The organism is Pseudoalteromonas sp. MM1, from assembly GCF_030296835.1.
Taxonomy (GTDB): Bacteria; Pseudomonadota; Gammaproteobacteria; order Enterobacterales; family Alteromonadaceae; genus Pseudoalteromonas.
In genome coordinates, this window is the sequence record NZ_AP027922.1 from 2,710,561 (window position 1) to 2,825,903 (window position 115,343).

Sequence of the window (115,343 nt, forward strand, 5' to 3'; positions counted from 1 at the left end):
ACACGCGGTGTACATGCAAGCTTGGGCACAAAGGTAACCCCATCATTTATAGCCACCAGCGCCAATAAAGTTTCTAAACTATTTCCCTGATATTGGTTTGACACATCCACCCCCGCAGCAAAACAAAACTTTTGGGCTTGATCTTTAAAGCAATGACCATCACTTAACATTAATAGGCTACAACTTTGCAGGTCGCTCAGCGCTACTTTTTTACGGTTAGATAACGAATTATCGGTTGAAACAGCCACCACAAAATCTTCTTTATATACATTAACCGTATAGTAATTTTTAAGTTCGGGTACATCGGCCAAAATTGCAAAGTCAAGTTCGCCATTATCAAGCGCGTCTAAAATAGTTGCGGTTTGCATTTCTATAAACGAAAAGTGACTATCGCTAAACGCTGCTTTCATAGAGGTTAGTAAAGCGCTGAGTAAATACGGCGCAATAGTCGGAATAATACCAATTCTTAGCTTACCTTGTAGCGGCCCGTTTGAAGTCGCCGCCAGCTCTTTTAAAATTTCTGCTTGCTCTAAAATAACATTTATTTGTGTCAACAAACGTTCACCTTGCGCTGTTAATGTAACTTGCTTAGTTGAGCGGTCAAACACAACAACACCAAGTTCTTGCTCAAGCTTTTTTACTTGCCCACTTAATGTAGGCTGGCTAACAAAACAAGCTTCTGCTGCTTTGCGAAAATGCTTGTGGTGCGCAATTGCTTTTACATACTCTAAATCTTTTAAGTTCAAATTCATCTCCACCTGATAGGCTATACCTATTAGTTTAATACAAACAAACGATTGGAACTATATTTAAATTATCGCCATAATGGCTCCAACAAATCAAGAGGAACAAACTATGTTAAAGAATATTGAAGGTCAAACAATCCCAAGCGTTACATTTGCAACACGTCAAAACGACGAATGGAAATCAGTAACCACAGACGAAATTTTTAAAGGCAGAACCGTTGTTGTGTTTTCACTACCGGGTGCATTTACGCCAACCTGTTCATCAACCCACTTGCCACGCTACAACGAGCTAGCTGGCGTTCTTAAACAAAATGGCGTTGACGAAATTGTATGTGTATCAGTAAACGATACATTTGTAATGAACGCATGGGCTGAGCATCAAGAAGCGCAAAACATCACCTTATTACCCGATGGCAACGGCGAATTTACTGACGGCATGGGCATGTTAGTAGATAAAAACGATTTAGGTTTTGGTAAGCGTAGCTGGAGATACTCGATGCTAGTTAAAGATGGCGTTATCGACAAAATGTTCATCGAGCCAGACTTACCAGGCGACCCATTTGAAGTTTCTGATGCAGACACAATGCTTGACTACATCAATCCAAAACAAGCTAAGCCAGAACCTGTAACTGTATTTACCAAGCCTGGTTGCCCATTCTGTAAAAAAGCAAAAGAGCTACTAACAGAAAAAGGCTACGCATTTGAAGAAGTTGTTATGGGTGCAGGTGCCACATTAACCAGCCTTAAAGCAATTACTGGCCGTGACACTGTTCCACAAATATTTATTGGTGGTAAACACATTGGCGGCTCAGATGATTTAGAAAAATACTTTGCTTAAGTAAGTTATAAATAGCAGGGGCGTGTACGCCCCTCTATATCAATCTCATCGCTTAGATTGAAAATAATAAAGGAAACCACTATGAAAGAATTGCAAACCGATGTTGTTGTTATAGGTGCAGGTACTGCAGGCTTAAGCGCATACCGTAACGCTAAACAATTTACTCCTAACGTATTAATGATTGAATCAGGCCCGTACGGTACTACCTGTGCACGCGTTGGTTGTATGCCAAGTAAATTACTTATTGCCGCAGCCGAAGCCGCGCATTCAATTGAAATGGCACCTGCATTTGGTGTACATAGCTCAAAGCCAAGAATAGACGGCAAAGCAGTTATGGCACGCGTTAAAAGCGAACGAGACCGCTTTGCAGGATTTGTAGTAGAGGCCGTAGATGAATTACCAAATGAAGATAAAATTCGTGGTTACGCTAAATTTTTAGACGCTAACCGCGTGCAAATTGATGACCACACAATTATTACTGCTAAACGCTTTGTAATTGCCACCGGTTCACGCCCTTCATACCCTGGCGTATTTAATAACTTTGGCGACAAGCTAATTATTAACGATGATGTATTTGACTGGGACGACCTACCAGAATCATTGGCCGTATTTGGCCCAGGCGTAATAGGCCTAGAAATTGGCCAAGCACTTAGCCGACTAGGCGTAAACGTAAAACTATTTGGTGTAGGCGGCGCAATTGGTCCACTTACAGATCCAGTAGTAAAAGATTATGCAAATACAGTTTTTGCTGAAGAATTTTTTGTAGATACCGACTCAAACGTATCTGACATGATGCAAATTGGCGATAAAGCCCAGCTTACTTACACCGATAAAAACGGTGCTAAACACACCGAGCAATTTGACTACGTACTTGCAGCCACAGGCCGAGTGCCTAACGTAGACAAACTAGGGTTAGAAAATACCGGCATTGAGCTTGATGAACGCGGCGTGCCACATGCCGACCCACATACAATGCAATGTGGTAACTCAAATATATTTATAGCGGGCGATGCCAGCAATATGATCCCACTATTGCACGAAGCATCTGATCAAGGCACTATTGCCGGCCAAAATGCCGGGCGCTTCCCCGATGTACGCATTGGCCTTCGCCGCGCTAAAATTGCCGCCGTATTTAGTGACCCGCAAATAGCAATGGTTGGCGAAAGTTATTCGCAAATTACAGAGCGCCTAGGTGAATGTGGTTGCTTTGAAGTAGGTGAAGTAAGCTTTGAAAACCAAGGCCGCAGCCGAGTAATGCTTAAAAATAAAGGCCACATGCGCGTTTACGCAGAGCAAGGCACAGGCTTATTTTTAGGTGCAGAATTTATTGGCCCACAAGCCGAGCATATAGCCCACTTACTTGCATGGGCTGTGCAGAACAAAATGACCGTACCAGAAATGCTGGATATGCCATTTTACCACCCAGTAATTGAAGAAGGTTTACGCACCGCACTGCGTGACTTAAACGCCAAACTAAAATTTGGCCCAGATATTATTAACAGCTGTATGGAATGTGGACCCGGCGCCTAACTTTTATACAACGATAAAACAAATACATACTTGCTAACAAAAAGCCAAAACATCTGTTTTGGCTTTTTTATGTGCTTTTTTTACGCCAATACTAATTATGTTAAAAAATAGGTTATATCAATTCGCTTAATTAAATGATCTATTTTGAGGATGGATAAGCGTGTTGACAACTAATAAAACCCCGCTACTTACTTGTTTTAATTAAGAAAATAATAACACCGCCAGCGCTTTATTTAGCACACTAAAATAACTAAATTTTTAATTAGATTGCTATAACCTCTCAAAAGTTATTTTAGCTGTTACACTTATTTGAGAACTCAATCACAACAAGATGGAAAAGCTATGCCCAATAATAAATTTAGACTAGTCACCCGCAGCGATTTTGACGGCTTGGTATGTGCCGTACTGTTAAAAGACTTAGACCTAATTGACGACATTTTATTTGTACATCCAAAAGACATGCAAGATGGCAAAATAGACATAACTGCAAACGACATCACCACTAACCTACCCTACGTTGCAGGCTGTCATATTGCATTTGACCATCACTTAAGCGAAACCGTACGTAACGCAAGCGACATAAAAAACCATGTAATTGACCCTAAAGCTCCGTCTGCTGCACGCGTTGTTTATGATTATTATGGCGGCGCAGAAAAATTTCCAAACATCAGCACAGACATGATGGACGCAGTAGATAAAGGCGATGCAGCGCAGTTCTCAAAAGACGAAATACTCAACCCAACCGATTGGGTATTAATGAACTTTATCATGGATGCACGCACAGGCCTTGGCCGCTTCCGCGAATTTAAAATTTCAAACTACCAACTAATGATGAAACTAATCGATGCTTGTAAAGATCAAAGCATTGAAGATATTTTACAAATGGAAGACGTAGCTGAACGCGTTGCGCTGTATAACGAGCATAACGAAAAGGCCAAAGAGCAAATAACACAATGTGCAACGGTTCATAAAAACTTAGTGGTGTTAGATTTAACCCAAGAAGAAACCATTTACGCCACCAACCGCTTTGTTATTTACGCCATGTACCCCGACTGCAATATATCAATTCACAAAATGTGGGGCCTTAAAAAACAAAACGTAGTATTTGCCATAGGTAAATCAATCACCAACCGCAGCTCAAACACCAATGTGGGCGAGTTATGCCTTAAATACGGCGGTGGCGGCCACTTAAACGCCGGCACCTGCCAAGTAGAAACCAGCAAAGCCGAAGCAGTGCTTGGTGAGCTGATAGATAAGATTACCAGTGATGGTTAGTTTTAGCTTTTAGCTTTTAGCTTTTAGCTTTTAGCTTTTAGCTTTTAGCTTTTAGCTTTTAGCTTTTAGCTTTTAGCTTTTAGCTTTTAGCTTTTAGCTTTTAGCTGTCAAAATTGTAAAGCGAGTAGATTTATATTTACTCGCTTTTTTTATTTGTAGTTATAAATACATAGTCACAAAAGTTATTTTTCCTGCACATCAACTGATTAATTATTAGTACCTTAAGGCTTAGAGGGCTACTTTGAGCAAATAGCGGGCTTTAAACAGAAGTCGAATTCTAATAAGGTCATTTAAATCAAGATGTAATAAGTGTTATCCTGTTCATATAAAATATATTAGCTTCCTAAGTTCTTTATGGAAGAAGATAAAGTGTTTAGGAGTTTACATGGAAGAACAAGCAGATTTAAAGGTGTTGTTTAAAGGTTACTACCGAGCTAATGATGACATAGTTAAAGCAGTCTGGACTGGCGGTAAAATTATTCCAGATGCCAATGTTCTTCTAAATCTTTATCGTTATTCCGACGACGCTCGCGATGCATTTCTCAATCTATTACATAATCATAAAGAGCGTTTCTGGTTACCTCACCAAGCCGCTCATGAATACTTTCAAAATCGCCCCACTGTTATTAATGAACAATCTAAAAACTATGATGTAACATTGAAAAATATCAATGATTTATATAATTCTTTCAACCAGAAAAATCGCCATCCTTTTTTACAGTCTGAGCTATTAGGTGAGGTTGAAGGGTTGTTTGACAAGCTAAACAAGCATCTCGAAAATGCCAAAAAATCACATATGGATCGTTTAAATGATGATGAGATACAGAATAAAATAACTGATATTTTTGGGAAAAAAGTCGGGCACCCTTTCTCTAAAAGCAAATTGAAGGAGTTATTTGAAGAGGGTAAAGCCCGGTATCAAAGTAAAATCCCACCCGGTTATGAAGATGCTCAAAAGAATCATAATGAGAAAGACTTGATTGGCCAGCAGCATCGCTATGGTGATCTAATAATCTGGAAGCAAATTATTGCTTATGCAAAAGAACATAAAACTCCTATCGTTTTTATTACAGAAGATACAAAAGAGGATTGGTGGTTAAAGTCAGCAGGAAGAACCTTATCAGCACGACCGGAGCTGCTCAAAGAATTTCAAGATGAATCGGGGCAGGAAATACTGCTTTACCGCACAGAAAGCTTTCTTCATAACGCCGCCAGCTTTTTATCTGAAGAAGTTAGTCATGAAGTTATGGAAGAAATAAAGCTCTTGCAAAGCGAACCTGTTTTTTATGAAGTTATTCAACGCTCTCCTTCCTTCTATGATTTAGCAGACTATATTTCTACAAAATTCAAGAAAGGGGATGAGTTACCGGGAGAAAGAATAATTGCAGAAGCTATTAACTGGAATAGGTCTGGCGTCAGAGAGAACCTCGTTAGATTGGATACAATGGGTTATGTAGTAATAGAGCATGGAAAGAAAACTAAATTAATTGAAAATTTACCTCCTGTATCATTGGAGATGCGAGGAAACACAAAAAATAAATAAAGCTTTAGCTAAAAGGCTATTAGGCCATACAACAAAGGTTCATTATTGCACTCTCCAGCCACTCGGCAACATAAAATATTGATAATAATTGGTAAGGTATTTTACTGTGTCGGATGGCGCTTCGCTTATCCGACCTACGCAGGCACAAAAGAGTTACTAATATTGCATTAGGTTTTTGATTTGATTGGTAGCCCCTACAGGAATCGAACCTGTAACTGCCCCTTAGGAGGGGGCCGTTATATCCATTTAACTAAGAGGCCGCATCGAGCTTACAGCTTACAGCTTACAGCTTACAGCTTACAGCTTACAGCTTACAGCTTACAGCTTACAGCTTACAGCTTACAGCTTACAGCTTACAGCTTACAGCTTACAGCTTACAGCTTACAAAAATTATAACGGCATCTTGTTTTTCATATCAAGCTAAAATTAACTTAATTGCTTGATAAATATATATCTTCTTTGTTTAACACGTAAAGCGGTATGAGTTTACGGCTGCTTGCTACAATATGTTTGCTGTGAACATTTATAACGCGGGTGTTTACTGCTACGCCATTTGGGCGGTAAATTAACGTACCTGCTAATACATAGTTAGCCATGCTTCTTTCGCTTAGCTTTTCTATATCTCGAGATAACACAAAGTCGCCTCTATTTGATACATCAATGCTGTCCATAGTTTTAAAATCTACCACGCCGTAGCCAAACTTTTGCAGCTGATGAATAAACGTCTCTGCTAATTGATTACCCAACTGATTACTTTTATTAAGCGATGCGTCTAAATCTACAATGGTGGTAACCGCTATGTTGATGCTGTTGTTATCGGGCGCTTCGGCTTCAAGCGTATCAACTAAATCAAGTGCCATTTGCTCGACATAGTTTGCCAGTGTTTTGTGGTGTTTAAGCGGTGTAAACTGCCTTGCTGTGTCGTACTCACTTTGTTGCTGCACAGATTGGTTGGCATACACTGGCGTGGGTTGGCTGTTTTGCGTTACCACGGTGTAATCTGAGCGTGTGTTAATGTTTTCGTTGTGCTCATTATTTTGCGTTATTGAACAGCCAGCTAATGCTAACGTTACCGTTAGCCCCGCAATAGCAGATAGTTTGTAAAACATAATCAACCTCACTCGCTGGCTTGTTTAAGCATAATTCCGTCGGTGCGATAGCTACTGTTTAGCGCATCAACCACCGATTGCGGGATAAACCCTTGGGCGCTGCCCACTACCGCTTTACTTTTAATGCCTACTATACGTGCATTTACCAGTACACCACCTTGGTGGCTCACAAGTGTTCCTGCTAATACGTAATTAAAGTTTTGATCTTGGTTTAGCTCTAGGTAGTCGCGGCTAAATACAAAGTCGCCTGCGGGGGTTACTCGCATATAATCGGTGGTTTTAAAATCGATAACCGGCACACCAAAACTATGTAGTTCGTGCATAAAGCTTTCGGCTATTTGGTTACCTAATAGGCTTCCATCGCTGTAATCATCATCTAAAAACACAAAGCTAGAAACGGCAAGTGGCGTTTTGTCGTTTACGTATTGTAGGTTTTCGACCATGTCTTGCATTATGCCGCGCACATAATGGTTTATATTTTTGCGTTTTGCAGGGGCACTTTTGGTGTAGTTGCTTTGCTTGTTTAAATTAGACTGAAATAACGCTTCACTAGGCGCAGGTGCTTTTACCACACGTTGCTCTGAAACAAGCTGGGCTGCATTGTCTTGCTCAACCTGCTCCGGCTCTGAATGTAGCGAATTTAACATTTGCGAACAGCCAAAGCCTAATGGCAAACATAGGGTAATTAATAGGTTTCTCATGGTGTGCTCCTGATTAATATTCGCTGCGGTACAAAGAGCCGTCGCGCTGCTGAATTTTTTCACTTCCCCACATTACATTTATAGGGATCTCTGTGCTGCCTGCCGACAGGACTTGCTTATTTTCAATATTAACGAGTCGTGCATTAACTATATAAGCATGCTGCTGGCGCGTTACAGTGCCGGTGATGACTAAGTCAATATTTTGGCGGTTGCGTAATTTACTTAAATCGCGGCTTAATATGCTGTCTGCGTTTTGCGCTAATATAAGGTTATTGCCAAGGCGGTACTCAACGGTATGATAGCCAAGCTGGGTAAATTGCGTTAATAAGCTTTCTTGAATTTGTAAACTCAAACCCGAAGCCTGCCCTGCTACTAGTTTTGTATCTAATGCATCTGCGTAATAAAAGCTGCTTACACCAATACGTGCATTGGCATTTAAAGCCCCATTTACATGATTAAGTTGTGAGGTTAGATTTGCTACATACTCGTTAACAGTATAAGGCGCCATGGCTGCTTTTGGTGCGTCAGTGGGCACACTCGGCTCAGGCGGTGGAACCAAATTACAAGCGGTTAAATTTAACAATACTAAAGGCAGTAAAAGGCGCATAGTTGCCGTCCTCTTTAAAACATATCGAGGATAAAGCAATTATTATGCCTAATTAACTTTAAGGCATTTTTATTAACTTTGAGGCGTTTTTACATAGTAAGTGACAAAGCAGTTATTAATTTTTATTAATGACTTACATGCATCTTCAGCTGCTTTTTTTGTTTTAAACGCACCCAACTTTAACCTATAAAATGTGTGCTGCTCGATGAGTACTTGCTCGGTATTTACTTCAAGCTTATTTGAGGCCGATTGAAATTGCTTTATAGCCGCTTCAAGTAGCGCTTTATTTTTATATGCCCCTACTTGAACTGAAAATAACGCATTCATATCAATTGATGACAAGTGGTTAGTTAGCAGGGTTTGCTCTGGTTCTGGCTGTGTATTAAGTTGTTTTAATTTATCGACAGTGCGCTGTAATTCACTTTCTAACTTTAACAGCCTTTCTAGTTGGGGCTGAGTTTGTTGCCACTGCTGGGCAGATTCTTTAAGTGCAGCTAAATCATCCTTTTTAATAAGCACCGCCTGCTTTTGGGGTGTTGCAAGTGCAAGAGCACTGTTTGCTAATGCAAAGCCTAAAAGTAATGTCGCTAAAAAATCCTTGTAGTGCAGCATAAGTATGTTGTTAATTTGGGTAAGAGTGGGCGCTATTTTAACAGTCAATCAATGCTTAGCAAGTCGGTCTCGAGCTATCAGCTTTAAAGTTTAATTGGCTTGTCGGTATAATTACTTACTATGCAGTCAAGCTTATACATTTTAAATACTTCACAGTCGGCTTTGGCATTTTTAAAGTTTTTATAAGAGCCAAGCTTTAAGCGGTAAAAGGTTTTGTTATTCACTTTTGCGGTTTCTACGTTGGTTAATATTTTATCTCTAAATAGTGGCGCTGCTTTGGTATTTAATTCTTGCCAGGCTTTTGTTACATCTTGCTTAGAGTCGACCGAGGCAACTTGCAATGCAAATACATGTTTTGGGGTATTAAGCTTTACCGTTTGCTTATTTTTAACGGCTTTATAGGTTTGCTGGGGGCGTGGTTTATTGCGTGTTGTACGCGAAGGCGTGCGAGTATAACGGCTGCTGTAACCTTGGTTAGCACTCGATTGAGCAATGGCCTTAGAGTTTATTATATCTATATGATTTACAAGATAAGTAATTTCTTTTTCAAGCTTTAAAATACGCTCTATACCGGCGCGCGCTTGCTGCCACTGCATGGCGGCGTCTTTTAATTGGGCAAGCTCTAGTGCAGTTATCGATACGTAATCGGGCGTAGTGTTAGGTATTTCATTATCAACAGCAGGTTGAGCAGTAGGCGTAATAGAGCACGCCGTGCCAAACGTAAGCGTAAAAAGGCATACAAAAAAGTGTTTATAGTATTTTTTTAATTTAAGCATGTACCCGTTATCCTGAAAGCAGTGCCTACGCACTTACATTTCAGTTAAACATTCTCACAAGAAAGCGTTTAACTTAGCAATTTAAACAATGAGCGATTTTTGCTCTCGCACGCTAACTTACCTGCATAGATAAAATTAACATGACCCTTCCGTGAGTTTGGCTTTTAATACAAATTCAATGCCAATTAACATAAACTTTACAATATAAATTACGTTATGTTGCTATATAACGCAAGTCAAATTCAGAACATAAATAAGCGTAGACCATCTTTATTGCTTGCGCCGTTAAAATTAAGTAAAGCTATGCTCATGGTGGCATTAATAATTTAGCACTAAAAAAGCGCCTAAACAGGCGCCTTGGTGGGTAATTTAATAAAACTTAAATTAATGATTTAATAAATGCTTTTAAATCATCTTTAAACTCGTCGCGGCGCAGCGCAAATTCTATCGTTGCTTTTAAGTAGCCTATTTTGCTGCCACAATCGTGGCTGCGGCCTTTCATGGCGTACGCGTCTACTTTTTCTTGCTGCATTAGCATGGCAATTGCATCTGTAAGTTGAATTTCGTTGCCAGCCCCTTGCGGCGTTTTAGCAAGCAGTGGCCAGATGTTTTCGCTTAATACATAGCGCCCTACTACCGATAAGTTTGAAGGTGCTTCATCGACTGGCGGTTTTTCTACCATGTTAATAATTGGCGAGCTTTCACCTTGGTGTAGCTCTACGTCACCTAAATCAACCACACCAAATTTGTCTACTTCGTCCATTGGTACAGGTTCAACCATAATTTGGCTGTGCTTCGTTTGTTCAAAACGGGCGATCATCTCTGCTAGGTTGTCTTTTTTAAGGTCGCTCTCTACGTCATCAACAATAACATCTGGCAAAATAACGACAAACGGTTCGTTGCCAATAATTGGCGCTGCACAATTAATTGCGTGGCCTAAACCTTTGGCTTCGCCTTGGCGTACATGAATAATGGTTACATCTTTAGGACAAATTGCCTGCACCTCGGCAAGTAATTGCCGCTTTACGCGTTTTTCAAGCGTAGCTTCTAGCTCAAAGCTGGTGTCAAAATGATTTTCGATAGAGTTTTTACTTGAGTGCGTTACAAGTACAATCTCTTTAACGCCTGCTGCCACCGCTTCATTTACTACATATTGAATAAGCGGACGGTCTACCACAGGCAGCATCTCTTTAGGGATAGCTTTTGTGGCAGGTAACATACGCGTTCCAAGACCTGCTACTGGGATCACTGCTTTCATCTTGTTCTCCTTAATCTTATTATACTGAAAACGGATATTGGATTGGTTCGTGGCATTGATAGCCTACTACTTCAAAATCGTCTCGTGTTACCCATGTTTCTATATCTTCTAGTGATTTTATGTTTGGGTTAATATTTAATTGTGGTGAGTCAAACGGCTCACGCTTTAACTGTACATCGCGCATTAACGGTAACTGGTTTTCGTAAATGTGCGCGTTAGCAATTTTATGATACGCCTTGCCTGCTTTATGGCCGGTAATTTGCGCTACTAATGCCAGTAATACAAAACACTGAATTTGATTAAAATTAAGGCCCAAAGGCACATCGCAGCTGCGCTGATACGATGTTAAGTACAGCGTGTCGCCAAGCAGCGAAAACGTATGCGTGTGCATACATGGGCGCAAGCAACCAAGCTCAAATTCACCAGGATTATAAAAGGTAATTATCTCACCTCTGTCATCAATCCCGTTTTTTAAGTTATTTATTACTTTAGCAAGCTGATCGAGCGTTGAGCCATCTGGGCGTTGCCAATTACGCCCTTGCACACCATAAACGCGGCCCATGTCGTCCTCGCCTTTACGATTAGGGTTATTTAGCCATGCGTTATTATCGTTTGCGTTTGCATCCCAGGTTTTACAGCCTATATCGCGAAATTGCGCTGCGCTATCGTACCCGCGCAAATAGCCTAAAAGCTCGGCTATAGCGGCTTTGTAGTAACTTTTACGGGTGGTGATCATAGGAAATTTATTATTACCTACATCGTATTCTAAATCGGCATTAATAACGGTTAAGCAGCGCGTGCCTGTGCGTTTGTTTTCTACCCATACACCTTCGTCAACGATGCGCTGACATAATTTTAAATATTGTTTCATGTTATGTTTTACTATGCCTTTGCTGCTGTTACAGGTTGCGGTTTTTTATACGCCCAAATTAATAGCCCTAGGCCACCAATTATCATAGGTAAAGAGAGTATTTGCCCCATTGAAATAAAATCGGCAAATAGGCCAAGCTGCGCATCGGGTTGGCGGAAGTATTCAATACAAAATCTAAATACGCCATACCCTAATAAAAATACACCGGCTACGCTGCCTGCAGGACGAGGCTTTTTAATAAACCATATTAAAATTAAAAACAGGACTAGCCCTTCAAAAAAGGCTTCGTATAACTGTGATGGGTGACGCGCTAGCGGCCCACCCGTTGGAAATACCATTGCCCATGGCACATCGCTTACGCGGCCCCATAGTTCGCCATTTATAAAGTTACCAATACGCCCTGCTAATAACCCCACAGGTACAAGCGGCACGACAAAGTCGCCCACTGCAAACAGTGATTTTTTACGGGTTTTTGCAAAAAGTATAATAGCGGTTATTACACCTAACGTACCACCGTGGAAGGACATTCCGCCTTGGTCGATTCTGAATAAATAAAATGGATTTTCTAAAAAGTAGCTAAACTGATAAAACAATACGTAACCAATTCTACCGCCTAAAATAACCCCTAGCATGCCGTAAAAAAGCAAATCGCTTACTTGCTCTTTAGTCCAACCAGAGTTAGGTTTTTCGGCTTGACGATTAGCAAACCACATCGCAAATGCAAAACCAATTAAATACATTAAACCGTACCAACGTACGCTTAGCGGTCCAACAGAAAAAATGATTGGATCGATTTGAGGAAACTCAAGTGCCATAAATTAACCTTTAACTAAAAACCATTTTAAGTGCGATGAGCACAAGCAACACCGCGAAAATTTTCTTTATTATAGTAACAGGTAAATAATGAGTTGCTTTAGCCCCTAAAGGCGCCACAAACCACGATGTTATTACAATACCAAATAATGCAGGTAAGTATACAAACCCTGCGAACCCGTGCGCTAAATCGGTTACCTGCCACCCTGCGCTTATATAACCAATAGAGCCAAATAGCGCGATAACAATGCCACATGCTGATGCGCACCCTATCGCTTTTTTTATATCAACCGAAAAGTAATTTAGCATAGGAGCAATAAGTGCGCCGCCGCCAATACCTATTAAACCAGAAAGCGCACCCATAAGGGCAGAAATGCTTCCTAAAATTGGCCCTTTCGGTAACGATTTTTCTTTAAGCGGTTTACTGCTTGATGCCAACACCATTCTGCCGGCAATAAACACAACACTCACTGCAAACACACTGCGTAATGCTTGTTCGGGTATTAAGCTTGCGGCAAATCCACTTATTAACGCACCAAAGCCTACACCCGACATTACCCAAGGCGCAATTTGCCAAGGTACATTATCATTTTTATGATGAGCCATTACTGAAGAAGTAGATGTGAATAAAATAGAGGCAAGCGAAGTAGCAATAGAAATAACTAATACGTGATCAGGTGAAGTAACATCAAACATTAGTAATAAGCTACTTAAAACAGGCACAATAATTAAACCGCCGCCTATCCCTAATAGCCCTGCTAAAAAGCCAACTACACAGCCAAGTAGCGCACAACTGGCCACGAGTAAAGCTAAGTCATACATAGTGTTCTCAAATACCTTTTCGTATGCCTATAGTAAAGGATTATAAAGTTAATAGCATCTTTAAGCGCCGCATTATTTAGCGGTGTAGAATAGATCGCCTAATTGGTGTTCAATCATAAAGTTACGCGTTAAGCGCAGTACCTGTTTAGCGTTTGATTGCACTAAGCACTCTGCAAGTAACTGCTGCATATCGTTGATGTTTAAGCGTCTTAAAATCCACTTTACTTTCGTTAACGACGACATGTTCATACTTAAATGCCTATAGCCCATGGCAATAAGTAAAATTGCGCCCTCTGGCTCGCCGCCTAGCTCGCCACATAAACTAAAAGGTAAGCTGTGTTTATTACATTCTTTAGCTACTTTATTTAATACCCTTAACACACCGGGGTGGTATGGGTTAAATAACTGAGCAACGCGCGCATTTGCTCTATCTACAGCAAGTAAGTATTGCGTTAAATCGTTACTGCCTACTGAGCAAAAGTCGACTTTTTTTGCCCACTCATCGAGCATAAATATACTCGAGGGTACTTCAAGCATAATGCCTACTTCTGGGCGCTCTAAACTTTGATTTGGGCACTTTTCGCTTAATTCAAAATAAGCTTGCTCAAATAACGCAAGCGCTTCGTCTACTTCTTCTGTGCCGCTAATCATAGGCAGCATTATTTTTAAATTACCTAAGCCTATGTTTGCTTTTAACATGGCTTTGAGCTGATCTAAAAACAGTTCTGGATGATCAAGGCTTATGCGTATGCCGCGCCACCCTAAAAAGGGGTTTTCTTCGGTAATATTAAAGTAATCTAAAACTTTATCACCACCAATATCTAGGGTGCGCATAATCACAGGCGCTGGGTGATAGCTTTTTAGCACTTCCCTATACCAGTTTTCTTGTTCAGCCTGCGATGGAAATTGCCCTTTTTGCATAAACCATGCTTCGGTACGATAAAGCCCTACCCCATCGCAAATATGCGCACTGCTTTGTTCGGTATTAAGCTCAAGCCCTGCATTGAGCATTAAGTTGATTTGCTCACCATCTAAGGTAACCGACTGTGCACTTTGTTCTGCTAAAAATCGGTTATTGAGTAGTTTATCTTGGTGCTTTAACTGTGCGTATTCATCGAGTAATACCTGCGAAGGAGAAATATATAAACGCCCAGCAAAGGCATCTAATATCATTGGTTTGGCATCAAATTGCAATAAGGGTAAATCTTCAATACCCCAAATAGCCGGTATCCCCATAGCACGGGTTAATATAGAGGCATGGCTATTGGCTGAGCCATTCACACTAACAACGCCGGCTAAATGCCCATTAGGTACTTCAGCCAGCATGGCGGGCGTTAAGGTATTAGCAATTAATATGGTATTGGGCGGGTAATCTTTTACCGCGTGCTCTGTGTTTACAAGGTGGTGTAATACCCTGAGGCCAATGTCTTTTACATCAACTGCGCGCTCTTTAATGTAGGGGTCTTGCATAGCATTAAACTGTGAAATAAGCCGCTCAATAACAATTTTTAAGGCACTTTTTGCACACCAGCCCTCTTGTAACTGTACCTCAACATTGTGGCCTAAACTTTTGGCATCAAGTAATTGTTGGTATACATCAAATACTGCGAGTGCTTCTCGCGGGATTGAGTCACTCAAGGTCATCGATAGGGTATTAAATTCTTTGCGGGTAGCTGCAACAGCTTGTGTAAACAAACGTTTCTGCTCGGCACTATTTGGGTCTCTTTTTAGCTCTATAGATTTAAAATCAAGCTTAGGGAGTACCACAAAGGCTTGCCCAATCCCAATACCTGGCGCACTCGACACCCCTTTGAGCACTGAGGTTTGGTGTGATGATTCGTCTTGGCGTAAAAGCTCTTTTATTTCAGCATGCGCAAGTTGTGAGGCCAGCTGGGCCGAAAGCGTAATTAAAAACGACTCTTCGTCTTGGCTAAAAACCCGCGCCATTTTTTGTTGTACAACAATAACGCCCAATACCTTTTTTTGATGCACCACAGGTACAGATAAAAAGGCATTGTAACCTTCTTCGTTTACTTCAGGGGAGAGCTTAAAACGCGGATGAGATTTTGCAAAAGCAATATTAATGGGCTCTTCACGCTGAGCGACTAAACCAACAAGCCCTTCGGTAAAACCAATTCTAAACTTGCCTACGGCATCGGGGTTTAGCCCTTCGGTTGCCATAAGTACAAAGTTATCTTGGCTGTAGTCGGCAAAATAAATAGAGCAGCACTGGGTTTTCATGGCCTCTTTAACCATTTTCACAAAGCACACTAAGGCACTGTCTAAATTCGCTTGTTGCGAAACAGACTCAGCAATAGTTCTAAGTGTTGCCAGCATTACCTGCTCCTTATTTTATAATTATGCTACTACCTTTTGTGTCGCCACTGTTCTTTATGATGTTCTCTTTTATTAAAAGGCATAGCAAAGGGTGCAAACTCTTTCATCACCCGCCTGTATACATCGCGTTTAAACGACACTACTTGCCTTACCGGGTACCAATAACTCACCCAGCGCCAATCATCAAACTCGGGATGATGTGTTTTAAGCAAGTTTACATCTTCATCTTTACAACGCAGTTTTAATAAAAACCATTTTTGTTTTTGCCCAATACATACCGGACTAGAGTCGCGGCGAATTAATCGCTTGGGTAATTTATAGCGTAACCAATGTTTTGAGCTTGCAACTATTTCTACATCTTCTGGTCGCAAACCTACTTCTTCGTGTAATTCACGGTACATGGTTTGTTCGGGTGTTTCTCCGTCATCAACACCACCTTGGGGAAATTGCCAAGAATGTTGACCGTAACGTCTAGCCCAAAAAACCTGTCCCTGATTATTGCAAATTACAATTCCGACATTGGCACGAAAACCTTCGGCATCAATCACCTTAGTGCCTCATTTGTAAGTCGATTTTTAATGATTGTTCCACATTAGCTGCAATTCGGCAAACACTATTATCCCCAGCCAATAGTAAGTTTACTATTTACACTGTGCATAACGACTTAACGTTAAATTAGCACTGAGTAATTACAAGGATAAAATAACCCTTAATTCACGCAACTTTTAGCAAAAAAAGTAAAGCTATGCCTTGATTATTATATTTAGTGCTATTTACTCACAGCTTGTGTATAACTTTTTATAAACAAGGCTATTTTGCAAACAAGTCCACAATAGAAGATCTAAATACTCGCTTTCTCCACAGATTCTGTGGATAAACATGTTTATATTGTTGTATTTATCCCATGTAGAATTTACTAACTTAATTAAAACTGAATAAGTTGAGTAAAAATATCAAAGGTTGTCAGTCACTTACAGTTAAATTGTGACTTTTTTGAGTGAGCAAAATAGCACCACACACAGTGCGTATAAAAAACAACCAAAAGCAAAGATATCCACCTCAGTGGGGTTTTGCTATCATGCTGCTGTTAATTATTCAAGATAAATGAGTAGCATGCGACCAACAAAACCCCATTCAATTAATGACTTAATGCAACGCGTTAATGCTATTGCCGGATTAACATTAGGCCAACTAGCCTCTCAATACAGTTTTAAAACCCCTGACGATCTATTACGCGAAAAAGGCTGGACCGGACAACTTATTGAATACGTATTAGGTGCTACTGCAGGCTCGAAACCCCTTCCCGACTTTGAAGATTTAGGCATTGAATTAAAAACACTGCCAATTTCGTATAAAGGAAAACCCTTAGAAACCACTTTTGTTTCGGTGACCCCCCTTATAGGCGTAACTGGGATGACATGGCATACAAGCGCTGTGCGTAAAAAGTTAAATCATGTTTTATGGCTGCCTATATTGAGTGAGCGCGATATTGCACCATTTGATAGAACCATAGGCAGTGGTTTTTTGTGGCAACCAACACCTGAGCAAGATGCGCTGTTACAACGAGACTGGGAAGAACAAATGGAGTTGATTGCACTTGGACGAGTGGATGAGATATCAGGCCATTTAGGGGATGCAATGCAAATTCGTCCAAAAGCCGCGAATAGCAAAATTGTGACCGATGCCATTGGCCCAAATGGTCAAATTATAAAAACCTTACCCCGTGGTTTTTATTTAAAAACCAGTTTTACTGGGGCTATTTTAAAGCAGCAGTTTCAGCTTTAATAACGTTTATAAGCTAAGCTCACTACTTTTTATATGCCACTAACGCAAATAGTACAGGGGTTATACCAATCCGCAATAATACTTAATCATTTTTAGGGGCTAAACGCCTAAAAGTTATAACTTATTTAAATTAGCTTAGCAGCCATAAAAAAATCCCCGCTTGTGCGGGGATTTATATATCAACTTAAATAGTTACCTTAACTAAGGTTAAAGTAACTATTACTGGCCTTTAACTTCTTTTAGACCATTGTAAGGTGCTTTAGAGCCTAGCGCTTCTTCAATGCGAAGAAGTTGGTTGTACTTAGCAACACGATCAGAACGGCTCAATGAACCTGTTTTAATTTGGCCTGCAGCAGTACCCACTGCTAAATCAGCAATTGTTGCATCTTCAGTTTCGCCAGAGCGGTGTGAAATAACAACCGTAAAGCCTGCATCTTTAGCCATTTTGATTGCTGCTAACGTTTCAGTTAGTGAACCAATTTGGTTAAATTTAATTAGGATTGAGTTAGCAATACCGTTATCAATACCGCGTTTTAAAATCTTAGTGTTAGTTACGAATAAATCATCACCTACTAATTGGATTTTATCGCCCAATAATTTAGTTTGGTGTGCAAAGCCATCCCAATCTGACTCATCTAAGCCATCTTCAATAGATACAATTGGGTATTGCTCAGTTAGCTCTTTTAAGAAGTAGTTAAACTCTTCTGAAGTGAACTTTTTACCTTCACCTTTAAGGTCGTAAATGTTTGCTTCTTTGTCGTAAAACTCAGATGCTGCACAGTCCATAGCCAGTGTAATATCTTTACCTAGCTCGTAACCTGCGTTTGCTACAGCTGTTTTAATGGCAGCAAGCGCCGCTTCGTTTGATGCAAGGTTTGGTGCAAAACCACCTTCATCACCTACCGCAGTAGAGTGGCCGTCTGCTTTTAATACTTTAGCAAGGCTGTGGAATACTTCAGCGCCCATACGTAGGCCTTCGCGGAAGTTTGCAGCGCCAACAGGTTGGATCATAAATTCTTGAATATCTACAGAGTTATCTGCGTGCTCACCACCGTTGATAATGTTCATCATAGGTAATGGCATTGAGTAAACACCTGGTGTACCGTTTAGGTCTGCGATGTGCTCGTACAGCTCAACTTTTTTAAATTGTGCAGCGGCTTTTGCAGTCGCTAGTGATACCGCTAAGATAGCATTTGCACCTAGTTTTTCTTTATTTTCAGTGCCATCTAAATCTAGCATTACTTTATCTACAGCACTTTGCTCTAATGCATTTTGGCCTTTTAGCGCATCAGCAATTTCGTTGTTAATAAAACCAACTGCGTTTAATACGCCTTTACCTAAGTAACGGGCTTTGTCACCATCACGTAGCTCTAGTGCTTCGCGAGTACCTGTTGATGCACCTGAAGGAGCGGCAGCTCGGCCCCAAGAACCATCAGCTAAATATACATCAGCTTCAACAGTAGGGTTACCACGCGAGTCCATAATTTCGCGACCAATTACTTTTACGATTTCTGACATCTTGATTCCTCTATATTCCCAAAATGGTGAGTTCAGCTAACTTTACTACGTTTTATATCTTTTAGTCAGCCCTTTAGACAAAAAAGCCGTGCAATATGCACGGCTTTTTTTAATTACGAAGACGTTTTTTGATGAGTATGAGCGGCTGCTACAAACCCTTCAAATAACGGGTGACCATCACGTGGTGTTGACGTAAATTCCGGGTGGAATTGTGCGGCAATAAACCATGGGTGATCTTTATTTTCGATAATCTCTACTAGTTTTTTATCTTCTGATAAACCAGTAAAGCTTAAGCCAGCTTGTTCTAATTGCTCTACAAAGTTGTTGTTTACTTCGTAGCGATGACGGTGACGTTCAATAATTTCTGTATTGCCGTACACTTCGTGCACCTTAGAACCCGGCGTTAAATGACATTTTTGTGCGCCTAAACGCATTGTGCCACCTAAATCAGATTTTTCATCACGTACTTCAATGTTACCCTCAGCATCTAGCCACTCTGTAATTAAGCCCACTACAGGTGCTTGTGAGTTACTATTAAACTCAGTTGAGTTAGCATCGGTTAAACCTGCAACATTACGTGCGTATTCAATAAGTGCTACTTGCATACCTAAACAAATACCTAGGTAAGGTACTTTGTTTTCACGGGCATACTTAGCCGCTAAAATTTTACCTTCAACACCACGGCCGCCAAAGCCGCCAGGTACTAAAATAGCGTCTAGGTGAGAAAGTAATTCTACCCCTTTGCTTTCTAGGTCTTGCGAGTCAACGTATTCAATATTAATGGTTAAACGGTTTTTAAGACCTGCATGTTTTAGTGCTTCGTTAACTGATTTGTATGCATCTGGTAGTTCAATGTACTTACCAACCATACCAATTGTTACTTCACCAGTTGGGTTAGACTCTTGATAAAGCACTTGTTCCCATTCAGCCAAATCAGCTTCTGGCGCGTCAAGATGGAAACGACGACACACAAAGTTATCTAGCTCTTGTGATTTTAATAACGCAGGAATTTTGTAAATGCTGTCTACGTCAGGAAGCGAAATAACCGCTTTTTCTTCAACGTTTGTGAACAGTGCAATTTTTGCACGTTCATTGTTAGGCAATTTACGGTCTGAGCGACAAATAAGAATATCTGGCTGAATACCTACAGAGCGTAACTCTTTAACTGAGTGCTGTGTTGGTTTGGTTTTTACTTCGCCTGCAGGGCCTAAGAATGGCACTAGCGTTAGGTGAATGAATAGCGCGCGTTCGCGGCCAATTTCTGTACCTAACTGACGAATTGCTTCAATAAATGGTTGTGATTCAATATCACCTACAGTGCCACCAATTTCTACAATCGCAATATCATGACCTTCAGCACCGTCGTATACACGTTGCTTAATATCGTTTGTGATGTGTGGAATAACCTGAATGGTTGCACCTAAGTATTCACCACGGCGTTCACGACGTAGTACATCTTCGTACACTCGCCCTTGTGTGAAGTTGTTGCGGCTGGTCATTTTGGTGCGAATAAAACGCTCGTAGTGACCTAAATCAAGATCCGTTTCGGCGCCGTCTTCTGTAACGTATACTTCACCGTGTTGAATTGGGCTCATTGTGCCTGGGTCAACGTTTATGTAAGGATCCAGCTTTAAAATGGTAACATCTAAACCGCGGGCCTCTAAAATAGCTGCCAATGACGCTGCTGCAATACCTTTACCCAACGAAGAAACAACCCCGCCAGTAACGAAGATAAATTTTGTACTCATGCGAACCCTAGAATATCAGGAATTAAAAGGAATATAACACCCGAGAAAGAGACTCTGGGTATATCATCAAGACGGGGCGAAATTGTACCAAAACAGCGTTGAGCAATCCAGTTAAAAATAGCCTTTACGCGCACAAAAAATGTTCGTTGATTAACATTAATTTTATTTTGCTTTTTTAATCGCTTCCCATGCCAGCTCCATTTCATCAAGCGTGGCACTCTCTAAGCTTTTACCTTTTGCAATTAAGTAACCTTGCACTTTTTCAAAACGTGCCGAAAACTTAGCATTGGCTTGCCTAAGCAGTTGCTCTGGGTCGCGTTTAACATGGCGAGCCACATTTACTGTGGCAAATAATAAGTCGCCTATTTCTTCTGCTGTATGATCAGATAAAGAGTCGTGCTCAAGCGCTTCTTTTACTTCAAGTACTTCTTCACTTACTTTATCTAGTGCTCCGTGGTAGCTTGGCCAATCAAAACCAAGTGCGGCAACACGTTGCTGAATTTTTTTGGCTTTAGCTAAGCTTGGCATATTAGTGGGTATATCTTGCCAAAGTGAGGCTTTGCTTGGCTGTACTTTAGTTGCGCGTTCTTGTGCTTTAATTGCTTGCCATTGCGTTGCTAATTGCTCATCGGTCAACGCTTGCTTGTTGCTAAAAACATGTGGGTGGCGACGGGTTAGCTTACTATTTAGCTCACTAACCACATCGTTAAAATCAAACAGTCCCTGCTCGTTGGCAAGCTGTGCGTAAAAAACGATTTGAAATAGTAAATCACCCAGCTCATTTTTAAGCTCATTCAAATTACCTGACTCTATGCAATCGGCCACTTCAAAAGCTTCTTCTAATGTATGTGGCACAATCGATTTAAAATTTTGCTTGCGATCCCACGGGCAACCGTTTGTAGGATCGCGAAGCGCCACCATAATACCGAGTAGCTGCTCGAGTGCGTTGGTATCAGCCACTTTATTGGTTTCGTTTGGCACTGTGCACACCTTCAATTTGATGTAGTTTTGACAAAACCCGGTTTGTGCCCGATAGGTCATGCACTTCTATTTGCATAGTAAATACTGCTAACTGATCGGCCCCAACGGTATTGACGTTCATGTTGATCACATTTACTTTTTCGTTAGCCAGTACAGAGCTAATATCGCGGATTAAACCTGAGCGGTCGCTTGCTTCAATTTTTATACTTAGCGCATAAGAGCCGTTTATTTCATCTGACCAACTCACCGATATAACGCGCTCTGGGTGCTGCTCTTTTAAGTTGTTAAATGCATCGCAATCTTCGCGGTGCACGCCTATGCCTCGGCCTTGTGTAATATAGCCAATTATTTTATCGCCAGGGACTGGGCGGCAACACTTAGCTACGTGGCTCATTAAGCTGCCTACACCATCCACCACTATTCCGTTTTTATCGCCGGTTACTTTACTGGGCGCTTTAAAACGAATAACAGGCTCTTCTTCGGTACGGTCGCTTACAAAATTAAGCATTTGATTTAAGCGTACATCGCCTGCGCCTATGGCAACCATTAAGTCATCTAGTTCTTTGAAGTTAAAGCGCTTAATAGCTGGGTCTAAATCTTTGTAGGTTAAATCTAGCTTTTGCAGTTCGTTATCAAGAATCTCTTTACCGGCACTTAAATTTTTATCGCGGTCGAGCTGCTTAAACCAATGATGGATTTTAGCCCGTGCACGCGACGATTTAATATAGCCAAGCGATGGATTTAGCCAATCGCGGCTTGGATTAGGCTGCTTTTGTGTAAGTATTTCGACCTGATCGCCCGTAGATAACTGATGCGTAAACGGTACTATTTTGCCAAATACTTTCGCCCCTATGCAGCGGTGTCCTACATTTGAGTGAATGTAGTAAGCAAAATCAAGCGGTGTAGCGCCAACAGGTAAATCAATAATATCGCCACTTGGGGTAAATATATAAACACGGTCTTCTACAACTTGGTTTTTAAGCTCTTCAGCTAAATCGCCCCCATCGACCACTTCTTCTTGCCATTGTAGTAATTTGCGCAACCAGCTAATTTTTTGCTCATAACCTGAACCACGCCCTGGTAGGGCGCCTTCTTTATACATCCAGTGCGCGGCAACGCCTAACTCAGCATCTTGATGCATTTCGCTGGTACGTATTTGTATCTCAACGGTTTTTCCTTCAGGGCCAAATACCACAGTATGAATTGACTGATAGCCATTTTGTTTAGGTGTAGCAACGTAGTCGTCAAACTCTTTATTAAGATGGCGCCAATTAGTATGAACAATACCTAGCGCGCCGTAACAATCTTGCAGGCGTTCAACCACTATGCGCATTGCCCGAATATCAAACAGCTGATCAAACTCGTAGTTTTTTTGCTGCATTTTTTTATAAATGCTGTAAATATGCTTAGGGCGGCCATACACTTGTGCCTCAATGCCGGCTTCGCTTAGGCGCGCTTTTACTTGCTCAACCATATCTTCCATATAGGCTTCACGAGCAAGGCGTTTATCATCAAGTTGTTTAGCAATGCTTTTATAGGTGTCGGGGTGTAAATACCTAAACGATAAATCTTCAAGTTCCCACTTAAGCTGCCCTATACCTAACCTGTTTGCTAACGGGGCAAAAATATCGGCGGTTTCTTTAGCGGCAATAACACGCTCTTCTTCATCGCCATTTTTTACGTTACGTAAATGGCACACTTGCTCGGCAAGTTTAATTACAACCGCGCGCACATCTTCAACCATGGTAAGTAACATTTTACGAATGTTATCTACCTGCATAGTGCCTTTACCTTGGTGAGATAAAGTACTAATAGCGGCCATTTGTGCAACCCCAGTTAAAAGCATGGCTACATTTTTGCCAAGTTGTGCTTCTACGGTTTCAAGGTCCACTAAGTCGTTTAAGTAGTAATGCGTGAGGTACGCGGTTGCAAGAGATTCTGCATCTAAATTAAGCTCGGCTAAAATCTCGACCATTTCGATGGCCGTGTTTTGCCGTGCTTGGTTGTCACATGTAACACACAATGCTTGCGCTTTGTTTAGTAGCGTTATTTTATCTTGCGATAACGCTAACTGTTTTAGGCTAGTAGCAAAGTCACCTGTGTCGTCCTGCTGATGTGATTGACGTGTAGCGACCATAAAACGCTTTACCTCCGTTGAAATAACGCCATTGTTTCTATGTGTCCTGTATGCGGAAACATATTCATTAGCCCAATTTTAGTAACTTCAAAACCTGCTTGCGAAATAATTGCACTGTCACGGGCTAAAGTAACAGGATCGCAAGAAACGTATAAAATGGTTTTAAACTGCTTTAAAGGAAGTTGCTCTAAAACAGCCATAGCACCGGTACGAGAAGGGTCTAATACTAATACCTCTAGCGACTTATTAAACCATTGCGCTGATTCAATTTTTTGCGTTAAATCAAAACAATGAAAGTGTGCATTAGTAATAGAGTTAGTGTGCGCATTTTGCGTCGCCATTGCAACCGCCGATGTAACCCCTTCTACGCCAATAACCGATTTAGCATGCTGAGCAAGCACTAATGAAAAGTTACCAATACCACAAAATAAATCCAATACCTGCTCGTTTCCTTGCAAGTTAAGCCAATTTACAGACTGCGCTAACATAGCTTGGTTAACTTCATCATTTACTTGAATAAAATTACCAAGGCCAAATTCGAACTTTAAATTAAACTTTTCTAAAAAATAATAAGGCGTAGGTAAGTGAGTTTGCTCTATAACATCGCTGTTGTCTTGCCAAGTAATTAACCACTGCTGTAAATTTGCCGCCTCTTGTACATAGCTTTTGGCTTCATCTGCTATCGCTTTAGTATGGCGAATAACAATAAAGTTCCCAGCTTCGTTTTGACATAACTGTAAATGACTTATACTGTGCAGCGCTTTATATTGATTAATAAGCGTTTCAAAAATACTAAATACGTTAGTAAATGCCTCACTAAGCACATCACATTGCTCAATACTAATCACATTTTTAGAGCTAGGCGCACGATACCCAACTCGCATTTTTTTAGCGGCTTTATCATACATTACGGCAATTCGGGCGCTACGCCTGTAATGAATGGGCTTACTTAGCAAAGGCGCTTGCCAATTTAAGTCGCTTAATTTGGCAAACTTTTTAAATAATTGCGTCACTGCAGTCTGCTTTTCAACCACTTGCTGATTTATATCTAGGTGCTGTAACTGACAACCACCACAATGGTTATAATGCTGACAAAAAGGCTGCGTGCGCGAATCACTTGCATTAATAACCTTAACCAGTTTTGCACTGCTGTATTTGGCTTTATCTTCTATTAGGCTTGCCGTTACTTTCTCATTCGTTAAAGCGCCGCTTACAAAGCACACTTTATTGTTGTGTTTAGCAACGCCCCGCCCTTGATGATCCATGGCCGTAATATTTAGCGTGAGTGTTTGCTGTTTAAGTGGTTTTTTCTTTGCTTTAAAAATTTGCGCCATGCGGCATTACCTTAGTTTTTGTATTACGTATAAGCAAATCAGATGCTTTGAGAATAGCCGTTGAACCGTATATACTCGGTGCATACTAATAATGATAATAACGCTTCCATTATGACCAAATTAGGCTTACGTGATTCTGTTTTAACCTTAACCTTGATCCCCACAGTGATCATTGGTTTGTTACTTGGCGGCTATTTTACAATAAATCGTTACATTGAGCTTGATGAAATTTTATATCAGCAAGGCAGCTCAATATCTGAACCCTTAGCAATTGCGTTAGAGCAGCCTTTACTAGAAAAAAATAAAAAACTGCTTAATCGCTTAATTAGTTACACACACAATAAGCACTCCCCTGCTATTAAGTCGATTGCAATTTTTGATACCAGCAATCAGCTTATTATGACCAGTAACTATCATCGCTCATTTGATGAGCTGACCCAAAAAGCGCAAATTGAAAACCTTTACACAACTAAAATTAATAAATCTGAAGAGTTAATCACGTTCTACACCCCTATTTTTAACCACTCTGCGCCAGTATCAAAATGGGATATTAATGACTTTCAAACTCCGCTTGGCACGGTTATTTTACAACTTAATAAAGACCAAGCCATTATAGGGCAGCAGCGAGCAGTTTTAATTAGCGGCATTGTTATTTTATTTGCAATAATATTGGCCTCTATTTTGGCTCTTAAGCTTAGCCGTATGTTTATGAACCCACTTAATAAGTTAGTACTTGCAACCGATAAACTAGTTGAGGGTAAAAGAGATACGGGCTTAAACGATACCATGATGGGAGAGTTTGAACTGCTGCGTGAAGGACTTAATACCATTGCCCACACTATGGTTATGCAAAAGGACGAAATGCAGAAAAATATTGATCAGGCCACTAGTGATTATCGCGAAACCCTAGAGCAATACGAAACTTCAAATATTCAGCTAACCATGGCCAAAAAAGAGGCGCAAGATGCGAACCGTGTAAAGTCAGATTTTTTAGCCAAAATGAGTCACGAGTTACGTACCCCGCTCAATGGTGTTATTGGCTTTACGCGGCAGTTGTATAAAACACCTTTAAATAAACATCAAAAAGACTACCTCGATACCATAGAGCTTTCAGCCAATAGTTTATTGACAATTATTAGTGATATTTTAGATTTTTCTAAGCTTGAAGCGGGCGCAATGGAGCTTGAATCAATCCAGTTTCAACTGCGCGATAGCGTAAACGAGGTAATGACATTATTAGCTCCTTCGGCGCATGAAAAACAACTTGAGCTATCGATATATATTAACCCGCAGGTACCTGATGATTTAACGGGTGACCCAACACGCCTTAAACAAGTCCTTATTAATTTGTTAAGCAACGCCATTAAGTTTACCGAAAAAGGTTCAATAAAGGTTGATATAAGCTACCGTTTATTAGATGAAGACCGTGCCTCTATTTTAGTCTCAGTAACCGACACTGGTGTGGGTATCCCAATGGACAAACAAGATGCACTATTTACCGCATTCGGCCAGGCTGATTCATCCATCACCCGAAAATTTGGCGGCACCGGTTTAGGCTTAATCATTACTAAACACATTGTTGAGGCTATGAATGGCCGAATAACGCTAAATTCAGCTCCTGGAAGCGGCACCTGTTTTACCTTCAATGGTGTATTTAGATTACCAGATCATACATTTAGTAACGACTTACCTTCTAAATCGCTCATTGGTAAACGCGTATTATATTTAGAGCCACATGAGCATACGCACCACTCGGTGCTTTCTGTATTAAACGAGTGGGAAGCAGTTGTAACGGCCTGCTTTAATGAGGCAGCATTTTTAGATGCCATCAAGCATAAAATGTTTAAATACGATATTTGTATTATTGGTGATATGGCATCGGTAGATGACATGCAGCGTCTTAAAGGCTATGTGAATATGGTTCGCGAGTCGTGCGATTATTTATACCTTATGCTCAATACTGTATCGCATAATATGCGCGAGGCATTTATTGGCAGCGGCGCCGATGCGTGTTTAAGTAAGCCACTTAATCATCGTAAATTATGTGAAGTACTCGCTGCACCTTATCGACTTGATCACCCAACCTTAAATATTGAGCCAAGCGATCAAACCTTATTGCCATTAAAAGTACTGGTGGTAGATGATAACGATGCAAACTTAAAACTTATTTGCACTTTATTAAAAGAACAGGTTGAATTTATAGACACCGCATATAATGGCTCTCAAGCCTACAGCTTAAGTAAAAGCCACAAGTACGATGTTATTTTTATGGATATACAAATGCCGATAATGGATGGCATTACCGCCTGTAAGCTGATTAAAGAGTCTTCTTTAAACGAAGACACGCCTATTATTGCGGTAACCGCGCATGCACTGCACAGTGAAAAAGAGCAGCTATTAAAAGATGGCTTTAAAGGCTATTTAACTAAGCCTATTGATGAGGATATGCTCAGCCAAATTATTTGCGATCATAGTCCGCAATCGCCCGTAACCCGCGACAAAATTAAAAATGTAACGCCTCAAAGCCCTGCTCCATTTGAAAGTAACTGCTTAGATTGGTCGCTTGCGCTACAGCGTGCTGGCGGCAAAGGTGAACTGGCGCTGGAAATGCTTAATATGCTGTTACATAGTGTGCCAGAGACGCTCTCGCAGCTTAACGAGGCTATTGAGCAAAACGATTGCCAAACAGTATTAAGTGTTATTCATAAGTTCCATGGCGCGTGCTGTTATACCGGGGTGCCTAAGCTTAAATCACTGGCAGAAACCATAGAAACCTCACTTAAAAGTGACTGTGTGCTTGATAATGTTGAGCCTGAATTATTTGAGCTACAGGATGAGCTGGAAAACCTCATGGCAGATGCAAGTGTTACCGAGCATCAACGCTAATAAACACGTAATAAAAAAGCGCAGTAAATGCGCTTTTTAACCGGTTTTTATACCTTTTTACTTTATTAAGTATTTCTATGAAATGGCGCGCCACCATAGGGTTAAATTTATAACCTTGCCTCAATCATTAGGCGTTTCATGTCGCGTACTGCTTTTTCAAGGCCATCAATAGCTGCGCGCGCAATAATAGCGTGGCCAATGTTAAGCTCATAAATTTCTGGCATTGCTGCAATCGGTTTTACGTTATGATAATGAAGACCATGCCCTGCATTTACTATTAAGCCTAAGCTTGCCGCGTATTTTACACCCTCTCGAATGTGCTCAAGCTCTTTGTGTAAATCTTCATCATTAGTAGCGTCGGCATAGGCGCCTGTGTGAATTTCTACATACGGAGCACCACATGCTTTAGCTGCATCTAGCTGCGCTTTATCGGCATCAATAAATAATGACACTTTAATACCTGCATCGGTAAGTGTTTTAGTAGCCGCTTTAATTTTATCTATATTGCCGGCGACATCTAGGCCGCCTTCAGTCGTTAATTCTTCACGTTTTTCCGGCACTAAACACACGTACTCAGGCTTTACTTCAAGAGCAATGTTAATCATTTCATCGGTAACCGCTGTTTCAAGATTCATACGCGTTTGAATCGTTTTAGCCATTACGTATACATCACGGTCTTGAATGTGGCGGCGGTCTTCACGCAAATGAATAGTGATCCCATCTGCACCAGCATGCTCCGCCACACTGGCCGCATGTGCTGGGTCTGGGTATGATGTACCACGCGCTTGGCGAAGCGTTGCGATATGATCAACGTTCACGCCTAAAAGAATGTCTTTCATTTTGTTACCTGTAAAATATGCTTATTGAGAGGCCATGAATAATTCACGGCTTTTTAATGGTTTATTACCTAGTAAAGGTTTTAGTAAATAACGGCTTAATTGTTTTGCCATATAGAGTACATCACTTTGGCTAAAATCATGATTAGCAATCGCTTTGAGCTGTGCACCGCTAAACCCTGAGCGTGTATCTTGCTGAATCAAAAAACCCAACTCAGGAAAGTAACTATACGTTTGGCCTTCAACAATTGGCTCACCACTGGCATCAAAGCTAAAATCAACGCCATAACCTAAAAGCTCTAATAACTGAAACTCGTACGAGCGCAGCACTGACTGTAAATCAACATCGGTATTGAGATTTTCGAGGTGAGTTTTGTAAAGCTCGAATACTTGTTCAAGCGGCTCATTTACCGGCACTATGCGATTCGTTAGCTCGTTTAAATAAAAGCCACAGTAAAGTTTATCCTTGGTTAAATATAAAGGATTGCCATGGAGCTCAAATTTATTAATGTATTTTAAATCGTACTTGCCACTGTAATGAACAAGCAGTGCCTGAAAAGGTTGAAGTTGTGCTTTGTGTTTAGTGGCCTGGCGACCACTAATTCTCGCCAGCATTCTAAGCTGGCCTACGCCTTCTACCAGCATATCGAGCATTACTTGGGAGTCGCTATAAGGACGCCGATGTAATAGGTACGCTGTGTAGAAGTCGCTATCCATATTAGTAGGCTAAATACGGGTTAATCTTCGCCATAACCTAAGCTTCTTAAGGCACGTTCATCATCGGCCCAACCCGATTTAACTTTAACCCAAAGCTCTAAAAATACTTTGTTATCGAGCATTTCTTCAAGATCTTTACGGGCTTCACGGCCAATCACTTTAAGCTTTTCGCCTTTGTTACCAATTACCATGCGTTTTTGGGTTTCACGCTCAACAAGAATTAACCCATTGATATGCCAAACACCGTTTTCTTGCCATTTAAACTGCTCAATTTCTACAGTAACAGAGTAAGGAAGCTCTTCGCCCATAAAGCGCATTAGCTTTTCACGAATAACTTCTGCCGCCATAAAACGCATTGAGCGGTCGGTTACATAGTCGTCAGGAAAGTAAAACTCACACGGCGGTAAGCGTTTGGTTACTTCTGCTTTTATTAAATCAACATTTTTACCTTGGGTTGCCGATACCGGCATAATGCCCACAAAATCAAATTTATCGCCCAGCATTTTCATATGCGGTAATACTAAATCGCGGTCTTTTACTTGGTCTATCTTATTAATAACAAGTAAAACAGGCTTACCACTTTGCGATACTTTATTAAGTACCATTTCGTCATCGGCATTCCAGTGAGTACCCTCAACAACAAAGATAATCAGCTCTACATCACCTATTGAGCTCGATGCTGCACGGTTCATTAAGCGGTTAATAGCACGCTTTTCTTCAACGTGTAGACCCGGCGTATCAATATAAACAGCTTGATGCTTACCTTCAGTGTGAATCCCCATAATACGATGGCGCGTGGTTTGTGGCTTACGCGAAGTAATACTTACTTTTTGCTCAATGATTTCATTAAGTAATGTTGATTTACCTACATTAGGGCGGCCAACAATGGCAATCATGCCACAAAACGTATCAATATCCCCTTCATGAGGCTGTATTAAGGTATCAAGATTCATTTTTTAGTATCTTCAATGCTTTTTCGGCAGCTTTTTGTTCGGCTTTACGGCGCGAGCTACCAACAGAAATAATGCTTTCCATACCTTCAACTATACATTCAACCGTGAACGTTTGATTGTGCGCTTGCCCTTTGGTATCAACCACGGTATAGCCCGGTAAAGATAACTTACGCGCTTGTAGATGCTCTTGCAGCAAGGTCTTAGGATCTTTTTGATTAAGCCCTGGTGAAATAGCATCAAGTCTAGATTCGTACCACGCTAAAATTAGCTCGCCACAACGCTCTATATTTGAGTCTAAAAACACAGCACCAATAATAGCTTCTACGGCATCAGCCAACGTTGATTCACGACGAAAACCACCGCTTTTAAGCTCGCCTGGGCCTAAGCGTAAATAATCGCCTAAACCAAACTCGAGACCAAATTCAGCCAGTGTCTGGCCCCGTACAAGCGTAGAGCGCATTCGGCTTAAATCACCTTCACGGGCTTTTGGAAATTTGTCGTACAAGGCGTTAGCAATTACAAAGCTCAAAATTGAATCGCCTAAAAACTCTAAACGTTCGTTGTGTTGACCTTTATGACTGCGGTGCGTCATTGCCTGCTCAAGTAAACCTTGATCAGCAAACTCATAGCCAATTCGTTTATATAATTCTGTTACATTTTTTTTCATTGTTACTGAATATTACCTAGGCGTTCAAAACGAACACCAGTTGGAACCCATCCTGGTAAAACATCATCTGGGCCATTCTCAAATTCAAAACTCATCCATATAAAGACAGCTTTACCCACCAAGTTTTCTTTTGGTACAAAGCCCCAAAAGCGACTATCTTGGCTGTTGTCGCGGTTATCACCCATCATAAAATAATGATCAGCTGGTACAGTCCATTCATCCGAAGGAGTACCGGGTTGCTGATAGTAACGCCCTTTACGTTCAGGCGCGCGTGGGTTGATTAAAATGTCGTGCTTGAGTGTTGTTAAATCTTCATTTACACGGGCAAGCGACATTTGGCCTTGTTTAAACTCATTATCGTTAATTAATTTAAAATCAATTTTATTAAACTCATTACAAAGTAGGTCACCCTGCTGGGTCTCGCCTTCTTTACAATTAGGTTGAATATATAAACGCTTGTCACGATAAACAATCTTATCGCCCGGTAAACCAATAGCACGTTTAATATAATCTACTCGCTCATCTAACGGGTATTTAAAAACAACAATATCGCCGCGCTCAGGCTCGCTTACATCAACAAGCTGACTACGCCATACAGGATCTTTAACGCCGTACGAGTACTTTTGTACTAAAATAAAATCGCCCACCAACAGTGTTGGCATCATTGAACCCGATGGTATCTGAAAAGGCTCAAAAATAAACGATCTAAAAATAGTAATTGCAGCAATCATCGGAAAAATCGATTTTGCCGTTTCTGTAATTGCCGGCTCAGGTGCAATTAATGCCGCTGTTTCTTCATCAAGCTGGCCACCGGCTGAGGTTTGTGCAAGCGCCAAACGCTCTTGCCTTTTTGGCGCATACATTAGGTGGTCAATTAACCATATTAAACCTGAGCCTAATGTTAATAACACCAATAAAACTGAGAAATAACCAGCCATCTATAATCCTTTGTTTTTATTTGCCAACTTTTAAAATAGCTAAAAACGCTTCTTGAGGTACTTCTACATTACCCAATTGCTTCATTCGTTTTTTACCATCTTTTTGCTTTTGCAGTAGCTTTTTCTTACGGCTCACGTCACCACCGTAACACTTAGCAATTACGTTTTTACGTAATTGTTTAACCGTGGTACGCGCAATAACATGTTGTCCTATTGCTGCTTGAATCGCAATATCAAACATTTGACGCGGAATAAGCTCTTTTAATGCATCAGCTAGTTGGCGGCCGCGCGATTGTGCGCTGTCTCTGTGTACAATAATCGCTAACGCATCAACACGCTCACCATTGATAAGTATATCAACACGTACCATGTCAGATGTTTGAAAGTGCTTAAAGTTGTAATCAAGCGATGCAAAACCACGACTGGTTGACTTTAATTTATCAAAAAAGTCCATAACCACTTCAGCCATAGGTAATTCATAGGTTACAGCGACTTGCTTACCATGGTAGCTCATTTTAGTTTGAACGCCGCGCTTTTCTATACACAGTGTTATTACGCTACCTAAAAACTCTTGCGGTACAAGTATGTTTGCCTCTACTACTGGTTCGCGTATTTCTACAATATCATTAACCGCTGGTAAATCAGACGGGTTATCTATTTGACGCGTACCCTCTTTAGTAACAACTTCGTAAATTACCGTAGGTGCCGTAGTAATTAAATCAATATCGTATTCACGCTCTAAACGCTCTTGAATAATTTCCATGTGCAACATACCTAAAAAGCCACAACGGAAACCAAAACCTAGTGCTGTTGAATTTTCAGGTTCAAAAAATAATGATGCGTCATTCAAGCTTAGTTTATTAAGTGCGTCACGGAACGATTCATAATCATCAGAGGCAATAGGGAACATACCCGCATACACTTGCGGCTTAATTTTTTGAAAGCCAGGTAAACGTGCCGGTGCCGCATTTTTTTGATGCGTAATGGTATCACCCACTGGGGCACCATGTATTTCTTTAATACCGGCAATAACAAACCCTACTTCGCCAGTACGTAAAATACCTGTATTAGTTTGTTTTGGGGTAAATATACCCACGTGATCTGCAATATGTACTTGCTCGTTCGACATTATTTTTATTTTGTCACCGGCACGTAGTTCACCGTGCTTAATACGCACTAGTGATACAACGCCTTGGTATGGGTCAAACCACGAGTCAATAATAAGCGCTTGTAAAGGTTGATCTTTCTCACCTACTGGAGGTGGAATATCCTTAACAATCATTTCAAGAACTTCAGCAATACCCACACCTGTTTTAGCACTACATTGCACAGCGTCAAGGGCATCAATACCAATAATATCTTCAATTTCTTCTGCTACACGAAGCGGATCGGCTTGCGGTAAATCTATTTTATTTAAAACAGGGATTACTTCTAAGTCCATTTCAATGGCGGTATAGCAGTTTGCAAGCGTTTGTGCCTCAACACCTTGTCCCGCATCTACAACTAAAAGCGCACCTTCACATGCCGCTAAAGAACGAGAAACTTCGTAAGTAAAGTCAACGTGCCCTGGTGTATCGATAAAGTTAAGTTGGTAGGTTTCGCCATCGTTAGCGGTGTAGTTAAGCGTTACACTTTGCGCTTTAATGGTAATACCGCGCTCACGCTCGATGTCCATTGAATCTAACACTTGCTTTTGCATTTCGCGGTCTGTTAAGCCACCACAAACCTGGATCAAACGATCAGAAAGGGTCGATTTACCATGGTCAATATGGGCGATGATCGAAAAATTACGGATATGCTTCATAAACTGGATTCTAAACTTCTATATTAATAGGCTAAGTACGAACACCTGAGTGACTTGAAAATACTTATTGGGCACAAGTGCTATTTAATGGCTAAATACATTTTAGCTAATCTAATTATTGATTGCCTTTTACCCTGTATTTCCAAGTTACTCTGGTATAAAAAGCCAATTTTACATTTAATTGGCCTTAATCACCATCTATTTGCGTTAAAGGAAGGCTAATTGGATGAATTTTTATCACTTTTACATCATGCCTGAGTGTTTTTACTTTGCTTTTAGCTAAAAAGTAACCACCTACACCACCCAAAGCGGCGAATAATATTTGCCACCCTTGCGCTAAAAGTAGTAATTCTGCACTAATAAATGCAAGCGTTAATCCTAAAAATAAAGGCAACATGTATACAGCAAAAGCATGTTTAACTAAATGCGAATCGTCTAATGACAGCGTTACTTTTTGGCCGACTTCTACAGGCGTATCGAATTGATATGGAAAGGTTTTTTTATCACTACCAAAGAGTTTGGCAAAGACTTGCGAGCCACAGCGGCCATTGCAGCCTTCACAGGCTTTTTTTTGCTGGGCTTCTAAATGGGCAGTGGTGCCTTCTAAGGCTACCACTGTAAGTGTTTGTTCAATCATAACAACCCTTACGAATTGTTTATAATGCGCGAGTCACTGACTCAGCAATTGCCTTTGCGGTTTGACTTGGCACATTACCAACAACAGATACATCAAAGTTTCCGCCATTATGCACATAAATTGTCGTTGCGCCAGAAGTTAATGATCCGCTTAAGCGGCGACCTGGCAAAGGTCGCTGTACAAAAACAGAAATTTCAACAAACCCATCTGAGTATAAAAAATAATCAGTAAGTTCATTATTTAAATCAAGTTTATGGCGGTCTGATTTTAGTAATTTAAAGCCATTAGGTAACCAACCAATGCGCCAGTTTGTGGCATTGCTTTTTTCACCTTCCAGTGCATTACCCGGTAACGGTGTTGGAAAATTACGATTAAGCACTTCTAAAATCATCGGTGCCGGTTGTTCTGTTACACTAATGTGGGTTAACTGTAGCTGCTCTAATGCTTCACCTTGGTGGTTAACATAAGCGGCTTTTAATAGCAGCGATGACTCTGTATCAAGCCAAATCCAATAGTTATATTTGTATTCATCTTTTGATTCTATTCTAACCAATTGCGCCGCTCGCCCTGCAATACGCCCTTTACCACCTAGCACAAAATCATATTGACTGCTTAGCGCTTCAATATCTTTAAATAATACTTCCGGTATTGGCCCTGCAATGGAGTCTGTATTGATAGAATATGGCTGCGATTGCGGTTCAAAGTAGGTTACTTGGTCGTTAATTCTAACCATTTCTAAGCCCGCGCCATTAAGTAAACTTAAATGTTCAAGCTCTGTTTCACCTTGCTTTGCATGAACCCAACGGTAGGGCTCCATAGCTTTACCCTTTACCACCACAAAAGAGGCGTCAAAATTACGGGTATGCACTGCATTCGCCATGTTTAGTAATAAATCTTTGGCGGGGTTTGTGTCGTTAGCAAAAACAGTAAAGCTTACTACTAACGACAGAACAAAAGAGATTACTTTCATTTAATTAGTTTTTTTCCTCTTGCGCTTTGTCACTATTTTGCGCTGTTTGTAAAGAGTGTGCAACACGTGCTTGACGTTGATGCTCTAAAACTAACGCGCCAATGCGCTGTTGCTGTAATTCGCGTAAACCTTGCTCAGCGTTTTCAAGAGCAGGTTCTGATGAATAGCTCACCGGTGATGCCATCCCTGTTAGCGGGGTAGTTTGTAAAAGCGGAATTTCGCTTTCTTGCTCGCCCGCACCTTGCGGTAAGGTATTTACGCCAACAATAGCAAACATAGCGACGCTTGCAGCAATGGCTAGTTGTGCAACCGGCCTGCGCCAATTAAACGCCACTACTTTATTATCTTGCTGCGCTTCACTTTGTTCTGTCTCTGGAGCTTTATTTACTGTCGATTGGGTGAAATCAGCATACACAGGTTCATTTTCAAGTGCTAACGCTATGTTTTCGCTTATATCGATGTGTATGTCGTTGTTATTTTTTTGAGCACGCATCGCATCACCAATTAGCGCATATCGACCAAACGTAGCAACATCCTGATCAGAAATTTTACCCTCTGCAAGGTGTTGTTCGCCGTCAAGTAATGCTGATAACGTTTCGCTATCCAACTTGTTAACGTGTGCTTTTGTCATACTAAGACTCGCCTATTAATGGGTTTAATTTATTATCTATTGCTTCTCGGGCTCTAAAAATACGCGAACGCACTGTCCCTACAGGGCAATCCATTACCACGGCTATTTCTTCATAGCTCATCCCTTCAATTTCTCTTAGGGTAATCGCGGTTTTCAGGTCTTCAGGCAAACTATCAATCGTATTAAAAATAACAGCGCGTACTTCGTCGCTTAACAGTAAGTTTTCAGGCGATGCGTTTGATCGCATCGAGTCCGCACCGTCGTAAAACTCGGCATCTTCAGCGTCTATATCGTTTGCTGGCGGTTTACGGCCCTGAGCTACTAAATAATTTTTAGCACAATTAACGGCAATACGGTATAACCACGTATAAAAGGCACTATCACCTCTAAAGTTTGGAAGTGCACGGTAAGCCTTAATAAATGCCTCTTGTGCTACATCTGCAATATCGCCTTGGTTAGACACATAACGTGATATTAACCCTGCAATTTTGTTCTGATACTTCTTTACTAATAGGTTGAAGGCGTTTTTATCTCCTTGCTGGACCCTTTTTACAAGCGCTAAATCTAATTCCTGCTCGCTCATTCGAGCCGGTACTCCTCTGTTTGATTCTTGCTGGTTATTCATAGTGTCGCCATTGTTCACAAATACTCTGACCTCTTTATGAATAAAAAGTTCTGCTTAATATTATTTTTTTATAAAATAGTCGTAAATATAGGCGCTAAGCCATTAAAATCACTACGTAGTAATATGACAAATATGATACAACTACACTATTAAAAACAAATATTGCTCTAATTTGAGCATTGTAACCGCAAAGTACCTCTGACATGAACCAAAATAAACATCATATTGCTGATGTCGCTATTATCGGTAGCGGCGCGGCGGGCTTATCGCTTGCATTGTCTTTAGCTAACTATTGTAATGTTACTGTGATCAGTAAAGGTGCCCTTACCGAAGGCTCTACACTGTATGCGCAAGGCGGCATTGCCGCTGTATTTGATAAAAAAAACGACAGCATAGAATCACATGTTGAAGATACTCTTGATGCCGGTGGTGGTTTATGTGACCGAGAAGCGGTGCATTACACAGCAAGTAATGCGCACCAGTGTTTACAATGGCTTATTGAACAAGGCGTTCCTTTTGATATGGAGTTTGACAGCAAAGGAAAAGAGCGCTTTCATTTAACTCGCGAAGGCGGTCACAGCCATCGCCGTATTTTGCATGCAGCCGATGCCACAGGTAAGGCTGTACAAACTACATTGATTAGCCAAGTTAAAGCACATAAAAATATCACCTTACTTGAGCAATATAATGCCATCGATTTAATCAGCGATAAAAGTCTAGGTAAAGCGGGTTCGCATATTCATGGCATGTACGTATGGAATAAAAAAGCAAAAAAAGTAGAAACTATTTCCGCTAAATTTGTTGCACTGGCAACAGGTGGTGCAAGTAAGGTGTATTTGTACACGTCAAACCCTGATGTATCTAGCGGTGATGGTATTGCCATGGCGTGGCGTGCAGGCTGTAGAGTAGCGAATATGGAATTTAACCAATTTCACCCCACCAGCCTTTATCACCCAGAATTGCAAAACTTTTTAATTACCGAAGCTATGCGTGGTGAAGGAGCGTATTTAAAGCGCCCCGACGGCACTCGCTTTATGAAAGACTTTGACGACAGGGAAGAGCTGGCACCACGCGACATAGTAGCCCGTGCTATCGACTTTGAAATGAAGCGTTTAGGTGCAAATTGTGTATATCTAGATATTAGCCACAAAGATAAAGACTTTATTATTGAGCACTTCCCTACTATTTACGCAAAGTGTTTAAGTGTAGGGCTTGATATAACCAAAGAAGCCATCCCCGTTGTTCCAGCCGCGCATTACACCTGTGGGGGTGTTATGAGCGATTTTAATGGTAAAACCGATTTAGATAACCTATACGCTGTAGGCGAAGTAGCCTATACAGGCTTACATGGCGCAAACCGTATGGCGAGCAATTCTTTATTAGAGTGTATTGTATTTGCTCACGCTGCTGCCAAAGACATTTTAAGTAAAATAGATAACGCGCCTGCGCCTGTAGCGCTTCCAAGTTGGGATGAAAGCCGCGTTAGCAACTCAGATGAAGAAATAGTAATTACCCATAACTGGCATGAGCTGCGATTGTTTATGTGGGATTATGTAGGTATTGTGCGCTCCACTAAGCGTTTAGAGAGAGCGCTACACAGAGTTGAGTTATTACAACAAGAAATACATGATTATTACGCAAACTTTAGAGTAAGTAATAACTTATTAGAGCTTCGTAATTTAGTACAGGTAGCCGAGCTTATAATTAGAAGTGCAATGCTACGTAAAGAAAGCCGCGGCCTGCATTATACTATTGATTACCCTGAGCAAAAAGAAAACCCAACACCCACTATTTTGACTCCACCTCGCCATTAATAGCAATCAGTGCTGCGCGCTTTAAACGTGCGTAGCTTTGTTTATCTACGCCTTTGGCTGAAATAATGAGCCACTGGCGTTTATTAAAGCCTTTAACATGTAACCACACACTGGTATTTAATATTTTTGTTTTAGGGGTTAATTGCCCCTGAACCTTTAGGCTTTCGTTTTCAAAGCGTATTTGCTTAGGCTCTAAAATAATGACGCCATTGTCTGGGTGAATAGCCACTATTTTTTGCCATACCCAGTAAAACGCAATTGTATTTATAGTTAAACAAATAACAACGCTAAAAAAAGAGCTTAAATAAAGCCCTAAAACAACACTTAACAAGCAGAAAAACAGCACGATAGGCTGATGTTCTGCTTTATTATTTACTACCGTAAACCTATACACGTACTCGGTCTAAAATTAGCGATACCATGGTATTAAGTTCAGCGTCCTTACACTCTTCGTGGCCCATAAACCAAGCAAATAAGTCTGGGTCTTCTTGGGTTAGCAAACGCTGAAATACAGCCTGTTGCTGTGCGTTTAACGAATCATACGCCTGCTCTACAAACGGCATAAACAAAACATCTAACTCTAACATGCCGCGGCGACAAGCCCAGCGTATACGTGCTTTACTATGAATTTCAGTCATTTTAAACCTCATACTTAATTGCCCCGAGTTTAACAAATACCCGCATAATTAGCAGCTATTAATCTGTGCTCAAATAATAAAAGCTGCCCACCTTCGTTGCTGTACCCTAGGTTATAACTGCGTTATTATGTCAGCTCATTTGTATTGCACAGAAGGTTTTTATGTCGAGCGTTTATGCATGTCCGTTATCTCACCAACTTATTAGCCTAACCGGTGCGGATAAATTGTCTTATCTTCACGGACAAATCACTCAAGATCTCAATAAACTATCTAACAGCAATTATTTATGGGCTGGTCATTGTAGTGCCAAAGGTAAGCTATGGGGTGTATTTAAATTATTTTCTCACCAAGATAGCTACTACCTAGCAGGTTCGCAGCCTGAAGTGGAACAGTCGCTCAGTGAGCTAAAAAAATACGCTGTGTTTGCCAAAGTAGATATTGATGTTTCTACGAACAGATTAATTGGGTTGATCAGTGACGATTTAGCCCCAGTACTAGAAAAACTTGATATTCGTTTTTGTGATGACCAGACGGCCTGTGACTTCCCAAGTGGTAAAGCGCTTAAGTTAGCGCCAAATCGCGTTTTACTAATGGTTGATAGCCAATTTAGTATGCCAGATGATGTCTCTACATTAGACAACTGCTCGCTATGGCAAGAAGCCGCTATAAAAGCGGGCGAGCCACAATTAAATAGTGACGCCATTGGCGAATACGTACCACAAATGGTAAACCTTCAAGCGATTAACGGCATTAGTTTTAAAAAAGGCTGTTACACCGGCCAAGAAACGGTTGCCCGTATGAAGTACCTAGGTAAAAACAAACGCGCTATGTATATTGTTACAGGTAAAAGCGATGGCTTACTTGAAGAGCCAGAACTTGAAACCCAAGTAGGCGAAAACTGGCGCCGCGCTGGTAAACTAATTGCCCAAAGCTATAACGAAAATAGCCAAACCTTATTTGGCCTTGTTGTGCTGCCAAACGATACACCAAGTACACACGTACTTCGTGCAAAGCACACCCCTCAGGTAGAGCTAAGCATTCTGCCTTTACCTTACTCTCTTGAAGATGAATAAATAGGAATGACTATGATCGTTGCACCAAACACAGTAGTAAAAATGCATTATTCAGTACTGGATAACGATGGCAATACCATTGATAACTCTTTTGATGGCGAGCCACTAGTTTTTATTATTGGCACAGGCTACTTAATCCCAGGGCTTGAAAATGCACTCCAAGGCAAGCAAGCCGGTGATACATTAAATGTTAAAGTAGAACCTGAAGAAGGCTACGGCGAACGTCACGACAACCTAATGCAAGCGGTGCCTAAGTCGATGTTTGATGGCATGGAGATTGAAGTAGGTATGCAATTTAGAGCCTCTACCGACGATGGCGATCAATCTGTGATGATTATCGAAATTCAAGATGAAGACGTTATAGTTGATGGCAACCACCCGCTTTCGGGTATTACCCTTAACTTTGATGTAGAAATTTTAGAGGTGCGCGAAGCAACCGAAGAAGAGCTTGCGCACGGTCACGTGCACGGTGAAGGCGGTTGTGGTCACGATCACTAATCATATCACCGTTTATAAAAAGCGCCTAAGGCGCTTTTTTATAACATATTGTTGTAGGTCGCGCTTTTTAATGGGGCGGGCTCTTCTAACGGAAGCTCACTGGGTATTATTTTTTCCTCAAGCGTACTTAATAAGCCTTGCTGATCGTTTGTTCCCACTCGGTACTTAGTACCGTCTTTTAAGGTTAACTGCACCGCGCTAAATCCTGATACAGAGTAAACCCACCCATCATGCGTAATACGAATACCAATACCGTGGCGGTAGGAGTTTTGCACCGCTTTAGCCTCTACTATGTCTGCAAGCGCTAATCGTTGCCCTGCAACGCCAGGACCAAAAGCCCAACTAATTGTTTGCTCGTCAACTTTTACGGTTAAACCATGAAACAAAAAACCGATTAAAACGAGTACACCGGCAAATACCATTAATGGCACATCGGCGCCCATTAAGTTCCAGGCTAAGGCTACAAAGCCGCCTATCCATGCTAAAACAAAAAATATAAACACCGCATATTGTTTATGCTGATACATAGCGCTCTCTTTATTATTAAAAACTGTACACCAACGTGGCGCTTAATTCTGAGTCGTATTTAAGGTTATCGTCTTCAGGTTTTGAATTATAACGATACATGTAAGCAAACTTTAACGATACCGCACCTATAACTTGGCTAATCAAAGCGGTTTCTGACTTCAAACGTGAATTTAACCCCGACAAAGACTGCTCAATACTCACATCTTGATTAAAGCGCGTGCGCTTTGATACCAAACGCTCCCACTGCATTGCAATACGAACTAAATAACCTGTTTTGTTTTCATCTTCTTCGCTTACCTCTGACTCATCATCAGCGACAGAGCGATATAAACCGGGGCCAATATCAATATCTACTTTATTTTTTACACCTTGGTAAACCCTAGCACCATAGCCTGTCGCCACCGTACTTTTGTAATCGAGGCCGCTAAATTTATCTTCTTCGTAGTCGCCATAAATAAAAAATGAAGAATTTTTAACGCCCACCTTGTAGTTACCCTGGGCTGAGACAAAAATACGATCTGCTGTTACGTCTGTTTGCCCTGTGTCATCATTTTCATCGCGTTTATATAAGGTGTCTAATTTAAACTGGTTGCGCCATTTTTCGAAGTCTTGGTATAAATTCCCTCTAAATTTAAAGCTGGTAGAGTTTGTATTACCTTTACTCAAAATCAAGCCAAACTCAGTATCGCCATAGAGCATTTCGCCTTTATGTAGCTCATGAATTTCTTCATCAGAGAGTTGCCCATATTCATGAAAGTCTTCAAATGGATCAACAGCCCAACAACAACTGCTCATTATTAAAAACACGAATAGTAAATACTTATGCACGGTAAACTCTCTAGCACATACAAACAAAACGGCTTACTCAGCGTGCTCTGTTTCTTTCCACAAAATATGACAAAACGGCGCGTCTTTATCACGGCTAATTAAAATTTTTGCAAATAACACATCTTCGTTTTCAAACTCTAACCCCACTAACACTTGCACAAATAACTCCGGCTCTATTTCAAGTGCTACAAAGTTTTGCCATTGCTCATCAGGCTCGCCTTCCTCAATAAACCCAAGTTCTTCTCGGTATTCGTTAAAGTCTTCAACATCTTGTTCGCTAAGATTGTTTGGCGCCAGCTCTAAAAAAATATCATACGCTTGATGGGTAACTTCTTCTTCGCTATATAAACGTGGGCCTGACATGGGTAAAACCTCAATGCATTTTAAGTGCGCACATAATATCAAAACTCACCTGTGTTTTGAGAAAAAACAGCTAAAAATAATGACTTTTTTGTTACCAACTCATGTGTGGTTAAGCTTAACTAAGATTCAAAGCGCTTTGACTAAAAAAGTTTAAAATAATTCAATTTATTTTTTATTATAAAACAAACCGTTACTTTACTTAGCACAGCGTACATCATAAGCTCAAACACACAACTATAGGAAAGCGCAATGATAAAACTAGAAATACAACAAGGCATTGCTAACGTTATTTTAAGCCGCGCAGAAAAACAAAATGCACTTAGCTTTGATATGTTCATGCAATTAAACAGCACTATTAAACGTATTAAAAAAGATAACAGTATTCGCGCTGTAGTGATAAAAGGTGATGGCGATCATTTTTGCTCAGGGCTTGATGTGGCTGGGGTTATGGCTTCACCTTTGAACATTGTAAGGCTATTACTAAAATGGCTGCCCGGCAATCAAAACCTAGCGCAAAAAGTAGTACTTGGCTGGCAGTCATTAAGCGTACCGGTTATTGCACAAATAAATGGAAATTGTTTAGGAGGTGGGTTACAAATAGCATTGGGCGCCGACTACAGAATTGTGGATACCCAGGCAAAACTAGCCATTATGGAAGCGCGTTGGGGGTTATGCCCCGATATGGGTGCTAATGTGGTGCTTACAGGCTTATTAAAACGCGACCAAGCATTGTGGCTGGCAAGCCATGCAAACCCTATTAGTGCAAGCGCAGCCTATGAGCTAGGCCTAGTTACAGAGCTTACAGACAATACCGAACAGGCCACGCAGCGCATGTTAAATATATTGCTTGAGCGCTCCCCTGATACCCTAGCAGCAATAAAGCGCGTTACTCAGCAAAGTTATACAGCAAACCAACGAAAAATTTTAGCCAAAGAAACGCTTAGCCAAATTCGCTTGTTACTCAATCCAAATACTAAAAAAGCAATCGCCAAAGCTAAAGGGAAAACAGATATAAACTATGCAAATTCAAAACGCTGGTAAGACTAAATTAGCATGTAAAAATAGTGAGCCTCTGCTAACGTTAATGCCTCTATTAATTAATGAACCTTTTTCATGAAGTACATACTAAGCAGCGCCATTATTTTACTGTGCTTGGGGTGCGCAAAATTAATAATGCACTTTGTTGGTGGTAGCTTCCCTGCACCGCTCCTTGGCATGGTTATTTTACTGAGTTTATTACTATTAGGTGTAGTTAAAGAGCACCATATAAAACCCTCAGCCTCCCCTATTTTAAATATTATGCCAATATTTTTTATACCCGCGGGGGTAGGATTTATCGAGCACATTGCACTTATTAAGCTGCATTGGCCCTATTTGGTTTTGATTATTTTACTCGTCCCTGCTAGTACGCTTTTACTGGTAAGCAGCGTCGTTGGCTATGTTAAAGGCAAAAATAATAATGACTGAGCTGCACCTTACACTTTGGTACTTAACAACGCCCGCTATTATTTTGCTGTTTTTACTATTAAGAGCGTTTAATAAAAACTGGCAACACAGCATAGTAAAGTCGCTAACTAATCCGGTGTTTTTAAGTATTGCGATTATTGCCTTAGTGCTTGTTAATTTAAACTTACCTTATGCTGAATTTTCCACGCATAGCCAACTGCTTAGTTGGCTGTTAGAGCCTGCTATAGTGGCACTGGCCCTACCTTTGTATCAACAGTTTATACATGTCAGGAAGAACCTACTTTTAATAGTAAGTACGTGTAGCTTAGGCATTATTAACGCTACGGTAGTAGCCTTTATTTTAAGTATTTTATTTGATGTACCCGCCAACTTAAGCGCATCCGTAGCTGCCTTAAGTGTAACTACACCTATTTCGTTAGTCGTTACTGACTCTTTAGGGGGTATTAGCTCACTTGCCGCTGCGTTAGTTATTTTTATTGGCTTACTCGGTGCGCTCTTTGGGTTAATGCTCATTAAGTGGGTGGGTGTTAATAACCACCAAGCTCAAGGAATAGCAATGGGGACTGCATGCCATGCAATAGGCACCGCTGCAGCACTTGATGAGCATCCCAAAATAGGGGCTTTTTCCTCGGTTGCTATGGCCTTAAGTGCGCTATTAACCGCCGTAATAGTCCCCGTACTGTATCCTTTTTTAGTCAACACTTTGCTATAGTTAGCAAAAAATAAACACCCAATATAAAGAGCCCGCTATGATCAGTTCTGAAATAGAACAATTTGAAAAATACTACACCATGCTTACTGAGTATTTAGTTACCTACAGTGTGCAAATTTTAGGTGCTATTTTTATTCTTATACTGGGTTTGTGGGTTGCAAAAAAACTCTCAAACCTTGTCGCAAAATTGATGACTCGTCACAATGTCGATATTACTCTCACCAGCTTTGTCAGTAACGTGGTAAAAGTGTTGCTTATTGTGATGGTTGTTGTAATAGCGCTTGGCAAAATAGGCATCAGTGTTACCCCCTTTGTAGCGGCTATAGGTGCAGCTTCTTTGGGTGCAGGTTTAGCCTTACAAGGGATGCTTTCAAACTACGGTGCTGGCCTTGCTATTATAGCAACGCGCCCTTTTGTAGTAGGCGATACCATTGAAGTAAAAGGGGTCAGCGGCCAAGTAAAAACTATTGAGCTGGGTTACACCATTTTAATTGATGAAGAAAAAGTAGAAATCACTATCCCTAACAAACACATAGTGGGTGAAATTATTCACAACTCGTTTAGCTACTCATTAGTTAAAGGAGAAATAGACATAGCTTATAGTGCCTGTGCCGACACTGCTATTAACCTCATTGAAGAGGTATTAAAGGCCCACGACCAAGTGGCTCAAAACCCACTTTCTCAAGTAGGCATAGAGCGCTTTGCCGATAGCGGCGTAACCATTAGTTATCGCTACTGGGTACCTACAACAAAAATAATAGAAACCAAGCTTGCTATAAACGGTAGTGTGTACAAAGTTATTAATAATGCGAAAATAGAGATCCCATTCCCGCAACGTGTTATCACTATAAACAATAGCAATTCGCTTAATTAAACAACCTATAAGAGTGAACCATCGTATAAAAAAGCCGCTTAAAGCGGCTTTATTATTTCAATATGTTCGTTGAGTTCTAACTTAGGTGCGCTCATTCCTTTTAATAACCGACCAAATATATCCGCGCCGGTAATAATACGCTTTTCATCCCCCCACACCAGCACAACATCATGGTCTATTGCACCATCAAAAGATTTGTCATGAGAGTGATTAGCGCGTATTTTTAAAATGACATCGCTTAATCGCATTGTCTCATCCGTTACAATTATCGGCCTGTGGCAATAGCTATACGGATCAAAGGTTTCTGGCTCAAAAAGTGCCGACCGTAAAAAGCCATCAGCATCAACAACAAGAAGCGGCCAGCCATCTTTGTTGGTAATAATTACCCAATTATAACCAGACTTATGTAATTGGCGTAAAAATTCGTTGTCAGCGCTTAATGTAAGTTCGGGAAATATTGGCAAATCAAGTTTTGTTGGCAACGTAATAATTGAGTCAGGGTCTATAACCTCACCTTCTTTAGTTACACTAATTTCATCTAAACTAAAAAAGTTGAGCGCCCCTATCCCCTCTACGTGTTGTACATCTGCTTCTTCAGCCTCAATATGCTTACGAATAATCCCTCTTAATTCGCTTTCTGCAAAATAAGTAATACCTTCTTTGCCCAGCCATGCATCAAGTACTAAAGCGGTGGGCTTTGCAACAATATAAAATAATATTTGATAAAACTTTATTAAAGGCGAGAACATACTCGCCATTTTTAGTGCGTTGCGTGAAAAATACGCTTGTGGTGTTATTTCGCCAATAATCGTTATCGCAACGGTCGAAAATAAAAACGAACTTGCGCCTATCAGTACCGAATCTGACAATAACGTCAACAATACATTAATACCTACGTTTCCCCATAATATGGTCGAAAGTAAAAAGTTTGAGTCGTTCCTAAGTGCCATCACTTTAATCGCGGCTTGGTTGCCCTTTGCACTTTCCATTTCAAGTTGCAGTCGGCTTAACGAAAAAAAAGCTAAGTTTAATCCCGAGAACATAGCTGATTGTGAAATACACAATACAATTGCACACCAAATCATGACATCGAAAGTCATTATAATTTCCTGTAAATGAAGCTTATAAAAGTAGCAAGCTACCTAGGCCTAAAAAAGTTACAAACCCAACAATATCGGTCACTGTGGTCAGTATCACAGAACCAGAAAGCGCCGGGTCTATTTTCATTTTGTCTAAAATAGACGGTATAACAACACCCGCTAACGACGCAGCCACTAAGTTAAGCAATATAGCAACAGTAATTGTAATACTAAGCATAATATCGCTAAACCATACAAAGGTGAGCGCGCCAATCACTAAGGCCCACACTAAGCCGTTTACAGCCCCCACTCGTAGCTCCTTTTTTAAAAGTGCATTTCGGTTAGAGTCGGTAACTTGCCCAAGCGCTAAACCGCGCACTATGACCGTTAACGTTTGGCTACCTGCAATTCCGCCCATAGAGGCCACTACAGGCATAAGTACCGCCAGTGCCACAACCTGCTCTATTGTTGCGCCAAATAAACCAATAAACCACGATGCTAAAAACGCAGTGGCTAAGTTTATCCCCAGCCAAATACCCCTGTTTTTAGCACTCTTTCTTACACTAGCAAACAGGTCTTCGTCTTCACGTAAACCACCCGCTTTGGCCGCAGCCTCGTCGGCAATCTCCTGGCGAAGCTCGTATGCCGAGCCAATCGTTAAGCGCCCTACCAATTTATTATCACTATTGACCACCGGCATAGCCATTTTTTCACTGTGGATAACTACCTCTGCCGCTTCGTATAAGTCATCATCAGCGTGTAATGATGAAAAATCATAATTTGCCAGCGTCAATAAGTTATCGCCTTCATCGGCTTTAATTAAATCATTGACTGCAAGCTCACCCATTAAGCTACCTTGACGGCTAACTAAATAAACGACTTCGCTGTATTGCGGCAGCCCTTTTTGCAGTAATTTTTTAACGCCTGCTAATGTTGCTTTTTCGGTTATTTTTAGAAAGTCGAAGCCTACCCAGTGACCTAATTGCTCAGGTGGATACTGCTGAGCAAGATCGTATTGTTTAGTTTGTGCTTCATCGAGTTGTTTTTTTGCATAATCTACAAAGCGTTCAGGAATAACCTCTTCTAGCTCAAGTAACTCTTCAACATTAATCTCATCTAATAGCGCGTATACTTCGCTATCATCTAGAGTTTGCAGTAGCCATAAGCAGCTGTCGTCGCTAAGGGTTACAAATATTTCGTGCTGCGTGTCTTTATCTAATAGTTGCCAAATTTCTAGACGTTGTTCTTTTGGTATAGCCTCAAAAAGTAGCGACAGGTGCTCAGTAGACAAATTAAGCTGTGCATCGGCTAAAAGCTGACTTTTTTGCTCACTTGTTTCGCATTGCAGTAAATCGTTTATTAACTGCGGGAGTTGGTCGACTGGATACTCAATCATCTTAAAACCTTAAAATTTAATAATGCACATTGCTTATAGTTTACTTGAACAATAAAAAATAGCAGAAAAAACTTAAACTTATTTGGGCGCGTTAGCCTTTATTAGTTAAATTTGTAGAGACTATTTTTGCGCATTGTAGGGGCAAAAACCCTCGCGATACTACTGTTTATTTTAAAAATTAAAAAAGAAATCATTGGCCTTATTTTTAGTCAAAAAAAAGCCCATAACACTGAGCTGTTATGGGCAAGGTCACACAATGAAAAAAAGGAGAAATTAAAATCTATCGGTTAAGTTACGTATTAGGTCAGAGTCCACAAATTGCGTGATCATTGCAGCGCCCCATGCGTATGTACGTTGTATTGGGTAGCCTTTAAATATCCAGCGTTTACGAACATGGTTAAAACGCTGCAAATACTGCTGCTTTGCTTGCGGTAAAGGTGTACTGCTTAGTTTGTCCCACGCTTTATATACGCCCGACATGTCAGAGCCGCGCATAAAACGCTGCAACCAACGCGAAAAACGAGCAAAACGAATGGTTGACTGAAAGTCAATTATATAAGGCTTGCCGTCGCTACCACATAATATGTTGCCCATATTACGCAGGTCTAAATGCACGATGCCTAGGCGGTGCATTTTTGCAACTTGGCGCTCAAGCTCAATAAAAAACTCAACAGGCAACGCCTCCCCCTGATGAATTAAACTTCTAAGCGGCGTGCCTTCTATGTAGTCATACGCTACCGCTATCGGCGATAAACGGCTAAACCGATTAGCAACCGCATCAAGCTGCGCTAAGCGGCTCAACCCTTTAAATTCTTGATTTACAGAAAGTTTGGCAAAGGTTTTACGAATAAACCACGGGCTTTGGCTAAAGTCTTTAACTATTAAGTCAAACGTATCATCTTTGTACCTGTATACAATTGCGTTCGCAAAACGCCCTTTATGAACAACACTTAAATACTGTTGCTTAAATACATGTTCAGGAAACTGCTGCTGTAATTGTGATAACAACTTATTTTCAATCATAACAAACCTAACAAGATGATAACTTTAATTGCCTAGGCAACTATATTAACAAAATTGGATTTGCCGCACAATTAGATCTACTACTTAGCAGGCTAAGTTTTTATTGAAACAGTATCGCTAAAATGTTGATAATCTATTTGGTAGGTGAGTCTAAATTGGTTATTGCTTTAAATAATAAATCTATAACTTGCTGTTTTTCATCATCAGAGAATCCATTAAGTGCTTTAGCATACACCTCATTTACCAAAGGCATTATTTGCGGGTACAAGGCTTTGCCTTTTTCACTTAAACCTAAAATGGTAGAGCGCTTATCGAACTCGCACTGAGTTTTTGCAATAAGATCTTTTTCTTCTAAGCGCTTTAGCAAGCGGCTCATAGCCCCTTTATCGTAAACCATATGCTCACACAGCCCAGCTAATGTATTTACCGAGCCTTTTGCTAATAATACCACCACAATATATTGGGCCGACGTTAAACCCATTGACTGAAGCTGTGTATCAATATGAGTAGAAAGCTTTGAACGTAAAAACGAAATTACTCGCCCTAAATCTTGCTCAGGTATTAATTGTGCTCGGTTACAGCTATTTATCGAAGGCATACTTTGTTGCATATAAGGAGTACTCTGTTTATTCAAAACGCGTGTAATAGACTACACATAATTAATAAAATTCCCTAGGGTTAGCGTACTTTCAATAATAAAAAGCCGCAATGTAAGTCGCGGCTATTAGTAATTTAAACAATACCGTTTAAAACTTTAAACCTTAAACTGCCCTATTAATTGCCCTAAGTTCTCGCCGCGCCCTGCTAAATCCTGGCTAACCTCAGAGGTGGCCTTACTTGCTTGAGTTAGTTCATTAACAATTTCTTGAATGGCAAACACATTACGGTTTATCTCTTCTGTCACTGAGCTTTGCTCTGTTGCAGCGGTCGCAATTTGCGTACTCATATCGTTTATGGTGGTAACCGACGTAGTCACGGCACCTAGACTCTGCGATATATCGCGCGATGACTCAACTGAGCGATTACAACTTGCTTGGCTCGCCTGCATGGCATTTACTGCGGCGCCCACTAAGTTATGTAATTCAGTTAGCATTTCACTAATTTCATGGGTGCTAAGTTGTGTACGACTCGCTAGGCTTCTTACTTCATCAGCCACCACGGCAAAACCCCGACCTTGCTCGCCGGCACGTGCAGCTTCTATGGCCGCGTTAAGTGCAAGCAAATTAGTTTGCTCGGCAATACCACCTATTACATTAAGTACACTGTCAATTTTTTTAGATTGCTCACTTAAAGAGTTTACCTGATCAGCCGCTAGGTTAATTTCGCCCATTAGGTTAGAAACTTCACTAAGAGATATATCTACGCACTCCTGCGCTTTTGCCACTTCTAGCGTTGCTGTATGAGTAGACTCAGCAACTTGCGTGGTATTTTTAGCTACTTCGTGAGAGGTGGCCGACATTTCGGTAATCGCTGTGGCCACCAAATCCGTTTCGTGGTTATGATTAAGTAGTTTATTTTCAAACAGTTTTGTTTGCGAATTAATATTGCTTGAAGCACTTTTTACATCATTAGTAACATCAGCTACATTACTTATAATGCTTTGCAGCTTGCTAACAAACACATTAAACGATTCGCCCAACTGCCCTATTTCATCGTGTGTATGTATAGCTAGGCGTTTTGTTAAGTCGCCTTCACCTTTGGCAATATCATCTAAGCTTTGGCCCATTATTTGGATAGGCTTAACCATAGCGTTAGACGCTAAAAGTGCGCCTACTACGCTAACCACAACCCAAAATAAGGCAATTAATAACAAGGTGGTTATTTTTTCGCGAGTATGCGATTGCATAGTCTGTTTATAATTTGCAAGCTCGGTTTGTATATCATCCATATAGGCACCGGTGCCAATCATCCAATCGCTACCTGGTATCATTACGGCATACCCTATTTTCTCTACCAGTCCATTGGTATTTGGCTTTTGAAAATGATAATTAAATGCGCCACCACCTTTACGTGCTTGCTCTAACAAACCAACAATTATTTTTTTACCATTTGGGTCAGTCATCCCTATTTTATTTTGTCCTTCAATAGCACTTCCTAGCAAGGCATGAAACACACTCACTCCGCGTGTGTCGTAAATAAAAAAGTAGCCGTCATCACCAAAAGTAAGTTTTTTAAGCAGATTTTTAACACTTTGTGTTGATCCGTTATCAAGCTGGTGGCGTACCAACTTACTTGCTATTTCTACTTCGGTGGCAAGTAGCGTGTGTTTGTCTTTAATGAGTTTAGATTTTATTGTTTCAAAATTTTGTTGCTGGTTTTGCGATTCTAAATAGTACGAGCTGGCCATTAAGCTGATTAATAGCAAGCTCAACGGTAAAATAGCCAGTAATAAAAGTTTATTTCTCAAGCTTAAGTTGCTCATTAAATCTCCACAAATAGGGTACGCACGTTAACACTGTCTGCTTTGCAGTATTCAACGCAATAAAGTAAGCATTCAATATGTCACTATTTATACCAATTTATAAATAGCATAGGGGTTTACCAAGGGCTGGCAAGGTGGGCGCATTATAATTAGATTACAGCGTTTTAGATATATATTATCACTCGACATTAGTCGCAATTTTTTATCGCTAATGCTGTACGACCGCGCATTTTATTACCTTACAGGTAGCAAAAAATAAGCAAACGTACCGTTTTTAAGCCAACATTTAAGTAGCCAGGTATATGTATTTAACATATAATCATCACAATTCTAATAATAAATACCTATACAAAAAACGGTACAATGTTCAACGTTAACTTAGGCTGTGGTTTTTAAAAATAATAATGAAGTATTTCTTATATCTAACGTTGTTAATTTGTTTAAACGTGTGCGCTCAACCAGCCAACAAGAGTATTGCTTTTTACTACTCATCACCTATGCCTCTGGCTGAAATGACCTTTTATTCACGGGTTGTTGTGCAGCCTCAAAACATCACTAAACACGAACTTAATTGGCTTAAAGAGCGCAATATTAGCGTATACGCTTATTTGAGTGTGGGAGAATCATTTACTGAGAATGAGTCGTCAGTAGCAAAAAACCCACATTGGAATAGTCATATTGCTGATTTAACTACTGAGCATTGGCAACAACATCTGCAAAAACAAGCCAATGAGTTACAACAGCGTGGCTTTAACGGCTTATTTTTAGATACGCTCGATAGCTACCAATTATTAAAGCCTGATTACAATAAAGCGGCTCAACAAGCGGGGCTAGTGAATATTATTAAAGGTTTGTCGAGTACTTTTAATAAACACTTAATCTTAAACAGAGGGTTTGAGTTACTGCCAAAACTTAACGGTTACGCCTCTGATTTAGTCGCCGAAGGGCTATTTAGCCACTTTAACCCTATCGATAACAGTTACAAACTCACCACTGAGAACGATCAAAATTGGTTAAATAACCAGTTACATATAGCGCAAGCGCTAGGCTTTAACGTACAGGTAATTGACTACGCCAAACCACAGCAGCGCCTTGCAATGGCAAAACAAATTAGTGATCAAGGCTATGCACCTTGGGTTACTGATGGGCACCTTCAAACTTGGGGGACATCAAGCATCCAGCCTGTGCCTAGGCGTATACTCATTCCGTATAACAGCAACGTAAAGCCACTTATATACACCACGGTGCATTTAAAACTTGCTACCATGATTGAATATTTAGGCTATATACCCGATTACATCGATGTAGCAAACACGCCTCTACCTAAAGTAGATACTAGTATTCATGCTGGCATTATCTCTTGGACCACAAGTGATCAATTTTATAATACACAGGTTACAGAGTGGCTAGAAAGTAACTTAGCCGTGGTACCACAACTGGTTCTTGGCGAACTTCCACCTTCAAATAAATTATTGCAAAGTTTAGGGGTAGAAACCCTAAATGCTAGTTCAAGTGGGCCTTATAAACTGGCTGCTATGGCGCCTTGGCTAAAAGGTGAGTCAACCTCTGCGCCCACTATTGTAAAACCCTATTTGTTAACACTTGCAGCGAATGCGCAATCATTAATATCAATACACGCTGAAGATGGCACTACCCTAATCCAAGGAAGTAAAACTAAATACGGCGCACTCATCGCCGCACCTTGGCTTATAGATACATTGCCTATGGAGGGCAGTAACTGGGTGGTAGACCCCAAAGCACTGTTGACTAAGGCCATGGGCCTTGCGCCTATACCTGCCCCTGATACAACGACATTAAGCGGTCGGCGTATGCTGACACTTCATATTGATGGCGACGGTTTCACGAGCATTGCGCACTTTGCAGGTAAGCCTTATGCTGCAGAAGTTGTACGTGATGAAGTTATTAAAAAGTACAAGCTGCCATTAACCTCCTCTATTATACAGGCCGACATTGAACCTAACGGATTACACGCTGCAGACAGCCCAAAGCTTGAAAAAATAGCTAAAGAAATTTTTGCACTTCCTTATGTAGAAGTTGCCTCACACACCTACAGCCACCCCTACTTTTGGACGGCCTTATCTGGCAGAAAAGAAATAGACAAAGATGACACCGACTACGGTTTTCATTTAGATGTACCAGGTTATGACGCCATCGATTTAAATAAAGAAATAACTGGCTCTATAAATTACATTAATGAGCGGCTCGCACCCAAAAACAAAAAAACCGTGATGATGTTATGGTCGGGTGATGCGACCCCTGGGCCTAAAGCGCTTGAGCTTGCACGAAACGCGGGAGTAATTAACGTAAATGGCGGAAATACCGACGTAAATGCTGATAACCCAAGCTTGTCGCACATCTCGCCTATTGGCCGACCTGAGCGAGATTTGCTGTATCAAATATACGCTCCTATTTTAAATGAAAATGTTTACACCAATTTATGGCACGGCCCCTATTATGGTTTTAAACGACTAGTAGAGACATTTGAAATAACCGAAAAACCATACAGGTTAAAGCCTTACACCATTTACTTTCATTTTTATTCTGGCGAGGTGCCAGCGGGGCTTGACGCGCTGCATTACAATATTGATTACGTATTAGCCAGAGAAAATACCCCTGTGCATTTGAGTCAATATGCACGTATTGCCAAAGATTTTTATTTTTCTGCGCTTGCTAAAAATACGCGTGGCGAATGGCTATTTAGCTCTAAATATATAAAAACGCTGCGCTTGCCTACTATTTTTGATGTGCCCAACATGACTAACAGCCAAGGTGTTTTAGGGGTAACTGCACAAGGCGATTATATTCATGTAGGCAATGAAATAGCCACAATCAACTTTGATCATACAACGCCTGATAACCAACCTTATTTACTCTCTGCTAATGTGATGTTTAATCATTGGCAGGTAAACGGCCCTGTAAGCTTTAAAGCGTGGATTGAGGCTAAAATTGCGCTTAAAAATGCCCAAAACTGTCAATTTATTTCCCATATGGGTAAGCGTTATAGCGGAAAAACCTTAGGCAATACAACGCAGTTTACATTGCCTGCTGGCGAATTTTATGGCTATTTAAACTGCGCTACAAGGGCTCAATAATGAATAACAAAAAGCGCCCTCACTTAGTATCAGTTAAAACCATTTTAATTATATTGGCGGTTAGTTGTTTTTCGCTTTACGCGCTGTTTCCGCACACCTTATTTTTTGAAGATGACTCGCTATCGCAAGATTATACCTTTGAAAAAACCTACTTAAATGCCGCCTTAAGCACCGACCCTAATAACGAAAAACTACGCGCAAAAAAAATAGCGATTCACCTAGGCTTAAATGAATATTCAGAGGCGACTAATGAGCTTGAAAAGCTCCCTAAAAGCGATAAAAAAACTGAACTAGAAATTAAACTTTTATACGCACTATGGGTTGATAGCGGCGCTAAACAAGATGACCGCTTTGAAGAACTCACGCTTAAACTAGCGGCATTTAAGCACTGGGATAAACAGTTATTAAATATAGCCAAAGCAACAGGCCTCAATGCTCACGTGGCGCAGTATTATCAGCAGCATGCGCAGCCATTATTAGCCGCTGATTTTTGGCTAGGTGCAGGTGAGCCTGGCAAAGCACTCGCTATTTATAAAACCCACATAAATGCTGATGCAGCTCAAAAAGCCATTGACACAGCACTGGGCGCTAACAACCCAAAGCAAGCCTACACATGGTGGAAAAAATACGGTGATACCGCTAATACCGAGCGTACATTATATTATGCAAGCTTAGCGGGTGATGATGCTGCAGCTTTAAAAGCAGCTGAAACCCTATTAAAAGCTCAGCCCAATAACAGCGAATATTTAACCAAAGCCATGCATTTACGCTTAGCTAATGGCGATGCGCCAGGGGCTGAGCAATTAATCGCAAAGTTATTACGTAAAACACCTAATGATAAAGCGCTGAGGCTCTTAAATTGGAAAATTATGCGCTGGCAAAATAAACCAAAGCAGGCCCTTAAAGAATTTAAATGGTTAATGGCTAATAAGGCCGTTGATGTAGCTATGCTGACCGATAGTATTAATGACGCCAACGCACTTTACTTGTACCAAGATGCCAACGACATATACGAATATAAAGCACAAAACAGGCAACTCAAAGGCAATGGATTTGCAAAATGGATGCAAACCAACGAATTTATTGGTAACGCAAAACAAGAGCTTAATCATATTGAGCGCTATGAGCAGATAAACGGTAAAACAGCACTTTCTCAATTTTGGAAAGCCAAGGTGTTACACGATACCGGTAATTTAGCTGGATTAAGAGCCTTGTGGCCTCACTACGCAGGGCCAAAAAACGAAGAAGATTTACTCTGGCTTGCAAGAGCACATTGGTTAAACAATGACTTTACAACGGCTTTGGCCGTTTTAAAACAAAAAGCACGCAGTAACGATGATGAGTTTTGGAGTGCACGTGTTGATATGGCTATGCGTGTGAACGATAAGCAAGAAGAGTTATACGCCTTAGAGCAATTAAAAAATATTAGCCCACTGAGTGTAGGCGATATGCTGCATTATCAGCAGTTAAAATTTGCCGACAACCCACAAGGTTTATTAAATTACCTATGGCAGCAAACACCACTGACCGATAGACAGCTTATACAAATCACTTTATTAAGTACGCAAATTGGCGATGAAAAGTATGTCACACGTATTCATCAAGCACTTGAAAAACAGCGATACAATAAAGCGCTTTACCCTGCATGGTTAATCTTATCAAACTGGTACCAAAGCCAAAGTGACTTAAACTACGCGTACACAACACTTAACCGTGCAGCAAAGCTAAGCGAATACAATCCCGATGTAGTACTGGCGCAAGGTTGGCTTGCATTACAAATGCACGACACCATCATGATTAAGCGTATTTTAGCTAACTACTCAAGCAATGACCCCAACCGGGATTGGGCACAATTACTGGCGAGTTTGTCTATTCATCAAAAAGCCTTTAATAGTGCTTATTTTTATCTGCGCCAATTAGCCATTAGTAATCCACGGGATTTAACCACTTTAGTAAATTTAGCCGATGTGATGAACCAATTAGGTTACTACGCTAATGCCAGCGAACTTAAACATTATTTATTAAACCATTTACCAAAAGACAAATACGCATACCGAGGTTTAATGATCCAATGGGCAGGCGCAATGGCCGTGCCCCACTTACGCCAATTTAGCAGCTTAGATGACATAGCGCCTGAGGCGATAAACAACGCAACCGCCAACTGGTGGTTAGCCAGACGCGCAGCACAAAAACTTGAGCCATGGCAAAAGCTACAATTGGCTATGAGCAAAGGCGAGTTTAATAAAGTAAAGGCACTTGTAAATACACAAACGTTAGGCAAAGTAGATGAGCTAAGCGCCTTACTTTATTTAAGGCAGCCTTATGCAACTATGCAGCGTTGGTATGAGGAATTAACACACGAGCCTAGCGAGGCTGAAACGTCTTTATTACGTAATGCCCGTACTAGTTACTTTAGAGCGCTAGAGATTAACCTATCCCCTGAGGCCGGTTTAAACACTAGCCAGTACGATGTAAATGTTTACTTTCCTTATGCCAAAGGGCAATGGAAGCTAAGTATTAGCAATCAACAAAACCTAAATAACAACGGGTTACTGTTTGCCGTAGAAGATAAAATGACGTGGGGCCGATGGTACTTTGATGCAAAAGTAGACTCGCATCAAGGCAAGTTATTGAGCCGCCAAGGCCTTAGCCTAGATGCGCGCTATCAATGGGACTCACGCACTCAGCTAGGTGCAAAGCTTGAACATAACGTTGAAAACCGCCAATCCGAGAGTCTGCTAAGCTTTGCCAAATTAAATAAAGCCACGGCTTATATAAATTACGCCATTGATGGACGCCAAAACGTACAGTTATCAGCAGCGGCAATGGCGTTTAAGCGCCGCAGCGATAGCTCAACACTTATAAAAGGGCAAGAATACAATGCCCGCTATCAATACACTATTTTAAGAGATCGCCCTATTTGGAATACTTATTTTAGTGCGCAATGGCAAGACTTTGAACGTACACTCGCCCCTTTAGGTATAGATCAAAGGGCACGGCCGCTACTGATTGATATACAACCTTTTAGACGCTTTGCCATTGGTACTTCGCTTTCATCAAACACAAACTTAGCTCCCCCATATTTGGGTGAAAGCCCTTCATGGCTATTCGACATCAGCACGGGTTATCAAACGTTAAACGATACCCTCGATGTTTCAGTATCAAGTGGTGCGGGCTGGTCAGTGCTTGGAGATGATTTATTTAAATTACAACTGGGTTATCAAAGTAGTAATAAAGTGGGCAACTCAGATACACAATTACAATTAGGCTATTACGTACATTTTTAATGTTAGGAGAGAATATGTTTCGTTTAATCATACCGTGTTTGGTATTAATGCTCAGCGCATGTACCACCAGCCGAGTGGCTGATGATGTAGAGCTGGGACCATCAACTACCGTGGCGCTACTGCCTTTGGTAAACCATGCGCAAACCCCCTTAGCCGGTGAGCGTGCAGAAGATATACTTGCAAGTATTTGGCAGCAAAATAAGCTTCCTAGGTTATTACGTGCACCGCGAAATAACAATAAAGAGCTTCCGCCGCTTGACGATCAATACCGCCTAGATAACGCCATGCAGTGGCTAAACACGCAGCAAACAGACTATGTGTTATCAGGTAGCATTGAAGAATGGCGGTATAAAGCCGGCCTTGATGGTGAGCCTGTTGTTGCACTAACACTTAGCTTAACGGCTACAGGCCAAACAACACCACTTTGGACGGGCACCATAGCCAAAAGTGGCTGGGGTCGTGACAGTATTGCCGCCACAGCACAGGATGTTATTGCCGATTTAATTTCGTACATTGAGGTTAGTGAGTGAAAACACATTTTTTTCGACCAAGAGAGGTCCCTGAACTACAAATTTGGGCTGAGGTAATTATATTTACCGCGCTTGCAATTGTGCTGCCGGTTATATTTAACGCCGAAGACCCCTTTTGGACGGAAAAAGGGTTTTCGTGGCCGGTACTCGGGCCACTGTTAGTTGCTTTGCGCTATGGTTTTTCAAAAGGGTTTATAAGCATATTATGTTTATTAGCAGGGCAATTATTGCTAAGTAAAAGCGATGTGTTAGCGCAACCAAACGAATTTAATATTAACGCCATGATTGGTTATTTAATTGTTATTATGATTGCAGGCGAATTCAGAGACATATGGGAGCGCACTAATCAACAGCAAAGTATTGAGCTTGAATATGTAACTAACCGATTAGAAACCTTTACCCGCCAATACCATTTAATTAACTCATCCCACGATCGGATTGAGCAAATGTTAGCAGGCCATACTCTTAGCCTACGCGAATCACTTCAAGCAGTGCGTACCGTAATAGGGCAATTATCACAAAGACGCTTAGACAGTGCAGCAACGAGCATTTTAAACTTATTTGTTGAATATGGCTCACTCGAAAAAGCCGCCCTTTATAAAGTAGAAAACAACATCATAATAGAGCAGCCATTAGCAAGCATAGGTGCTATAGGGGAGCTAAAGATGGAAGACCCCCTTATAAAAGCTATGTTTGAAGAGCGCGAACTGGTTTCAGTCAAAGAGGTTAAAAATAAATTTAGCCAATACCACATTGCTATCCCACTGGTTGATGTTAACAACACTATTTACGGGGTAATTTTGGTACAAAGTATTCAATTCTTTGCACTTAAAAACACCACTCTCACTTTGCTTGCTGTTATGGCTGGTAATATTGGTGACCTGCTGCGTCATGAAATTACCAACCCGGTAATGACCCCGCAAGAAACCCCTTACTTTGTAAAGCAGTTACGCAGAGCGAATAAAGAAGCTAAGCGTTATAACATTCCATCGCAGCTTCTTAAACTAAAGGCACTGCAAACAAGTGAAGAGTCACGCCAGTTACTCGATTATTTAAGTGAAGCACGCAGAGGCCTAGATATTTACCTGTACGACAGTGCAAACCACACGCTATTACTACTTATGCCGATGGCAAACGAGCTGGATAAAAGTGGCTTTATATCGCGTATTAATACTTGGTGTATTGAACACTTTGGAAAAAACGTTGAGCAGTTAGAAATTAAAATTGAAGAACAAATGGCGCTGCCAATAAGCAGCGAACACATCGCTAAGTTAGTTGCACCTCATGATTAAAATTATTGTTGCCGCTTTTATTGGCTGTTTATGTGAATACTTTGCGTTTGCGCATATTTTAGATGCCCCTAACTGGCTTTTGATTGTTTTACTGCATGGCATTGCTAGCTTGTGCTTTACCTTTGTAAGCCATGCTTTTATACCTAACAAATACAAAACCACTTTAAAAAGTGGCTCGGCACTATTATTTTTGTTGCTATTTACCTTACCTGTATTTGGTATTTTAGGGGTGGTATTCGCCATTACTTTTGCCCTTAGTAAACCACTTAAAAACAACAACATTGATATTGTAGAGCACAAAGTTCCTGCCCTGCCCTTTGAGGCAAGAAGTGTCTCAGCAACACCTATTTACTCTATGGGTGGACTAAAAGCTATTTTAAAACATGCCAGTGAGCCTAATAAACGCTTAAGCGCAGTAATGGCTGCAAGGCACATGAGTGATGCCCAAGCTATTCCTATCTTAAAACTGGCTTTAAAAGATTTAGAAGATGATATTCGCTTACTTGCCTATTCAACGCTTGATGGCAAAGAAACGAAATTGAACGAAAAAATAAGCCAGTGCCAACACGCCATTGCCAATACCACGCACCAACCTAGTTTAAGCAACCTGCAACGCCAACAAGCGGAGCTTTATTGGGAGCTTAGTTACTTAGGCTTAGCACAAGGCGCGCTTAAAAAATACGTACTAGAAAAAGCAGAAACACTAACCTTAACAAGTATGAAGTTTGACCCAAAACCAGCTAGCTATGTATTTTTAGGGCGTATTCAACTTGCGCTGGGTAAATTAAATGAAGCGCAGCATAGCTTAACGTTGGCTAGTCAATTAGGTATGGCCAGACGCCATGTATTGCCCTATAAAGCCGAAGTCGCCTTTGGCTTACATAATTACACAGACTGTCAGCGCTACCTTGAAGAACTAGCACTACAGCCTAAAGGCTCTGAGTTACGCCATTTGCAGGAGTATTGGCATGAGTGAAAAAAAAGCTGACATTCTACTCTTACTTGAAGGCACTTACCCCTATGTTCGGGGCGGCGTATCGAGCTGGGTACATCAAATAATAGAAGGCCTGCCTCACTATAACTTTGAACTCGTGTTTGTTGGTGGTGCACCCGAACACTACGGCGATATTCAATACACCTTACCTAGTAATGTGACTAAATTACATGTGCATTATTTAGTAACGCAACACACTACAAAAATAAAAGCGAAGCATGGCGTTAAATATAAAAAAGAACTGTTTGATTTTTGGCAGCAACTGCAAGGGTATTTCCGCGACTGTAAAGACCCTATACCCACAGAGCTGCTAAAGTTTGCCTTTGAAAACCTAGCTAAAAAAAAGGGGATAAACGAAGCTGATTTTTTATATAGCGAATCGTCGTGGCAGGTGCTTGCAAACTATTATTTAACCTATTGCGATGAATCGTCATTTATCGACTTTTTTTGGTCGTACAGAAACTTATACAAACCGCTGTTTAAAATAGCTGAAATAGCCCGCTCACTTCCCGATGTTAAACTTATTCATTCTATTTCGACAGGTTATGCAGGTATATTGGGCGCAGGCGCAAGCGTTATACATAACACACCATTTCTGCTTACCGAGCACGGTATTTACACTAAAGAACGTAAAATAGATTTAATACAAGCCAGCTGGATAAAAGAGTCTGAGCAAAGCCTAGGTAAAAACCTAAATACTGAAATGGGCTTTATTCGCCGAATGTGGATCAGCTTTTTTGAACAAATTGGCCGCACTACTTATCATCAAGCAGATAAAATAATCTCGCTTTATGAGGGTAACAGACAAAGGCAAATTAAAGATGGCGCCAGCGCAAATAAAGCCTCGGTAGTGCCTAATGGTATAAAAACAAAACGCTTTATTGATGCGCTTAACGAAAGGCCGGCATCGGTCCCTATGGTGGTTGGATTGATTGGCCGTGTAGTACCAATTAAAGATATTAAAACCTTTGTTCGTGCCATTAAAGAGGTTCAAGCTGAGTTACCAGACATAGAAGGCTGGATCATAGGCCCCTATGAAGAAGACCCACAGTATTATAAAGAGTGCCAGTTACTCGTAAGCAGCCTAGATTTAAGCAAAAACATTACGTTTACCGGCATGCAAAACATCGCTGAAATACTCCCAAAACTAGGGGTTGTCGCGTTAACCTCAATATCTGAAGCGCAACCATTAGTGCTGCTTGAAGCAATGGCAGCAGGCGTACCTGTTCTTGCAAGTGACGTGGGCTCGTGCCGAGAAATAATAGAGGGAGGAAGCGAGGAAGATAAAGCGCTTGGTAAAGCGGGCGAAGTGGTGTCTATTGCCTCACCTAGCGAAACGGCACAGCAAATAATCACCATTTTACAAAACGAGCAAACGTGGTACCAGTACCAACAAAGTGGTCTCAACCGTGTTAATACATACTACGATGAAAGCCACATGTTTGCCCGTTACGATAAACTTTACAAGGATACAATCGCATGGCCGGAATAGGTTTTGAGATACGTAAAATTCTCAAAAAAAATACCCTACTCTCTGTTTTTGAAGCCTACGGTTACGCAGGATTAATTGGCTCGGGACCTTGGCTGCTTTCTATTATTGCGCTCATGCTCATTGGCATTTTAAGCTTAGGTGTCGTGCTGCCTAAAGTATTAATTATTCAATTTTTAACGCTCATTACCTATATGATGGCAGCGTCTCTTATATTAACTGGCGGACTGCAGCTGTTATTAACGCGCTTTGTTGCCGATCTGTTTTTTGAAAAAAAGGATGAGCAAGTACTGCCTAACTTACTGGGTGCACAACTAGTCACAACAATTGCGGCATTGCTTATTGGGTTAGCCGTTTGGCCAATACTACCGCTGCCTGTTGTGACTAAAATAATAATTTTAGGGGCGTTTGTTAGCTTATGTAACCAATGGCTGGGCGCTATATTTTTGTCGGGAATGAAGGAGTACCGACTTATTTTAGTAACCATGTTAAGCGGTTACAGCTTTATGGTGTTACTGGCGTTTTTACTACGCGACTGGCAAATAGATGGACTATTTTTTGCGTTTTTTGCCGGCGAAGCGCTGCTGTTTTTTAGCTTTTTATTTATGATTATTCGCCGCTATCCCGGTGGTAAACTCATTAGTTTTGATTTTTTAAACAATAAAAAAGTGTATTATAGCCTCTTTTTTTGTGGGCTCTTTTACAACATAGGCGTGTGGGCCGATAAAATTATTTTTTGGTACTCCCCCGCTACCTCTATTCAAATTATAGGCACATTAAGAGCAAGCCCTATTTACGACTTACCTATATTTTTAGCCTATTTAACCATTATTCCTGGGATGGCGGTATTTTTAGTCAGAATGGAAACCGACTTTGTAGAACAATACGACCGTTTTTATACCGCCATTAGAGGTGGCTCATCGCTTGAAGAAATTTTTTACTTAAAAGATAAAATGGTGCAAACAGCACAAGGCGGCCTTTACGATATATTTAAAATCCAAGGTATCACCGTTGCGTGCTTATTACTGTGGGGCGAGCAAATACTGAGCTTTATCGGCATAGACCCTAACTACAAAACACTGCTATTTATTGATGTGGTAGGCGTAGGTGTTCAGGTAATATTTTTATCTATTTTAAATATTTTATTTTACTTAGATAAGCGTGCCACCGTATTATTTTTGTCTGGGTTATTTTTGTTTATCAATATCGTGTTAACTATTGCTTCAATAGCGCTGGGGCCACAGTTTTATGGTTACGGTTTTGCGCTCTCGACCATAATTACTTCAGTAGTTGGCCTGTATTGGCTATCAAAACAATTTGAAGAGCTCGAATACGAAACTTTTATGCTGCAGTAGAGGCGCAGTACCATTAATGGTAACTTATAAAATGAAAGCTAACTTTAATTAAAAAGGATTTATATTTAATGAAAAAAGGAATTACCACGCGCTTTAATATCGTTGCAACCATAGCTTTATGGGCTATAAACTTGTTGACTACGTTAATGACGTTTGATGTAGGGAATACCTATCAAACGAATAGCCTCATTGATATTTATATACACACATTCCAAGTAAAAATGGCGTTACTGCTAGCAATGTGGATTATAAGCGCCTGTATTTTGTCAGCACTATTTAAAGAAGTTTGGAACCGTTTAATTTCAGATATTTTCAACGTTCGCTTAATTGATTTTAGAGAATCGTATACCTTGAGTATCTTGATAACGTGGCTGTTATTAAGCTAAAAGTTTGTCACTCTTGTATTGAACAAATTACTAAATTAAATAAACAAATAATATTTAGCGTTGGTTGGATCAGTGTTGGCAGTATATGTTACCAACACTTTTTTATACGCGTGGATAAAAGCACGTAAAACTTACTTCATACATACACGACTACTTACTCACCCAGCGCGCTTTAAAACCACGCGTATCAACATGTATAAATGCGCCTCTGTGCGACTTAGGCCCATAAATACCTAATCCACCCAGTAAACCTTTAAATGACTCTCGCTTAGCGAGCGACTCAACTATACTAGCCATAGTTTGTGCATCGCCAATAGAGTGCTTGCCATCGTTGTTTATATCATCCATACGGTAGTCGCCATCGTTATCTATAAATATATCGGCAGCGTCGCCAAACACATGGCGGCTAAGTTTTACGTTACCAATAGCTTTATTGTAATAAGGGGTGCGGTAGCCGCTCATTACCACCATATTTTTAACTGGTATGTTTTCTAAAATCAGTTCTTTGCGTATTTTTTCAAGTTTAAGTAACAACTTGTTTTGTAAAAATAAGTATTTAGGGTGCTTACTTCGTTGCTTACTCACAAATTCTTTAAGAGAAAAATGCGGTGATATTTTTACATTTTCGTTCTCTGGGATCACCTTTACAAAACCATCGGGCACTACGTAATGCTTACTATCTTTAATTTGTGAGGGCGTTGGATAATGGCCAATATGGTAATATTTAAGCTTTCCACCTTGTACTTCATCTGCAGGTACTTTAACAAACACGTTAATTGTCATGCGTTGCTTTTTGTCGGGGGATTCAATAATTACCCGTGTTAAGCCAGGCTTTTTAGGCGCCTGCCACTGCCAGCGGTTTGTATCAGTTAAGGTGGCGTTGCTATGGTTATTAATAAATGAATAGGGTTGTTTTGATTGTGCATATAGCACTTCAAACTCAACTGCCTCATTAGGCATCACAAATACAGAAAACTCCGAATACGGCATTACTATGTCGTTAATTTTTAGGCTAAATTCTGCATCTTCAAAATTTGCTTTATTTTGAATATCAACGCTTGGGTGTGTTTTTTTCAAGGGCTCGGCGGCATAACTGCCTACGCTTACACATAACACCAATACGCACCCTAAAATCCACGGTATAAACGGCATAAATTCTCTCATAGTCTATTTTATCAATGCAGCAATAACTGACTGTTCTTCGTTTTTAAGTAATGCTTTTGTGTCATGTTGATAAATATCATCTCTAAAATTAACGAGCATGTCTTCACCAACCCACGCAGTCCAATACACCAAATGAATAGGTAAGGGCTCATTTAAATAAAATGTTTGTGTGGTATCGGTGTCTCTAGCTTTATCCACTTGTTTAAGGGTTTGCTCTTCACCTTGGTGCTTAATTATTTCACGCGCCAATGAAAATGGCTCTTCAACCCTTATACAACCATGTGATAACGCACGCTGCACTTGGTTAAACCGCTGCTTTGCTGGCGTATCGTGAACATAAATGGCTTCAGGGTTTGGAAACAAATACTTTACTTCACCAAGTGGGTTTTCATCCCCTGCACGTTTTACTAAAAAGTGATCAAACTGATAAGGCTTAACAGCCTGCCAATCAATATTACTGGGGTTAACTGTATTAGAATCTAGGTAGCTGTTTTTTCTAACTTCAATATTATTTTTAGCAAGGTACTGAGGATCTTTTGCCACCTTTGGTGCTATTTCTTTGGTTGCAATAGAGGTTGGTATGCGCCACTGGGGGTTTACTACAAACTTTTCGATTTCGTCACTAAAGGCGGGGGTTTCCCAACTCGGCTTACCCACTATAACGTTATTTTGCAGTTTTACTTCGCCCGCTTTTACATAGCGTAATGTGTACTCAGGTATATTTACATATACATACTGCGAATCACTTGCGCCTGCGAAGTTAGTTATGCGGTAAAAGTTAAGCTTTAATTTAGCCAGCTTTTCCTTAGCGGGTACATTAAGCTTAGCTAAAGTACGCTTTCCTACTCGCCCATCGACCTTTAAACCGTGGCGACGCTGAAACTGTTGCACAGCATGCTCAATGGTTTTATCAAATGTGCACACTACGGTGTCACAAACATTGCGGGTTAAGTCACGCTCTTGATACAAACGCATCGCTAACTGACTCACCGCTTTGCTGGTGCTGCCTAGTTCAAGTAACTCATTGGTGTATAAAGGGGTAAACCCGCCACTGTTAACTATTTCTGTGTACCAGTTAATTGCTTTCTCGGTGCGCGCTATTAACTGTGCTGCATTTTGATCAAAATAATAATCGCCGTTTTGCAATTGTTGTTGCGAGTTGTAAGTGGTTAATGATGAATTGGCAAGCGCCACACTTTCAAGTTCTGCACTGCCGAGCGCTTGCCCTGTTAGTATGGTGCTAACGCAGCCTGCAAGTGTAGCGTGTAACGTTATGTGTTTTATCTTTGTAGACAATGCATTTGAAATTAACCCCTTCACTTTGTACCTCCTCGCTAAATATCATTGATAAATGCTGTTGTACTTACTGCTTAACAGTAATAGGAAGGTGCAATGCTGGTGCCACATTAGAATAAAAACACAAAGCATTGAAATTAATAACTTTTTGAACTTTTACATGATGATATTAAAATACCTCAACTAGACAATTATGTAATTTGGTTGCTGTAGTGTGTAAAGTTGCTATAGCAATTAGTCTTTTAAAAAGGCTAAAAAGCCACGTTCATATCGACTCAAGTATTTTGTTTTTCGCGGTAGAGAGAATGACTCTCGCCACGCTGTTTGGGTTTGTTCATCCTCTTTACACAAGGCAATTAAATCTGGGTGAACATACGATTTACGGGCAATAGCTGGCGTGTTACCTAATTGCTCAGACACGCTCTCGAGCATACTTTTTAAACTAAGTGCACCTTTTGCTTTTACAAGCTGTTTAAAGGCAATAACACTGGCTCGCCAGGTTCTAAAGTGCTTAGCGCTAAAGTCCTCACCCATTATTTGTTGAATATACTGGTTAATTTCACTAGAGGTTACGTTTGTGCGCTCTCCATCGCTTATATACTGAAACAAGTGCTGACCGGGTAAATCTTGTAGGTCTTTAATTACATGGCTCAGCACTCTGTCGGTAATGTTTACCTCGCGTTCTTTGCCCGATTTAGCCCGATACCGTAGCTGTATATTTTTACCCGTAAGCTTAGCATGGCGATTGCGCAGCGTTGTGGCGCCAAAACTTTTGTTTTGCTTTACATTTCGCTCGTTACCTACCCGTAATGCACCTAAATCCATAAGCCTAACTACCGCAGCTAATGTGCGCTCTACGCTGAGCTCATCCCCTTGTAAATCGTTTTCTAAACGGGCACGTAAAAGTGGTAATTTATTTCCAAACACGCCACAAGCTTGGTATTTTTTCGCCTCTTGTTGCGCTCTAAAATTTTCATGGTAACGGTATTGTTTACGGCCTTTACTATCAATCCCGGTTGCTAAAATATGGCCATTTTCTTCAGGGCAAAACCACACATTTTTATAGGCGGGCGGAAACGCTAATGCATTTAAGCGATCAATCACTTTTTGATCGGTAATTTGTTTTCCTATTGGGTCAAAGTACAGCCATGTCTTGTTTTTACGCTTACGAGTTATGCCGGGTAAATTATCATCTACGTAGATTAGTTTCATTTATGTTCCTAGCAACTTAAACCACCATCAATTAATGTATCACTGTAAAATAACCTTAAACTGAACAACGTTATTGATATATAATCAAAAATTGAACAATAATATAAAAATCTGTTTAGTATAAGTACCTTATTTAGCATATAAACAACACTGTGCGGTCTCGTTTAGCCATGCTCATTTTGGTCAAAAAAAATACGGACGATGATAATTCCCCCTTCAAAAATGTGCTGTTTAAAAGGAGCATACAATGGCATTTGATTACGGTTCTATTGATCTAGGATTAAAAAACCCCTTTAAACTTGAGGGCAAAGTAACGGCTGCAAGAGGCCTTATTGAGTCAATTGCGGGCATTAGTTTACTTGTTATAGCGGCAAGGTCGGTAAAAGAAGATACCACCGCAGGCTGGATTTTAATGCTGTTTGGCATGTTTATTTTAGCGCTGGGTATTCGCTCTTTATCGTCAGGTATTTACGCCACCTTAAAATACTTTGTTGGCAGAAACCACCCAACGTCGCTTGCTTATAATTTTAGTAAATCAGAAAGCTCTACCGCTAAAGAAGAGAAAAATGAGGTAGCTTATAACGCCCAATCACTCGAAGAAATGCTGGTTGGTCGTAAAAACAGTACCTTTAAAGAACCTAACGGGTTTTTATCTCGTTTGTTACACAGCTTAATTCCCAAACTGTTATTTTTACCTTATCCAATTCGAAATGTAGCGCAGCGATTATTTGGCTCGTGGGTTAGCACGCTAGTTGCCTTAGTTGCTTATGGGCTTGTTGCGTTTGTATCCTTATCGGGCTTTACGGGAGAAGCTGGCGAATTAGCCTTTCCGGTTTATAGTGCTATTTTGATGTTTTATGTGCTTTTTTCTTGGCGCTCAAGTAGCAAGCCGATTTCTCGCAATGCAGAAAGAAATATTGAAGCGCTGGGAGGCGGAACATTAGCTAAAATTATTTCGTTGTCGTTTATTTTGCCCATTGTTATTGGCCTTTCTATGTCGTGGCTAATGCAGGAGCAACATATCAGCAAACAAGAAATAGACGCTTGGCTTGCACAGCTACCAAACTTGCATGCTGGCCTATATCTCATTGCCATTATTGTATTAGCAACATTAAGCTGCGCATTAGTATTTACAATGATCAAAGCACGCTTAAACGCAGTGACCCCTACCGCCGAAGTGTCAGAATTACGTGAAAACTGGCAAGAGTCTGTTCACCCTGATGAAGTATTTATAAACCTTGATAATCTTGTCATGGCAAATAGGCGCTACAAAGAAGTCCCTAATAGAGTTTACCGCGAGCTAGACCCAAAACTGCAAGAGCAAATAGAGGGCAAAGGCGGCTTTAAAGGCGAAATGATTCAAGAGGTTCAGCCTAAACTACATGCTATGGAGCTAGGTAAAAACTTTACCCTCGCTAGATTAATCGCACTATTAAGTGCTAATTTACTTTATATTGTCGCGTTAGTACTAACCGTATTTTTAGGCTATTCATTAATAGATATTTATTACTATATAGATAGCGCTAATATTAATAATTTCCAGCAAGCGTTTAATAATCAAAATATTATACAGTTTAGTAGCTTACTAATGAGCAGCGTTCATATTTTTATAATAGCAATAATTATTAAAGCCTTTGCTCGTTTACTGGCTAACTGTGCGCATTTGTTTTTTGCTGAAATGCAGTTTGAATCATTACTTGTGTACTTTAAATGTGAAGGTACATTTACCGAGTCAAAAATATCAACGGGTACAGGTATTCACGATAGCACCCGCTCAGAAAACACCTTAGTGCGCAGCAGTATCACACCGTGGGTAATTGTCTCTCGTGTTATTTCGAGCACGTTTGCTGCCACTGGTATGAAAAACCTTGAGCACCCTCGCCATATAATGGAAATGCACAAAGATGAAGGCCAATTACAAGCCATTAAAAATGATGTAATTGCCTTTCTAAAGGACCGCGAATCGATTGCTTCAATTACCAGCGAGCGCGATTTAGGCAATGCATCACAAATACACCAATTAAACCAACAAACCCGTGCAATGCCTACTCAGCAAGCAATAACGAAAGAAGATGAAGAGGCTGCGGGTTACCTAAGACAAGAAGAGAACTTAACACCAGAGCCTAAAGCTTAACCGTTGCTTTGCTATATTTTTAAGCAAAACTACGGTGCGGTTTGTAACCTAGGTAGCTAGGTTACAAACCGTGCGCACCCACTAGAGCGTGTTGGTTTATAAAAGCTTGCTTGTTAAAATTTATGGTCTTGACCTGCTTAATTATTAACGTATTTTTAATCCTTTTTCACTTAATTGAATCATTTATACCTATTTAGCCGATTAATTCTAAATTTACGCATAAACCCCTTGCTTTATGCGTTAAAAACCAAATAATGAAGCAATTATAATCTGGGTAAGAATGAGGAAAATGAGCTATATACTAACCACCCAATGTGACGATGATGTAGGCCTAATTGCCAAAATTACAGGGCTTTGTCACGCGCACAATTTAAATATTACACGTAATAACGAGTTTGTAGATAAAGACGCCAAGCGTTTTTTTATGCGCACTGAGCTAACGGGCGAGCCACAAAGTGACTTTTTATCGCAATTACGCGCATTATTACCAGAGGGTGCACAACTTGCTCTGCATGATGATACAAAAACTAAAGTGGTGCTACTTGCAACAAAAGAAGCGCATTGTTTAGGAACTGTATTACTAAAACAATTTGAGCAAGCTTTAAATATTGAAGTATTAGCTGTAATTGCCAATTACCCAGATTTAGAGCCGTTAGCAAAGGGCTTTAATGCACCTTTTCATGTTGTCTCGCACGTAGGTCTAAGCCGCAGCGAGCACGATCAACAAGTAGGTGATTTAATTGCCTCTTACAACCCAGATATAATTGGCTTAGCAAAATACATGCGCATACTAAGCCCTGAATTTGTGGGTCGTTTTGAGAACAAAATTATTAATATCCACCACTCGTTTTTGCCTGCCTTTATTGGCGCTAAACCGTATCACCAAGCATTTGAGCGCGGCGTAAAAATTATTGGTGCCACAGCTCACTTTGTAAATAATGAGCTAGATGAAGGCCCGATTATTTTACAAGATGTCACTAGCGTAACGCACGCTAACACCGCTGAAATAATGGCTAAAATGGGTAAAGACGTAGAAAAGACGGTATTTAGCAAAGCGCTTCAGCTTGCCTCTGAACACAAACTATTTATTAACGGTAATAAAACCGTGGTATTTAGCTAAAACCCCTTTTACATACTATAAAGCCAGCAAAAGGGCTCTCCCCTTTTGCTGGCTTTTTTATGCCAATTAACGTGTTAAGGCGTATAGTAAATAGGTGATTCAGGCCCTACTGGCAGCCCTAAAGCAAACACCCATACGTAAAATAAAATAACCCAGCCAATAAAAAATACAATACTGTATGGCAGCATAGTGGCTACTAATGTCCCTATGCCCATGTCTTTTTTGTATTTAACTGCCACCGCTAAAATTAAGCCAAAATAGCTCATCATCGGGGTGATTAAGTTAGTCACAGAGTCACCAATACGATAAGCTGCTTGAATGGTTTCTGGCGCGTAACCAATAAGCATAAGCATAGGCACAAAAATAGGGGCTGTAATTGCCCACTGCGCCGATGACGAGCCTAAACTTAGGTTCACCAATGCACACATTAATATAAACAGCACAAACACTTCTGGGCCAGTCAGGTTTAACGCTTGTAACAGTGCTGCACCATTAATTGCCAAAATAGTGCCTAAATTAGTCCATTTAAAAAAGGCCACAAACTGGGCTGCAAAAAATACTAATACGATATATAAGCCCATTGAGCTCATGCTTTTACTCATTGCGTTAATTATATCTTTGTCGTTTTTCATGCTGCCAACAACACGCCCATAAACAAAGCCTGGCACACTAAAAGTAACAAATATAATTGCGACTATTCCTTTTAAAAAAGGCGAGCCTGCCACTTGGCCTGTTTCTGGGTGGCGTAAAATGCCGTCGGCGGGAATAATCGTCCAAGCAAATAACGATAGCACCACTAATAAAGCAACGCCCGCCCATTTTAGGCCGGTTTTTTCAAGTGTGGTAAGGGTATCAATATTGTTTTGTGATAAGTCTATACTGGCTTCATCTGGGTTGTATTTACCTAAACGTGGCTCTACTATTTTTTCGGTTACAAGTGTGCCAAGTGCGGCAATAAGTAATACTGATATCATCATGAAATACCAGTTTGCCTCGGCACCAACCTCGTAAGTTGGGTCAATCATTTGTGCTGCAGGTGTTGTGATACCGGCTAATAATGGATCTATCGTACCGAGAAGTAAATTAGCACTGTAACCACCAGACACACCAGCAAATGCAGCCGCTAAACCGGCTAATGGGTGGCGCCCCAAACTATGAAATATCATCGCTGCAAGCGGAATTAACACCACATAGCCAAGCTCAGATGCGGTATTAGACATAATAGCCGCAAACACCACCATAAAGGTAACTAAACGCTTTGAGGCGCCCATCACCATACCTCGCATGGCAGCAGAGAGTAGCCCTGAGTGCTCAGCTACACTTACCCCTAATAGCGCCACCAATACCGTGCCTAAAGGCGCAAAGCCGGTAAAGTTAGTTACCAAGCCTGCCATAATACGTTGCAGCCCCTCTGCGCTGAGCAAACTAACTACTTCAATAACGCCGTCAGGCGCACGCCCTGCTGCGCCAATAGGCCTTGGATCTATTGCACTTAGTCCAAACCAATCAGCTATACCGCTGATCAACACAATTGAAACTGCAAATATTGCAAATAAAGTAATGGGGTGAGGAAGCATATTTCCTAAAAACTCAACGGTTGCTAAAAAGCGATTAAATAAGCCGTTATTGTCTTTAGGTTGATTATTAGGTGAGTGTGTGGAGTCTGTCATACTTGGCTCTATAAATTACAAAATTGCGCTAACCTAGCATTGTTTGCAAAAGAGATCATGTATAAAAGGTAAATAACGTGTAGAAAATAAGTTTAAAAAATAACGCTAGTAGGGCGTGTCAGATTTTAGATTCAAATTTTTAATCTCGCCACAAACACCTAAGCCATTGTATGTTTACAAGCTGATTGCCTATAAATAAGAAACAACAGCTGTACTAAGGCTTTACTTTGTCTAAACACCAAACACACAGCTGTAAGTGTCACCTCTAATGATAAACAGGCCTTAGCACTTGTAATACTTTAAACTTGCTCTATTGGTTCTAGTTGTAATTTAGCTGCAATAAGAACGGCTTGAGTACGATTGTAAACACCAAGCTTTCTAAAAATTGCGGTAATGTGTGCTTTGACTGTTGCCTCAGAAATATGTAATTCGTAAGCTATTTGTTTATTTAGTAACCCTTCATGCAGGTATTGCAATACACGATATTGCTGCGGCGTGAGCGATGCTACCTGCGCGGCAATCTCTCTGTCCTCTCCTTCTATTTCGGCTACTTTATTTTTTAACTCGTTTGGAAGCCACGTATCGCCTTCAAGTATTTGGTTAATAGCATTTGCAATATCATCTGAAGATGATGACTTAGGAATAAAACCCATTGCGCCATACCCCATCACCTTAGACACTATATTGATGTCTTCACTCCCTGAGACAACCGCTATGGGTAAACTTGGGTAGTCTTCGCGAATGCGGATCAGGCCATATAAATCGCCATTACCTGGCATGTGTAAATCTAGCAGTAATATATCAAGATCTTCTTGTTCGCTAAGTACTTGCAGTGTGCTGTCAAAATCTGATGATTCAAATACTTCTAAATCGTCAAACTTAGCACTTAATGCTCCTTTTAGTGCCTCGCGAAATAACGGATGATCATCCGCTATTAAAAACTGACTCATGGTTCGCTCCTAATAAATTCGGCTGCCAATAAGGTATAACATACTTACTGACAGCCGATATACTACGTTTAGAATCAACTTGTAATCAAGTTTTTAACGCGCATTTAACGATTTAATCTGTTTTCTATAAGCTCATCTACCACGGTTGGGTCTGCAAGTGTTGATGTATCCCCTAACTGTTGGTGCTCATTTGCGGCTATTTTACGTAAAATTCGACGCATAATCTTACCTGAACGCGTTTTTGGTAAGCCTGGCGACCATTGAATCATATCGGGGGAAGCTATCGGGCTTAGTTCTTTACGTACCCAATTTCGTACTTGAGTGGTCAGCTCATCACTTACAGTAACGCCTTCATTTGGCGTAATGTAAACATAAATACCTTGGCCTTTAATATCATGCGGATAACCTACTACTGCAGCCTCTGCTACCGCTTCGTGAGCTACCAGCGCACTTTCTATTTCAGCTGTACCTAAGCGATGTCCTGATACATTAAGCACATCGTCTACACGCCCTGTGATCCAGTAATAGCCATCTTCATCACGACGACAACCGTCACCTGTAAAGTAAACACCAGGGTAAGCACTAAAATAGGTTTGTTCAAAACGTTCATGATCGCCATAAACAGTACGTGCTTGTGACGGCCAGCTATCTAAAATTACTAAGTTACCATCAACCGCACCTTCTAGTGTATTACCCTCTGCATCATATAACGCTGGTGCAATACCAAAAAATGGATGCGTTGCTGAGCCAGGTTTAGTTTGAGTTGCACCTGGCAGTGGAGTGATCATAATACCGCCCGTTTCGGTTTGCCACCATGTATCTACAATTGGGCAATGAGCATTACCAATATTTTCGTAATACCAAGTCCATGCTTCTGGGTTGATGGGTTCACCCACCGAGCCTAAAATGCGTAAGCTTTCACGCTTTGAAGACGCTGTAGGCTCATCGCCTTTAGCCATTAACGCACGGATAGCTGTTGGTGCAGTGTATAAGATGGTTACGCCGTGTTTATCAATCACCTCGCCCATACGTCCGGCTGTTGGGTAGGTAGGCACGCCTTCAAATACCACTTGCGTACAGCCATTGACCAATGGCCCATAAGCAATATAACTGTGACCAGTGATCCAACCAACATCAGCACTACACCAATATACGTCGTCCTCTTGTAAATCAAACACGTACTCGTGGGTCATTGATGAGTAAACTAAGTAACCACCTGTAGTATGCACAACCCCTTTTGGTTGACCGGTAGAGCCCGAAGTATACAAAATAAAGAGTGGGTCTTCTGCATTCATATGCTCCGGTTCACATTGCGCCGGTTGGTCAGCTACAAGGTCATGCCACCAAATATCGTGTTCGTTCCAATCAACTTCGCCACCGGTTAGCTGGTGCACAATAACGTGCTCAATACTCGTTACAGACTCTTGTGCTACGGCTTCATCAACATTCGCTTTTAAAGGAACACAATTGCCCGCACGGCGACCTTCATCGGATGTGATCACCACTTTAGCGCCTGAATCTTTGATTCGATCTGCGATTGCAGAAGGAGAAAAACCACCAAATACAACCGAGTGAATAGCACCAATACGTGCACACGCTTGCATAGCGTATATGGCTTGCGGCGTCATTGGCATATAAATGGCAACTCGGTCACCTTTTTGTACACCCAGCTTTTTTAAGCCATTGGCAAAGCGTGCCACTTCATCATGTAATTGTTGGTAGGAAATGTTTTCACTTTGGCTTGGGTTATCACCTTCCCAAATAAGTGCAACTTTATCGGCTTTGGTTTTTAAATGGCGGTCAATACAGTTATAAGAGGCATTTAAAACGCCATCTTCGTACCATTTTATATCGATATGGCCCTTATCAAATGAGGTGTTTTTTACTTTAGTATACGGAGTAAACCAATCTAAGCGCTGGCCATGTTCACGCCAAAACCCTTGTGGGTCATCAATCGACTGTTTGTAGAGTGTATTATATTTTTCGTTATCAACTAACGTCGTTTTTTCAATATGTGCAGGAACAGGATAGATACTTTGTGACATCTCAGTCTCCATTTTAATAACTTGCCATGATTAAAGGATTACTCAGCAGTACTTTATTAAGTATTAGACCTTAGTTGTACAACCCTTCTAATTAACGTTTTGTGGTTTATAATCGCGCCGCTCATGACTTTTTTACAAATAAATACAGTACGTTAAATATAAGTAAGTGACTGCTGAATTACTCTTAAACCTTCGTCTTATAGACCAATAGGTAATTGAGTAAATTTTACACATATTTAAAAGTGGTTTTTGAACACTTAAATAATGATGTGACCATGCTGCTTAAGCTCTTATTTAACAAATGAAATTAGTAGCGTGACGCAAATAAGTTTTTATTCGTTAGTAATACCTGTAGCAAGTAATACATTTGAACGTTTAAAAAGCAACAAACAACAAGTAGCCTTTAAAGGACACCACAATGAAATTTACCCCATTAAAAACGCTGGCAGCGAGCGCTGTATTATGTGCTTTATCTAGTACGGCTTACGCGGCAACTGCAGCTAAAGTAGGTAACACCGAATTTACTTACGGCGGCTATATTAAACTAGACACCATGTGGAGTGATTACTCTGCAGGCGCCCCTTCGGGCTCTAGTGTTGGTCGTGATTTTTATGTGCCAAGCACGCTGCCAGTTGGTGATGATGACGATTCTGATGCTGTATTTGACATGCACGCACGCGAATCGCGTTTTAACTTTGGTACATCCACATTGATGGATAATGGTAAAACAGTTAAAACTAAAATTGAGCTAGACTTTTTGGCATCGGCACCTGGCGGTAACGAGCGGGTATCAAATTCATACGCGCCGCGTATTCGCCATGCATTTGTTACTTACGACGGTTGGTTATTTGGCCAAACATGGTCAAACTTTCAAAACGTAGGTGCACTTGCTGAGACGCTTGACTTTGTAGGCCCAGCTGAGGGCACTGTATTTGTGCGCCAAACACAAATTAAATACACAACAGGTGCATGGTCGTTCTCACTGGAAAACCCAGAAAGTACCATTACCACACAAGGTGGCGCGCGTGTAGAAACAGACGATGCATCTCTTCCTGATTTTACAGCACGTTACACACACAATGCCGATTGGGGTAACTTTGTAGTTGCTGCGCTTGCTCGACAACTTACTTATAAAGTAGGCGATGTTGACGCCGATGAAACCTCATTTGGTATAAGTGCATCAGGGCGTGTAAATTTTGGTGAAGACTACCTTAAATTTATGCTTACTCAAGGTAAAGGTCTTGGTCGTTACGTGGGCTTAAATGTTGCCCACGGTGCAGTGCTTAATGGCGATGAGCTAGACGCAATAGACTCAACATCTGGTTTTGTTGCATATCAACATAAGTGGACAAGCCAGTGGCGCTCAACTTTCTTATATTCTTTCTTTAGTGCTGACAATAACACTGATTTATTAGCTATCTCTGGCGATCCTGTTGAATCTAGCCAAAGCTTTAGCGCAAACATTTTATACTCACCAGTTAAGCGTTTAACATTTGGTGCTGAGTTTAAGCATGCCGAGCGCGAAACAGAAAGTGGTATTGACGGCGACTTAGACCGTTTACAGTTTTCTGTAAAATACAATTTTTAATTAGACATATTGATCACACCAAAGCGGCTTAGGCCGCTTTTTTTTAGCTAAATAGCGCTAACTCTATTTAATAACACTGTGACAGTTATAGTATTTAAGTATGCTTTTTTAGGGGTGAGATTTTCAGTAATTTAAACGTGATTAGCACGTAACTAACTTAAATAACGCTATTTGAAAGAGCTCAATAAAGCTTGCAAAGAAATAGCACATCCATCTTTGCTTTTAAGAAATATTTCCTTAGCGCTAAACTAAGCGGCTATTTAGTTACTAAAATCCACTAAATTCCCACAATTTCGAATAACGACTAATTATTTTGCACAAACAACAACCCGGTTATTGAAAATCACTCTCATTTAGATTATGTTATGCACTTCTTTTTTGAACCTATTGGAAAAACACATGTCGTCCCAACAAATTTTGCGTTTATCTAAGCTCAGCCTTATTACTTCACTCGTTTTATCTGGTCATGCATTTGCACAAGAAACTACAAAAAATACAGATGATTCATTAGAAAAAATAGCGGTATACGGCCAGCATCATAAAAACTACATCACAGAAGATGCGCAATCTGCTACAAAATTAGGCCTAACAATCAAAGAAACACCTCAAAGTATTTCTGTTGTTTCTCGTGCTTTAATGGATGATTTTTCACTAGATGATATTAACTCAGTACTCGAGAGCACGCCTGGTGTAACTGTAGAGCAAATAGAAACTGACCGTACTTATTTTAAAGCCCGTGGCTTTGAAATAACAAACTTTCAGGTTGATGGTTTGGGAATCCCACAAAGCTCTGGTTCTATTCAAGGCACTTTAGATACTTCTATTTACGATCGAGTAGAAATTGTACGTGGTGCAAACGGCCTTATGACAGGCGCAGGTAACCCTTCTGCAACTGTAAACATGGTGCTAAAAAAACCAACCTACATAACACAAGCACATGCGTCTTTATCTTACGGCTCTTGGGATAACAAACGTTTAGAGCTCGATTATTCTACACCGATTAATGATGATCACGCTGTACGTGCAGTTTTTACAAAGCAAAAAGCTGAGTCATACCTAGATCGTTACGAAACAGATAAAACAATTGGTTACCTAGCCTACGAAGGCAAGCTAACTGACGATACAACATTAAGTATTAACTATGTTAACCAACAAAAAGACGCCGATAGCCCTCTTTGGGGTGCACTGCCTCTTTACTATACCGATGGCACAGCAACAGATTACGACGTATCTACAAGCACTGCAGCTGATTGGTCATACTGGGATAACAGCGCAGAGCAAGTCTACGTAACACTTGAACAAAACCTATCAGCGACATGGGTTGCAACGGCGCGTTATGCACACATAGAAAATGAGCAAGACTCAGAGCTATTTTACGTATACGGCACACCAGATAGAGAAACAGGTCTTGGTTTAACGGGTTACGCAAGCCGTTACGACTACGAAGATAAGCATGATTTATTTGACTTGTACGCCAGCGGTAAATTTGATTTATTTGGCCAAGAGCACGACTTATCATTTGGTGTTAGCCAAGCAAAAATGGATTACAACGAGCAGTCGCTTTATGACTACACCACGGGCAACGGCTTTCCTGCAATGCCATCGCTTGACACGTGGGATGGTGTAGCGCCTGAGGCAACTCTTGCTGATGGTTTAAACGGCAGTGAGATAGAAAACAAACAACAATCAGCCTATATATCTACTCGCATAAAATTAAGCGCACCGTTAAGCGTACTTGCAGGTGTTCGTTACACTGATTGGGAAACATCAGGCACCGCTTATGGTGTTGAACAAACCCGTGACGATAGTGAAGTTATTCCGTATGTTGGAGCTGTATACGATTTCAATGAATCACTTTCAGCTTATGCAAGTTATACAGAAACGTTTGTTCCACAAAAAGAACTTGATATAAATGCTGAGCAATTGGCGCCAATTACAGGTAAAAGCAGCGAAATTGGTGTAAAAGCACAGCTTTTAGACGACCAAGTTTTTGTTACCTTTGCCTACTTTGATGCAAAGCAAGAAAACCTAGCCGTCGCATTACCGGATTCATTACCAGGCGATACTCGTTATTATGGTGCTGATGGAATCAACAGTGATGGGTTTGAAATAGAATTAAGTGGTAAAGTAACCGACGATTTAAGTGCAAGCATCAGCTTTAGTAATTTAAGTATTGAGGGTGATGATTTAGTAAAAGATTACACACCAGAAAACCAACTTAAGCTAGCAGCGACTTATCAAGTTCCGTTTGTTGAAGGCTTAACATTTGGTGCTAACTACCGATGGCAAGACTCTGTTAGCCGCGTTCAAGTTGAAGATGCAACCGGTGCTGCACTTGTAACTACTAATCAAGATGCTTACGGTATTCTTGATTTAATGGCTAACTACAAAATTACAGAAAATGTAGGGGTTACTTTTAACGTTAATAACACCACAGACGAAAAGTACCTACACAGCCTATACTGGGCTCAAGGTTACTACGGTGCCCCACGTAACTACGCTCTATCGGTAAACTGGCAGCTATAAGTTACTTTATTAAGTACGGCATTTAATTTTAAACGGCACTTTTTAGTGCCGCTTTTGTTTTAAATTTAAATACAAAAAGGCGCTAACCAGTAATGGTTAGCGCCTTTTAAAGCTCGGGTCAAATCAAGCTTAGAGAACGTTGTATAGCTTAAAGGTCAGGCTCATCACCTAATACGTCTTCACCATCTTCTGGCTCAACGGTTGCTTTTAATAGCAACATGTCGCGTAATTTTCCTTCAATTTCATCAGCAATTTCTGGGTTTTCTTTTAAAAACTTAATAGAGTTTGATTTACCTTGGCCCACTTTATTGCCATTGTAACTGTACCAAGCACCTGCTTTTTCAACAATTTTGTGCTTTACACCTAAATCAATGAGCTCACCTTGCTTCGAAATCCCCTCACCATACATGATGATAAATTCAGCTTGTTTAAATGGTGGTGCAACCTTGTTTTTAACTACTTTAACGCGGGTTTCGTTACCTACAACCTCATCGCCTTCTTTTACAGAGCCAATGCGGCGAATATCAATACGTACTGATGCATAAAACTTAAGTGCATTACCACCTGTTGTTGTTTCAGGGTTACCAAACATTACACCAATTTTCATACGAATTTGGTTAATGAAAATACATAACGTATTTGAGCGTTTAATATTACCTGTAAGCTTACGTAGTGCTTGCGACATTAAACGTGCTTGTAAGCCCATGTGCGAGTCGCCCATGTCGCCTTCAATTTCAGCCTTTGGTGTAAGCGCTGCAACAGAGTCAACAATAACAACATCTACAGCACTCGAACGTACTAACATGTCACAAATCTCTAGTGCTTGCTCACCGGTATCTGGCTGAGAAACTAACAGCTCATCAATGTTAACACCTAACTTTTGTGCATATACCGGATCAAGAGCATGCTCAGCATCAACAAAGGCACATGTTTTTCCCTCTTTTTGTGCTTGTGCGATAACTTGCAAAGTAAGCGTTGTTTTACCTGATGATTCAGGACCATACACTTCAACAATACGCCCCATAGGTAAACCGCCTATGCCTAAGGCAATGTCGATCCCAAGTGAGCCTGTAGATACAGCATCAATGTTTAGGGCTTTGTTATCGCCCAGTTTCATAATTGACCCTTTACCAAATTGACGCTCAATTTGTGATAGTGCAGCGTCTAACGCTTTTTGTTTATTATCGTTCATTCTGTTCTCCAAATCCGGCTAATGCGAACAAGTATACTGTATGAAATCACAGTATCAAGTGAAATTTATAACTTTATCTGCTCTATTGTTTTTTTCAACGCAAATTCAATAGCTTGAGCCCTAACCTGCGCTCTGTCACCACTAAATATTTGCTCAAATGTAAATTGTTCATCGGCAATTTGCAGGCAAAACCATACAAACCCCACAGGTTTACCAGGTGTAGCGCCGCCCGGTCCTGCAATACCAGAAATAGCAATGGCCACATCGGCGTTAGCCACGCTTTTTGCACCAAATGCCATCTCTTTTACGGTTTGCTCACTCACTGCACCAAATTGCTCAAGCGTAGTGTTAGCTACATTTAACAGTTCATGCTTAGCTTCATTACTGTAGGTAACAAATGCGCGGCCCAAATAAGCAGAGCTACCAGGCGTATCTGTCAGCGCATAACTCACCCCACCACCAGTACATGATTCAGCGGTAGTGATCCATAAGCGTTTATCCGTTAAAATAACGCCCAATTGCGCAGCAAGTGTTTTAATCTCTTGATGTAATTCCATATTCAGCCTTTGGGTAAATACATGTCGTTTGATCTTTATGCACCGCACACTATAAAACAACAAACCCCTATGATGCAGCAGTATCTAAAAATAAAATCAGAGCATCGCGATATTTTATTGTTTTATCGTATGGGGGATTTTTATGAACTCTTTTTTGACGACGCTAAACGCGCGGCTCAATTACTCGATATTTCGCAAACGCATCGTGGTAAAGCCGGCGGCGATCCTATCCCTATGGCAGGCGTACCTTATCACGCGGTAGAAAACTATTTAGCGCGTTTAGTGCAAATGGGCGAATCGGTTGCTATATGTGAGCAAGTTGGTGACCCCGCTACCAGTAAAGGGCCCGTTGAGCGTAAAGTAGTACGTATTGTTACACCGGGTACTATTTCAGATGAAGCACTATTGCAAGAGCGTCAAGATAACTTACTCACTAGCGTATGGCAAAATAAAAAAGGGTTATACGGTATTGCCTACCTTGATATAAATTCCGGGCGCTTCAACGTAGTTGAAGTTAACACCGACGAAGCATTTACTTCAACCCTACAGCGCTTAGCGCCCGCAGAGCTTTTATACTGTGAAAGCTTTGAAAGCACACATTTAATTGAGCATGTAAAAGGAGCGCGCCGACGCCCTGAATGGGAGTTTGACCTAGATACCGCTCAACATTTACTGTGCGAGCAGTTTGGCACAAAAGATTTAGTCGGTTTTGGTGTAGATAAAGCTTATGCTGCTTTAGTTGCTGCGGGTTGCTTAATGCAATACGTAAAAGACACACAACGTATAGCGCTACCGCATATCCGTGCCATTACCCTTGAGCATAACGAACATGCCGTTATATTAGATGCTGCAACGCGCAAAAATTTAGAGCTAACCGTTAATTTATCAGGTGGCTTTGAGAATACCTTAGCTCAGGTACTTGATAAAACTGCCACAGCCATGGGGTCACGTTTACTTAAACGCCGCATTCATACACCTGTGCGCAATAAAAATGAGCTTAACTCACGTTTAAATGCCATTAGCGCTATTTTAAATGCGCAGTTATATGGCGAGTTACACGATTCATTAAAAGAAATTGGTGACATAGAGCGTGTAATAGCACGTCTTGCTTTATGCACCGCACGCCCGCGCGATCTAACTCGGCTTCGCAGTGCCCTACAAGCACTCGCACCATTGCATGCATTATTAAACGATGCTAATGATGAGCGTATTGCTAGCATTGTTCGCCATTCTCCAGAGCTGCCTGAGCTACAGGCTTTACTTGAGCGTGCTGTTATTGATAACCCACCGGTACTCATTCGCGATGGGGGCGTTATTGCACCAGGCTACAACAGCGAGCTCGATGAATGGCGAAACTTGAGTAAAGGCGCTACCGATATACTTGAGCAACTTGAGCTTAGAGAGCGCGAGCGCACGGGGATCAGCACATTAAAAATTGGCTATAACAAGGTGCATGGCTTTTTTATCGAAGTTAGTCGTGCAAATTCGCACTTAGTACCTGCTGATTATATTCGCCGCCAAACGCTTAAAAATAATGAGCGCTACATAATACCTGAGCTAAAAGAGCACGAAGACAAAGTACTTGGTAGCCAATCAAAAGCGCTTGCGCTTGAAAAACAGTTATATGAAGAACTATTTGAATTTATAGCTCCGCATATTGAACAGCTTCAAATGATGGCTAGTGCATTGGCCGATTTAGATGTACTCAATAACCTAGCAGAGCGAGCACAAACGCTAAACTATGCAAAACCACAACTATGCGATGATGATAATATAAGCATTAAGCAAGGTCGCCACCCAGTGGTAGAGCAAGTAATGAAAGAACCTTTTATTGCCAACCCTGTGGAGCTAAATAGCCAGCGTAAAATGTTGATCATCACCGGTCCAAACATGGGTGGTAAATCAACCTACATGCGTCAAACAGCACTTATCGTATTGATGGCACATATTGGCTGCTATGTCCCTGCTGATAGTGCAAAAATTGGTAATATTGACCGAATATTTACTCGTATTGGCGCTAGCGACGACTTAGCCTCTGGTCGCTCTACTTTTATGGTAGAGATGACAGAAACCGCCACAATATTAAATAATGCGACTGCGCAATCTTTGGTATTAATGGATGAAATAGGCAGAGGCACCAGTACCTATGATGGCTTATCACTTGCTTATGCAACAGCTGATCATCTGGCACAAAAAATATCTGCAAAAACATTATTTGCTACGCACTACTTTGAATTAACGGAACTTGCCGAGCAAAAAACCGGGCTGGTTAATGTGCACCTAGATGCCATAGAGCACAACGACACCATTGCATTTATGCATACGGTGCTTGATGGAGCGGCAAGTAAAAGCTTTGGCTTACAAGTCGCTGCGCTTGCCGGCGTGCCTAAATCCGTAATAACCCAAGCAAAACAAAAACTTAAGCTACTCGAAAACCACCAAAGTGTGACTTCACCTAATGCTGAGCAGCAGGCGTTTTCATTTGCTAATGAGCTACCTGCACCTGAACCCTCTGAGATTGAAGAGCAGCTTAGCGCAATAGACCCAGACAACCTATCGCCGCGTCAAGCACACGAGTTACTCTATAAGTTAAAAGCACTGCTTTAAGTTTGGCATAAAAAAAGCTGAAGGTTTTACCCTTCAGCTTTTAAACACATAGACAGTATAAAAGGGGTTACGAGAACTGGTCAAACAAGCTTTCTGTGCTTAACCCTTCTTGTTGTAAAATATCTTTTAAACGGCGTAATGCTTCTACCTGAATTTGTCTTACGCGTTCTCGCGTTAAACCTATTTCACGGCCCACATCTTCAAGTGTTGATGGCTCATAACCAAGTAAACCAAAGCGACGCGCTAATACTTCACGTTGTTTAGGGTTTAACTCACCTAACCAATCTACAATATGTTTGTTAATGTCGTTGTTTTGAACTTCACCCTCAGGGCCTGAGCTTTTTTCATCGGCTATAATATCTAAAAGTGCGCTGTCGTTCTCACCGCCAATTGGCATATCAACTGAGGCAATTTTTTCGTTCAAGCGTAGCATTTTTGTTACGTCTTCTACGGGTCTGCCTAGGCTTTCTGCAATTTCTTCAGCAGTTGGCTCATGATCGAGCTTTTGTGTCAGCTCACGTGCAGTTCGCAAGTACACGTTTAATTCTTTAACTACATGAATTGGTAAACGAATTGTGCGCGTTTGATTCATAATGGCGCGTTCAATTGTTTGGCGTATCCACCATGTTGCGTAAGTTGAAAATCTAAACCCGCGCTCAGGGTCAAACTTTTCAACAGCGCGAATTAAACCAAGGTTGCCCTCTTCAATTAAATCTAAAAGTGCTAATCCTCGGTTATTATAACGGCGGGCAATTTTTACAACTAAACGTAGGTTACTTTCAATCATACGCTTGCGAGATGCTTCACATCCACGTAGCGATTTGCGGGCAAAAAATACTTCTTCTTCTGCGCTAAGTAGGGGAGAAAAACCAATTTCTCCTAAATAAAGTTGAGTTGCATCAAGGTTTTTAGTGACTTCCTCTTTTGCAAATATCTCTTCTTCGTTATCTACCTCTTCAAGTAGTGCTGCAGTTTCTTCTACTGCGGTGTCATCAAATTTTTCGTCGGTGGTGTTTTTGTCAAGTTTTGCTGCGTTAGCCATAAGCCTTCTCCCGAGCAATTATCAATACCTAAAAATTAGGGGAGGTATTTAGCAGGATTGACAGCTTGCCCACGGTAGCGAATTTCAAAACGAAGCGCAGTGACCGAAGATTCTGACTTGCCCATTTCTGCTATTTTTTGTCCTGCCTTAACTTTCTGCTTTTCTTTAACAAGTAGTTTCGAGTTATGTGCATATGCACTTAGGTAATCATCATTATGTTTCAAAATGATTAAATTACCGTATCCCCGAAGCGCATTACCCGCATACACCACCGTTCCTTGTGCTGCGGCTAAAACTGAAGCCCCTGTACGGTTAGTAATCTGTAAACCCTTGTAACCGTTTTCCTTATTAGAAAAGCGTTTAGTCACTTTGCCCTTTGCAGGCCAAAACCACTTTACTTTACTGCTCGACGAAGGTTTTGCATTACTAACTATTTCATTGGCTTGTTTTCGAACATACTCTCGTTGTTTCGGCTGATCAAGACTTTTCTTTAATTTTTTGTTACTTTTTTGTTCTATTTTATTTTTAGTGCTTTTGCTCTTATTTGAAGGATTGTTAGCTACGCTATTTTTTTTAGTCGTATTAAGGTCAATAACCTGACCAGGATAGATGACATAAGGTGATGGAATTAAATTGTTTTTTGCCAGCATTCTAAAATCTTGCCCTGCGCTAAAAGCAATTGAATATAAAGTATCACCTTTTTGCACTCTATATTTGTTACCATAAATGTTAACAACTCCACGATAATCGTTAACATTACTATTTAAACTACTTACTGGTGCAGGTGCATTTCGAGATGAGCACCCTTGGAGTAAAATCACTGTAAATACAATTAAATAAAATGACAATCGCTTATTCAACAGGTTTTACTCCAAAACTTTAAAAGTGCTGCTTTTAGCAATTAACGTAAAAAGAAGTACGCTATTACTATTAATACAACTAAACCCCAGCCAAGTACTTCAACATACTGACGTAATTTTTGCTCCATCTTAACTCCGCCCCACTTCATTAAAGCAGAAACTAAAAAGAAACGCGCACCACGGCCAATTGCCGATGCAATTAAAAATGGCAAAAACGCCATCTGTAAAACGCCTGCACCTATGGTAAATACTTTATAAGGAATAGGTGAAAAGCCCGCTAAAAATACCACCCACACACCATACTCTTTAAACCATGTAAGCGCTGTTTCAAACTTTTCTTGCCAGTGCATCTGCTCAATAAAGGGCTGTACAACAGGCTCAAATAACCAGTAACCTAAAAAGTAACCTACAATTCCCCCAAGCACTGAAGCAACCGTTGCAAAGCTTGCAAAGCGCCATGCTTTACTTGGTTGAGCAAGCGACATAGGCGCAAGCATTACATCAGGAGGAACCGGAAAAAAAACAGACTCAGCAAAGCTCATGGCGGCTAAATAGCGCTCAGCAAAGCGGTGTTTTGCCCACACGAGGGCCATATCGTATAACTTAGTAAACAATTTCAACGTGAATTCCTATTCAATATCACCAGGGACGAGAGGGACAAACCGTACTGGTGCAATAACATGCTCTGTGAAGCTATCGCTTTGGCGAATAACCATAGTTAATTTTTGATTTTGCTCGCCAATAGGGGCTAATAGCACGCCGCCATCAGCTAATTGTGCAAGTAAATCTTGCGGTACTTTAGAAGCCGCAGCCGTGACAATAATACCATCAAACGGGGCTTGCGAGTGCCACCCTTGCCACCCATCACCATGCTTCATAGCAACGTTGTATAAATCAAGTTGATGCAAACGTCGCTTGGCCTGCCATTGCAATGCTTTAATACGTTCAACCGAAAACACTTTGGTAAAGCACTTTGCTAATATCGCGGTTTGATACCCAGAGCCCGTACCAATTTCAAGTACTTTGTTGCGCACACCTGCTAAATGCAGCAGCTCAGTCATTCTAGCCACAATATAAGGCTGTGAAATTGTTTGCCCTTGCCCAATGGGCAAAGCGGTATTTTCGTATGCTTTGTGTTTTAGCACATCATCAATAAAGGCATGACGTGGTGTTTCGGCAATAGCTTTTAGTACTTGTTTGTCTTCTACGCCTTCTTGCTCTAAAAGCTTAGAAAGCGCATTAGCACTGCGCGAGTAATTAGCCAGCACGGTTTATCTCCATGTCGGCTAACCATTCACCTACCGCATTTATGCTTTCTTTTGCTGTCATATCAACACTTAATGGGGTCACTGAAGCATAGCCATTATTAATAGCGTAAAAATCAGTGCCCTCACCGGCATCGCTTTCAATACCAAGCGAGCCATACCAAAAAATATCTCGTCCCCAAGGGTCGGTTTGTTTGGTCATGGTTTCGGCTTTATGACGAGCACCTAAGCGGGTAACTTGCACGCCTTTTAGCTCATTTAAAGGAATATCGGGTACATTTACATTAATAATTTGATCTTTTGGCAGTGGGTGCGAAGCAAGGCCTTTAATTATGTTAACAGTCACCGCTGCAGCTGTTTCAAAATGTTCACCATGGTGCGAGCAAAGCGACACGGCAATAGCAGGCAAGCCTAAATGACGTCCTTCGGTCGCCGCTGCCACGGTGCCTGAATATAATGTATCATCGCCCAAATTAGCACCATGATTAATCCCTGCGACTACTAAATCAGGCGTTTCATCAACTAATTGACTAACCCCTAAATGTACACAATCCGTCGGCGTGCCATTAACCGATATAAAGCCGTTTTCAAGCGTGGTAGAGCGCAGTGGATTTATTAATGTTAACGAGTTACTGGCGCCGCTACAGTTACGATCTGGGGCTACAAGAGTTACATCGGCAATTTGCGTAAGAGCCTGGTATAAAACCGCAATTCCTTTGGCATTTACACCGTCATCGTTACTAAGCAGTATCTTCATTTTGACTGTCCTTTTCTTTTCGCTCATTAGGGCTTGCATCGGTGTAATCCACCAGCTCTCGTAAAAGTGCGGTAGCAAAACACCCTTTAGGCAAGCCAAAGCTTAATTTTAAAGTCGTTTCGTCTAGTGTTTCTATGGTTAAATTTTGTGGAATGAGGCGCAGCATACGGCGCTCATTTTTAAGGCCTAAATCGCCTAAGCCCTCACACCATGCTTGGTATGGTTTTAACCATATTTTTTCTTGATCAGTTAAGCCTTTTTCACTTTTACCCACCATAGGGGCCGACATCATAATATCGCCAGAGGCTAAACGTGCTATGTTTTCATCGCTTATTGCATCTTCAAAAAATGCGTTACTACCGCTGAGCATAAATACTTCACGGTGCATGGTTTTAGCTAACCCATGCTCTTTAACACGTAAGCTCACTATTTGGTTAAATACATGAGAACGGGCAGCGGAGATAATAATACCGCGTAGTTTTTTATCGCGAATGCGTTCGCCGGCAAACATTTTTTCGGCCATCACTAAATTATGCCCATCGCGGCCAAAGCGCTGCTCACCAAAGTAGTTAGGTACACCAGCACGTACGGCATTAATGCGGCATAATATATCAAGGGGTTGGGTTACATTACGAAGCGTAATAGTGAATCGATTTCCTTTGTGGCAACCGGTACGTAGTTTACGTTCGTGGCGCTGTTGCGAAACCACAAAAATACTGTCGCTATTAAGTTCACTAAAATCAATATGCTTTTTAATGGGAACTTTCACGCTAAACCATTGGCTACACACGCCGTGGCGGTCTTTCATGCCGGCATAGCTTACTTCACGCGGCGACACTCCAGCCTTTTGTGCAATTAACTTGGCCACGTACTGCGTGTTTTCACCTTTTTTAACGACCTGTAAGCATATATGCTCACCACTGCCGGTAAATTCTATACCAAGGTCTTCATCAACCATAAAATCTTCAGCAGTGGTTTTAAAGTCGGCTTTAGAAAGTGGTGCACCGTATAGGTAATTTAAATCGCTCATGCGCTTGTTGTACTCTCAAGCGCTTTACTCATAATAACCACTGCATGGCTAGAAATACCTTCTTTTCGCCCTTCAAAGCCAAGCTTTTCAGTGGTGGTCGCTTTAACATTTATTTGAGACAGCTCGCAATTTAAATCGCTGGCTAAATTAGAGCGCATAGCTTGGATGTGTGGCAACATTTTAGGAGCTTGCGCCACAATAGTGACATCGCCATTACCCAGTACATAACCTTGCTCTTTAGCAAGGCCTACAACATGGCGAAGTAAAATACGGCTGTCGATATTTTCATACTCGCTCGCCGTATCCGGAAAATGCTTACCAATATCGCCCATTGCCAACGCGCCTAAAATAGCATCGCATAATGCATGAATAGCAACATCGCCATCTGAGTGTGCTAAAAAGCCCTGCGGGTAATCTATTTTTTCGCCGCAAATTGTTATTGGGCCTTCGCCACCAAATTTGTGTACGTCAAAACCATGGCCAATTCGAATCATAATGCTTGCTCGTTTTGTTGTTTGTTTAATAAAAACCCCGCTAGGTCTAAATCCTCCGGCGTGGTTATTTTAATATTGTCGCTGCGCCCTGCAATTAGCTTAACGGGTTTATTTGCCCACTCAATGGCACTGGCTTCATCGGTAATAGTTGCGCCCTCACAAAGCGCGCTCTGCAACGCATTTTTAAGCTCGGCATATTTAAAAAATTGCGGTGTAAGCGCTTGCCATAAATCATCACGAGGAACCGTTTGCTCGCTATGCGTGTTTCCGCGCTTTATGGTGTCTTTTACTTTACTTGCTAAAATGCCGCCTTCATCATCATTGATACACTGCGCCATTAACGTTTCAATATCGTTAATAGTGACTAAGGGACGGGCTGCGTCGTGCACCAGCACCCATTCAGGCGGGTTATTTTCTAAAAATAATAAGCTATTAAGCACTGAATCAGCACGTTCTTGTCCGCCGTTAGCACGTAAAATGCGAGAGTCTATACATGGAAGCGTGTCAAAGTAAGGATCGGTTTGGCTCACGGCGACCACTATTTTGCTTAAACTTTGTAATTGCGAAAGCTTATAAAGCGTGTGCTCTAAAATAGTTTTTCCTGCCAATTTAATATACTGCTTTGGAGCATTGTGCTGCATTCTGCTCCCCACGCCGGCAGCGGGTACAATAGCAGCAATGGTAGTGTTAGTTTTCATGTTGTTTACCCGGTAAAACACGTATAAATGTTTCATCCGGTTTAATCATTCCTAATTCGTTACGAGCGCGCTCTTCTATGCCTTCTTGACCAAGCTTTAAATCTTCTATGTCGGCGGTAAGCACTTTATTACGCTTAATTAGTTTTTCGTTCGTTTGTTGATGAGAAGCTACGGCCGCTTTTAAACGCGTATAGTCTTGCACACCGTTATGACCAAACCAAAGTCGGTATTGTATAAACAGTGCTAAGCACAACAGGCCAAGCTGAAAAAAACGCATTTAACACTCCCTATTCGTTTTTAAATAAAATTAGGCTCGTGGGCGTTTTATATTACGCCAATTAATATTACCCGCTAATAGCATTTCTCTAAGTGAAAGCAGCCTAGGTGCGCAGCGTTTTGAAAATTGCCACTGATGCCCGCAACACGCCGCTGTTAAACTCATTTTACTGGGTTTTACCAACTGCGCATTTGCATGTTCTAGACCCTTACCAAAAAAATCAAACCAGCCAAGTTCATTGCAATGCAATTTATTGTCGCTTACTTGATCTATGCTGTCTATTCTTAGCCTCACTTGATCATGGCTATTTATTAACACCGGTACTATTAGCCCCACTTTGGCATATGTTTGATAAAAAAGTTCATTTGCTTGAGCGTTAACTTCTGGTGGCGTTGGCTTTTGTTTTTCAAGCCATGAGCCATTTTGCGAATCAAGCGTAAAAGGCGAGCTACCATTAGCAACCAATGTGGCCGCGCGCTCTATGTAATACGGTAAACTTTTTAATTGGCGACGAAGTTTATCGGCATTAGGCTCAGCAACTAGGCGCTGCACCTCACGCTGATAAAACGCATTACACAATTGTGCATACAACACCTTTTGCGCATCACTTTGCCATATTTCTTGCTGCTGAGCTGCAAGTGGCTGATTTTTCGCGACCAATAGTTATACTCAAAAAACGAATAGGTAGCTGTTTTATAGCACACCGACGATTATTTTTTAAGCACACACTACAATTTAAGCGCTTGGTTTTTCACCTAACTTAGCAATGCCCGTTTCTAAAAACTGCACTACCGTATTGCGCTTTTTACCAATTAATAAACTGCCATCGGCTAAAAACATAAAGTTTTGCCAATTGCGTTTAAATACATCAAAGGTGGTTTCGATAACGTTATCGCGCGCCATACAAAAATAAACCGTGGTGTTAGCCTGCCAATCTAAATGCTCTAAAATAGCGTGCGGTAGGCTTTCATCGCCGTTTTCCCAGGCGTCTTCCCAGTTTACTTCGTCGCTAAAGCTTTCTTCTTTGCCACACCAATCGGTTTTATCAAAAAAATCGGGGTGATCAAACTCACGGCTCACCATAGTGCTCCAAAGCACCGCAGCACGTTCGCTGGTCATAGGTTTTATGCGCGCAGCGTCTTCATCAGATACTGGTATATCTTTATGACGAAAAACCCAGGCTTTTTTGTGATCATCGAGAGAAATATAATTCATAATGTTGGTGTATTCTTTGGCATAATAAAAAGCAAACGCAATTATACAAGAGATCAAAACATGACTACAGCAATAAAAGCACTTTCCCTCAAACCAGGCATATACCAACACTACAAAGGGCCGCAATACAAAGTATTTTACGTAGCAACACACAGCGAAACCGACGAGCCGTTAGTTATATATCAAGCTTTATATGGCGAGTACGGCATGTGGGCACGCCCACTAAGTATGTTTACAGAAACCGTTGAAAAAGATGACGAAACCATACCTCGTTTTGCATACCTTGGACCTGCAGATTAACTATGGCATTATAAACCACATTTAATACTGCTCAGACCAGATAAGGGTAACCCGTGCAATTTAATTCTACCGACAATTACATCGCAAGCAGCTCACTTAAACAAGCTGTAAATGCTGCCATTATGCTTGAAAAACCACTTTTAATTAAAGGCGAACCTGGCACAGGTAAAACCATGCTGGCTGAGGAGCTTGCAAAAAGTTTAGATACCGAACTTATTCAGTGGCACATTAAATCAACCACCAAAGCGCAACAAGGCTTGTACGAATACGACGCGGTATCGCGCCTGCGCGACAGCCAATTAGGTGACGAACGCGTACATAATATTGGCAACTACATTGTTAAAGGTAAGCTGTGGCAAGCGTTTAACTACGCAGAACTTAACGGCAAACGTCCTGTACTTTTAATTGATGAGATAGACAAAGCCGACATCGAGTTTCCAAACGATTTACTACTAGAGCTTGATAAAATGGAGTTTCACGTTTACGAAACTAACGAGCGCATTGTAGCCAAAGAGCGCCCTATTGTGATCATCACTTCAAACAATGAAAAAGAATTGCCAGATGCCTTTTTACGCCGCTGCTTTTTTCATTATATTGATTTTCCTAGCAGTGACGAAATGCAGCAAATTATTGACGTACACTACCCCAATGTTAAACAAGATTTAGTACGCCAAGCGCTAGAGGTATTTTTTAACTTACGTGAAGCCAATGGCCTTAAAAAGAAGCCCTCTACCAGTGAGTTACTCGATTGGTTAAAGCTTTTAATGGCTGAAGACATAGACGCAAAAACACTGCACGACAAAGCGCAAAAAGGCGGATTAATGCCAATGTTTGGCGCTTTACTTAAAAACGAGCAGGACATAAGCCTAATCGAAAAACTCGCCTTTATGAGCCGCCGTTAAGATGTTGATTGCGTTTTTCTTCAAACTTCGTGAATACCGCCTACCGGTAAGCCTGCGTGAGTTACTCGATTTAATAAACGCCTTAAAAAAAGGCGTTATATTTGCCGACGTAGATGCCTTTTACCATTTAGCTCGCACCATAATGGTAAAAGACGAAACGCATTTTGACAGGTTTGACAAAGCCTTTAGCGACTACTTTAGCGGTATTGCCGACCTTGATTTGCTCGAGAGTTTAAAGCAACAGCACAACTTACCTAAAGATTGGCTACGCAAAGAGTTTGAAAAACACCTAAGCGATGAAGAAAAAGCCCAACTTAAAGCCATGGGCGGACTCGACGAGCTTATGAAAACCCTAAAAGAGCGTTTACAAGAGCAACAAAAACGCCACGCAGGTGGCAATAAATGGGTGGGCACTGGTGGTACATCACCTTTTGGAGCGTATGGCTATAACCCTGAAGGCGTGCGTATAGGGCAAGATGGTAACCGACATCGCCAAGCGGTAAAAGTGTGGGATAAACGCGAATACCGCAATTTAGACTCCGACAGAGAAATTGGCTCACGTACAATAAAGCTCGCCCTTAAAAAGCTACGTAAATTTGCCCGCACTGGCGCAAGCGATACCCTTGATTTAAACGAGACTATTCGTGCAACCGCCAAACAAGGCGGCATGTTAGATGTAAAAATGGCACCCGAGCGCCACAATGCCGTAAAAGTATTAATGCTGTTTGATATTGGCGGCTCAATGGATGACTACATTCATACCTGCGAAGAGCTGTTTAGCGCAGCCCACAGCGAGTTCAAACATTTAGAGTTTTACTACTTTCATAACTGTTTATACGAGCACGTTTGGCAAGACAACGCGCGCCGCCATTCAAACATCATCGACACCATGACGCTGATTAATAAATTTACCAGCGACTATAAAGTAATATTTGTTGGCGATGCCACTATGGGTCCTTACGAAATAGCCTACCCGGGCGGCTCGGTAGAGCATTACAACGAAGAGCCCGGCAGTGCTTGGTTGCAACGTATAACCAACCACTTTGATAAAGTCGCATGGCTCAATCCACAACCGGTTGAACACTGGCCGTACTATCAATCAATTGATTTTATAAAGCAGCTGATGAATAACAGAATGTACCCGCTGAGTTTAGATGGAATAAGTAGCGCAATAAAAGAGCTGAGTTAGAATATTAATATCAATAACAGCTCAGTGCCAATTGCAAACAGTGATAACGAACGCCCGCCTAATACGCCTTGCACTGGCGGGATTTTTGCGTTGTTTGCTAAAAGTGTGGCAGCTGGCAATGTCGGATTTAGATGCTTGTTAGCAATACATTCTGTTACGGCTAACCTGTCACCTTGGACAAGAACATGAAAAAGCCACCCAGCAAAATAATTGCAATGATGACTATAGCTGTGAGCGTCTTCGACTGAAACATTGATTCAATTAAACCGACTTCAGTTTGCATTTTAATTAGGTCTTTTGGCTCAACACCTTCTTGAATGCTAGGGTTATTTGTTTCGTTATTCATTGGCAACTCCATATGCGAAATATTCGTGTATTACTAACAGCTTATTGAACACCATTTTAGTGGTTCATAACATACCAAAACGGCGTTTAATAATGTTATTAGGCAAAATTAGATTTCTACTCAAAACGCAGGAATAAATTTAACTTTTTTCAGTGTCCAGTCATCGCTCTCAGCAGCCACAGTAAGGCAATAGATCGCGTCTTTCTTTTTGTCTTTTAAAATAAATAATCCAAGGGAAATTACAACTTAGCTATATGGTTTAGCATCTCAGGATGATGTTGCACAAGCTATAGTAATGTAATTGCTTACCCATTCGGTGCGCTACGCCCTTGCTCACAATTTTCGAGCGTTCTTGCTTATGTATTCTAGAATACTCACTATTTCATCGGTTGAAATGGCAAGCTCATTTACTATTTGAATCTGTAACATTAGTACACCTTGTGAATGCGCTTTAGCATCATCAAGTGCTGTAGTTAATTCTGAAAATAAATCACGTTTGCTCATTACGCCACACCTCTAAAAGCTATCTTAATAATCTTGATATCATGCAGCAATATTTATTATTACTTGCTAATAAATTTGCACATTCCTAACCCTAAAACATCGCCATCACGTTTTACATAACCATATTGTGTATAAAAGCTTTCTTTACCATGAGCACTTAATAGACCGACTGTAGCGCCATTAGAGCAAGTGTTGCTTAAGTAGTTTTCAATATAGGTCATAACTAGATGACCAATACCTTGTTTTTGATAACTAGGCGCAACAATTATATCTTGAATATAAAAATACATTGCGCCATCACCAATTACTCTGCCAGTGCCTATCAACTTATCAGTGTCGTATACAGTGATCCAAAAAAGTGAGTTTTCGATGCTTGCTTTTAAAATTTCATCGTCGGGATTTTGCCATTTTACTTGTGTGCGTAAATTAGCAAATTCATCCAGTGTTGGGGCTTTAAGTTCAACTTTATAAGCCATAATTATCCTTAATTACTTTTAAAGCGCCACCCAGCTGTGCGAATACACGTCTTCAAATTTAGTAAGGGAACGGAAGCTTCCTTACCAACTGTCAATTAAATCTATGCAGCTAATTTCCACACTACAAACGCAACAGCAAAACCAACCAAGTACACTAAGCCTAACCACGTTAAGCTGCGTAATAGCAGGCTGTGCTTTATAGCAGGCTCTGAGCGTACAAGGCTAAAGTTAAGCCATGCAAAAACGGGGGTGGTTACAAAGGCCAATGTCATGGCAAAGGTAAGCATGGGGCCAAGGGCTGATTTAAAAAATAAAATTACGGCCATGCCTGCAAGTGCTTGCAGTACAAGCCAAACATTTAAGCTATGTTTTGATTGCTTAAAGCCAAGTAATTTGTGCGACTCGTTAAGAGTGCGGGCGTAGCCGTCAAGCACGGTAAGGGTGGTACCAAACATACATAAAAAAGCAATGGCTGATACAAGCGGCCTTGCCCACTCGCCAATAGTCAGTGCGTACATATCAATAAGTTGTTTAGCAAAGGCTACACCGCCAAGCTCAATATTGCTGCTTTGCCCGTATTGCACCAACACGCCTAAACTAAAGAACACTAATGCTAAGCACGCTGTTAACCAGTAGCCTACGTTAAAATCGAACAAACCTTGGCTTTTAGACACTGTTTGCTGAGTTTGTTTTTCTTTTAGCCATAAAGAGCTAAGCGCTGAAATTTCAATGGGTGCTGGCATCCAACCCATTAACGCGACCATAAAACTCAGCATAGCCAACTCGTAAGGCGATGGACCCACATAGTCAGCAGGCGCCATTGGGCCGTTACTAAATGCAATAACCAGCGCAATAACAGTAGCTAAGGTTAATAACCCCATTATGCCTTTGGCCACGCTGTCGAGCGCTTTAAAGTGCCCTAACAATAAAATAGCTAAACACACACCGAGCAATATCCAACACAGTAGCGTAACTTCTATCACTATTGGCAGCGCATAATGCAGCAAACTTGCAGTCAGTAATAACACCCCTGCGGTATTAACTATGGCGGCAAGTATATTTAAGCCAATAAAACTATAAAAATAGACAGGCCCTTTATTTTTATAGCCTTCTACTAAACTGTTTTTGGTTGCCAAGGTGTATTCCATACCAAAGCGAAAAAAAGGATACTTTAATACGTTAACAACGAGAATTAGCCAAAACAATTGCCAGCCAAATAGCGCGCCAGCTTGAGTAGATGCAACTAAGTGAGAGCCGCCAATTGCGGCGGTTGCCATTAAGATACCGGGGCCTAATGCGCCCAACCGAGCTTTCCAAGATGTGTGTGTATGCTGCATTAATTTCTCAAATTATGTGTGTTATTCGTTCTGGTTATTAACTTTTATAATTAATAACACTGAAGGCTGCATAACTTACCTAAATTACAGGCAATAAAAAAGAGCCATAAGGCTCTTTTTTATAGTACTTTGGGACTAAAGCTTACTTTAGCTCCATCTCTTGGATGATCTCGTGTGCTATTTCTGGTGTTGTGCTTACAGGCTTTTCGTGTAAATTTGCTTTTATTTGCCCTTTTCGATGCTTTAGTGCTGCATCGAGTTTTTTAGCTGCGCTTGCAATTGCTGGGTACATAACTTCGTTTTCCCCTTTTACCGATATACGCGCACCTTCGTAATTTGTGCTAATTTCTGCTTGGATTTTATGATGCTCTTTAGACAATATAATGTCGAGAGCGATAAGTGATGGAAAGTGGCTCTCGATTTTTGAAAACTTTTCGTTGATATGCTCTCTAATAGAGTTAGTAACGTCTACATGGTGACCAGAAAGATTAATTTTCATAGGGTATCCTTTTATTTGTTACCTCATAAATAGTATTGGGGGCTATTTAGATTAACACAAGGAAAAAGCACTGATTTTTGAAAATAATTTGTTACTTAAACTGATTTAGATTATAAGTTGTGCAAACTTTATGCAAAGCCCATAGAGTATGGGCTTTCAGACGTCTAGCCTTTAGCGTTTAGTCTGTGTACGAACAGCAATAGTCAGCAAAATCACTCACTTTTACTTTAAAGCTTACGTTAGCATCTACGTTGAATGATTCGCCCGCGATAAATGTTTTCCACTCACTCACGCCAGGTAATAAAATATCCCACTGGCCGCCTAACAGCTCCATGAGTTCTTTTTTGCTTGTATCAAATACAAATTCACCTGGCTGCATAAAACCTAATGTTTTGGTTGTGCCATCGTTAAATACCACGGTACGGCTCGATACTTTACCGTCAAAATATACATTGGCTTTTTTAATTACGCTTACATTTTCAAACTGAGACATCCTCACTCCTGCTGTATTATTTTATTTAATCGGCCACCACCTTGCCTGATAGGTCATAACCTTGCAAGAAAAGCGCTGTGAAAATTACTCATCTGAAATTGAAGCTTAAAAAGTACCACTGATTACAAGCAGTGCGATTCTTGCGGCTTGAGGTAACTACACCGCTTCAACTCAATCAGCAAATAAAAAAGCCCGCCCTGTTTTACACAGGGCGGGCTTTTAAATATTAAAGCAATTGATTAAAACAATGCGTTTGCTTTATTTACAATGTTTTCTACTGTAAAGCCAAAGAACTCAAACAGCTCGCCAGCAGGGGCAGACTCACCAAAGGTCGTCATACCTACTACTGCGCCATTTAGGCCTACGTACTTATACCAGTAATCAGCAATACCTGCTTCTACTGCTACGCGGCGTGTAACGGCTGCCGGTAGTACGCTTTCTTTGTACTGTGCGCTTTGCTCTTCAAATACATCAGTACATGGCATAGATACAACACGTACCTTTTTACCTTGGCTGCGAAGCTCCGCTGCTGAATCTTGTGCTAGTTGCACTTCAGAACCTGTAGCAATAATAATTAGCTCTGGGTTGCCGTCACAGCTGAGGATGTAACCACCCTTTTTAACATCTGCTAATTGCTGTGCGTCACGTGCTTGTTGCTCAAGGCCTTGGCGAGTAAAGATAAGCGATGTAGGGCCGTCTTTACGCTCAATAGCTTGTTGCCATGCAATTGCCGACTCAACTTGGTCACACGGGCGCCAGTTGTATAAGTTTGGCGTTAAACGCATGCTAGCAATTTGCTCTACCGGTTGGTGAGTTGGGCCGTCTTCACCTAGGCCGATTGAATCGTGAGTGTATACAAAAATGCTTGGTTGCTTCATTAGTGCAGCCATACGTACCGCATTTTTTGCGTACTCAACAAACATTAAGAACGTTGCACCATAAGGAATAAAGCCTTTATGAAGGGCAATACCATTCATAATGGCCGACATACCAAATTCGCGTACACCGTAGTAAACGTAGTTACCGCTTGCATCATCTGCAGTTAGCCCTTTTGAGCCATCCCAAATTGTTAAGTTTGAGCCAGCCAAATCGGCTGAGCCACCCATGAATTCTGGTAATAACGGGCCAAATGCGTTTAATGCATTTTGCGACGCTTTACGTGATGCAGGGTTGGCAGGGTTTGCTTGTAGTTGCTCTATGTATGCTTGAGATTTTTCAGCCCAATCGCCTGGAAGCTCGTTATTAATACGGCGCTTATATTCTGCTGCAAGTTCTGGGTATGCTTTTGCATAGGCTGCAAATTTTTCGTCCCAGCTAGACTCAAGCTGTTGGCCTTTTTCTTTGCTATCCCACTGTGCGTAAATATCAGCAGGAATTTCGAATGCATCGCCAGTCCAGCCTAAAAATTCGCGAGACGCTTTAATTTCGTCATCACCTAATGGTGCGCCGTGACAGTCGTGGCTACCTGATTTGTTAGGTGAGCCGTAACCTATCACTGTTTTACAACAAATTAGTGATGGTTTGTCGGTAACACTTTGAGCCTCTGCTATTGCAGCACTAACCGCATCACTGTCGTGGCCATCAACGTCACTTATTACATGCCAGCCGTACGCTTTAAAACGTGCTGGTGTATCGTCGCTAAACCAACCTTCTACTTCACCGTCGATTGAAATACCGTTGTCATCCCAAAAAGCCACTAATTTACCAAGGCCTAATGTGCCAGCAAGTGAACATGCCTCATGAGAAATACCTTCCATTAAACAACCATCACCCATAAATGCATAGGTGTAGTGATCAACAATGTCGTGGCCTTCACGGTTAAATTGTGCAGCAAGCGCTTTTTCAGCAATTGCCATACCTACCGCGTTTGTGATCCCCTGACCTAGCGGGCCCGTAGTAGTTTCAACTCCTGGTGCATAACCGTACTCTGGGTGGCCTGGTGTTTTAGAATGCATTTGACGGAAGTTTTTAATTTCATCAAGTGGTAAGTCGTAACCAGTTAGGTGCAATAGAGAATAGATAAGCATTGAACCGTGGCCGTTTGAAAGAATAAATCTGTCACGGTCAGCCCACTCTGGATTAGTTGGATTGTGCTTTAGATAATCGCGCCATAATACTTCTGCGATATCGGCCATGCCCATAGGGGCTCCAGGGTGGCCAGATTTGGCCTTTTGTACTGCGTCCATTGACAAGACGCGAATAGCATTTGCAAGTTCTTTGCGAGATGGCATGAATTCTCCTACCTTTATGTGTATTTGCGCGGGTACTTATGTGTTCGTTAATACCCTTAAGTAACTTAAGAGCTGTTATAGCGACCATTCTTACTTAATGTGGGTGCAGTGTGCAATTAAAAACCCCATAAAAATGGGCTATTATGAATATTTTTTAAGACCAAAAAGTTATTACTCATTTTATTTAGACGTCTAGGCGTAAAAACACTATGCAAGGTGTTTTGTTTTAGATAAAATACGCCCCTTAATTTTTTAGCGCTAATACCGACGTTTGTGAAGCGCAATATTTGTGAGCAGAAATACAATGGCAAAACATTTATTTACTTCTGAATCTGTTTCTGAAGGTCATCCGGATAAAATCGCCGATCAAATCTCTGATGCGGTACTTGATGCTATCCTAGAGCAAGACTCTCATGCCCGTGTTGCGTGCGAAACTTACGTAAAAACCGGTATGGTTATGGTTGGTGGTGAAATCACTACTAGCGCATGGGTTGATATTGAAGAAATTACACGTAAAACAGTACGTGAAATCGGCTACACGCATTCAGACATGGGTTTCGATGCAGACTCATGTGCTATTTTAAACACAATTGGTAAGCAGTCTCCTGATATAAACCAAGGTGTTGACCGTACTAGCCCAGAAGAACAAGGCGCTGGCGACCAAGGCTTAATGTTTGGTTACGCATGTAACGAAACAGAAGTACTTATGCCTGCACCAATAACTTACTCACACCGTTTAGTACAGCGCCAAGCGCAAGTACGTAAAAGCGGCGAACTTAACTGGTTACGCCCAGATGCAAAATCTCAAGTAACGTTTGCATACGAAAATGGCAAGCCAGTAGGTATTGATGCAGTTGTACTTTCTACTCAGCACGCTGAAGAAATTTCGCAAAATGATTTAGTAGAAGCCGTGATGGAAACCATCATTAAGCCGGTACTTCCTGCCGAGCTTATTACTAGCGCCACTAAATTTTTCATTAACCCAACGGGTCGTTTTGTAATTGGCGGACCAATGGGTGACTGTGGTTTAACAGGTCGTAAAATCATCGTAGATACATACGGTGGTATGGCACGTCACGGTGGTGGTGCTTTCTCTGGTAAAGATCCATCAAAAGTTGACCGCTCAGCTGCATACGCTGCACGCTACGTAGCTAAAAACGTAGTGGCTGCTGGCCTTGCTGATAAGTGTGAATTACAAGTGTCTTACGCAATTGGTGTTGCTGAGCCTACCTCTATCAGCGTTGAAACCTTTGGTACAAGCAAGCTTGAAGAAGGTCGTTTAATCGAGCTAATTCGCGAGCACTTTGACCTACGCCCTTACGGCTTAATTCAAATGCTTGACTTAGAGCGCCCAATTTACCAACCAACAGCGGCTTACGGCCACTTTGGTCGTGATGAATTCCCTTGGGAGCGTACAGATAAAGCAGACGCACTTCGCGCAGCTGCTGGCCTTTAAGCCAAAACGAATTAAATAATAAACGGCCCTTTTAAGGGCCGTTTTTATATCTAAAACAAAAGTTAATAATGAGTTTTAGCGAGCCCTCGAATTACTTACTGTTTTAGGTATATACTCTTTGCATAATAAAAGCTTAAGGGATAAGTAAATGGCCAATAATTTTCGCGTTATGTTTGTAGGGCTCGCTGAGGGCACTGAGGCTAAAACAGCCTGCGTTAATTTAGCAAATAAACTAAAAACGTCTGAAGATAAAGTAACTCAGTTTTTTAACGGCAAACCACTCTTTGCACCTAATAATAAAGACAAAGCCCTAAAGCAAGCCAAATTACTCGCAAGCCTCGGCATTAAAAGTAAATTACAAGCCACTGTTGAGCAGCCTCCTCAAAGCCCTAGTGCAGCTAGTCAGCGCGACGAACGGATTTTTGATGCCCTTGATTACATAACAAGCAGCCTGATCCGCCTAGAAGAAAAGCTAGAAGAGCTAGAGCAAAGGCTCCCAACCAATGAGCTAAAAACCCCTACAGACGAAAGCGATGAGTGGCAAGAAGATGATCTAATGCTCGACGAGCAGCTCGATGAACCCGTAAAAACACGTAGCAATACTTTGTTATATTCACTGATTGCCACAGCTGTTTTACTACTGATTGTGCTTGCTGTTTACTTAGCTTTTCCTGATTTAGTGTCTATTTAATCAAAGGTGCGTAATTACAATGAGCAATAAACGTACACACATACGCCAATCTATTCGCCAATTACGCAATAATCTATCAAAAAAACAGCAAGAAAAAGCTGCTGCACAGCTAAAGTTGAATTTTACTCAACAGCTAAACAGCGATAAAACAGCTTCAAAAAAACAGATAGCCATTTACTTCAGTAACGATGGAGAATTAGATACTTCATTGTTAATTAATGAGTTATGGCAACAAGACCATACCCTTTACTTACCCGTCATACACCCATTTAACGGGTCTACTTTGCTGTTTCAACGCTATGAAAAAAACTCACCCATGAGGGCAAATCGCTATGGTATCTTGGAGCCTAAGCTGAACTGCTCTCAAATATGCCCATTATCTGATTTAGATTACCTACTGATGCCACTTGTTGCATTTGATAACCAAGGTAACCGATTAGGAATGGGAGGTGGATTTTATGATAAAACACTGGCGCAATTACACGCATACAATTGGCAAAAACCGCAACTTATTGGCTTAGCACATAACTGCCAAAAAGTAGATGCACTGCCAATTGAATCGTGGGATGTACCACTTAAAACCATTATTACTCCCGATAAAATTTATCACTGGTAATAAATACCCACTACACATTTGATATATGAGCATAACAATGACGCAAGACGAATTAAAAAAGGCAGCTGCGTGGGCTGCACTCGAGTTTGTAAAAGAAAACACCATTGTTGGTGTAGGCACAGGCTCTACCGTAAATCATTTTATTGATGCCCTAGGCACAGTAAAAGACACCATAACAGGTGCGGTATCAAGCTCTGAAGCTTCAACAGCGCGCCTACAAGCGTTAGGTATTGAAGTATTTGAACTAAACGATGTAGATTCGCTTGATGTTTATGTAGATGGCGCAGATGAAATTAATGCCCAAAACGAAATGATCAAAGGCGGCGGCGCAGCACTTACCCGCGAAAAAATAGTCGCAGCCGTTGCAAAACAGTTTGTGTGTATTGTTGATGACACAAAATTAGTAGATACATTGGGCGACTTCCCACTTCCGGTAGAAGTTATACCAATGGCACGCAGCTACGTTGCTCGTGAATTATTAAAACTTGGTGGCGACCCTGTGTACCGCCAAGGCGTAGTAACCGATAACGGTAACGTTATTTTAGATGTACACAATTTAAGTATTAGTAATGCCAAGCAACTTGAAACACAAATTAATTCAATTGTTGGCGTAGTTACCAACGGCCTATTTGCAATGCGCGGCGCTGATAAAGTCATTATCGGCACTAAAAATGGGCCACAAATTAAATAGGATGAGGTTATGAGTAAGGTATCGTTAGCAAAAGACAAAATTAAAATTCTCTTGCTTGAAGGTGTTCACCAAAGCGCAGTAGAAACGCTTAAACGTAATGGTTACAGCAACATCGACTACGTAAAAACATCCTTACCTGAGGACGAGCTAAAAGAGCGCATTAAAGATGTGCACTTTGTAGGACTTCGTTCTCGTACTCATATTAACCAAGCTGTATTAGAGTCGGCTGAAAAGCTAGTAGCCATTGGTTGTTTTTGTATTGGTACTAACCAAGTTGACTTAAACGCAGCGCGCGAGCGCGGTATTGCGGTATTTAACGCACCGTTTTCAAACACGCGCTCTGTAGCTGAGCTTGTACTTGGCGAAATACTATTACTATTACGTGGTATTCCAGAGCGTAATGCAGCAGCGCACCGTGGCGGCTGGTTAAAAACAGCAACCGGCTCGTTTGAAGCGCGCGGTAAAACGCTTGGGATTATTGGTTACGGCCACATTGGTACGCAGCTAGGTATTATGGCTGAAAACATTGGGATGACTGTGGAATATTACGACATTGAAGATAAGCTATCTTTAGGTAATGCAACACAAATTCATAACCTAACACAGCTATTACAGCGCGCTGATATTATTAGCTTACACGTTCCAGAAACACCGCAAACTAAAAACCTGATTGGCACGGCTGAACTTGCAGTAATGAAACAAGGCTCAATACTAATTAACGCTTCACGCGGTACTGTAGTGGATATTGATGCACTTGCCGAAGCACTTAGCGAGAAAAAGCTAAGCGGCGCTGCTATTGATGTATTCCCTGTTGAGCCAAAATCTAACGAAGAAGAATTTGTATCGCCACTGCGTGAATTCGACAACGTTATTTTAACGCCGCACATTGGTGGTTCTACCCAAGAAGCGCAAGAAAACATTGGTATTGAAGTAGCCGGTAAATTAGCTAAATACTCAGATAATGGCTCAACTATTACCGCTGTTAACTTCCCTGAGGTTTCGCTACCAGAGCTTGCTAATCGTAGCCGTTTATTACACGTGCACCACAACCGCCCAGGTGTACTTACGCAAATTAACCAAGCGTTTGCCCAGCACGGTATTAACATTGCCGCTCAGTACTTACAAACTGATGAATCAATTGGTTATGTAGTTATTGACGTAGATACCGATCAGTCAGAAGTTGCTCTTAAAGAGCTAAGCGCAGTAGAAGGGACAATTAGAGCGCGTATTCTTCACTAAGCTGCTACCAGCTGAAATAATAAAAGCCGTACTTGATTAATCAAGTACGGCTTTTTTGCATTAAGCTGGCAGCTGAGAGCAGTTCGCTATTACTCGCCTTTAACTTCTAAATTAACAAATTTAACTAGCTCTTCTGGCTGGCCAGCTAACATCATTATTTGCTGGTTTACTTCCATCATGGTTTTACCTTCAGGCAATTTTGCCGATATGCTTAATGAGTTTAAACCTTTGGCAAAATCAGTCAGCGCCTGTGCTATTTCTTCAGTTACGGGAGCTTGCTGTAACTGTTGCTGTAGCGTCATTTGCATTTGCTCAAGCGTCATACCTTGTTTTTCAAGCTCGCTCACAAATAGCTCTTTTAATTTGCCTTGGTTATTAAGTACTAAATTAATATTTCGTGGCTCAAGCTTACTCATAGCTTGCATAACTAAGGTTTGCTGTTGTAACTCTTGCTCGTACGTAAGCGGCGTGTCACCTGCTTCTTGCTGTGCTTTGCTTATCGCAAGGGATGCGTCCATTAATGCTTTAGAATTGGCAAGGCCTACATCCATATTAAAACTAGCAATATCTTTTACATCTAGTTTTAAAACTACGTCACTGTCGCCAGATTGTTCATCGTAATCGAGCGATGAGCTTAAGTCGTAACTTGCAGAGGCAAGCATTTCGTTTGTATCAGCAGGTAGTTTTGCTACAAAGTCTTTATCGAACTGAAAGCTTTTTACTGTAAACGATGTATGTGGCGATATTTTATCGGTTTCGTAACCGGTTACTTCAATACTTTGAATATGCGCTACGTTATCACCTTCAGGGCTAATTACTTCCATGTTAGTAATTTCAACACTTTGAGAAATAACACTTGCCGATAAACCCGCGTATTTAATTGTTGCACCGGTTTGCTCGCTCACTAAAGCAAGCTGCTTGTCTACTTCGGTACGTACTTCTTGAGTTGCTACATAGTTTGCGTAGCTAACACCGCCTACGCCAGCTGCAACAATGGCTATGGCTATTACGAGTTTTTTCATGTTATTTCCTTATTCTGTTCTTTGTGTAAATTATATTAGCTCAAGAGTAACATTGCATGGCAATCCCTGTAAGCGTTAATTAATCAAACTAAGCAGCTCATGCACTGTTTTTACAGGCGTAATTTTAGCCCCCAGCCCTTCCATAGATTTATGGTAATTACGAAATGGAATAAATATTTCGGTAAAACCATGCTGCGCCGCTTCTTTAACTCGCGGCACACCACTGTCAATTGGGCGCACGTCGCCGTTTAAGCTAAGCTCTCCCATAATGCAGGTTGTACGCGGTACAACAAATTCGTTTAAGCTGCTTAAAAGCGCAGTCACTAACGCTAAATCAATACAGGTTTCGGTTTCATCAATTCGTAAGCCGCCCACAATATTAAAAAACGTATCGTGGAATATCTTAGTTTTGGTGTGTTTACGTAAAATACCAGTAAGCATTTTTATACGGTTCATGTTTAAACCTACACACACACGCTGCGGAAATTCAGCTTCGGTTTCGGTGGTTAAACATTGTATTTCGAGCAATAAGTTACGGTTACCCTTTCGAATACAGGTAATAGTAGAGCCTGGTGATTCAGTACTTGATCCTGATAGAAAAATCTCACTAGGGTTATCTACACTCAACATGCCCCTTTCGCACATTTTAAAAATACCCACGGTATCAATATCACCAAAACGGTTTTTGTTAGCTCTAAGTGTACGTACTTGTCCATCATTCGTATCTATATGCAGGAGCGCATCAACGATGTGTACTAATGTTTGCGGCCCTGCAATTTCGTTGTTTTTATTTACATGGGCAATAATAAACATAGTGACATCGTTTTGCTTACAGTATTGTGTAAGCGCTTGCGCGGCACTTTTTACTTGCGAAGGCGAACCTGGGCTGCCGTTGGCGGTATCGGTTACAACTGCTTGAATAGAGTCTATTACTGCAAACTTAATTTTGTTTTTATCAAGCTCTTCAATAATGGTTTCTACGCTGGTTTCGGACAGTAAATAGAGTTCATCGGCGTTATAGTTAAGCTTTAAGCGGTTTACACGGTTTTTAAACTGCGACAGCGACTCCTCAGCGGTACAATAAAGCGATGGCATACGCTGCGACATTCTGGCAACTAAGTCAGATAAAAGCGTTGTTTTACCCGCCCCTGGGTCACCTGAAATAATATTTACCGAGCCTGTGGTTACGCCGCCGCTTAATACACGGTCCAACTCGCCAATTTCAGTAAGCTGTTTTTCGGCCTCAGTGGTGGCAACATCATCAATTTTTTTAGAACCGCCACCAATGCCGCCAGCATAACCACCAACGGTTGCTCGCGCAGCGGCTTTTTTACTTTGCCCTGCAGAGGGTTTAAATTCTGCTAACGTGTTCCACGCACCACAGCGACACTGACCTTGCCAACGTTGATAGTTCATACCACACTCTGTACAAACAAATTCTACTTTTGCCGCTTTAGCCATTTATAACCTTACCTACTATTGTTTGATTTAAGATATTTTCACTTAATTATTTATTTTATCATGGGTGCGCTACTTAGCAGCGCTATATTACCAAAACACGTTAGGAACCATATTAGAAACAGACGCATACAGTTTTCTCTTTTACTTTAAGTTAGGGCATACTTATTGCTTTTAAATACTTTAAAGTAACTTGCCAACAAATTGGCATTTAACACATAATAACAAGAGTTAAACTGTACTTACACGAAAAATCGTACCTATATTAACAACATAGCGCGATGTTACGTTTATTGAAGTTTTCAAATAAATGGACTTTACAGTATACCAACTTTTCAATTAGACGGTGACGATTTATAAATGGCTGACGACATACTGCTCAAACACGAAGACCTCGTAAATGAGCTAAAAACCTATTTAGGTAACGCAAAGTTCGACCAAATTTTCAAATCTAAAACGGCCGGTTTAACTAAGCCTGAGCAATTTTTGATGAAAATGGAAATGTCGCGGCTTTCTCAGCCTGTTGCCCGCTTTGTTGACTTACGAGGCTTAGTAACTGGCCAAGTGCGCCCATATGAGCACAATGGTAAACAACACTTTATGGATGACACCGCCATAGAAGTATTTGAAGCAGCCCTTAAACAACACGGCGGCTATACATTAGCGGTATACGAAGCGGTAATGAACACCGAAAACAACCATCGCGTACTACAAAAGCAAGCGCAAGAGCAAAGTGATACACAAGTTGAAAACGACACTCTAACTACCAGCGTAATAAAATTTGCCTCTTATGAAAGCCGCTCTGAGGAGCGAATGAACTACTCGATTAAAGTTAAAATTGAGTACAACGATAAGAAAAACATTGCAGCTAGCACTTCAGATATTTCTTTAAGTGGCTGTAAAATTAAGCTTTCTACCCGCCAAGTTATTAAAAAAGGGCAACTTATTGCCATGCGTTTAGTCGGCCTTGAGCAAGACTTTGAGCTAGGCCTTAAAAATGGTATTCAATATGAAGTGGTCGCTGTTGAAAACATATCTCGTGAATATAATCATATCCGCCTAAAACGTACCTATATTGAAAACAATGAGAAGTTTGACGAATTTTTAGAAAGCTTTATCCATGGTAATAAACGCCGCTATAAAGTTAATTTAGATAACACCCTTGATGCTGTTGTCTCGAAGGGTTATGAGCAATATTATATTCCGCGCGTTACCTCCTTATACGTATTTTTAAGCAAAAAAGGCGAGCAAATAGTCCCAAGCTTGAGCCTGACAACTGAAAATAATATTTTTATTCAGCGCTATTTTACTGATGAAAGAAAAGTGCCCTGCTTATATAGCATTTTGAATAATCAACGTATTAGTCAAATGCTTAGCCAAGTAACCGCCGTAAAAGAAGAGTACCTATATACCTTTACACATGTATCTGCAGGAAAAATTTATTATTACTCAGCCACTCGCACAGAGCTTAATAACAACCCCAAATTAAAAAATCTATTTTTAGGATTCGGCAGTCAAAAAGACAGCTGGCAATGTTTTAAGCTACAAGTTATGCCAAGCCACCCAGATGACTCGTTTATTCCGTTATCACTGCCTAATTCGGCGGGAAAAAACATTGAAAAACTAAATAAACCGCCATCGCCCCGCGTGTCAGGCCTTATAAAAGATGTGAAATACATTGCGGTTTTAACCGCCATTGGTAATAGCGAAGAACAAGCGCATTATAAAAAATTACCGTTTGATAAAGCGATAGTTAACCAACTTAAGCATTTTGGCCATGCTAAACATAACAAACCGCCATATTTAGATATTGTTGCACTAGAGTATGTAAACTTACGTTCTCACAAACGTTACTTATATAAAACACCCGCTTTAGTTACCTTTGAGGATAAGCAGTACCAGGCCCATTCTCGGGATTTTTCGGTTATGGGTTTACAGCTAGAATCATCCGTTCCGGTTAGCTTTAAAAAAGGCGATATTGTTTTACTGTCGTTCCCCGATTTACAAAAAATAACTAAAAAGCATAATTTGAGTGAGCTTAAATACGAAGTAATGGCAATTAGTAAGTCCTTAACAACCATTAATTTAAAAGCCAATAGAGTGGCAGACTTACCGCATGCTGGGGTTAACTTTTTTACCCAATTAATTGAAAGTAATAAAGATAAACTAAAAGTATCTGAAGAGGCGCCTAAAATAGAAGGCCTTTCTACTGCACTTAGAAATATGGTGACAAAAAGTGTTTGCCAATTCCCGCTTTATTTACATAAAGAAGCAAGCCACTTTATTTCAGGTGCCATAGGTTTTGGTTTATATGCCAGCCCTATCCACGTGATTTTACAAAATTTTGGCTTATTAAATAACAAAACAGATTTAAGCCATATATTAACGCAGCAACAAATTATTGATGTGATCACCCCAAGTATTAAAGACCGAAGTCGACAAGATCCGCCTTTACCATTTACTCTCGTGATTAACTTTGACCCTAAACAGGAGAGTATTGAAAAGGCCGTTACAAGCCAATGCGTTCTAGGCGAAAACTATTCAAGCTTTAGTGAGCAAATTAGCGCAGGCGTTAAATCTGAGCTGGTATTTGTTATGCGCTTGTACTTATCGCGAACGGGTCGCCCAGATACAGACTATCTATCAAACGAGCTTAAATATGTAAGCCAATACGCAATGCACAAAGCAAAAGACATAGAAGAAGCACTATGGGCAGTATCTGGAGTAGGTGATATTGTAGATATAACCGACGAAGCGCTTAGCCATTTAGAGTTAGATCAAAAGCAGGTCGCTCAAATGGGCCGTAGAAAACTGCTGTGGTTAAACCGCTTGCGCTAAGCGGCTTAATACCAATCGACTTAGAAACTTAACCTCTTTAGCGTGCTAAATATAGCGTTAAAGGCACTATAAATGCCTAATAACTAAACACGATTGGTATAATACCAATCCGCAATAATACTTAATCATTTTTAGGGGCTAAACGTGTCGCTATCTGCGTTAAAAAATTCTCATTTAGAATAACTAAATAGCGAATTTTTTGCCTTGCTATCAACACGTTTTTCCATCCTCAAAATAGATCACTTGATTATGCGAATTGGTATAACTTATTTTAGCGGATATTCTCAGGTTACTTTTTTAAAGGAATTGCCAACATATACAGCAATTGCAATAAAGAACCCTGACATATAGCGGCTTGAGCCTGCTCCACCACCTTTGGCTTACCATGTACAGCAACACCTAACCCTGCTTTTTCCATCATTAGCAAATCGTTTGCGCCATCGCCAATGGCTACCGTTTGCGTATTTTCTAAGCCCAACTTTTGTTGCAGCGTTTCTAAAATAACCGCTTTTTGCTGCGCATCAACAATAGTACCAGAGACCTTACCGGTGAGCTTATCGTTTGCAAATTCAAGTACATTAGCATGTACTTCATCTAAGTTAATAAGCTGTTGCACACGCTCTGCAAAAGGAACAAAACCGCCTGATGCGATGGCTAGATACCAGTGATGCTGTTTTAATATTTGGCATAACGCTTTAATACCTGGCATTAATGGCAAAGTACTTTTTAAGCCGTCTATTAAGCTTTGCTCTATACCTGCTAACTTTGCAACACGCTGATTTAAACTTTCGCTAAAATCTAGTTTGCCCGCCATTGCGAGTGCGGTCACAGAGGCCACATCGTCATAAACATCAGCTAAACGCGCAATTTCGTCTATGCACTCTATGGTGATGGCGGTGGAGTCCATATCCATAACCAATAAGCCTGGTTTATATAAGTTTGGCGGCGTAATGACTTGTACTAGCTGAAAATCAAGCGTGCTTGCAAACTCCCCTAGCGCAAGCGGATTAATTTTTGTCTCAGCTTCAGGGCTATAAAAACACAAAGCTGGTGCTAAGCCTAAGTCAGGCTGATACTGGCATACAGCGGTTACATTAAGTTCGTGCTCTTTTAAAAACTTGATAATACTGGTTACATGCGTTAGTTCAAAATCACCGGCAAACGCAATACTAAATATCCCAACGGTTTTATCTGGTAGTGTTTGAGCGGGAATAAAATGCCCATCATTGTAATCAAACCATGTGTTTAGCGTTAAAGAGTGTAATGCTTGCTCAGCAGCTGGCTGTGCCATGTTCATTTGCGACATGGGTTCTCCGTGTTTGTTATTTATTTTTCTAATTTTGCGTATCAATTAGGGGATTCATAACGCTAAATTCGCCATTGAGGTAGATTTAAGGTTATAGTTAGTATAGTTGTAACATCAAATCAAAATGCTGTCAGTAGCATATACGGTGACTATGAAAAATAACCATATAAAAAGCCCTTTATCTGCATCACAAAGAAAGCGAATTATTCGCTTATTATTGGCTGCGGGCTGTTTTGTATTACTGAGCTTTGTAGGTGTTAACAGTAGCTTTGAAAGCCACCAACTACTTTATAATAGTGCCGATAATACTGCCAAAAGCTTAGCCCGATTTATGGCACTTAATGCTAAAGAGCCATTGCTTGCTAAAAACAAACCACAACTTAATGCGTTGTGTAACGATATAAGTAAAGACGAGTTTGTACTTTCAGCCACAATATACGATCAGCAAGGTGTGCTTATAGCCAGCAGTGATCATTGGCAGTCGCATCATGTATATGGCCAATTACCAGAGTCGACCCCTGGTATAAGTAAACTAAAAACCCCGTTTGTCGAGCCTGTTGTAAGTGATATAGACAAGCCTCTTGGTTTTGTCTCTATTACCTATTTAACCCGTGCGGCGATATCAGACAGCCACAATCATTTTCATGATTTAGGCAGGCAAGTTTTGTTAATGCTAGTTATTGCGTGTATTTTTACTTGGCAGCTAGGACGTGCACTAAAGCGCTGGCAGGTAAACCGTTATATGCAAAAAACCTCAGAGCAAGAGTCGTAAAGCTGCTTAGCAAGCGCCTCTTTATCGCTACATTGTTTTAAACTACATACTACGTTAAACACATTTGGAATGTGTAGTGGCGTATTAATTTCACCTTGGTGACCGCTAAGTGGCATTGAGGGCGAGTCGGTTTCGAGCACTAAGTGTTGTGGCTCAATTTGAGCAATGACATTACGGGTTTTAGCTGCTCGCTCGTACGTTATAACCCCACCTACCCCTAATTTAAAACCTTGTTTAATGTAATAGTGTGCTTGCTGGAGTGATCCCGAAAACGCATGTATCACCCCACCATATTTTGGCTTACAACGTTTGAACGATTGCGCAATTAAGTCATGGCTTTGCCTGTGGTGCACAATAAGCGGTAAATTTAGCTCATTAGCAATCGTTATTTGCTGCTCAAATAACCGCGTTTGTTTTGCAAGGTTTTCAATACTTCTATCGAGCCCACACTCACCTATTGCCACCAGCTGGTTAATATTTGCTTTTGCAAAATCAAAAAGCTGCGCTAAGTGAAGTTCTTTATGATCATCTAAAAAGTAAGGGTGGAGCCCTGCAGCTATATGCACTTGTGGGTATTCGCTTTTAAACGCAATTAGCTGCTTAGATTGCGCCAAGCTAATGCCTGGCACTATAAAGCGCTCAACGCCCTTTGCCACACATTCTTTTATAAGTGATTCACGCTCTGCGTCAAACTCATTAAAATCAAGATGGCAATGGGAGTCTATAAACTTCACAAGCGTAGCTTCTTAAGGGTTTAAACGTGTCACTTGCCAGCTATTATCGTCTTGGCGCTGGTACATAAAGCGGTCATGTAAACGGTGTGCGCCACCTTGCCAAAACTCTATTTTTGTAGGTACTACGCAATAGCCGCCCCAAAAGTCAGGCAATGGGATTTCACCATTGGCAAATTTACTCTTCATATTGGCAAAGGTTTCCATAAGTACTTTTCGCGACGACACGGGCCTGCTTTGCGCTGAAGCCCAGGCCGCTAATTGGCTTTCTTTAGGACGCGATAGGAAATATTTAGCCACTGCTGCTGTAGGTAGTGGCTTAGCCTCGCCGTACACAATCACTTGGCGCTCCATATGGTGCCACGGAAAATGCAACGATATTTTATTATTACCTTTTAGCTCTTGTGCTTTACGAGAGCCGGTATTAGTAAAAAATACAAACCCGTTATCATCTAAATGCTTTAACAGCACAATACGCTGTGAAGGTTGCCCTGTTTCATCAACTGTTGCTACAACCATCGCCGTTGGGTCTGGAATATTACTGCCCACAGCATGCTCAAGCCACGTTTCAAATTGTTTGAATGGATCATCTTGCAAGTTATCTTCGCTTAGCGCGTCTTGCAGGTATTCACGGCGGATATCTTCGAGTTTCATAAACAAATCCTTCTAAAGAGCTATCAGCTATCAGCTATCAGCTATCAGCTATCAGCTATCAGCTATCAGCTATCAGCTACAAAATTGATGCACCTATAGGAGACGTCAAGTATAAACACCTAACATTATCTGCAAGTGTAGAAGTGCTAGCAAGGCGGTAGAACTATTTATGCCAAGGAGCATACAATAAGTATGTGACTTAGGCTAAAAAAGCACGACAACGCAGTCAAAGCGAACTACACGCAGCAGACGTTCACCTAAGTAGTTTAGCCTAAGACAAGGCGTCTAATCCGGCTTATCCCTATGAGCATACGGTTTGTATGTGATTAGGGTAAGTCAGATTAGATAACGCAGTATTAGGTTAAAATACGACGGTGATTACATTTGCTCCATGACTTCAATGCCAAGTAAGTCCAATCCAGTTTTCAGCGTATCTGCCACTAAATTACACAACACTAAACGGCTGTCACGCACGCTTGGCTCTACGCCTTCTTTAAGTACTGGGCAGGCTTCGTAGAATGTCATGTATAAGCTAGCTAGTTCGTATAAGTAGCTACATAATACGTGTGGGGTAGCCTCAGAGATCATTAAATCAAGCACTTCTTCAAGCTGTAGCAGTTTAAGCGCTAGCGCTTTTTCTTGTGGCTCTGTAATAGCTACATCAGCATTTAGCGTAGCGGCATCTACACCTGATTTACGGAAAATACTACGCACACGCGTATAAGCATATTGTAGGTAAGGTGCTGTAGCGCCTTCAAAGCTTAACATGGTGTCCCAGTTGAATATGTAATCGCTGGTACGATGCTTAGACAGATCAGCATATTTAACGGCGCCAATACCTACTTTACGCGCAATTTCACTGCGCTCATGCTCAGATAAGTCTGATTCACGCTCTGCTAATTTTGCTGCTGCACGGCTAATCGACTCTTCAAGTAAATCAGCAAGTTTAACAGTGCCACCGGTACGGGTTTTAAATGGTTTACCATCGGCGCCCATCATGGTGCCAAATGGGCAAAACTCATAGCTTGTTTCATCGCGTAAAAGGCCTGCTTTACGTGCGGTAAGCTCTACTTGGTTAAAGTGAAGGCTTTGGCGTGCATCAACAAATATTAAAATACGCTCAGCGCCTAAGGTATTTGAGCGATAGTTACACGCGGCTAAATCGGTGGTTGCATATAAAAAGCCGCCGCCAGATTTTTGCACGATAAACGCCGATGGCTCGCCATCTTTATTGGCAAGTTCATCTAAAAACACCACTTGTGCGCCTTGCGACTCCACAGCTATGTTTTTATCTTTTAATAGGCTAATAATATCGTTAAGCTCACTGTTGTAAGCACTTTCAGCCATAATATCGTCTTGAGTAAGCGTTACATTTAGACGTTTGTAAACCTCTTCAGAGTGCTTAACAGAGGTTGCTATAAATAATTTCCATAGTTTTTCACAGTGCGCGTCGCCGCCTTGTAGTTTAACAACGTAATCACGGGCTTTATCGGCAAAGCCTTCTTCATCGTCAAAACGTTTTTTAGCATCGCGGTAAAACGTTTCTAAATCAGCAAGCGCTACCGACTCTAAGTCTACGCCTTGGCTAATTTGATCTTCTAAATGCGCAATTAGCATACCAAACTGTGTGCCCCAATCGCCCATGTGGTTTTGACGAATGACTTTATCGCCTCTAAATTCAAGCGCACGTACAATGGCATCACCAATAATGGTTGAACGCAAATGGC

General features: G+C 41.0%; 105 protein-coding genes and 1 tRNA gene (2 of these 106 only partly in view). 36 read left to right on the forward strand and 70 right to left on the reverse strand.

Annotation, left to right across the window (positions count from 1 at the left end; translation table 11 throughout):
- Positions 1 to 746: the 5' portion of a LysR substrate-binding domain-containing protein gene (locus tag QUE46_RS12285; RefSeq protein WP_286247762.1), read on the reverse strand. It extends 151 nt beyond the left edge of the window; the window shows 746 of its 897 coding nt (coding positions 1-746); it begins with the start codon at positions 744 to 746; its stop codon lies beyond the left edge, outside the window.
- Positions 747 to 855: 109 nt separating this feature from the next.
- Here QUE46_RS12285 and QUE46_RS12290 point away from each other — a divergent pair, with 109 nt between their 5' ends.
- From QUE46_RS12290 to QUE46_RS12305, 4 genes are all read left to right on the forward strand, one after another.
- Entirely contained in the window at positions 856 to 1,584 is a 729-nt protein-coding gene (locus QUE46_RS12290; protein WP_286244988.1) for a glutathione peroxidase, read from the forward strand.
- 81 nt (positions 1,585 to 1,665) lie between these two features.
- A complete protein-coding gene (locus tag QUE46_RS12295; RefSeq protein WP_286244989.1) occupies positions 1,666 to 3,114 on the forward strand; it encodes a dihydrolipoyl dehydrogenase in 1,449 nt (482 codons plus the stop codon).
- A gap of 342 nt (positions 3,115 to 3,456) precedes the next feature.
- Positions 3,457 to 4,389, forward strand: coding sequence for an exopolyphosphatase (locus QUE46_RS12300; RefSeq protein ID WP_286244990.1), 933 nt, complete (start codon positions 3,457 to 3,459; stop codon positions 4,387 to 4,389).
- A 385-nt stretch (positions 4,390 to 4,774) separates the two neighbouring features.
- Positions 4,775 to 5,932: a PIN domain-containing protein gene (locus QUE46_RS12305; RefSeq protein WP_286244991.1), complete on the forward strand. Its 1,158-nt coding sequence runs from the start codon at positions 4,775 to 4,777 to the stop codon at positions 5,930 to 5,932.
- Positions 5,933 to 6,117: 185 nt separating this feature from the next.
- Here the strand turns inward: QUE46_RS12305 and QUE46_RS12310 are convergent.
- The 12 genes from QUE46_RS12310 to rppH form a co-directional block, all read right to left on the reverse strand.
- Positions 6,118 to 6,192, reverse strand: a tRNA-Arg gene (locus QUE46_RS12310).
- A gap of 171 nt (positions 6,193 to 6,363) precedes the next feature.
- Positions 6,364 to 7,041, reverse strand: coding sequence for a FlgO family outer membrane protein (locus QUE46_RS12315; RefSeq protein ID WP_286244992.1), 678 nt, complete (start codon positions 7,039 to 7,041; stop codon positions 6,364 to 6,366).
- An 8-nt stretch (positions 7,042 to 7,049) separates the two neighbouring features.
- Positions 7,050 to 7,742: a FlgO family outer membrane protein gene (locus tag QUE46_RS12320; RefSeq protein WP_286244993.1), complete on the reverse strand. Its 693-nt coding sequence runs from the start codon at positions 7,740 to 7,742 to the stop codon at positions 7,050 to 7,052.
- Positions 7,743 to 7,755: 13 nt separating this feature from the next.
- Complete coding sequence (locus QUE46_RS12325) at positions 7,756 to 8,349, reverse strand: FlgO family outer membrane protein (protein WP_286244994.1); 594 nt, start codon at positions 8,347 to 8,349, stop codon at positions 7,756 to 7,758.
- Between the two features lie 72 nt (positions 8,350 to 8,421).
- Entirely contained in the window at positions 8,422 to 8,961 is a 540-nt protein-coding gene (locus QUE46_RS12330; protein WP_286244995.1) for an SPOR domain-containing protein, read from the reverse strand.
- Between the two features lie 83 nt (positions 8,962 to 9,044).
- On the reverse strand, positions 9,045 to 9,737 hold the full coding sequence (locus tag QUE46_RS12335; protein ID WP_286244996.1) for an SPOR domain-containing protein: 693 nt from the start codon (positions 9,735 to 9,737) through the stop codon (positions 9,045 to 9,047).
- A gap of 379 nt (positions 9,738 to 10,116) precedes the next feature.
- Positions 10,117 to 10,995, reverse strand: coding sequence for a UTP--glucose-1-phosphate uridylyltransferase GalU (galU, locus tag QUE46_RS12340; RefSeq protein WP_286244997.1), 879 nt, complete (start codon positions 10,993 to 10,995; stop codon positions 10,117 to 10,119).
- Between the two features lie 19 nt (positions 10,996 to 11,014).
- A complete protein-coding gene (locus QUE46_RS12345) occupies positions 11,015 to 11,866 on the reverse strand; it encodes a thymidylate synthase (protein WP_286244998.1) in 852 nt (283 codons plus the stop codon).
- An 11-nt stretch (positions 11,867 to 11,877) separates the two neighbouring features.
- Positions 11,878 to 12,681: a prolipoprotein diacylglyceryl transferase gene (gene lgt / locus QUE46_RS12350; RefSeq protein WP_286244999.1), complete on the reverse strand. Its 804-nt coding sequence runs from the start codon at positions 12,679 to 12,681 to the stop codon at positions 11,878 to 11,880.
- A gap of 10 nt (positions 12,682 to 12,691) precedes the next feature.
- Complete coding sequence (locus QUE46_RS12355; protein WP_286245000.1) at positions 12,692 to 13,501, reverse strand: sulfite exporter TauE/SafE family protein; 810 nt, start codon at positions 13,499 to 13,501, stop codon at positions 12,692 to 12,694.
- Positions 13,502 to 13,573: 72 nt separating this feature from the next.
- Entirely contained in the window at positions 13,574 to 15,838 is a 2,265-nt protein-coding gene (gene ptsP / locus QUE46_RS12360; protein WP_286245001.1) for a phosphoenolpyruvate--protein phosphotransferase, read from the reverse strand.
- Between the two features lie 29 nt (positions 15,839 to 15,867).
- Positions 15,868 to 16,386, reverse strand: coding sequence for an RNA pyrophosphohydrolase (rppH, locus tag QUE46_RS12365; protein ID WP_004586239.1), 519 nt, complete (start codon positions 16,384 to 16,386; stop codon positions 15,868 to 15,870).
- Positions 16,387 to 16,951: 565 nt separating this feature from the next.
- On the opposite strand from rppH, the gene mutH reads away from it, so the two are divergent.
- On the forward strand, positions 16,952 to 17,623 hold the full coding sequence (gene mutH, locus QUE46_RS12370) for a DNA mismatch repair endonuclease MutH (protein ID WP_286245002.1): 672 nt from the start codon (positions 16,952 to 16,954) through the stop codon (positions 17,621 to 17,623).
- 219 nt (positions 17,624 to 17,842) lie between these two features.
- Here the strand turns inward: mutH and eno are convergent, their stop codons facing one another.
- The 5 genes from eno to rlmD all read right to left on the reverse strand — a co-directional run bounded on the left by eno (position 17,843) and on the right by rlmD (position 25,341).
- Positions 17,843 to 19,141, reverse strand: a complete 1,299-nt coding sequence (eno, locus tag QUE46_RS12375; protein WP_286245003.1) for a phosphopyruvate hydratase — start codon at positions 19,139 to 19,141, stop codon at positions 17,843 to 17,845.
- Between the two features lie 113 nt (positions 19,142 to 19,254).
- Positions 19,255 to 20,889, reverse strand: coding sequence for a CTP synthase (locus QUE46_RS12380; protein ID WP_286245004.1), 1,635 nt, complete (start codon positions 20,887 to 20,889; stop codon positions 19,255 to 19,257).
- 162 nt (positions 20,890 to 21,051) lie between these two features.
- Positions 21,052 to 21,849, reverse strand: a complete 798-nt coding sequence (gene mazG, locus QUE46_RS12385; protein ID WP_286247764.1) for a nucleoside triphosphate pyrophosphohydrolase — start codon at positions 21,847 to 21,849, stop codon at positions 21,052 to 21,054.
- Between the two features lies 1 nt (position 21,850).
- Positions 21,851 to 24,007, reverse strand: a complete 2,157-nt coding sequence (gene relA, locus QUE46_RS12390) for a GTP diphosphokinase (RefSeq protein WP_055015363.1) — start codon at positions 24,005 to 24,007, stop codon at positions 21,851 to 21,853.
- A gap of 8 nt (positions 24,008 to 24,015) precedes the next feature.
- Positions 24,016 to 25,341, reverse strand: coding sequence for a 23S rRNA (uracil(1939)-C(5))-methyltransferase RlmD (gene rlmD, locus QUE46_RS12395; protein WP_286245005.1), 1,326 nt, complete (start codon positions 25,339 to 25,341; stop codon positions 24,016 to 24,018).
- A 111-nt stretch (positions 25,342 to 25,452) separates the two neighbouring features.
- Between rlmD and barA the strand changes: the two genes are divergently transcribed.
- Positions 25,453 to 28,227, forward strand: a complete 2,775-nt coding sequence (gene barA, locus QUE46_RS12400; RefSeq protein WP_286245006.1) for a two-component sensor histidine kinase BarA — start codon at positions 25,453 to 25,455, stop codon at positions 28,225 to 28,227.
- 107 nt (positions 28,228 to 28,334) lie between these two features.
- Here barA and pdxJ read toward each other — a convergent pair whose 3' ends face one another.
- The 10 genes from pdxJ to rpoE form a co-directional block, all read right to left on the reverse strand.
- Positions 28,335 to 29,066 carry a pyridoxine 5'-phosphate synthase gene (pdxJ, locus tag QUE46_RS12405; RefSeq protein ID WP_286245007.1) on the reverse strand — a complete coding sequence of 244 codons (732 nt, stop codon included), beginning with the start codon at positions 29,064 to 29,066 and terminating at the stop codon, positions 28,335 to 28,337.
- A gap of 21 nt (positions 29,067 to 29,087) precedes the next feature.
- Positions 29,088 to 29,780, reverse strand: coding sequence for a DNA repair protein RecO (gene recO, locus QUE46_RS12410; protein WP_286245008.1), 693 nt, complete (start codon positions 29,778 to 29,780; stop codon positions 29,088 to 29,090).
- Between the two features lie 20 nt (positions 29,781 to 29,800).
- A complete protein-coding gene (gene era, locus QUE46_RS12415) occupies positions 29,801 to 30,733 on the reverse strand; it encodes a GTPase Era (RefSeq protein WP_286245009.1) in 933 nt (310 codons plus the stop codon).
- Positions 30,723 to 31,400: a ribonuclease III gene (gene rnc, locus QUE46_RS12420; protein ID WP_286245010.1), complete on the reverse strand. Its 678-nt coding sequence runs from the start codon at positions 31,398 to 31,400 to the stop codon at positions 30,723 to 30,725. Before rnc ends, era begins: the two co-directional genes overlap by 11 nt.
- Before the next feature lie 2 nt (positions 31,401 to 31,402).
- Positions 31,403 to 32,338, reverse strand: a complete 936-nt coding sequence (gene lepB / locus QUE46_RS12425; protein WP_286245011.1) for a signal peptidase I — start codon at positions 32,336 to 32,338, stop codon at positions 31,403 to 31,405.
- Positions 32,339 to 32,354: 16 nt separating this feature from the next.
- The gene (gene lepA, locus QUE46_RS12430; RefSeq protein ID WP_286245012.1) at positions 32,355 to 34,142 is read right to left on the reverse strand and encodes a translation elongation factor 4; all 1,788 of its coding nucleotides are present in this window, start codon (positions 34,140 to 34,142) and stop codon (positions 32,355 to 32,357) included.
- A 187-nt stretch (positions 34,143 to 34,329) separates the two neighbouring features.
- Positions 34,330 to 34,779: a SoxR reducing system RseC family protein gene (locus QUE46_RS12435; RefSeq protein ID WP_256845357.1), complete on the reverse strand. Its 450-nt coding sequence runs from the start codon at positions 34,777 to 34,779 to the stop codon at positions 34,330 to 34,332.
- A 19-nt stretch (positions 34,780 to 34,798) separates the two neighbouring features.
- Entirely contained in the window at positions 34,799 to 35,749 is a 951-nt protein-coding gene (locus QUE46_RS12440) for a MucB/RseB C-terminal domain-containing protein (protein ID WP_286245013.1), read from the reverse strand.
- A gap of 4 nt (positions 35,750 to 35,753) precedes the next feature.
- A complete protein-coding gene (locus QUE46_RS12445; protein ID WP_286245014.1) occupies positions 35,754 to 36,380 on the reverse strand; it encodes a sigma-E factor negative regulatory protein in 627 nt (208 codons plus the stop codon).
- 1 nt (position 36,381) lies between these two features.
- Complete coding sequence (rpoE, locus tag QUE46_RS12450; protein ID WP_004586222.1) at positions 36,382 to 36,963, reverse strand: RNA polymerase sigma factor RpoE; 582 nt, start codon at positions 36,961 to 36,963, stop codon at positions 36,382 to 36,384.
- Between the two features lie 245 nt (positions 36,964 to 37,208).
- On the opposite strand from rpoE, the gene nadB reads away from it, so the two are divergent.
- Positions 37,209 to 38,819: an L-aspartate oxidase gene (nadB, locus tag QUE46_RS12455; RefSeq protein ID WP_286245015.1), complete on the forward strand. Its 1,611-nt coding sequence runs from the start codon at positions 37,209 to 37,211 to the stop codon at positions 38,817 to 38,819.
- Here the strand turns inward: nadB and QUE46_RS12460 are convergent.
- Together QUE46_RS12460 and QUE46_RS12465 are read right to left on the reverse strand one after the other, a co-directional pair.
- A complete protein-coding gene (locus tag QUE46_RS12460) occupies positions 38,794 to 39,213 on the reverse strand; it encodes a hypothetical protein (RefSeq protein ID WP_286245016.1) in 420 nt (139 codons plus the stop codon). The two genes, nadB and QUE46_RS12460, sit on opposite strands and share 26 nt — an antisense overlap.
- Positions 39,206 to 39,457: a succinate dehydrogenase assembly factor 2 gene (locus QUE46_RS12465; protein WP_004586219.1), complete on the reverse strand. Its 252-nt coding sequence runs from the start codon at positions 39,455 to 39,457 to the stop codon at positions 39,206 to 39,208. The genes QUE46_RS12460 and QUE46_RS12465 overlap by 8 nt, the downstream gene beginning before the upstream one ends.
- Positions 39,458 to 39,618: 161 nt before the next feature.
- Between QUE46_RS12465 and QUE46_RS12470 the strand changes: the two genes are divergently transcribed.
- On the forward strand, positions 39,619 to 40,530 hold the full coding sequence (locus QUE46_RS12470) for a folate-binding protein YgfZ (RefSeq protein WP_286245017.1): 912 nt from the start codon (positions 39,619 to 39,621) through the stop codon (positions 40,528 to 40,530).
- 12 nt (positions 40,531 to 40,542) lie between these two features.
- The gene (locus tag QUE46_RS12475) at positions 40,543 to 41,028 is read left to right on the forward strand and encodes a peptidylprolyl isomerase (protein ID WP_004586217.1); all 486 of its coding nucleotides are present in this window, start codon (positions 40,543 to 40,545) and stop codon (positions 41,026 to 41,028) included.
- A gap of 38 nt (positions 41,029 to 41,066) precedes the next feature.
- Here QUE46_RS12475 and QUE46_RS12480 read toward each other — a convergent pair whose 3' ends face one another.
- From QUE46_RS12480 to QUE46_RS12490, 3 genes are all read right to left on the reverse strand, one after another.
- Complete coding sequence (locus tag QUE46_RS12480; RefSeq protein WP_286245018.1) at positions 41,067 to 41,555, reverse strand: hypothetical protein; 489 nt, start codon at positions 41,553 to 41,555, stop codon at positions 41,067 to 41,069.
- 16 nt (positions 41,556 to 41,571) lie between these two features.
- The gene (locus QUE46_RS12485) at positions 41,572 to 42,351 is read right to left on the reverse strand and encodes a DUF481 domain-containing protein (RefSeq protein ID WP_374761406.1); all 780 of its coding nucleotides are present in this window, start codon (positions 42,349 to 42,351) and stop codon (positions 41,572 to 41,574) included.
- Positions 42,352 to 42,417: 66 nt separating this feature from the next.
- Positions 42,418 to 42,747: an HI1450 family dsDNA-mimic protein gene (locus tag QUE46_RS12490; RefSeq protein ID WP_029771932.1), complete on the reverse strand. Its 330-nt coding sequence runs from the start codon at positions 42,745 to 42,747 to the stop codon at positions 42,418 to 42,420.
- A 249-nt stretch (positions 42,748 to 42,996) separates the two neighbouring features.
- Between QUE46_RS12490 and QUE46_RS12495 the strand changes: the two genes are divergently transcribed.
- The 4 genes from QUE46_RS12495 to QUE46_RS12510 all read left to right on the forward strand — a co-directional run bounded on the left by QUE46_RS12495 (position 42,997) and on the right by QUE46_RS12510 (position 45,800).
- The gene (locus QUE46_RS12495; RefSeq protein WP_286245020.1) at positions 42,997 to 43,788 is read left to right on the forward strand and encodes a crotonase/enoyl-CoA hydratase family protein; all 792 of its coding nucleotides are present in this window, start codon (positions 42,997 to 42,999) and stop codon (positions 43,786 to 43,788) included.
- 72 nt (positions 43,789 to 43,860) lie between these two features.
- Entirely contained in the window at positions 43,861 to 44,214 is a 354-nt protein-coding gene (locus tag QUE46_RS12500; protein WP_286245021.1) for a CidA/LrgA family protein, read from the forward strand.
- On the forward strand, positions 44,207 to 44,926 hold the full coding sequence (locus tag QUE46_RS12505) for an LrgB family protein (protein WP_286245022.1): 720 nt from the start codon (positions 44,207 to 44,209) through the stop codon (positions 44,924 to 44,926). The genes QUE46_RS12500 and QUE46_RS12505 overlap by 8 nt, the downstream gene beginning before the upstream one ends.
- Positions 44,927 to 44,963: 37 nt before the next feature.
- Positions 44,964 to 45,800, forward strand: coding sequence for a mechanosensitive ion channel family protein (locus QUE46_RS12510; RefSeq protein ID WP_286245023.1), 837 nt, complete (start codon positions 44,964 to 44,966; stop codon positions 45,798 to 45,800).
- A gap of 38 nt (positions 45,801 to 45,838) precedes the next feature.
- On the opposite strand, the gene QUE46_RS12515 is transcribed toward QUE46_RS12510, so the two are convergent.
- The 5 genes from QUE46_RS12515 to QUE46_RS12535 all read right to left on the reverse strand — a co-directional run bounded on the left by QUE46_RS12515 (position 45,839) and on the right by QUE46_RS12535 (position 51,720).
- Positions 45,839 to 46,900 carry a DUF21 domain-containing protein gene (locus tag QUE46_RS12515; protein WP_286245024.1) on the reverse strand — a complete coding sequence of 354 codons (1,062 nt, stop codon included), beginning with the start codon at positions 46,898 to 46,900 and terminating at the stop codon, positions 45,839 to 45,841.
- Positions 46,901 to 46,922: 22 nt separating this feature from the next.
- Entirely contained in the window at positions 46,923 to 48,275 is a 1,353-nt protein-coding gene (locus QUE46_RS12520) for a magnesium transporter (RefSeq protein ID WP_286245025.1), read from the reverse strand.
- A 273-nt stretch (positions 48,276 to 48,548) separates the two neighbouring features.
- Entirely contained in the window at positions 48,549 to 49,298 is a 750-nt protein-coding gene (locus tag QUE46_RS12525) for a serine/threonine protein kinase (RefSeq protein WP_286245026.1), read from the reverse strand.
- Positions 49,299 to 49,431: 133 nt separating this feature from the next.
- The gene (locus QUE46_RS12530) at positions 49,432 to 49,896 is read right to left on the reverse strand and encodes a MarR family winged helix-turn-helix transcriptional regulator (protein ID WP_286245027.1); all 465 of its coding nucleotides are present in this window, start codon (positions 49,894 to 49,896) and stop codon (positions 49,432 to 49,434) included.
- 156 nt (positions 49,897 to 50,052) lie between these two features.
- The gene (locus QUE46_RS12535) at positions 50,053 to 51,720 is read right to left on the reverse strand and encodes a methyl-accepting chemotaxis protein (protein WP_286245028.1); all 1,668 of its coding nucleotides are present in this window, start codon (positions 51,718 to 51,720) and stop codon (positions 50,053 to 50,055) included.
- A 404-nt stretch (positions 51,721 to 52,124) separates the two neighbouring features.
- On the opposite strand from QUE46_RS12535, the gene QUE46_RS12540 reads away from it, so the two are divergent.
- The 8 genes from QUE46_RS12540 (at position 52,125) to QUE46_RS12575 (ending at position 64,166) form a co-directional block, all read left to right on the forward strand.
- Positions 52,125 to 54,833, forward strand: a complete 2,709-nt coding sequence (locus tag QUE46_RS12540) for an endo alpha-1,4 polygalactosaminidase (protein ID WP_286245029.1) — start codon at positions 52,125 to 52,127, stop codon at positions 54,831 to 54,833.
- The gene (locus QUE46_RS12545) at positions 54,833 to 58,120 is read left to right on the forward strand and encodes a tetratricopeptide repeat protein (RefSeq protein ID WP_286245030.1); all 3,288 of its coding nucleotides are present in this window, start codon (positions 54,833 to 54,835) and stop codon (positions 58,118 to 58,120) included. Before QUE46_RS12540 ends, QUE46_RS12545 begins: the two co-directional genes overlap by 1 nt.
- Before the next feature lie 14 nt (positions 58,121 to 58,134).
- Complete coding sequence (locus QUE46_RS12550; protein WP_286245031.1) at positions 58,135 to 58,650, forward strand: protein PelC; 516 nt, start codon at positions 58,135 to 58,137, stop codon at positions 58,648 to 58,650.
- Positions 58,647 to 59,942 carry a PelD GGDEF domain-containing protein gene (locus QUE46_RS12555; protein WP_286245032.1) on the forward strand — a complete coding sequence of 432 codons (1,296 nt, stop codon included), beginning with the start codon at positions 58,647 to 58,649 and terminating at the stop codon, positions 59,940 to 59,942. The genes QUE46_RS12550 and QUE46_RS12555 overlap by 4 nt, the downstream gene beginning before the upstream one ends.
- On the forward strand, positions 59,935 to 60,918 hold the full coding sequence (locus QUE46_RS12560; RefSeq protein WP_286245033.1) for a HEAT repeat domain-containing protein: 984 nt from the start codon (positions 59,935 to 59,937) through the stop codon (positions 60,916 to 60,918). Before QUE46_RS12555 ends, QUE46_RS12560 begins: the two co-directional genes overlap by 8 nt.
- Complete coding sequence (gene pelF / locus QUE46_RS12565) at positions 60,911 to 62,428, forward strand: GT4 family glycosyltransferase PelF (protein WP_286245034.1); 1,518 nt, start codon at positions 60,911 to 60,913, stop codon at positions 62,426 to 62,428. The genes QUE46_RS12560 and pelF overlap by 8 nt, the downstream gene beginning before the upstream one ends.
- Positions 62,416 to 63,780 (forward strand): exopolysaccharide Pel transporter PelG, encoded by a 1,365-nt coding sequence (gene pelG / locus QUE46_RS12570; protein ID WP_286245035.1) that lies wholly within the window; start codon positions 62,416 to 62,418, stop codon positions 63,778 to 63,780. The genes pelF and pelG overlap by 13 nt, the downstream gene beginning before the upstream one ends.
- Positions 63,781 to 63,848: 68 nt before the next feature.
- On the forward strand, positions 63,849 to 64,166 hold the full coding sequence (locus QUE46_RS12575; protein ID WP_286245036.1) for a hypothetical protein: 318 nt from the start codon (positions 63,849 to 63,851) through the stop codon (positions 64,164 to 64,166).
- 150 nt (positions 64,167 to 64,316) lie between these two features.
- Here QUE46_RS12575 and QUE46_RS12580 read toward each other — a convergent pair whose 3' ends face one another.
- From QUE46_RS12580 to QUE46_RS12590, 3 genes are all read right to left on the reverse strand, one after another.
- Entirely contained in the window at positions 64,317 to 65,318 is a 1,002-nt protein-coding gene (locus QUE46_RS12580) for a D-Ala-D-Ala carboxypeptidase family metallohydrolase (RefSeq protein ID WP_286245037.1), read from the reverse strand.
- A 15-nt stretch (positions 65,319 to 65,333) separates the two neighbouring features.
- Positions 65,334 to 66,650: a murein L,D-transpeptidase gene (locus QUE46_RS12585; protein WP_286245038.1), complete on the reverse strand. Its 1,317-nt coding sequence runs from the start codon at positions 66,648 to 66,650 to the stop codon at positions 65,334 to 65,336.
- A 210-nt stretch (positions 66,651 to 66,860) separates the two neighbouring features.
- Entirely contained in the window at positions 66,861 to 67,838 is a 978-nt protein-coding gene (locus QUE46_RS12590; RefSeq protein ID WP_286245039.1) for a DNA topoisomerase IB, read from the reverse strand.
- A gap of 247 nt (positions 67,839 to 68,085) precedes the next feature.
- On the opposite strand from QUE46_RS12590, the gene QUE46_RS12595 reads away from it, so the two are divergent.
- Both QUE46_RS12595 and purU read left to right on the forward strand, forming a co-directional pair.
- Positions 68,086 to 69,972 carry a hypothetical protein gene (locus QUE46_RS12595; protein WP_286245040.1) on the forward strand — a complete coding sequence of 629 codons (1,887 nt, stop codon included), beginning with the start codon at positions 68,086 to 68,088 and terminating at the stop codon, positions 69,970 to 69,972.
- Between the two features lie 289 nt (positions 69,973 to 70,261).
- On the forward strand, positions 70,262 to 71,092 hold the full coding sequence (gene purU / locus QUE46_RS12600; protein ID WP_286245041.1) for a formyltetrahydrofolate deformylase: 831 nt from the start codon (positions 70,262 to 70,264) through the stop codon (positions 71,090 to 71,092).
- A gap of 74 nt (positions 71,093 to 71,166) precedes the next feature.
- Here purU and QUE46_RS12605 read toward each other — a convergent pair whose 3' ends face one another.
- The 3 genes from QUE46_RS12605 to acs all read right to left on the reverse strand — a co-directional run bounded on the left by QUE46_RS12605 (position 71,167) and on the right by acs (position 75,757).
- On the reverse strand, positions 71,167 to 72,762 hold the full coding sequence (locus QUE46_RS12605; protein WP_286245042.1) for an AbgT family transporter: 1,596 nt from the start codon (positions 72,760 to 72,762) through the stop codon (positions 71,167 to 71,169).
- A gap of 299 nt (positions 72,763 to 73,061) precedes the next feature.
- Complete coding sequence (locus QUE46_RS12610) at positions 73,062 to 73,712, reverse strand: response regulator transcription factor (RefSeq protein WP_286245043.1); 651 nt, start codon at positions 73,710 to 73,712, stop codon at positions 73,062 to 73,064.
- Positions 73,713 to 73,816: 104 nt separating this feature from the next.
- Positions 73,817 to 75,757 carry an acetate--CoA ligase gene (gene acs, locus QUE46_RS12615; RefSeq protein ID WP_286245044.1) on the reverse strand — a complete coding sequence of 647 codons (1,941 nt, stop codon included), beginning with the start codon at positions 75,755 to 75,757 and terminating at the stop codon, positions 73,817 to 73,819.
- 418 nt (positions 75,758 to 76,175) lie between these two features.
- On the opposite strand from acs, the gene QUE46_RS12620 reads away from it, so the two are divergent.
- A complete protein-coding gene (locus QUE46_RS12620; RefSeq protein ID WP_286245045.1) occupies positions 76,176 to 77,345 on the forward strand; it encodes a DcaP family trimeric outer membrane transporter in 1,170 nt (389 codons plus the stop codon).
- A gap of 399 nt (positions 77,346 to 77,744) precedes the next feature.
- On the forward strand, positions 77,745 to 79,871 hold the full coding sequence (locus QUE46_RS12625) for a TonB-dependent siderophore receptor (RefSeq protein WP_286245046.1): 2,127 nt from the start codon (positions 77,745 to 77,747) through the stop codon (positions 79,869 to 79,871).
- Between the two features lie 148 nt (positions 79,872 to 80,019).
- Here the strand turns inward: QUE46_RS12625 and recA are convergent, their stop codons facing one another.
- Together recA and QUE46_RS12635 are read right to left on the reverse strand one after the other, a co-directional pair.
- Positions 80,020 to 81,063, reverse strand: coding sequence for a recombinase RecA (recA, locus tag QUE46_RS12630; protein WP_055015397.1), 1,044 nt, complete (start codon positions 81,061 to 81,063; stop codon positions 80,020 to 80,022).
- A 65-nt stretch (positions 81,064 to 81,128) separates the two neighbouring features.
- Positions 81,129 to 81,620, reverse strand: coding sequence for a CinA family protein (locus QUE46_RS12635; RefSeq protein ID WP_286245047.1), 492 nt, complete (start codon positions 81,618 to 81,620; stop codon positions 81,129 to 81,131).
- A gap of 21 nt (positions 81,621 to 81,641) precedes the next feature.
- Here QUE46_RS12635 and mutS point away from each other — a divergent pair, with 21 nt between their 5' ends.
- On the forward strand, positions 81,642 to 84,227 hold the full coding sequence (gene mutS / locus QUE46_RS12640) for a DNA mismatch repair protein MutS (protein WP_286245048.1): 2,586 nt from the start codon (positions 81,642 to 81,644) through the stop codon (positions 84,225 to 84,227).
- Between the two features lie 67 nt (positions 84,228 to 84,294).
- Here the strand turns inward: mutS and rpoS are convergent, their stop codons facing one another.
- The 11 genes from rpoS to QUE46_RS12695 all read right to left on the reverse strand — a co-directional run bounded on the left by rpoS (position 84,295) and on the right by QUE46_RS12695 (position 91,865).
- Entirely contained in the window at positions 84,295 to 85,269 is a 975-nt protein-coding gene (rpoS, locus tag QUE46_RS12645) for an RNA polymerase sigma factor RpoS (RefSeq protein ID WP_286245049.1), read from the reverse strand.
- Between the two features lie 35 nt (positions 85,270 to 85,304).
- The gene (locus QUE46_RS12650) at positions 85,305 to 86,129 is read right to left on the reverse strand and encodes a peptidoglycan DD-metalloendopeptidase family protein (RefSeq protein ID WP_286245050.1); all 825 of its coding nucleotides are present in this window, start codon (positions 86,127 to 86,129) and stop codon (positions 85,305 to 85,307) included.
- A 41-nt stretch (positions 86,130 to 86,170) separates the two neighbouring features.
- Positions 86,171 to 86,749: a YqaA family protein gene (locus QUE46_RS12655; protein ID WP_286245051.1), complete on the reverse strand. Its 579-nt coding sequence runs from the start codon at positions 86,747 to 86,749 to the stop codon at positions 86,171 to 86,173.
- Positions 86,750 to 86,758: 9 nt separating this feature from the next.
- Entirely contained in the window at positions 86,759 to 87,397 is a 639-nt protein-coding gene (locus QUE46_RS12660; protein ID WP_286245052.1) for a protein-L-isoaspartate(D-aspartate) O-methyltransferase, read from the reverse strand.
- Complete coding sequence (gene surE, locus QUE46_RS12665) at positions 87,387 to 88,151, reverse strand: 5'/3'-nucleotidase SurE (protein WP_286245053.1); 765 nt, start codon at positions 88,149 to 88,151, stop codon at positions 87,387 to 87,389. The genes QUE46_RS12660 and surE overlap by 11 nt, the downstream gene beginning before the upstream one ends.
- A complete protein-coding gene (gene truD / locus QUE46_RS12670) occupies positions 88,135 to 89,181 on the reverse strand; it encodes a tRNA pseudouridine(13) synthase TruD (protein WP_286245054.1) in 1,047 nt (348 codons plus the stop codon). Before truD ends, surE begins: the two co-directional genes overlap by 17 nt.
- On the reverse strand, positions 89,178 to 89,675 hold the full coding sequence (gene ispF / locus QUE46_RS12675; protein WP_286245055.1) for a 2-C-methyl-D-erythritol 2,4-cyclodiphosphate synthase: 498 nt from the start codon (positions 89,673 to 89,675) through the stop codon (positions 89,178 to 89,180). Before ispF ends, truD begins: the two co-directional genes overlap by 4 nt.
- Positions 89,672 to 90,373 (reverse strand): 2-C-methyl-D-erythritol 4-phosphate cytidylyltransferase, encoded by a 702-nt coding sequence (gene ispD, locus QUE46_RS12680; RefSeq protein ID WP_286245056.1) that lies wholly within the window; start codon positions 90,371 to 90,373, stop codon positions 89,672 to 89,674. The genes ispF and ispD overlap by 4 nt, the downstream gene beginning before the upstream one ends.
- Positions 90,363 to 90,650: a cell division protein FtsB gene (ftsB, locus tag QUE46_RS12685; RefSeq protein WP_286245057.1), complete on the reverse strand. Its 288-nt coding sequence runs from the start codon at positions 90,648 to 90,650 to the stop codon at positions 90,363 to 90,365. Before ftsB ends, ispD begins: the two co-directional genes overlap by 11 nt.
- Positions 90,651 to 90,680: 30 nt before the next feature.
- Positions 90,681 to 91,310 (reverse strand): hypothetical protein, encoded by a 630-nt coding sequence (locus tag QUE46_RS12690; protein WP_286245058.1) that lies wholly within the window; start codon positions 91,308 to 91,310, stop codon positions 90,681 to 90,683.
- Between the two features lie 75 nt (positions 91,311 to 91,385).
- Entirely contained in the window at positions 91,386 to 91,865 is a 480-nt protein-coding gene (locus tag QUE46_RS12695) for a DUF2947 domain-containing protein (RefSeq protein ID WP_089348437.1), read from the reverse strand.
- A 60-nt stretch (positions 91,866 to 91,925) separates the two neighbouring features.
- Between QUE46_RS12695 and QUE46_RS12700 the strand changes: the two genes are divergently transcribed.
- The 3 genes from QUE46_RS12700 to QUE46_RS12710 are packed head-to-tail and all read left to right on the forward strand — an operon-like array spanning position 91,926 to position 94,256.
- Positions 91,926 to 92,165, forward strand: a complete 240-nt coding sequence (locus QUE46_RS12700) for a DUF1653 domain-containing protein (protein ID WP_286245059.1) — start codon at positions 91,926 to 91,928, stop codon at positions 92,163 to 92,165.
- A gap of 53 nt (positions 92,166 to 92,218) precedes the next feature.
- Positions 92,219 to 93,067: a MoxR family ATPase gene (locus QUE46_RS12705; RefSeq protein WP_058550874.1), complete on the forward strand. Its 849-nt coding sequence runs from the start codon at positions 92,219 to 92,221 to the stop codon at positions 93,065 to 93,067.
- Between the two features lies 1 nt (position 93,068).
- Positions 93,069 to 94,256: a VWA domain-containing protein gene (locus QUE46_RS12710; protein ID WP_286245060.1), complete on the forward strand. Its 1,188-nt coding sequence runs from the start codon at positions 93,069 to 93,071 to the stop codon at positions 94,254 to 94,256.
- Between the two features lie 160 nt (positions 94,257 to 94,416).
- Here the strand turns inward: QUE46_RS12710 and QUE46_RS12715 are convergent, their stop codons facing one another.
- The 7 genes from QUE46_RS12715 to tkt form a co-directional block, all read right to left on the reverse strand.
- Positions 94,417 to 94,602 (reverse strand): hypothetical protein, encoded by a 186-nt coding sequence (locus QUE46_RS12715; RefSeq protein WP_286245061.1) that lies wholly within the window; start codon positions 94,600 to 94,602, stop codon positions 94,417 to 94,419.
- A 333-nt stretch (positions 94,603 to 94,935) separates the two neighbouring features.
- Entirely contained in the window at positions 94,936 to 95,106 is a 171-nt protein-coding gene (locus tag QUE46_RS12720) for a hypothetical protein (RefSeq protein ID WP_286245062.1), read from the reverse strand.
- 59 nt (positions 95,107 to 95,165) lie between these two features.
- Positions 95,166 to 95,582, reverse strand: a complete 417-nt coding sequence (locus QUE46_RS12725; RefSeq protein WP_149603100.1) for a GNAT family N-acetyltransferase — start codon at positions 95,580 to 95,582, stop codon at positions 95,166 to 95,168.
- A 101-nt stretch (positions 95,583 to 95,683) separates the two neighbouring features.
- Positions 95,684 to 96,919, reverse strand: a complete 1,236-nt coding sequence (locus tag QUE46_RS12730; protein ID WP_286245063.1) for an NRAMP family divalent metal transporter — start codon at positions 96,917 to 96,919, stop codon at positions 95,684 to 95,686.
- A gap of 142 nt (positions 96,920 to 97,061) precedes the next feature.
- Positions 97,062 to 97,418: a ribosome hibernation-promoting factor, HPF/YfiA family gene (gene hpf, locus QUE46_RS12735; RefSeq protein ID WP_024033129.1), complete on the reverse strand. Its 357-nt coding sequence runs from the start codon at positions 97,416 to 97,418 to the stop codon at positions 97,062 to 97,064.
- A gap of 178 nt (positions 97,419 to 97,596) precedes the next feature.
- Positions 97,597 to 97,911: a pyrimidine/purine nucleoside phosphorylase gene (locus QUE46_RS12740; protein WP_286245064.1), complete on the reverse strand. Its 315-nt coding sequence runs from the start codon at positions 97,909 to 97,911 to the stop codon at positions 97,597 to 97,599.
- Between the two features lie 239 nt (positions 97,912 to 98,150).
- Entirely contained in the window at positions 98,151 to 100,142 is a 1,992-nt protein-coding gene (tkt, locus tag QUE46_RS12745) for a transketolase (protein ID WP_286245065.1), read from the reverse strand.
- A gap of 304 nt (positions 100,143 to 100,446) precedes the next feature.
- Between tkt and metK the strand changes: the two genes are divergently transcribed.
- The 5 genes from metK (at position 100,447) to serA (ending at position 104,835) form a co-directional block, all read left to right on the forward strand.
- Complete coding sequence (metK, locus tag QUE46_RS12750; protein WP_004586168.1) at positions 100,447 to 101,598, forward strand: methionine adenosyltransferase; 1,152 nt, start codon at positions 100,447 to 100,449, stop codon at positions 101,596 to 101,598.
- A 148-nt stretch (positions 101,599 to 101,746) separates the two neighbouring features.
- Positions 101,747 to 102,289, forward strand: a complete 543-nt coding sequence (locus tag QUE46_RS12755) for a hypothetical protein (protein WP_286245066.1) — start codon at positions 101,747 to 101,749, stop codon at positions 102,287 to 102,289.
- A gap of 19 nt (positions 102,290 to 102,308) precedes the next feature.
- A complete protein-coding gene (locus tag QUE46_RS12760) occupies positions 102,309 to 102,905 on the forward strand; it encodes a 5-formyltetrahydrofolate cyclo-ligase (protein ID WP_286245067.1) in 597 nt (198 codons plus the stop codon).
- 37 nt (positions 102,906 to 102,942) lie between these two features.
- Positions 102,943 to 103,596: a ribose-5-phosphate isomerase RpiA gene (gene rpiA / locus QUE46_RS12765; RefSeq protein WP_286245068.1), complete on the forward strand. Its 654-nt coding sequence runs from the start codon at positions 102,943 to 102,945 to the stop codon at positions 103,594 to 103,596.
- 9 nt (positions 103,597 to 103,605) lie between these two features.
- A complete protein-coding gene (gene serA / locus QUE46_RS12770; RefSeq protein WP_286245069.1) occupies positions 103,606 to 104,835 on the forward strand; it encodes a phosphoglycerate dehydrogenase in 1,230 nt (409 codons plus the stop codon).
- A gap of 89 nt (positions 104,836 to 104,924) precedes the next feature.
- Here the strand turns inward: serA and QUE46_RS12775 are convergent, their stop codons facing one another.
- Positions 104,925 to 105,857, reverse strand: a complete 933-nt coding sequence (locus tag QUE46_RS12775; RefSeq protein ID WP_286245070.1) for a hypothetical protein — start codon at positions 105,855 to 105,857, stop codon at positions 104,925 to 104,927.
- 75 nt (positions 105,858 to 105,932) lie between these two features.
- Positions 105,933 to 107,318, reverse strand: a complete 1,386-nt coding sequence (gene radA / locus QUE46_RS12780) for a DNA repair protein RadA (RefSeq protein ID WP_004586161.1) — start codon at positions 107,316 to 107,318, stop codon at positions 105,933 to 105,935.
- A gap of 357 nt (positions 107,319 to 107,675) precedes the next feature.
- Between radA and QUE46_RS12785 the strand changes: the two genes are divergently transcribed.
- Positions 107,676 to 110,153, forward strand: a complete 2,478-nt coding sequence (locus QUE46_RS12785) for a PilZ domain-containing protein (RefSeq protein WP_286245071.1) — start codon at positions 107,676 to 107,678, stop codon at positions 110,151 to 110,153.
- Positions 110,154 to 110,442: 289 nt separating this feature from the next.
- Here the strand turns inward: QUE46_RS12785 and serB are convergent, their stop codons facing one another.
- Complete coding sequence (gene serB / locus QUE46_RS12790) at positions 110,443 to 111,459, reverse strand: phosphoserine phosphatase SerB (RefSeq protein WP_286245072.1); 1,017 nt, start codon at positions 111,457 to 111,459, stop codon at positions 110,443 to 110,445.
- A gap of 151 nt (positions 111,460 to 111,610) precedes the next feature.
- Between serB and QUE46_RS12795 the strand changes: the two genes are divergently transcribed.
- The gene (locus QUE46_RS12795; RefSeq protein ID WP_286245073.1) at positions 111,611 to 112,231 is read left to right on the forward strand and encodes an AhpA/YtjB family protein; all 621 of its coding nucleotides are present in this window, start codon (positions 111,611 to 111,613) and stop codon (positions 112,229 to 112,231) included.
- Here the strand turns inward: QUE46_RS12795 and QUE46_RS12800 are convergent.
- The 3 genes from QUE46_RS12800 to argS form a co-directional block, all read right to left on the reverse strand.
- On the reverse strand, positions 112,198 to 112,965 hold the full coding sequence (locus QUE46_RS12800; protein ID WP_286245074.1) for a TatD family hydrolase: 768 nt from the start codon (positions 112,963 to 112,965) through the stop codon (positions 112,198 to 112,200). The genes QUE46_RS12795 and QUE46_RS12800 overlap by 34 nt on opposite strands.
- Positions 112,966 to 112,977: 12 nt before the next feature.
- A complete protein-coding gene (gene pdxH, locus QUE46_RS12805) occupies positions 112,978 to 113,616 on the reverse strand; it encodes a pyridoxamine 5'-phosphate oxidase (protein WP_286245075.1) in 639 nt (212 codons plus the stop codon).
- Positions 113,617 to 113,994: 378 nt separating this feature from the next.
- Positions 113,995 to 115,343, reverse strand: partial view of an arginine--tRNA ligase gene (gene argS, locus QUE46_RS12810; RefSeq protein ID WP_286245076.1) — the 3' portion only. It continues 394 nt past the right edge of the window; 1,349 of the gene's 1,743 nt are visible here — the last part of the coding sequence; the start codon falls outside the window, past its right edge; its stop codon occupies positions 113,995 to 113,997.

What these genes read in the sequence shown, in the direction of transcription:
- QUE46_RS12290 (WP_286244988.1), top strand. Translation starts at nt 856, where the DNA reads ATGTTAAAGAATATTGAAGGTCAAACAATCCCAAGCGTTACATTTGCA.
- QUE46_RS12295 (WP_286244989.1), top strand. Translation starts at nt 1,666, where the DNA reads ATGAAAGAATTGCAAACCGATGTTGTTGTTATAGGTGCAGGTACTGCA.
- QUE46_RS12300 (WP_286244990.1), top strand. Translation starts at nt 3,457, where the DNA reads ATGCCCAATAATAAATTTAGACTAGTCACCCGCAGCGATTTTGACGGC.
- QUE46_RS12305 (WP_286244991.1), top strand. Translation starts at nt 4,775, where the DNA reads ATGGAAGAACAAGCAGATTTAAAGGTGTTGTTTAAAGGTTACTACCGA.
- QUE46_RS12315 (WP_286244992.1), bottom strand. Translation starts at nt 7,041, where the DNA reads ATGTTTTACAAACTATCTGCTATTGCGGGGCTAACGGTAACGTTAGCA.
- QUE46_RS12320 (WP_286244993.1), bottom strand. Translation starts at nt 7,742, where the DNA reads ATGAGAAACCTATTAATTACCCTATGTTTGCCATTAGGCTTTGGCTGT.
- QUE46_RS12325 (WP_286244994.1), bottom strand. Translation starts at nt 8,349, where the DNA reads ATGCGCCTTTTACTGCCTTTAGTATTGTTAAATTTAACCGCTTGTAAT.
- QUE46_RS12330 (WP_286244995.1), bottom strand. Translation starts at nt 8,961, where the DNA reads ATGCTGCACTACAAGGATTTTTTAGCGACATTACTTTTAGGCTTTGCA.
- QUE46_RS12335 (WP_286244996.1), bottom strand. Translation starts at nt 9,737, where the DNA reads ATGCTTAAATTAAAAAAATACTATAAACACTTTTTTGTATGCCTTTTT.
- galU (WP_286244997.1), bottom strand. Translation starts at nt 10,995, where the DNA reads ATGAAAGCAGTGATCCCAGTAGCAGGTCTTGGAACGCGTATGTTACCT.
- QUE46_RS12345 (WP_286244998.1), bottom strand. Translation starts at nt 11,866, where the DNA reads ATGAAACAATATTTAAAATTATGTCAGCGCATCGTTGACGAAGGTGTA.
- lgt (WP_286244999.1), bottom strand. Translation starts at nt 12,681, where the DNA reads ATGGCACTTGAGTTTCCTCAAATCGATCCAATCATTTTTTCTGTTGGA.
- QUE46_RS12355 (WP_286245000.1), bottom strand. Translation starts at nt 13,501, where the DNA reads ATGTATGACTTAGCTTTACTCGTGGCCAGTTGTGCGCTACTTGGCTGT.
- ptsP (WP_286245001.1), bottom strand. Translation starts at nt 15,838, where the DNA reads ATGCTGGCAACACTTAGAACTATTGCTGAGTCTGTTTCGCAACAAGCG.
- mutH (WP_286245002.1), top strand. Translation starts at nt 16,952, where the DNA reads ATGCGACCAACAAAACCCCATTCAATTAATGACTTAATGCAACGCGTT.
- eno (WP_286245003.1), bottom strand. Translation starts at nt 19,141, where the DNA reads ATGTCAGAAATCGTAAAAGTAATTGGTCGCGAAATTATGGACTCGCGT.
- QUE46_RS12380 (WP_286245004.1), bottom strand. Translation starts at nt 20,889, where the DNA reads ATGAGTACAAAATTTATCTTCGTTACTGGCGGGGTTGTTTCTTCGTTG.
- relA (WP_055015363.1), bottom strand. Translation starts at nt 24,007, where the DNA reads ATGGTCGCTACACGTCAATCACATCAGCAGGACGACACAGGTGACTTT.
- rlmD (WP_286245005.1), bottom strand. Translation starts at nt 25,341, where the DNA reads ATGGCGCAAATTTTTAAAGCAAAGAAAAAACCACTTAAACAGCAAACA.
- barA (WP_286245006.1), top strand. Translation starts at nt 25,453, where the DNA reads ATGACCAAATTAGGCTTACGTGATTCTGTTTTAACCTTAACCTTGATC.
- pdxJ (WP_286245007.1), bottom strand. Translation starts at nt 29,066, where the DNA reads ATGAAAGACATTCTTTTAGGCGTGAACGTTGATCATATCGCAACGCTT.
- recO (WP_286245008.1), bottom strand. Translation starts at nt 29,780, where the DNA reads ATGGATAGCGACTTCTACACAGCGTACCTATTACATCGGCGTCCTTAT.
- era (WP_286245009.1), bottom strand. Translation starts at nt 30,733, where the DNA reads ATGAATCTTGATACCTTAATACAGCCTCATGAAGGGGATATTGATACG.
- rnc (WP_286245010.1), bottom strand. Translation starts at nt 31,400, where the DNA reads ATGAAAAAAAATGTAACAGAATTATATAAACGAATTGGCTATGAGTTT.
- lepB (WP_286245011.1), bottom strand. Translation starts at nt 32,338, where the DNA reads ATGGCTGGTTATTTCTCAGTTTTATTGGTGTTATTAACATTAGGCTCA.
- lepA (WP_286245012.1), bottom strand. Translation starts at nt 34,142, where the DNA reads ATGAAGCATATCCGTAATTTTTCGATCATCGCCCATATTGACCATGGT.
- QUE46_RS12435 (WP_256845357.1), bottom strand. Translation starts at nt 34,779, where the DNA reads ATGATTGAACAAACACTTACAGTGGTAGCCTTAGAAGGCACCACTGCC.
- QUE46_RS12440 (WP_286245013.1), bottom strand. Translation starts at nt 35,749, where the DNA reads ATGAAAGTAATCTCTTTTGTTCTGTCGTTAGTAGTAAGCTTTACTGTT.
- QUE46_RS12445 (WP_286245014.1), bottom strand. Translation starts at nt 36,380, where the DNA reads ATGACAAAAGCACACGTTAACAAGTTGGATAGCGAAACGTTATCAGCA.
- rpoE (WP_004586222.1), bottom strand. Translation starts at nt 36,963, where the DNA reads ATGAGCGAGCAGGAATTAGATTTAGCGCTTGTAAAAAGGGTCCAGCAA.
- nadB (WP_286245015.1), top strand. Translation starts at nt 37,209, where the DNA reads ATGAACCAAAATAAACATCATATTGCTGATGTCGCTATTATCGGTAGC.
- QUE46_RS12465 (WP_004586219.1), bottom strand. Translation starts at nt 39,457, where the DNA reads ATGACTGAAATTCATAGTAAAGCACGTATACGCTGGGCTTGTCGCCGC.
- QUE46_RS12470 (WP_286245017.1), top strand. Translation starts at nt 39,619, where the DNA reads ATGTCGAGCGTTTATGCATGTCCGTTATCTCACCAACTTATTAGCCTA.
- QUE46_RS12475 (WP_004586217.1), top strand. Translation starts at nt 40,543, where the DNA reads ATGATCGTTGCACCAAACACAGTAGTAAAAATGCATTATTCAGTACTG.
- QUE46_RS12480 (WP_286245018.1), bottom strand. Translation starts at nt 41,555, where the DNA reads ATGTATCAGCATAAACAATATGCGGTGTTTATATTTTTTGTTTTAGCA.
- QUE46_RS12485 (WP_374761406.1), bottom strand. Translation starts at nt 42,351, where the DNA reads ATGAGCAGTTGTTGTTGGGCTGTTGATCCATTTGAAGACTTTCATGAA.
- QUE46_RS12490 (WP_029771932.1), bottom strand. Translation starts at nt 42,747, where the DNA reads ATGTCAGGCCCACGTTTATATAGCGAAGAAGAAGTTACCCATCAAGCG.
- QUE46_RS12495 (WP_286245020.1), top strand. Translation starts at nt 42,997, where the DNA reads ATGATAAAACTAGAAATACAACAAGGCATTGCTAACGTTATTTTAAGC.
- QUE46_RS12500 (WP_286245021.1), top strand. Translation starts at nt 43,861, where the DNA reads ATGAAGTACATACTAAGCAGCGCCATTATTTTACTGTGCTTGGGGTGC.
- QUE46_RS12505 (WP_286245022.1), top strand. Translation starts at nt 44,207, where the DNA reads ATGACTGAGCTGCACCTTACACTTTGGTACTTAACAACGCCCGCTATT.
- QUE46_RS12510 (WP_286245023.1), top strand. Translation starts at nt 44,964, where the DNA reads ATGATCAGTTCTGAAATAGAACAATTTGAAAAATACTACACCATGCTT.
- QUE46_RS12515 (WP_286245024.1), bottom strand. Translation starts at nt 46,900, where the DNA reads ATGACTTTCGATGTCATGATTTGGTGTGCAATTGTATTGTGTATTTCA.
- QUE46_RS12520 (WP_286245025.1), bottom strand. Translation starts at nt 48,275, where the DNA reads ATGATTGAGTATCCAGTCGACCAACTCCCGCAGTTAATAAACGATTTA.
- QUE46_RS12525 (WP_286245026.1), bottom strand. Translation starts at nt 49,298, where the DNA reads ATGATTGAAAATAAGTTGTTATCACAATTACAGCAGCAGTTTCCTGAA.
- QUE46_RS12530 (WP_286245027.1), bottom strand. Translation starts at nt 49,896, where the DNA reads ATGCCTTCGATAAATAGCTGTAACCGAGCACAATTAATACCTGAGCAA.
- QUE46_RS12535 (WP_286245028.1), bottom strand. Translation starts at nt 51,720, where the DNA reads ATGAGCAACTTAAGCTTGAGAAATAAACTTTTATTACTGGCTATTTTA.
- QUE46_RS12540 (WP_286245029.1), top strand. Translation starts at nt 52,125, where the DNA reads ATGAAGTATTTCTTATATCTAACGTTGTTAATTTGTTTAAACGTGTGC.
- QUE46_RS12545 (WP_286245030.1), top strand. Translation starts at nt 54,833, where the DNA reads ATGAATAACAAAAAGCGCCCTCACTTAGTATCAGTTAAAACCATTTTA.
- QUE46_RS12550 (WP_286245031.1), top strand. Translation starts at nt 58,135, where the DNA reads ATGTTTCGTTTAATCATACCGTGTTTGGTATTAATGCTCAGCGCATGT.
- QUE46_RS12560 (WP_286245033.1), top strand. Translation starts at nt 59,935, where the DNA reads ATGATTAAAATTATTGTTGCCGCTTTTATTGGCTGTTTATGTGAATAC.
- pelF (WP_286245034.1), top strand. Translation starts at nt 60,911, where the DNA reads ATGAGTGAAAAAAAAGCTGACATTCTACTCTTACTTGAAGGCACTTAC.
- pelG (WP_286245035.1), top strand. Translation starts at nt 62,416, where the DNA reads ATGGCCGGAATAGGTTTTGAGATACGTAAAATTCTCAAAAAAAATACC.
- QUE46_RS12575 (WP_286245036.1), top strand. Translation starts at nt 63,849, where the DNA reads ATGAAAAAAGGAATTACCACGCGCTTTAATATCGTTGCAACCATAGCT.
- QUE46_RS12580 (WP_286245037.1), bottom strand. Translation starts at nt 65,318, where the DNA reads ATGCCGTTTATACCGTGGATTTTAGGGTGCGTATTGGTGTTATGTGTA.
- QUE46_RS12590 (WP_286245039.1), bottom strand. Translation starts at nt 67,838, where the DNA reads ATGAAACTAATCTACGTAGATGATAATTTACCCGGCATAACTCGTAAG.
- QUE46_RS12595 (WP_286245040.1), top strand. Translation starts at nt 68,086, where the DNA reads ATGGCATTTGATTACGGTTCTATTGATCTAGGATTAAAAAACCCCTTT.
- purU (WP_286245041.1), top strand. Translation starts at nt 70,262, where the DNA reads ATGAGCTATATACTAACCACCCAATGTGACGATGATGTAGGCCTAATT.
- QUE46_RS12605 (WP_286245042.1), bottom strand. Translation starts at nt 72,762, where the DNA reads ATGACAGACTCCACACACTCACCTAATAATCAACCTAAAGACAATAAC.
- QUE46_RS12610 (WP_286245043.1), bottom strand. Translation starts at nt 73,712, where the DNA reads ATGAGTCAGTTTTTAATAGCGGATGATCATCCGTTATTTCGCGAGGCA.
- acs (WP_286245044.1), bottom strand. Translation starts at nt 75,757, where the DNA reads ATGTCACAAAGTATCTATCCTGTTCCTGCACATATTGAAAAAACGACG.
- QUE46_RS12620 (WP_286245045.1), top strand. Translation starts at nt 76,176, where the DNA reads ATGAAATTTACCCCATTAAAAACGCTGGCAGCGAGCGCTGTATTATGT.
- QUE46_RS12625 (WP_286245046.1), top strand. Translation starts at nt 77,745, where the DNA reads ATGTCGTCCCAACAAATTTTGCGTTTATCTAAGCTCAGCCTTATTACT.
- recA (WP_055015397.1), bottom strand. Translation starts at nt 81,063, where the DNA reads ATGAACGATAATAAACAAAAAGCGTTAGACGCTGCACTATCACAAATT.
- QUE46_RS12635 (WP_286245047.1), bottom strand. Translation starts at nt 81,620, where the DNA reads ATGGAATTACATCAAGAGATTAAAACACTTGCTGCGCAATTGGGCGTT.
- mutS (WP_286245048.1), top strand. Translation starts at nt 81,642, where the DNA reads ATGTCGTTTGATCTTTATGCACCGCACACTATAAAACAACAAACCCCT.
- rpoS (WP_286245049.1), bottom strand. Translation starts at nt 85,269, where the DNA reads ATGGCTAACGCAGCAAAACTTGACAAAAACACCACCGACGAAAAATTT.
- surE (WP_286245053.1), bottom strand. Translation starts at nt 88,151, where the DNA reads ATGAAGATACTGCTTAGTAACGATGACGGTGTAAATGCCAAAGGAATT.
- truD (WP_286245054.1), bottom strand. Translation starts at nt 89,181, where the DNA reads ATGAGCGATTTAAATTACCTATACGGTGCACCACTTTCTAAAGCCGAC.
- ispF (WP_286245055.1), bottom strand. Translation starts at nt 89,675, where the DNA reads ATGATTCGAATTGGCCATGGTTTTGACGTACACAAATTTGGTGGCGAA.
- ispD (WP_286245056.1), bottom strand. Translation starts at nt 90,373, where the DNA reads ATGAAAACTAACACTACCATTGCTGCTATTGTACCCGCTGCCGGCGTG.
- ftsB (WP_286245057.1), bottom strand. Translation starts at nt 90,650, where the DNA reads ATGCGTTTTTTTCAGCTTGGCCTGTTGTGCTTAGCACTGTTTATACAA.
- QUE46_RS12695 (WP_089348437.1), bottom strand. Translation starts at nt 91,865, where the DNA reads ATGAATTATATTTCTCTCGATGATCACAAAAAAGCCTGGGTTTTTCGT.
- QUE46_RS12700 (WP_286245059.1), top strand. Translation starts at nt 91,926, where the DNA reads ATGACTACAGCAATAAAAGCACTTTCCCTCAAACCAGGCATATACCAA.
- QUE46_RS12710 (WP_286245060.1), top strand. Translation starts at nt 93,069, where the DNA reads ATGTTGATTGCGTTTTTCTTCAAACTTCGTGAATACCGCCTACCGGTA.
- QUE46_RS12715 (WP_286245061.1), bottom strand. Translation starts at nt 94,602, where the DNA reads ATGAATAACGAAACAAATAACCCTAGCATTCAAGAAGGTGTTGAGCCA.
- QUE46_RS12720 (WP_286245062.1), bottom strand. Translation starts at nt 95,106, where the DNA reads ATGAGCAAACGTGATTTATTTTCAGAATTAACTACAGCACTTGATGAT.
- QUE46_RS12725 (WP_149603100.1), bottom strand. Translation starts at nt 95,582, where the DNA reads ATGGCTTATAAAGTTGAACTTAAAGCCCCAACACTGGATGAATTTGCT.
- QUE46_RS12730 (WP_286245063.1), bottom strand. Translation starts at nt 96,919, where the DNA reads ATGCAGCATACACACACATCTTGGAAAGCTCGGTTGGGCGCATTAGGC.
- hpf (WP_024033129.1), bottom strand. Translation starts at nt 97,418, where the DNA reads ATGAAAATTAATCTTTCTGGTCACCATGTAGACGTTACTAACTCTATT.
- QUE46_RS12740 (WP_286245064.1), bottom strand. Translation starts at nt 97,911, where the DNA reads ATGTCTCAGTTTGAAAATGTAAGCGTAATTAAAAAAGCCAATGTATAT.
- tkt (WP_286245065.1), bottom strand. Translation starts at nt 100,142, where the DNA reads ATGCCATCTCGCAAAGAACTTGCAAATGCTATTCGCGTCTTGTCAATG.
- metK (WP_004586168.1), top strand. Translation starts at nt 100,447, where the DNA reads ATGGCAAAACATTTATTTACTTCTGAATCTGTTTCTGAAGGTCATCCG.
- QUE46_RS12755 (WP_286245066.1), top strand. Translation starts at nt 101,747, where the DNA reads ATGGCCAATAATTTTCGCGTTATGTTTGTAGGGCTCGCTGAGGGCACT.
- QUE46_RS12760 (WP_286245067.1), top strand. Translation starts at nt 102,309, where the DNA reads ATGAGCAATAAACGTACACACATACGCCAATCTATTCGCCAATTACGC.
- rpiA (WP_286245068.1), top strand. Translation starts at nt 102,943, where the DNA reads ATGACGCAAGACGAATTAAAAAAGGCAGCTGCGTGGGCTGCACTCGAG.
- serA (WP_286245069.1), top strand. Translation starts at nt 103,606, where the DNA reads ATGAGTAAGGTATCGTTAGCAAAAGACAAAATTAAAATTCTCTTGCTT.
- QUE46_RS12775 (WP_286245070.1), bottom strand. Translation starts at nt 105,857, where the DNA reads ATGAAAAAACTCGTAATAGCCATAGCCATTGTTGCAGCTGGCGTAGGC.
- radA (WP_004586161.1), bottom strand. Translation starts at nt 107,318, where the DNA reads ATGGCTAAAGCGGCAAAAGTAGAATTTGTTTGTACAGAGTGTGGTATG.
- QUE46_RS12785 (WP_286245071.1), top strand. Translation starts at nt 107,676, where the DNA reads ATGGCTGACGACATACTGCTCAAACACGAAGACCTCGTAAATGAGCTA.
- serB (WP_286245072.1), bottom strand. Translation starts at nt 111,459, where the DNA reads ATGTCGCAAATGAACATGGCACAGCCAGCTGCTGAGCAAGCATTACAC.
- QUE46_RS12795 (WP_286245073.1), top strand. Translation starts at nt 111,611, where the DNA reads ATGAAAAATAACCATATAAAAAGCCCTTTATCTGCATCACAAAGAAAG.
- pdxH (WP_286245075.1), bottom strand. Translation starts at nt 113,616, where the DNA reads ATGAAACTCGAAGATATCCGCCGTGAATACCTGCAAGACGCGCTAAGC.